Raw genomic sequence first — 114,778 nt, forward strand, 5'->3', positions numbered from 1 at the left:
CTCCACCACGGCGTCGCCCTTGCCGAAGCCGCGCAGCAGCTCCTCGGCGGTGGCGACCTGGTCCGCCTCGTGGACGACCACCTCGACCCGTTCACCGCCGGTGCGGGCCTTCAACTGGTCCGAGGTGCCCTTGGCGATGACCCGGCCGTGGTCCACCACGGCGATGTCGTGGGCCAGCCGGTCGGCCTCCTCCAGGTACTGGGTGGTGAGCAGCAGGGTGGTGCCACCGGCCACGAGTTCCTCGATCACCTCCCACAGTTCCTGCCGGTTGCGGGGGTCCAGGCCGGTGGTCGGCTCGTCCATGAACATCACCGGGGGGTGCACCACCAGGGCGGCGGCCAGGTCCAGACGGCGCCGCATCCCGCCGGAGTAGGTCTTGGCCGTACGGTCGGCGGCGTCGGCGAGGTGGAACCGCTCCAGCAGTTCGTCGGCCCGGGCGCGGGCCGCCTTGGCGCGCATCTGGTAGAGCTGGCCGACCATCTGGAGGTTCTCCCGGCCGGTGAGGTACTCGTCGACGGCCGCGAACTGCCCCGACAGCCCGATGTTGCGCCGCACCTCGTTGGGTCGTCGCAGCACGTCGATGCCGGCCACCGTGGCGGTGCCACTGTCCGGTTCGATGAGGGTGGTCAGGACGCGTACGGCCGTGGTCTTCCCGGCGCCGTTGGGACCGAGCAGACCGAGCACGGTGCCTTCCGGTACGTCGAGGTCCACGCCGTCCAGTGCCCGCACCTCGCCGAAGGTCTTGACCAGACCCTCGGCGTAGATCGCGCCTGGCATAAGGGAGCTCCAAGGGGTCAGAGGAATGGGTCGGTTGAGGGGGGTGAGGAGGGAGAGGGAGTACGGGACGAAGGAGGGGAGGGAGGCGGCCGGGTGACCTGGGGGAGAGGGGCGGGGCGCACCACCGGGGGAGGCCCGGGGCGCTGACCCGACCGGTCACGGCCGCTGACGGAGCTGGCCCACTATGGGCCGGCCGACATCGGGGGTCAAAGGGTTTTCACTCCCAGGAGAGCACCTCCAACCCACCGACCGCCACGGCTCGTTGGGCCCCGGGCCGCGCGGACCACCCGGTGCCGCACCCCGGGGTACGCCGCACCGGGCCGGCTCCCCACCGGGTCGGCCGCCGGGCCGCCGGTGCCCGGGGCCCGGCCGCTCGTTCCTCGCTCGTGCTCCCACCTCCACCGCTGCGGGCCCCACCCGGGGGTCCGGTACGGACACGGCTGACGTCCACCACAGTGGCAGCAACCTCTGACAACGCGTACGGCGAAGCGCCGGGCAGCCGGAGGGTGCCCGGCCTCGCGGGGTGCGGGCGCCGGCCCGACGGAACCGCGCGAGGGCGCCCGGTAGCCAGAACGAGCCGGCCGGCCGGGGGTTCCGGTCCGCCCGCCCGGGGGCGCCCTCCCGCGAGGTGTCCGCGACCGGGGGCCCGCGTACCGCCGGACACCGGGGCGGGGCCGGCGGTACGCGCCCCCTCAGCCCCGGGGAGAACAGGGGGACCGAGCTGTCCATGGACCGCACGCCCTCGCGTCGGGCCGCGTACGCTGTGGGCCCACACCCTCGTAACCCGTGACTCCTGACGAAGCGAGCATCTCGGCCATGGCGACCCAACCCCACCTGACCGCGTCCACCTCCCCCAGCTCCGACGCGGTCGACGAACAGACAGCGGCCGGTCAGGTCCTCGAAACCATGCAGCACCAGGTGGCCCTGTTCGCCAGACGTGCCGAACAGACCCGGCTCGGCGGTGTCGGCCAGGTACGCAACTCCATGGACCGCGCCGCCTACCTCCTGCTCAACCGGCTCGACCAGCAGGGCCCGATGGGGGTCAAGGCGCTCGCCGAGGGCATGGGCATCGACTCCTCCACCGTCACCCGCCAGGTCGCCCCCCTCGTCGACTCCGGCCTGGTCAGCCGTGCCTCCCACCCCGACGACGGCCGTGCGGTGGTGCTCCGGCTGTCCGAGCGGGGAAAGCAGCGGCTGGACGAGGTGCGCGCCTCCCGCCGCGAGCTGATGGCGCAGCTCACCGACAGCTGGGACGAGGACGACCGCCGCGCCTTCTGCGCGCTCCTCACCCGCTTCAACACCGCCCTCTCCGAGGCCATGGCCCAGAACCCCGGCCCGCCGTCCGCCTGAGGGCTGGCATAACGGACAGTCGCAGACCTTGATTTGATCATCGTGCCCACCGTCCAATGGATGGACAGGAGGCGCGCACGGTGCGAGAGACCCTTATCACGGGTTCCGTTCACGGCACGCACGACCACGGCGGTGAACGGGACCGACGGGACCAGCGGGACCGCCGCCGTGCCCGGGAGTTCGAGGCGTACGTCGCGGGCGCGGGCGGCCGGCTCCTCCATGCCGCCGCGCTGCTGACCGGCGAACCCCCGGGACACGCCCCCGAGGCCGAACAACTCCTGGTGACCGCGCTGGCACGTACCTACGCCGGCTGGCACGGCCTGCGCGGCGAGGACCCCTACGACCACAGTCGACAGGAACTCGTCCTCCTCTACCACAACACCGGTTGGCGCTACCGCCGCTCCCGGGGCGGGCTGCTGGGCCCCCTGTCCCCGCAGGAACGCCTGGTCGTGGTGCTGCGGCTCCACGAGGGCATCGCCGAACAGCAGGTCGCCGCCCTCCTCGGCCTCCCGTTGGAGCGGGTGCACGCGCTGTGTCTGCGGGGCATGGCCACCGTGCTCAGTACCCCGCGCACCCCGGAACCCCCCGACCACCCCTGGTGGCACCCCCGGCGCCGCCCCCGACAACCGGTGGCCCCATGAGCGCGCCCGACCGCAAACAGACCGAGGTCGCCCGCCTGTTGCGGCAGTCCGTACAGCCCGCGCCCATGGACCTGGCCGCCCGCGCCATCGACCGGGGCGACCGGCTCGTACGACGCCAACGCGTGGTACGCCGACTCGCCTGGCTGCTGGCCGTCCTGCTGGTGGTGGCCTTCACCGTCTGGGCGCTGCGCACCCAGCCGTGGGTCATGCCGCCCACCCAGACCACCCCGGTCGACTGGTGAGCCCGACGCCCCCTGGTGGTGCTGCCCGGAACGCGGGCAGCACAGGGGGCCGGTCCCGCGCCCGAAGCGGAGACCGGCCCCCTCGTACGGCGATACCGGCGGGGTGAGCGGCGCCGGAGGGCGCCAGCGACCTCACCGCCGCCGCCCGCGTCAGCCCAGGGCCTGCGCCAGGTCCGCCAGCAGGTCGTCGATGGACTCGATACCGACCGACAGCCGCACCAGGTCCGAGGGGACCTCCAGCGCCGAACCCTCGGTGGAGGCGTGGGTCATCTTCCCCGGGTGCTCGATCAGCGACTCCACCCCGCCCAGCGACTCACCCAGGGTGAACACCTTCGTACGGTCGCAGACCTCCAGGGCCGCCCGCTCGCCCTCCCGCAGCCGGAAGGACACCATCCCGCCGAAGGCGCGCATCTGCTTCACCGCGACCTCGTGGCCGGGGTGCGAGGGCAGGCCCGGGTAGTAGACCTGGCTCACCCGGGGGTGCGCCTCCAGCAGTTCGGCGACCCGGGACGCGTTGGAGCAGTGCCGGTCCATCCGTACGCCCAGCGTCTTGATGCCGCGCATCACCAGCCAGGAGTCGAAGGGGCCCGCCACCCCGCCGATGGAGTTCTGGTGGAACGCCAACTCCTCGCCCAGGGCGTCCTCGTTGACCACCAGGGCGCCGCCCACCACGTCGGAGTGGCCGCCCATGTACTTGGTCGTGGAGTGCACCACCACGTCCGCGCCCAGCGTCAACGGCTGCTGGAGGTAGGGGCTGGCGAAGGTGTTGTCCACCACCAGCCGGGCGCCGGCGGTGTGCGCCACCTCCGCCATCACCGCGATGTCGGTGATGCCCAGCACCGGGTTGGAGGGGGTCTCCACCCAGATCAGCTTGGTCCGGTCCCGCAACTGCGCCCGTACCGCCGCCGGGTCGGAGGTGTTGGCCACCGACCACTCGATGCCCCAGCGCTCGACCACCTTGGAGAACAGCCGGAAGGTGCCGCCGTAGGCGTCGTCCGGGATGATCACGTGGTCGTCGGGCTTGAGCAGGGTGCGCAGCACGCAGTCCTCGGCGGCCAGCCCCGAGGCGAAGGCCAGGCCACGCCGACCGCTCTCCAGGGCGGCGACGTTCTCCTCCAGCGCGGTGCGGGTGGGGTTGGCGGAACGGCTGTACTCGTAGCCGTTGCGCATCCCTCCGACGCCGTCCTGCTTGTAGGTGGAGACCTGGTAGATCGGGGGGACGACCGCGCCGGTGTGCGGGTCGGGCTCCTGCCCCGCGTGAATCGCGAGGGTCTCGAAGCCGTGCTGTGGGCCGTGGGAGCTGTGGGACTGCTGCTGCTCGTTCATGGAGCCGAGCGTAATGGGCCGTACGGTGGAGGCAACGCGGTCCACCCCGTATCGGCCCGTCGGAATCCCGAAGGGCCCCGGCACTCCACTACCCGGTGTGGGCCCACCCTGGCGCTACGGGTCCGTAGGGGGGCCGTGGCCGCCGGGGACCGCACGGGAGCCGACTCGTGGGACTGTGGAGGGGAGCCCCGGAAACTTCTGGAGCCCGTGACGCGTAGGTCTCCACGAGGGCCGGCGAAACGACCCGGAGTGGTCCGTCGGGTGGGAGCCGGACGGGGCCCGGGGAGCCCCGGAAGCGCCGAGTACACCGAGAGTCCCGCAGAACCCGCAGAGCCAGAAGAACGCGAAGCCCGAAGCCCGAAGCTTGAAGAGAGCGCCGACATGGAAGTCCTGCTGCTGTTGATCGTCCTGACCGCCTTCGCGGGCGTGCTGCTGGTGCCCGCCCTCCGGCGTCGGCAGGCGGTGAAGGAGCTGCACACCTCCCTGAGCGGGGCCGAGGGCGTCCACGGTCTGGTGCCCACCGAGGACCTCGACCTCCGGTTGCCCGGACCGGACCCGGAGCTGGTCGAGGCCCTCGGCGAGACCCAGCGCACCCAGGACTGGCGGCCCGTGGCGCAGCTGCTCGCCCTGACCGACCACGAGGGCGAACTGCGGTGGCAGCGCGTCCAGTCCATCGCCGGGGCCGCCGCCCTCGAACTGTCCCGGAGCCGGCAGGAAGCGGACCCCGCCGAGGGCAAGACCCTCTCCCGCCCGGACGCCCGCTGGCTGCGGCAGTGGCGCGGTGAGCGCCCGGACGACGCCGGCGGTGCCGAGGTGTACGCGCAGTTCCTGGTCTGGCAGGCGCTGGGCCAGCCCGACTCCGCCGACCACCGGATCGTCCTGGAGGAGGCGCGCAACGTCGCCCACCAGGCCCGGGAGTTGAGCCCGCACAGTGTGGTGCCGCTGGTGGTGGAACTGTTCGTGGCCCGTGGACTGGGGTACTCCGCCGAGGAGTTCGACGCCCTGTGGGCCCGGGTCACGGCACTCGCCCCGCACCACATGGGCGCCCACCTCGCCGCGCTGCCGTACCACTCCCGCGATCCGCAGGGCACCCGGGAACGTGCCTACGCCTTCGCCGAGCGGGCGGCGGCCTCCGGCACCGAGGGCAGCCTGCTGTCGGCGCTGCCCCTGTTCGCGGTCTACGACCACCTGCCCGACGTACAGCTGGTGCGCGGGTTCTACCAGAGCGCGGTGGTCCAACAGGCCATCCACGGCGCCCAGTTCGCGGTGCAGAACGCCCGCCACGGCAACCCCGTGGTGCCCCACGTACGCCATCTGCTGCTGTGGTTCCTGGTCCGGGCCGAGCAGTACCCCGAGGCCCTGGAGCAACTGCACGCCGTCGACGGCTACATCGGCGCCGTGCCGTGGGTCGACGAGTCCGACCCGGTCGCCGCGTACGTCGCCTACCGTTCCCTGGCCCTGGCCGGCCGGGAGGCCGTCTGACCCCTGGTACGTCGGAGGGGCCGCCCGACCTGACCGGCGTTGCCCCGGCGCCCTCCTCGTCTTCGGACGCGTGGGCCGGCCGCGACCGTTCGGCGGGTGCCCACACGCCCCGCCGGGGCTGGTGTGATCACGAACCCATCGGTGTCCCTCGCGGTCGCGAGACAGCGATCCCGCCCGCCGTCGTCCCCGCGCGCGCCGCACTCTGGAGGGGGACGTGGCCGGTGGGTCCGGGGCGGGACGTTTCCGTCGGACCGGTCGCCCGGGAGGCGCGTTCCGGGGTGTTCTAGGGTGTGGCTACTTCCCGGAGGAGGGCCACATCCATGACGCGAGCACCGAGGTGGGCGGCGTCGTACGCCGCGCCCCGAGGCGTGCTCGCCCTGCTGGTGTTGACGGTGCTGCTGCTGTGCGTGTTCGGGCGCGCGGGGTCGCCGGCCTCCTCCGCCGAGCGGGCTGTGCCCTTTCCGGCGCCCTCCCCGGCGGTCGCCGTATCCCAGGTGGACGCCCCCTCGGACGCGGGCGGCGACTCGACGCCCTGCGGCAGGAAGTCGACGGTGCACCAGTCGGTCACCCAGCGGGCCGAGGGCCCGCCCCCGTCCCCGCCGGCTTTGGCCCTCCCGGCCGTCGCCGAGCCCCGGACCACCTGGTCGCACCCCGCTGAGGCCCTGCTGCCCGGTGGTCCCTCGCCTCCGCCCCCGGTGACCTCCCGCTCCGTTCTGCGGCTGTAGGCCGACCCTCGCGGTCGGTCCCGCTGTCCTCTTCGAACGGAGCTTCCTCATGCCGTTTTCCCGGCGCTACCCCTCCTACCGGAAGGCCGGGCGCCCCCGGCGTTCCCTCCGCCGAGCGGGCGGAGCACTGCGTACCTGGAGCCCGAGACAGTGGTGGGTGGCGGGCCTGGGAGCCCTGGCCACCACCGTGGTCGTCGGCGCTCCCACGGCCGTGGTGCCCAACCCGCTGTTCGGCCGTTCCCTCCCGGTCCAGTGGTGGAACTATCCCGTCCTGGCCCTGACCGCGCTGCTCGCCGGCCTCGTGCTGAGCACCTACGTCCGCCCAGCGGCGACCTCGGCGACCTCGGCGACCCCGGCGCCCGCCGGCCCCGAGGGCCGTCTCGGCGCGGTGGGCGGCGCCCTGTCCTTCTTCGCGGTGGGCTGCCCGCTGTGCAACAAGCTGGTGCTCGTCCTGCTCGGCGCCTCCGGCGCCCTGAGCTACTGGGCCCCGGTACAGCCCCTGCTGGCCGTCGCCTCCGTACTGCTGCTCGCCGAAGCGGCGGTGCGACGGCTGTCCGCCCAGGCCGAATGCCCGGTCCCCGCCGCCGCGTGACCTCGCGGCCTGGCGCCCCACTTCCTTCCCCTCTTCTCTGGCACCCGGAGGCCTTCCATGCCCGACTCCGACCGTTCCTCCACCACCCCGCGCGGCCGGCGCCGCACCGTACTGGGAAGCACGGCACTGGTGGTCGCCGTCACCCTGGCCGCCTTCGCCCTCACCCTCGACGACGGTGACGGCCGGGACAGCGGGGCCCGTGAACCCGCCGCCTCCGGCAGCCCCGAGAGCGCGGACCCGACACCCCCCGACAAGGGACTGCTGGCGTTGGCCCGGCGCGACGCCTCCGACCCGCTCGCGGTCGGGCGGGCCGACGCCCCGGTGGTGATGATCGAGTACTCCGACTTCCAGTGCCCGTTCTGCGGACGGTTCGCCCGCGAGACGAAACCCGAACTCCTGCGCTCCTACGTGAAGAAGGGCATCCTCCGTATCGAGTGGCGCAACTTCCCCGTCTTCGGCGAGGAGTCGAACCGGGCCGCCCACGCGGCCTGGGCGGCCGGACAGCAGGGGAGGTTCTGGGAGTTCCACGACGTCGTCTACGCCGAGCCCCGCAAACGGAACGCCGGTGAGTTCGGTACCGCGAAACTGGTCGCGATGGCCCGTAAGGCCAAGGTGGCCGACCTCGACCGGTTCCGCGCCGACCTGTCCTCCCCGCGGGCGCGCAAGGCCGTGGAGAAGGACCAGCGGGAGGGCTACGGACTGGGCGTGACCAGTACCCCCGCGTTCCTGGTGAACGACAGGCCCCTGCTGGGCGCCCAGCCGACCGGCGTCTTCACGTCGGCGATCACTGCCGCCGCGAAGGCGGCGGAGAAGTGAGCGACGCCAGCCTCACGGTGGCGTTCCTGGGCGGGCTCCTGGCCCTGCTCAGCCCGTGCAGCGCCCTGCTGTTGCCCGCCTTCTTCGCCTACTCCCTGACCAGCCGCTTCCGACTGGTCGCCTGGACCGGGGTGTTCTACGTCGGGCTGTGCCTGACCCTGGTGCCGCTCGGGGTGGCCGGCTCGTTCGCCAGCCGCCTCTTCTACGGGCACCGCGACCTGCTGGTCACCACCGGGGGGTGGGTGCTCGTCGGCCTCGGCGTGGCCCAGGCCCTCGGGTTCGGATTCGGGTTCCGTGGCCTGGCCCGGGCGGCGGGGGCGCGGCGTACCGGGTCGGCGCTGTCGGTGTTCGCCCTGGGCGCGGTGTACGGGCTGGCCGGCTTCTGCGCCGGACCGATCCTCGGGGGCATCCTGACGGTCGCGGCGGTGGACGGCGAACCCCTGCACGGGGGCGTGCTGTTGGCCGTGTACGCCCTGGGCATGGCGGTGCCGGTCTTCGTACTGGCCCTGCTGTGGGACCGGTTCGACCTCGGTCACCGGCGCTGGCTGCGGGGGCGGGCGCTCCCGGTGGGGCCGTTGACCCTGCACAGCACCTCGGTGGTCGGGGGAGCGCTGTTCGTCGTCCTGGGGGTGGTGTTCCTGCTGTTCGACGGCACCTCGGCGTTGCCCTCACCGCTGAGTACGGAGTCCGAGTTCGCCTGGGAGGAACGGCTGTCGGCCCTCGGCGGGGCGGTCAGTGACCGGACCCTGCTGCTGGTCCTCGCCGCACTCGGGGCGGTGGTCGGGCTGCTGCTCCTGGTGCGGGACCCCCGTCGCCGGGGGGACGCGGCACGGCGGCGGGAGTGAGCGCACCATGACGGGCCCGGCCTCCGCCACCGTCCCGACGGACCGTGGCGGAGGCCGGCCGACCCCGTGCGGGTCAGGGGGTGCGGAAGCCCCGGAAGGTCACGTGCCGGCGGGTGGTGAAGCCGAGCCGTTCGTACAGGGCCCGGGCCCCGGTGTTCGCCTCGGCCACGTGCAGGAAGGGGAGTTCGCCCCGGGCCAGCACCCGGGCCACCAGGGCGTTCACCAGCCGGGCCGCGTGACCGCGCCCCCGTGCCTCGGGGGTGGTGCAGACGGTGCTGATCTCGGTGCCGCCCGGGGGACGGAGCCGTTCGCCGGCCATGGCCACCAGCCGGCCACCTTCGCGGACGCCCAGGTAGGTGCCCAGTTCCCGGGTACGCGGCCAGAACGGTCCCGGACGGGTGCGGTCGACCAGGTCGAGCATCTCCGGTACGTCGGCCTCGGTCAGCTCCACCACCCGGGGGTCGTCCGGGTCCGGGGTCGGAACGGTGCCGTCCCAGGTCAGTTGCCGTCCTTCGAGGGTGAAGACCGGTTCCCAGTCCGGGGGCGGGGTCGCCTCGCAGCTGAACATGTCGGCGAACTCCCCGGAGCCCAGGAGCCGCGCCAGGTCGGCCCAGTCCTCCGCCCGGGCGTCGGCCGGGACCGTGGAGAAGGTCGCCACCTGTGGGGTGAAGGTGCCGGCCCGGTGGCGCCAGCGCCCCAGGTCGGCGTGGGGTCCGCGCAGTGACCCGCCCACGGGGTCGTCGAGCGGGGTGAGGACCGTGCTTTCGTCGCTCGCCATGGTGCTGGGCCTTTCTGGTGCGCGTCCGGTCGGTGGCCGCGCGCCCGACCTTGGGGGTGGCCATCGGGGCGCCGCCGTCCGGGATTCTCCACGGTGGTGCGCGGAGGTGGGGAGCCGGCCTCCGTGCAGGAGCCGTGCGACCTGTCAGGCCGACGTCTTCCTGTCGGTTCCGGGCCGGGCGCCGTCATCGTCGCCGTCCCCGTCGTCGCTGTCGCTGTCGCTGTCGCTGTCGCTGCTGTCGCCGTCGCTCCCGGAGCCGGACCCGTCGGCGGGCTCCGGGTCGTGGGCGGCGAAGGCGGTGACGACCAGCGCGAGGGCCAGGGCGTAGGTCGCCATCACCAGGGGTGAGCGGCCGGGGAAGTTCAGTCCGGCCACGTCGAGGCCGATCAGCATGTCCGACAGCACGAAGGTGGCTCCGCCCCAGGCGGCCCGTGCCCCCAGCACGTTGGCGGTACAGGCCATCACCACCAGGGCGAGGCTGTAGAAGGCGAGGGCCACGGCCAGCGCCGGGTCCAGGGCGGGCGCCAGTACGACGACCGCCGAGGTCCAGACCGCGAGGTAGCAGGCGCACAGCGCGCGGTGCCGGCGGAGGTAGCCGACCGCGCCCGCGCGGGCGAAGGCGAGTGTCCAGCAGACCTGGGTGCCCAGGAAGCACAGGACGCCGGGGAGGAACCAGGCGTCGCCCAGTTGCAGGGTCACGTCGCCGGCCGTGGCGAAGCCGAGGCCGACCAGGACCAGGGGGTGCCGTCGTCCCGTCGTACGCCACAGGTACCAGGCGAGTACCGGGGCGAGCAGCGGCTTGCTGAGCCACTCCAGTACGGGTGCCTCCAGCACCATGCCGGTGAGGTCGACCAGGGCGAGCAGGGCGAACACCGGGATCAGCGGCGGCATTTCAGCTCTCCGCCTTCGGTGCCCAGCCGGGCGGCCCGAGCAGGTAGCCGGCCCGCTCCCGCCAGGAGGGGGTCCGACGTACGTCCCGCCACAGGGCCGCGTACTCGTGGAAGGCGACGCGCAGCGGGTTGTGGGTGCGGATGTTCTTCGTCAGCCCGTAGACCACCGGTGCGCCCTCGGGCTCGAAGGTGCCGAACAGGCGGTCCCAGACGATGAGGATGCCGCCGTAGTTGCGGTCCAGGTAGGGGTTGTTGCTGCCGTGGTGGACCCGGTGGTGGGAGGGGGTGTTGAAGACCCATTCCACCGGCCGCCACAGGGTGTTGATCCGCTCCGTGTGCAGGAGGAACTGGTAGGCGAGGCTGACGGACTGCTGGAGCAGGATCATCCACGGGGGGATGCCCAGCAGGGCCAGCGGCAGCCAGAACGGCAGCGAGGTCATCGGCGTCCAGCTCTGCCGCAGGGCGGTGGAGAGGTTGTAGTGGACGCTGGAGTGGTGCACCACGTGGCTGGCCCACAGCACCCGCACCCGGTGGTGGGCCCGGTGGAAGAGGTAGTAGGCGAGGTCGTCCGCGAAGAACAGCAGCACCCAGGTCCACACCGAGGTGGGGGACAGCTCCCAGGGGGAGAGGGTGTACAGGCCGGCGTAGGCCGCGATAGTGACGGTCTTCCACGGCAGCCCCACCACCTGGCTGCCGGCTCCCATGGACATGCTGGTCACCGAGTCGCGCAACTCGTAGCCGCGCTCCTCGTCGTCCGGCAGGAAACGGTAGGAGGCCGCCTCCACCAGCACGAGCAGCACGAAGGCGGGGATGGCGTAGAGGATCGCGGGGATCATCTCCGGCTCGCCTCCCCGGTGCGGGCCGGCACACTGCGGCCGAGGAGGTCACGCGCCAGCCGCTCGGCGCGCTCCGGCTCGCGGTTCGCGATCAGTTCCGCGAGCCGGGTGTGCGCCTCGACGTCCAGGAGTTCGGCGGTACGCAGGTCCATCGGCAGGTCGGCGACCGAGAGGGTCCCGCTCACCAGGCTGTTGAACGCCAACAGGTACGCGAGGTTGCCCGACCCCTGGACGATCAATCGCCACCAGGCGACGTCGGCGGCGCCCAGCACGGCCAGGTCCGGCCCGGCCTGGGCGTAGCGTTCGGCGGCGGCGACGATCTCCTCGGCCGTCTCCCGGGAACGGTGGGCGGCGCAGAGCCGGGCGGCGTCGGCGCCCACACAGGCCCTCATCTCCAGGGCGTCACGGGCGAGTTCGGAGGTCGCGGGCCCCTCGCCGGACTGGGCGAGTTCCACGACCAGGTCCAGCCCGGCGGTCTGCCGCCAGTCCCGCACCAGGGTCCGGCCGCCGTGGCTGACCTCGACGAGTCGGGCCTGCTGGAGCCGTTTGACCGCTTCGCGGACGGCGTGCCGGTTCACGCCGTACTCCTCGGAGAGGTCCCGCTCGGTGGTCAGGGCGGTGCCCGGGGTCAGGTCGCCGCTGAGGATCCTGTCGCGCAACAGCCCGTAGAGCTGCTGGGAGACCGCCTCACGCCGGATGGATGGCTGCCGCATGGGCTCAGGGTCCGCTCGCCGGGGCGGGTGGTCAACTGGTTGGACCACGGGATTTTCCGAACCGCCCGGGGCGGTGCCCAGGGCGTGTCCCGGCTGTGGAGCGCAGGGTTCCGGGCCCCGGGTGCGGCCGGCGCCGCCGTCGGGGCGGGCCCTCCCACCAGGGGCGCGAGCCCCTGCGGCGGGCTCCGTGGACGGGGGGTCGGGGTGCTCGGTACGGCCGCTTCCGGGGCCGGCCGCGATATCCGATCACCACCAGTTCGGCCACCCCCCGGCCCGCTTTTGTGATCTGGGCAACAAACGGTTGGCGAACGCCGCGAGGTGCCGTCAGGCTCGCCGACCAAGCCAACTCCGGCTGGCAACCCACCAGTTCACCCTCACGGACGGGGACTCACTGTGAAGATCACGCAAAGAGCCGTCACCCTGGTCGCCTGTGGCGCCCTCTCGCTGGGCGGCGTCACCGCGCTCGGCACGTCGATGGCATCCGCGAACACCGAAACCACCGCCGCCTGCGTCAAGTCGGACCAGGTGAAGATCAAGAAGGGCTCCACCGGCAACTCCGTGCGGGAGGCGCAGTGCCGCCTCAACAGCCACGGCGCCAGCCTTGAGGTCGACGGCAAGTTCGGTGCCGCCACCGACAAGGCGGTGCGAAGCTTCCAGTCCAGCAAGGGACTTGAGGCGGACGGTGTGGTCGGCCCGCAGACCTGGGCCGCGCTGACCGGCTCCGGCGGCGGCGATCACGCCGCCAAGGCCAAGAAGGTGATCGACTTCGCCGCGTCCCAGGCCGGCAAGAAGTACGTGTGGGGCGCCGACGGCCCCAACACCTACGACTGCTCGGGGCTGACCCTGCGGTCCTACGAGAAGGTCGGGGTCACCCTGCCCCGCACCTCCGGCAAGCAGGCGGAGGCCACCCGGAAGGTCGCCGCCTCCGAGCGGCAGGTCGGGGACCTGATGCACTGGCCCGGTCACGTCGGCATCTACGCCGGCGACGGCAAGGTGTGGCACGCCTCCCGCAGTCAGGGCAAGGTCGTGAAGTCGAACGTCTGGGACAGCCCGACCTACCACCGGGTCTTCTGACCCGTCGCCACTCCCCACGCCCGTGTGCCCGTACCGGCTTTCCGGTACGGGCACACGGGCGACGTGTGTCACCGGGCGGTCAACGGCCCGGTGACACGGGGTGGTTGGGCCACGCGACCGGTCGCTCGGGGTGGCGCCCGGAGTGGGCGTCGGTCCCGGTTCCCACCCCCTGGAGTTTGCTCCCGCACCGGTTGCTGCGTACGGCGGACCCGGCACGGTTCACGCCCCGCTCCGGGCGGCTCCCACCCCCGCCCGGGGCGCTCGGACCCACGTCGTCCGGTCGACCCCCGCCCTCTCCTTCACGCTTCGTTCACCTCGCCCCCACGGTGCTTGTGGGCTGCCCGGGGGGCCGGCCCCCCGGGGTCAGGCCGCCAGGAACGGGGCGAGTGCGGAGGTCGGTGCCTCCCACGGGGCACGGGGGGCGCGGAGCGTCTCGACGGCGGGGTCCCACACGTAGTGGAAGTGGTCCTCGGGCGAGGTCCGGGAGACGTGGAGCAGATGGACCTCCACGAGTTCCTCCAGCAGGGTCTCGGCCCGGTGCTCGCCCGTACCCAGCAGGGTGGCCGCGCTGTCGGGGGTGAGCGGTGCCAGGTCCCCCGCCCCGGCCAGGGTGTCGAAGGCCGCCCGGGACCGGATCACCTCCGCTCGCGCGGAGAGCAGACTTCCTGACCTGCAGCGTCAGAGGTGCCTTGCTGTTTCTTTGCCGGGAGCGGTGCTTCGCTGTGGGTGGGTGGTAGGCATGGCATGCACTGTCGGCGGTGCCATCGTTCAGAGGGTAGGAGTGACCGGTCAGCTAGTCCTGTCAGGGCAAGTTGACCGGTTGTTCTGCGTGATTGAGGCCAGCGCCGGGATCGTTTCGGTGCTGACCGTGGTCGGCTCCTGATTCCTCAGAGGGTCCCCAGGTCGACAGTGACGGGGAACGGAGCGGCAGTCTTGATCGCGCCGGTGAACATCTCGCCGTCCCGGTAAGCCTTGGTGGCGGGTCGAGGACGTAGGTGTACACGATCGGGACACCGGTGGCGGCCTGTTCAACCCGCCAGTAGAAGGGGATGCCGGCCTTGGCGTACTGGTCTACCTTCACGATCCGATCCGTGGTCTCCGAGCCCGGCGACACCACCTCGACGACCAGGAGTACGTGCTCGGGGCGGGTTGGTGTGAGGTCGATGGTTTCCGCGCGGTAGACGGTGACGTCAGGACGGCGGTTGGTGAGCGGAACGTCCTGCAGGCGGACGTCGAACTCCGTGTCGGCGTTCCAGTCCGGGCCTGCGGCGGTGTCCAGGGCGTTGGCCAGGATGCGGGCCAGCCGGGTGTGGCGCTTGGAGGCGCTCGGGCTCACGACGACCATCCCGTCCACAACCTCGATGCCGGCGCACTGCTCCTCGGACCAGGAGTCGTACTGTTCCGCGCTGATCTGCGTATGCATCCACGCGGGCGCCACCATCTCGGCGGTCATGGCGTACCTCCTTCGAGAGGCCTCGGCAGTCCGGCGCTGCTGCGCCAAGCCTACTGTTTCGAGGTGCCGGGCCGCCCGACTCGGAAGGGAAGGAACCGCCCGCCACATGACGGCTCACACGTGCATTTCGGCCGAGCGAGGTGGCTCATGAGGGTTCGCTGGTCGTGGCAGACGCTGTGAGAGCCTGGACCGCATGAACCGCCTGGCCTCATCCCAGTCGCCCTATCTGCTCCAGCACGCTGACAACCCCGTCGACTGGTGGCCCTGGTCGGACGGGGCGTTCGAGGAGGCGAGGCGGCGCAACGTACCGGTGCTGCTGAGCGTCGGATACAGCGCCTGCCACTGGTGTCACGTGATGGCCCACGAGAGCTTCGAGGACGAGGGCACCGCGCGGCTACTGAACGAACACTTCGTGGCCGTGAAGGTGGATCGCGAGGAGCGGCCGGACGTGGACGCGGTCTACATGGAGGCCGTACAGGCGGCGACCGGTCAGGGCGGGTGGCCGATGACGGTGTTCCTCACGCCGGAGGGGGAGCCGTTCTACTTCGGCACCTACTTCCCGCCGGAGCCCCGCGCCCACATGCCGTCCTTCGGGCAGGTGCTGGAGGGGGTGCGGGACGCGTGGCGAGACCGTCGGGAGGAGGTCGGCCAGGTGGCGTCCCGTATCGCGGGCGACCTGGCGGGGCGGACCCTGGCGTTGGAGGGTGGGGGCTTGCCCGGCGACGAGGAGTTGGGGGCCGCGCTGTTGGGGTTGACCAGGGAGTACGACACGGTGCGGGGTGGTTTCGGGGGTGCCCCGAAGTTCCCGCCGTCCATGGTGTTGGAGTTCCTGTTGCGCCATCACGCGCGTACCGGGTCCGAGGGCGCGTTGCAGATGGTGGAGGACACCTGCGAGGCGATGGCCCGGGGTGGGATCTACGACCAGTTGGCGGGCGGGTTCGCGCGCTACTCGGTGGACGCCGCGTGGGTGGTGCCGCACTTCGAGAAGATGCTGTATGACAATGCCCTGCTGTGCCGGGTGTACGGGCACCTGTGGCGGTCCACCGGTTCGCAGCTGGCGCGCCGGGTGGCCCTGGAGACGGCCGACTTCCTGGTGCGGGAACTGCGTACCCCGCAGGGCGGGTTCGCCTCCGCGCTGGACGCCGACAGCCCGGTGAACGCCGACGGCTCGGGGCCGCACCGCGAGGGGGCGTTCTACGTCTGGACGCCGGAGGAACTGCGGCGGGTGCTGGGGGAGGAGGACGCCCGGTGGGCCGCCGCGCGCTACGGGGTGACCGAGGAGGGCACGTTCGAGGAGGGCGCCTCGGTACTCCAACTCCCGGGTGACCAGGCCGGGTTGGCGGACGCCGAGCGTGCCGAACGGGTACGTGCCCGGCTGCTGGCGGCCCGGGAGGAGCGGGCCCGGCCGGGCCGGGACGACAAGGTGGTGACCGCCTGGAACGGGCTGGCCATCGCGGCGCTGGCCGAGGTCGGCGCGTACTTCGAACGCCCCGACCTGGTGGACGCCGCCGTCGCCGCCGCCGACCTCCAACTGGCCCTGCACCTGGACGAGCGCGGCCGGTTGCTGCGTACCTCCAGGGAGGGCACGGCGGGTGACAGCGCGGGGGTGTTGGAGGACTACGCCGACCTCGCCGAGGGGTTGCAGGCGCTGTACGCGGTGACCGGGGAGAGCTGTTGGCTGACGGTGGCCGGCGTCCTGCTGGACCGGGTACGGGACCACTTCACCGCTCCCGACGGTGCCCTGTACGACACCGCCGACGACGCCGAGCGGCTGATCCGGCGCCCGCAGGACCCCACGGACTCGGCGACCCCCTCCGGCTGGACCGCCGCCGCCCAGGCCCTGCTCACCCACGCCGCCTACACCGGGGACGCCGCGGTGCGCAGCGCGGCCGAGCGGGCGTTGACCGTGGTGTCGCCGTTGGCCTCCCGCGCCCCCCGGTTCATCGGCTGGGGCCTCGCGGCGGCCGAGGCACTGCGGGACGGCCCTCGCGAGGTCGCCGTGGTGGGCCCGGAGGAGCACGCGGCGACCGGGGAGTTGCGGCGGGTCGCCCTGCTGGGTACCGCCCCGGGCACGGTGGTGGCCTGGGGCCGGGGTGAGGGGGACCGCGAGCACTCCGTGCCGTTGCTGAGGGACCGCCCGGCCCAGGAGGGCCACCCCACCGCGTACGTGTGCCGTGGCTTCGTGTGCCAGCGGCCGACCACCGAACCGGACGTGCTGCGCGACCAGTTGACCGCCAACGGCTGACGTCGGGACACCGTCCCCCGTTGCCCCGTTGCCCCGTTGCCCCGTTGCCCCGTTGCCCCGTTGCCCGGCTGTCCGGCGCGAGGCTCGGGTACGGGTGCCCTCGTACGGACTCCCGCGACTGTTGCCGTCGGTTCTCCTGGGGGCGCCCTCGGGGTTGGGTGGCGGGTTCGGGCCCCTGACGAGGGGTGCCCTCGTACGGCTCGCGTACCTGGTGGCTGTCGGAGTGGCCGGGCAGAGGGTGCCCTCGTACGGGTTGCCGTGACTGGTTGGCGTGGGGGTTGGGGGCGGCGCCCTCGGGTCTGGGGTCTGGGGGCTGGCCCTGACCAGAGTTGCCCTTGCACGGCTTCACGCGGCTGGTTGCTGTCCGGGGGAGTGGCTTCCCTCGTACGGCTCATGTATCCGGTGGCCGTCCGAGGAGTGGCCGGGCAGAGGGTGCTCTCATACGGGCCACGCCACCAGTTGCTGTCGGCTCTCGTGCTGCCCTCGGGGCTGAGGGCCGGGGCTGGCCCTGACCAGAGTTGCCCTCGTACGGGTTGCCGTGACTGGTTGGCGTGGGGGGTTGGCGGCGGGCCCTCGGGGCTGAGGGTTGGCGTGGGCCCTGACCCGGGTGCCCTCGTACGGGGCTCACGCGACCGGTTGCCGTCGGGCCTCCCGGGGCGCCCTCGCTCCCGCCCCCCGGAGGGGGGTGCCGGTGCCGGACTCGGGGTGGCCCGGGGACGGCGGACGTGCCCCCTGAAGACCGCCGGCTTAGGGCTGTGGCCCCGGGAGGGCTTGGGAAAGACCTGGGCGGGTCAGGTGTGGTCGGGGACAGGGGTGAGGCCCTTCTCCAGTACGTCCAGGGTGCGTTCGGCGACGGCGACGATGGAGTCCTGTTGCCGGTGTTCGCCCCAGTGGAACAGGGCCTCGACGAAGGCGCCCATCACCGCCCCGGTAAAGATGCACAGGTCGAGGTCGTCCTCGTCGCGCCCGGTGCGTTCGGCGAGCACCGTGGCGAGCACCCGGCAGGTCTCCGAGCGGCTCTCGGCCATCCGGGCGCGCAACGCCGGTACCCGGACGCTGAGTTGGACCCGGAAGGCGGCCTCGCGCTCCTCGTCCTCGGTGGCGTCGCGGAGCGTCTGGAGCAGGGCGTGGCGCAGTGCGGTCAGGGGCGGTTCCTCGGCGGGACGGTCGCGTAGCGCGGCTTGGAGGGCCTGGTCGTACCCGTCGTGGAGGACGATGTCCTCCTTGGTGGGGAAGTAGCGGAAGATCGTGCTGGGGGAGACGTTGGCGTTCTCCGCGATCTGGTCGATCGGGGTGGCGTCGTAGCCCTGTTCCGCGAACAGCCGGTAGGCGTTGTCCCGGATGGCCCGTCGGGTCCTGATCTTCTTCCGTTCCCTCAGACCCGGTCCGGGCGGGCGGGGGCTCTCGGCGGATGGGGCGGTCATGAACTGATTGTCGGGTACACGGGGTCGCCCACGCCATGCCGGCGCCTACACCTTCTGGGCCGCTCCGGTGGCCGGATGTGACCGAGGTCATCCGTTCGCCGGCACCGCGACCCCGGTGTGCGGCGGGGCGTGAGGAGGCCGCTGGCCTGGTGCGGCGCGGTTCCCGGGCGGGCGGAGTGCCCCGGAACGTGGTGGAAAACACCGGGCGCCCGGGGGTGACCGCCCGTAGGGTTGCCGTTATGCAGGTGATCCAGTCAGCGAAGCTCGCCAATGTCTGTTACGAGATCCGGGGGCCGGTCCTGGAGGAGGCGATGCGGCTGGAGGGCGCGGGTCACCGCATCCTCAAGCTCAACACCGGTAATCCGGCGGCCTTCGGGTTCGAGTGCCCGCCGGAGATCCTGGAGGACATGCTGCGCAACGTGGGCGAGGCCCACGGTTACGGCGACGCCAAGGGCCTGCTGGCCGCCCGGCGCGCGGTGATGCAGCACTACCAGACCCAGGGCATCGAACTGTCGGTGGAGGACATCTACCTGGGCAACGGGGTCTCCGAGCTGATCCAGATGGCGATGCAGGCGCTGCTGGACGACGGGGACGAGGTGCTGGTGCCGGCGCCGGACTATCCGCTGTGGACGGCCTCGGTGTCGCTGTCCGGGGGTACGGCGGTGCACTACCGCTGTGACGAGCAGGCGGACTGGATGCCCGACCTGGACGACATCGAGCGCAAGGTCACCGACCGCACCAAGGCCCTGGTGGTGATCAACCCGAACAACCCCACCGGCGCGGTCTACGACGAGGAGATGGTGCGCGGTCTGGCGGACATCGCCCGGCGTCACCGGCTGGTGCTGTGCTCGGACGAGATCTACGACAAGATCCTCTACGACGACGCGGTGCACACCCCGACGGCCGCCGTCGCCCCGGACGTGCTGACCCTGACCTTCAACGGCCTGTCGAAGGCGTACCGGGTGGCCGGGTACCGCAGCGGTTGGCTGGCGGTGTGCGGCCCCAAGTTCCAGGCGGCCAGCTACATCGAGGGGTTGACGATCCTCGCCAACATGCGGCTGTGCGCCAACATGCCCGCGCAGTACGCGGTGGCCACCGCGCTGGGGGGCCGGCAGTCGATCAGCGACCTGGTGCTTCCTGGTGGGCGGCTGCTCGAACAGCGGGACACCGCCCACGAGTTGCTGACCCAGATCCCCGGCGTGACCTGTGTGAAGCCCCGGGGGGCGCTGTACGCGTTCCCTCGGCTGGACCCCTCGGTCTACAAGATCAAGGACGACCGGCAGATGGTGCTGGACCTGTTGCGGGCCGAGAAGATCATGATCGTGCACGGTACGGGCTTCAACTGGCCGGAGCCGGACCACTTCCGCATCGTCACCCTGCCCGCCGCGCAGGAACTGGCGGACGCGGTGACCCGGATCGGGGAGTTCCTGGACGGCTACGGCCAGCACTGAGCCGGCCGGACCGGGGCTTCGGAGGTGGGCGAGGAGCCGGTGTGCGGCGCTCTGTCAACAGGGCGCTGTCCTGCGGAAGTTGACCGAGGGTGAGGGGTCGGTGGCGTAAGGTCGCCCTCTGTGAGGGGTCTTGTTTAGACTCCGTCTAAGTTAGGATGGTCTCCTGGTAGCGCGAGGAGGTCCTCCGATGTACGAACCGATCCGTACCCCGTCGGTCCACACCATGACCCAGCCCGCAGCGCGAGAGGACACCTTCCCTCACCGGTCCAGGGTCGAGGAGCTGGAGATCCGGTTGGCCGGTCACCTCACCGCCCTGCTCACCGTCACCGACGAGATCCGAGCCCTCGAACCCTCCCCCCGGCTGGACCGTGCCGCCCGGCGGATAGCCCAGCACGTGGCGCGGCTCCAGGGGCGCGCCCCCCTGCGGGCGGCGCCCTCGGCGGCCGAGGCCGACCCGGTACGGATCGCCGCCCTCCACCAGCGCGCCCACAACCTCGCGGGCAACGCCCTGGTGGTCGCCAACGCGCTGGAGGACACCGCCAGCGCCCAGCTCGCCTCCGCCCGCGTCGCCTACCACGCCGAGGTCCTGGGAGTGGCCGAGGTCGGCTGAGGCCCTCGCGTTCCACCGTCGCCCGGGCGCCCGGAGGAGGGGCGCCCGGGCGCTGTACGTATGCCGTACGTATGCCGTACGTATCGGGGCGCGCTCCCCGACGTAAGTGGGGGCCCCGGCCATCCCGGCCGTCTCGACTGCCCGGTGCTCCCGCCCGACCACCCCCAGCGGACCGCGGCGGACTCCGGCGTTGAGCCCAACCACCGGCTCCCCCCCCGCCCGAGCCACCCCACGTACGGAGGGCCGTGAGGGCCGCGATCCGGGGCGACGCCGGCGCAGGGGCGGGCCGTACGCCGAGGCTCCTCTCCTGCTGCCACCCGGGCCCGGTGATGCCAAAGCGAAGGGGCGCCCGGCCGGGAGGTGTGAGGGCCGGACGCCCCGGGCGGGCCCGGGGCGCCGTCGCGCCGCCGGGCCTGGCCCTCGCGGGTGGACGCCGGAGAGCCGGCGCCCACCGGGTGGATCAGCCCAGGCGCTCCACCAGCGCCCGGTACTCGTCCCACAGCTCCTTCGGGGTGTGGTTCCCGAAGGTGTTGAGGTGCTCGGGGATCAGCGAGGCCTCGTCGCGCCACACGTCCCGGTCGACGGCCAGCAGGAAGTCCAGCTGCTCCTGGGACAGTTCCAGGCCCTCGGTGTCCAGCGCCTCCTTGGTGGGCAGTACGCCGATCGGCGTCTCCACGCCCTCGGCCTCACCGTTGAGCCGCTCCACGATCCACTTCAGCACCCGGCTGTTCTCGCCGAAGCCCGGCCAGACGAAGCGGCCGTCCTGGTCCTTCTTGAACCAGTTGACGTAGTAGATCCGGGGCAGCTTGTCCTGGTCGGCGCGCTGGCCCACCCGGACCCAGTGGGCGAAGTAGTCGCCCATGTTGTAGCCGCAGAAGGGCAGCATGGCGAAGGGGTCGCGGCGCAGCTCGCCGACCTTGCCCTCGGCCGCGGCGGTCTTCTCCGAGGCCACGTTGGCGCCCAGGAACACCCCGTGCTGCCAGTCGAAGGACTCGGTCACCAGCGGTACCGCGCTGGCCCGGCGACCGCCGAAGAGGATCGCCGAGATCGGCACGCCCCGGGGGTCCTCCCACTCGGGGGCGATGATCGGGCACTGCCCGGCCGGCACCGTGAACCGGGCGTTGGGGTGCGCGGCGGGGGTGTCGGACTCGGGGGTCCAGGGCTGGCCCTTCCAGTCGGTGAGCCGGGCGGGCGGCTCCTCGGTCATGCCCTCCCACCACACGTCGCCGTCCTCGGTGAGCGCCACGTTGGTGAACACCGAGTTGCCCCAGAGGGTCTTCATGGCGTTGGCGTTGGTGTCCTCGCCGGTGCCGGGGGCGACGCCGAAGAACCCGGCCTCGGGGTTGATGGCGTACAGCCGGCCGTCCTCGCCGAACCGCATCCAGGCGATGTCGTCGCCGATGGTCTCCACCGTCCAGCCGGGGATGGTGGGCTGGAGCATCGCCAGGTTGGTCTTGCCGCAGGCCGAGGGGAAGGCGGCGGCGACGTACTTGGCCTCGCCGCGCGGCGGGGTCAGCTTGAGGATCAGCATGTGCTCGGCCAGCCAGCCCTCGTCCCGGGCCATCACCGAGGCGATGCGCAGGGCGTAGCACTTCTTGCCGAGCAGGGCGTTGCCGCCGTAGCCGGAGCCGTAGGACCAGATCTCACGGCTCTCGGGGAAGTGCGAGATGTACTTGGTGCTGTTGCAGGGCCACGGCACGTCCTGCTCGCCCTCGGCCAGAGGGGCGCCGAGGGTGTGTACGGCCTTCACGAAGAACCCGTCCTCGCCGAGTTCGTCCAGAACCGGCTGGCCCATGCGCGTCATGGTGCGCATGGCGACGGCCACATAGGCGGAGTCGGTGATCTCCACGCCCAGCGCGGAGAGGGGAGAACCGAGGGGGCCCATGCAGAAGGGCACCACGTACATGGTGCGACCGCGCATACTGCCGCGGAAGATCCCGCCCTGCCCGTCGCCGCCCTGGAAGATCTCCCGCATCTCTGCGGGTGCCTTCCAGTGGTTGGTGGGGCCGGCGTCCTCCTCCCGCTCGGAGCAGATGAAGGTGCGGTCCTCCACCCGTGCCACGTCGCTGGGGTCGGAGGCGGCGTAGTAGGAGTTGGGGCGCTTGATCGGGTCGAGCTTGCGGAAGGTGCCCTTGGCCACCAGTTCCTCGGCCAGCCGCTCGTACTCCGCCTCGCTGCCGTCGCACCACACGATGCGGTCGGGCTCGGTGAGCGCGGCGATCTCGTCTACCCAGGCGATCAGTTCCTGGTGTCGGGTCGGGGTGGTGGTGGGAGCCGCGGTACTGCGCGCCACTTTCGCTCCAGAGGGTTGAGGGTGTTGTCGGCGATGTTCCGGTGGACGAAGGCACATTCGTCCACCGGTTGTGGGGAGCCGGGCCCGTGTCCGAGGCCGTGTGGACCGTGTCCCGGCTCCGCTGCCACCCCTTGGGGGCGACGACCCGGCTGCCGCGTCGGGGAGGCGACTCCGCCCCCGGTCCGCTCATCCGGTGTCGTGCTTGCTCATTTGAGGATGCGGCGTCGCGGCCGTTCTGTCCAGAAGGAATTCCCGTGACCGTCACCACTCGGCCGGGATAACGGCTCACGAGTGGTCCCTCGTTACGATGTGCCCATGTCCGCCGACACCCGCGAAACGTCCTCAACTGGTCCGACGCTGGGCGGTGTTCCGCTCGCCCCGTTGAAGCCGCTGCTGCGCGGCTGGTTGCACGCCGGCATGTTTCCGGCCGTGCTGGTCTCCGGCGTCTTCCTCACCGCCCTCGCCGAGAGCACCCGGGGGCGGATCGCCTGTGGCATCTACACCCTGACCGCCTGCCTGCTGTTCGGCGTCAGCGCCCTGTACCACCGGGGCAACTGGGGTCCGCGGGCCTACGCGGTGCTGCGCCGCCTGGACCACGCCAACATCTTCCTGATCATCGCCGGCACCTACACCCCGCTGACCATCCTGCTGCTCCCGGACGGCCGACGTGACCTGCTGCTGTGGGGCATCTGGGCGGCGGCGGTGCTGGGCATCGGCTTCCGGGTGCTGTGGGTGGGCGCGCCCCGCTGGCTCTACACCCCCTGCTACATCGCCATGGGCTGGGCGGCGGTGTTCTTCCTGCCCGACTTCCTGCGCGAGGGCGGCATCGCGGTGCTGGTGCTGGTCGTGCTCGGGGGCCTGCTCTACAGCGCCGGCGGTGTCATCTACGGGATCAAGCGCCCCAACCCCTCACCGAAGTTCTTCGGCTTCCACGAGGTCTTCCACACCCTGACCCTGGCCGCGTTCATCGTCCACTACATCGGCATCTCCCTGGTCGCCTACCGCCACGCCTGACCGCGACACCTCGGCGCGCCCCCGTACGGAAGCGGTATCCGCTCCGTACACGGGCGCGTCCACGTCCAGGACTCCCGGGCGGGCCTCGCCCGGGAATCCTGGACGCCCTCGGCGTCGGCTACCTCAGAACCCTCAGAAGAAGGTGCGGATCAGCCGGGTCACCCGCCCCTCGGCGTCCACCTCCGGGATGACCTGCCACTTGTCGAAGATGGTGCAGGGGTGCGACAGGCCCAGCCCCACCCAGTCGCCCACCTCCAGCGGGGTTTCCCCGTTGGTGTCGAGCCAGGTGTGCTGGTCGGACAGCTTGGTCACCGACATCCCCCGGGCGGGGGTCACGGTGCCCTCCTCCTGGGAGCGGACCAGCAGCGGGGTGGGCAGGTGCAGGTCGTGGGCGGCGTCCCGTTTGCCGGCGTTGAGGAAGCCCTGGCCGGGTTCGGGGCGGGAGAGGCACTGCGCCCACAGCAGGAAGGCCGGTTCCAGCTCGCCCTCGGCCGGTACCCGGTTGAAGGGGGTGACCCGCTGGTACTGGCCGTGGTCGTGGGAGACGTACGCCCCGGACCGCAGCACCTTCCGCAGCGGCCGGCTCAGCGCGGGGGTGTCGGCGAACACCTCGGACACCACGTCGAACCAGGCGCTGCCCCCGGCGCTCAGCACGATCTCCGTCAACTCCCCGGGGAACCGGCCCAGTTCGTCCAGCCGTGCCGTCAGGTCCACCAGGCCCCGCAGGTAGTCGGCCACCCGGTCCGGGTCCGCGCCGGGCACCTCGCCCTCGTAGCCGGCGACCCCGGCCAGTCGGAGTCGGGGCGCGGCGGCCACCGCCTCGGCCACGGTCAGCGCCTCCTCGGTGGAGCGCACCCCGGTACGGGCGCCCGGGCCGCCGCCCACGTCGATCAGGACCTCCACGGCGGGGGCCGGGGTGGCCTCGGCCAGTACCCGGTCCATCAGCTCCACGCCCCGCACCGAGTCCACGAAGCACAGGAAGCGGAACTCCGGGTCGCCGGCCAGCTCCTCGGCCAGCCAGCGGAGCGCGGCCGGGTCCACCAGCTCGTTGGCGAGCAGCACGGTGGGGGTGCGGAAGGCCCGGTAGACGCGCAGCTGGTGGGGTACGGCGGCGGTGATCCCCCAGGCGCCGTGCGCCAGTTGACGTTGGAACAGCTGGGGCGCCATGGAGGTCTTGCCGTGGGGTGCGAAGTCCAGGCCGTGGCGGCGGCTGTACTCCCCGAGCAGCGCGAGGTTGTGCTCCAGGGCGTCCGCCGACAGGGTCAGCACCGGGGTGGTGAAGCCCCCGTCGAACAGCGGCCGGTGTTCGGCCGCGAGGGCGGACATGGTCATCCCGAGGGCGTCCGGTGGCAGCCCCTTGAACCGGTGGTCGATGACCTCCTGCTCCAGCGCGTCCAGCCCGGTGAGCCCGGGGGTGGGGGTCGTCATGCTGCTCCTCTCGCCGGACGGCTCGGTCGGCGCCGGCCGGTACCTCGCCGCCCATCGTGCCCGCCCGGGCCGGCCGGCGGGTGCGATTCCGCTTGTGGGGGACGTTCCGCTGAACTGGCCCAGTCGGTCACCGGCCAACGGTGTTCGCCGTTGTGAACGGGTGGCAGGACCGGTGTGACGGTGCGTTGCGCTGGCCGACTGCCCTGCTGGCGAGGCGAGTTCACCCCCTGGGGATTGCGCTCGCGAGCGTACGTATCCGTACCGGTGGAGGGGCGGTTTTCCGACCGGCCCTTGTGGTGGCGGGGATGGGTGCGAAGAATGCACGCGTCCTACCCGTCATTTTTGACCCACCAAGACTCTTGGTACGGGAAAGGAAAACCCCCCATGAAGAAGAACGTGAAGCGTCCGCTCATAGCCTCGGTGGCCTCCGTGGTGCTGGGCGCCGGCGCCCTGGTCGGCGTGACCGGCGGTACGGCCGGCGCGGCCGAGGCCCCCAAGGCCACGCCCAACTTCAACGGCATCGTGGCCCTGAGCAACTGTTCCGGCTCGGTGATCAAGGTTCCCGACTCCCAGCCCGACGACCCGGCGCTGGTGCTCTCCAACGGCCACTGCCTGGAGGAGGGAATGCCCGGGCCCGATGAGGTGGTGGTGGACCAGCCGTCCAGCCGCAGCTTCACCCTGCTGAACGACGACGCCTCCGAGGCCGGCACGCTGACCGCCACCAAGGTCGCCTACGGCACCATGACCAGCACGGACATGTCGGTCTACGAGACCGACAGCACGTACGCCGAGCTGGAGGAGCAGTACAGCATCACCCCGCTGGAGGTCCAGGCCGAGGCCCCCGAGGCCGGCGGCGGCATCCACGTGGTGTCCGGCTACTGGCAGAAGGTCTACAGCTGCAAGGCGGACGGCTTCGCCCACCAGCTGAAGGAGGCCGACTGGACCTTCGACAACTCGATGCGCTACACGGAGGAGTGCGACACCATTGGTGGCACCTCCGGCTCCCCGGTGGTTGACGACGCGACCGGCAAGGTCGTCGGTGTCAACAACACCAGCAACGAGGACGGCGAAGAGTGCACCATGAACAACCCCTGTGAGGTGGACGAGAACGGCGAGGTGACCATCCACCAGGGCATCGGCTACGCCCAGCAGACCCACAAGCTGGTCGGCTGCGTCGCCGAGGGCAACAAGATCGACCTCGACAAGGAGGGCTGCGAGCTGCCCAAGCCGTAACCGGCCGGCACCTCCCGCCCCTCACACCGCGCCCCGGGACCACCCGTCCCGGGGCGCGGTGCGTGCGTCGACCGGTACCGGGGAAGCATCCGTTCCGATCCCTTGTGCCCCACGGGCGCCCGGGGTTGGATGCCGGGCACACCACGGGACGCGACCGGGGAGGACCTCATGGCCAGCGAGGAGACCACCGACGGCACCCCCGCCCAGGGGCCCGGGCCGGCGGTGCGCAAACCCAGTTGGCGACTGATCGGACCGGGCATCGTGGTCGCCGCCACCGGGGTGGGGGCCGGCGACCTGGTCGCCACCCTGGTCGCCGGCAGCAAGTTCGGGCACACCCTGCTGTGGGCGGCGGTCGTCGGCTGCCTGGTCAAGATCACCCTGGCCGAGGCCGTCGGCCGCTGGCACCTGGCCACCGGCCGCACCCTGTTCGACGGCTGGCGCACCCTGGGCACCTGGACCACCGTCTACTTCGCCGTCTACGTGGTCATCTGGGGCTACGTCTACGGCGCCACCGCCATGACCTCCAGCGCCCTGCCCCTCCAGGCGCTGTTCCCCGACGGGCCCGACCTGAAGGTGTGGGCCATCCTCACCGGCCTGCTCGGCCTGGCCTTCGTGTGGTGGGGCAACTACGCCGTGGTCGAGAAGGTGATGACGGTCTTCGTCGGCGTGATGTTCGTGGTGGTGGTCTACGTCGCCATCCGCGTCGCGCCCCACCTCGGGGACTCCTTCGCCGGCCTGTGGCCCACCCTGCCGGACGGCTCCGTGCTCTACACCCTCAGCCTCATCGGCGGGGTGGGCGGCACCATCACCATGGCCGCCTACGGGTACTGGGTGAACTCCAAGGGCTGGACCGACTCCAGCTGGATGCGCATGATGCGGCTGGACAACCGGGTCGCCTACGTCACCACCGGCGTCTTCGTCGTCGCCATGCTCATCATCGGGGCCGAACTGCTGCACTCCAGCCAGATCGCCCTCGCCCAGTCCGACCGGGGACTGCTCGACCTGGACGAGGTGCTGGACAACCGCTTCGGTGCCGTCACCTCCAAGCTGTTCCTGGTCGGCTTCTTCGCCACCTCCTTCTCCTCCCTGATCGGCGTCTGGCACGGCGTCAGCCTGATGTTCGCCGACTTCGTCGCCCGTATCCAGGCCGCACGGGAGGCCCGGGCCGGCACCGCGAGCGACGAGCCCGCCGAGTCGGCCGTCGCCGTCGCCGAGGGGCGCCGAGAGCGTTCCCCCGCCTTCCGCGCCTACCTGCTGTGGCTCACCTTCCCGCCCATCGCCCTGCTGTGGCTGGACCAGCCCTTCGGACTGGTCATCGCCTACGGGGTGTTGGGCTCCGCGTTCATGCCCTTCCTGGCCGTCACCCTGCTGTGGCTGCTCAACACCGACCGCACCCCCAGGGAATGGCGTAACAGCGTGGTGAGCAACGCCATGCTGGCGCTCACCGCCGCGCTGTTCCTGGTGCTGTGCGTCCAGGAGGTACGTGACCTCCCCTGGTGATCCGGGACGGGCGTGACCCTGAGGGGACCCGTACCGGTGGCGGAGGTCGGGTACGGCCCCGGCCACCCCCGACCTACCATGGGCGGCTCCGGCAACCAGCCACCCCGGCCCTCAGGAGAGACCGCGATGAGCATCCCCGCAGCACGGAAGACGGCGGCACTGGCGGCGGTGTTCGCCCTGGGACTCACGGCGGCCTGCGGCTCCGACTCGGACGGCGACAAGTCCGAGGACACCTCCCGGGACAAGGACCGCGGCGCCACCTCCACCCCGAGCGGCGGCTCCGATGACGAGGGCGGCAAGGGTGACGACGGCGGCAAGGGGGGCGGTGACACCCCCGAGGGCGGAGACGGAAAGACCCTCTCCGCCGGGCAGTTGGACAAGGTCGCCCTCGCCACCGCCGATGTGAAGGACCAGGGGTACAAGGTCACCTCGCCCTCGCCCAAGCAGCTGGAGGGCAGGGGAGAGGAGACCGCTGAACGCTCCGACTGCCAGCCACTCGCCGGCGTCATCGGCGGCGACCCCAAGCCGAAGGCCAAGCACGCCGCCTACCGGCAGATCGCCAACGCCAAGAAGGCCGAGGCCGTCCCGGTCTTCGAGTACCTCAACGCCCACGGCACCCAGGACAACGCGGTCAAGACGTTGGCCGACCTCCGCAAGGCCATCGACGACTGCGGCGACGGCTTCAACGCCAGCGACGCCGACACCGACAATCGCTACGCCTCGGTGAAGCTCCTCAAGGCCCCCAAGGTCGGTGACGACTCCCTGGCCTACGAGGTGGTCGGGGAGGCCGAGGGCGAGACCATCCCCCTGCACTTCGTGGTCTCCCGCTCCGGCGCCACCGTGGTCGTCTTCTACTCGCTGAACATCACCAAGTCCGCCAAGACCCGGGTGTCCGACGAGGTGGTCACCGCCCAGATGGACAAGTTCCGCTGACCGTCGGCCGGTTGGGGCTCCGGCCCACCCGGGTCGACCGGGCCCGACCGGCACACCGGCCCGGCTCCCGGCCCCCGCGAGGGAGCCGTGCCCGCTCGCGCGCGTACGGCGCGGACGCGCACCGGCGGCTCCTGACGGTGCCGGGCCCGGTGGTGGTCGCGCGGTGGTCGCGTGGTGGTCGCGGCCTCCGCGAGGGGCGGCGGCCACGCGTACGGTGCGGACGCGTGCCACACGTCGTCGTCTGACCGGCCCCGGCCTCTGGCCGGGGCCTCCGCGAGAGGGGGCCGTGCCCGTTTCCCGCCGTACGGTGACCGGTCCGTGTGACCCGCCCCGGGGCGTACCGCGCTGACGGACCGTGAGCCTCCGCTACGGATGCCGTGACATCGGTCACGGCGTACGGGCTGTCCACCGCACCGCCCCGACCGTGCTGACCTCGCCCCCCGGGACCGAGGGCCGGCGGACGACGAACCTCCGCCCACGGCTGGGTACTTGAGGACCCACGGCCATGGGTCCGGGGACTCATGTCGATGTCGGCGCGGTCGCTTACATTGTGGGGCATGTCCGGTCTGACCTCCGCGCCCGCGCGTGCCCGCTCCCGTACCGGTGACCGACCCTCGCGTATGCCCGCCGCGGTGGTGGGGGCCGGCCTGGTCCTCTGGCTGGTGCTCGGCCTCGCGGTGGTCGACGCCCGGGACGGCCTGGGAGTCGGCGCCTGGGTGTGGATACCCGGGGCGGTCGGCGCCCTCCTCAGCTTCCGGCTCCGTACTGGCGGAGTGCCGACCTGGGCGCTGCTGGCGGCCACCCAGGCCGCCGTGGCCTGGGCCGGACTGCTCAACGCCCGCGCGGACGTGTGGTGGGCGGTCGCCGAACTCGCCCTCCCCCTGGTCACCCTGGGCCTGCTGACCGCTCCCTCCGCCCGGCGCTGGTGCCAGCTCGACCGAGGTCACCGGCGCGGTCCGGGGCGGCCCCGCCCCGCCCGGTTGGTGGTGGTGGGCGAACGCGGCGGCGGTGCCCTGGAGTACGTCGGGATGACCGTCCTGGTGACCGCCGTGGTCGGCGCCCTGCTGGGCACCGGCGTGGGCACCGAGATGGCGTCCACCATGTCGACCAAGGTCTGCCAGGTCACCGGCGGCGGCAACTGCGGTGGCGGCGGCGACCACCAGGCCGACGACGACGGTTCGCGCGGCGACCGCGACGGGGGCGAGAAGGGGTCGGGCGGCGACAGGGACGACGCCCAGCAGGCCACGTCGCCCGAGGACAAGGAGTACCAGGACGCCAAGAAGCAGGTCGACGCCCTGGAGAAGGCCCTCGCCGGAGACAAGAAGAAGGCCAAGGAGGCGGCCGAGAAGCTGCTGAAGATCCTCGCCGACGAACTGGGCATCACCGACGGCCTGGAGTGCCTGACCAAGGGGGACCTCGCCGCCTGCGGCGAGACCGTGATCAACATCCTGCTCAGCCTCGTCGGCGGCATCGCCGGCAAGGTGCTCAAGAAGTACGGCGCGCCCTGGAAGTGGAAGGCCGCCAAGAAGCTCATCGGTGACCTGCGCAAGCACGGCGGCGCCACCATCAGCGGGCTGCGCGGCATCCTGAAGAACTCCAAGGCGCTCAAGAAGGCCCGCGAGCGTCTGCGCAAGGCCGAGCGCGCCTGCAACCACAGCTTCCTGCCCGGCACCCCGGTGCTGCTGGCGGACGGCACCCGTCGCCGTATCGAGCAGGTGAAGGTGGGCGACAGCGTCCAGGTCACCGACGCCCGGCGCGGGGTGACCACCACCCGCCCGGTCCGGGACACCATCACCACCCAGGACGACAAGGACTTCACCCGGCTCACCGTCCGGGTCGCCGCCGGCGGCACCGCCACCCTGACCGCCACCGACACCCACCCGTTCTGGCTCACCGACCAGAGCCGCTGGGCCGAGGCCGGCGACATCCGCACCGGTGCCCTGCTGCGCACCCCCACCGGCGAGTCCCTGCCGGTGGTGAAGGTCAACCACTACGAGAAGCGGCAGACCACCCACGACCTGTCCATCAGCGACATCCACACCTACTACGTGGGCGCCGGCTCCCAGAACGTCCTCGTCCACAACTGTCCGACGAAGAAGCCCACCGATCCCAGCAAGTGGAAGAAGCCCTCCTGGCACAAGGATCTGAAGAACCCCAGGAAGGGCAGTGCTGACGGTGGCAACGGCAAGTGGGGTTCCCGCCCGCGCAACGCTCCGGGGCCCAAGGGCGAGAGCTGGATGCGCTACCAGGAGCAGGTCAGCGGGGTGAAGCGGGGCAAGGAGTACGTCGTCAAGAACCCCAAGGGCGGTCGCGACGTGGAGTTCGACGGCTGGGACTCCAAGCGCGGAGTGTTCCTGGAGGCGAAGAACGGCTACGGCGGCCAGGTCGACAAGGCCGGAAAGTTCAACAAGTCCACCTCCGACACCTTCCTGAAGGAGGCTCAGCGTCACCATGACGCGGCCGGAGGCAAGACCACCGAATGGCATTTCTCCAACCCGAAGGCGGCTAAGGCGGCCCAGCGTTTGTTCCGAAGCAAGGGTCTCAACATTAAGGTGGTCCACACCCCCGTCAAGCAGTAGGAGCGCCACCATGATCGACCTGACGGTCCGCGGGTTCTGGGGTCCACGAGCCGAGGAGCCCGAGCAGCTCGCCGAGCGGTGGTTGGCGCTGTTGGGGCGGTTGGAGGAGCTGGACGGGGAGCTGTTCTCCACCTGGGTGGTGGGGGCCGACTCCTTCGACCAGGCGTCGCCGGTCGAGCGGAGCGTGCCGGATCTGGCCGCCCTGCTGCGGGCCGGAAACGACCCACGGGACGCCCCGGTCTACGGCTACCTGCTCACCCTGATGTCCCGCGCCCCCTCCGGGTTGGCGGCCAGTGTGCAGGTGACCGGTGGTGCCGTCACCGAGTACGCGGCGAACAGTGTGCTGGTCGAGCTGTACGCGGAGGACCTGGAGGAGTACCAGGCACCCCAGGTGGCCAAGGCCCCGGGGATGTTGGCCGCCCTCGCCGACGCGTGGGACGTCGACCAGGGGGAGGTCACCGACGAGGACCTGTTGGACGCCCTGGACGACACCTTCGACCTGGCCAACTCCGACCCCCGCGCCGGGCGGGCGGTGTACCTGTCGGCCGGCCGTTGGGAACGGTTGCCCCAGGACCCGCCGGGCCGAGCGACTCCCACCGCTCACGGCGGGGTGGTGCTGGACCTCACCGGCCCCTCGGGAGAGGTGTCGACCCACGCCGTGCTGGACGCCCACCGGGTGCTGGTGGACTGCGGTGCTCTCGCGCCCCGCCCCACCCCGATGACCCGGCCCCAGCTGTGAGCGTGCCCGCGACCGTACGTGCCCCGGGGCGGGCCGCACTCCACGAGGGTGCCGGAGTCCGGGCCGACCGGTGGGGCCCGCTCGTACCCGTCTCCCGGGAGGGAACCGCGCCATGACCGCGACCGACGACCTCGCCCCGTGGATCGCCACCCTGGAGGAGCTGAGGCGGATGCCCCTTCCCCGGGAGGAGGTCGAGGGGGACGACGTCTGGGGCGGCAGCGGCCCGGGTTTCCACGTACGGACGCTGGGGCGGAGCGACGGCTTCGGGCGGAGCGCGGAGGGGGACCGGGCGGCTGAGGTGGCGGGTCGGCGGTGGGAGGAGACCTTCCGCCGCTTCGTCGGGGTGCTGGAGCGGCACTGGGGGGCGGAGGCCGATGGTGCCCTGGACGCGATGGCGTTGCTCTACGACCACCTGGACGGTACGCCGTTGCCGCCCGCCCTGGACTGGCTGGCGGAGCACGAGGAGGTGGGCGAGATCTACCTGTGGCGGTGGCCGGACCGGCTGGTGGGCGTCAACCTCTTCCAGGAGGACGACACCCAGCCCCTGGTGGTCGTCGCCTTCACCAGCGAACCGGAACCCTAGGGCCGGTTGCCCGGGTACGTGGTGAGGGGCGGTCCGCTTCCTCCCCGTGCCCTGGCGGGGGCCTGGTGAGGGGAGTTTGGGTCCCCGGACCCAGGCCAGTGGGGGTGGCCCGGTCGTAGGCTGCCCCTCGGCGTGGTGTCGACGGACGGACGGAAGCGATGAACATGCGTGGCTCCCTTCCCCTGACCGCCCTGGTGGTGGGCGCCCTGGCGCTGAGTGGCTGTGGCGGTGAGGAGTCGAAGGGCGAACCGGAGGGGTGGAAGACCCTGCGGACGCCCCGGGTCACCGTCTCGTATCCCGGGGAGTGGAAGGCGCAGTCGGCCGCCGAGCGGGGCGAACACACCCAGGGCGCCGCCGTGGTGGTGAAGGACGGGCGCACCGTGGCCAAGGTCGCGGTGCAGCTGAGGTTCATCAAGAACGGTGACGCGGAGATGGCCGCCGCCGCTGCCATGGGTTCGGTGGAGCTGGGTGGTCGTATCAAGGGGCAGCGGAAGGTGGAGGTGCCCGGTACGGACGACGCCCGGCGGGTGGACTACACCCAGACCGGCGACGGCAAGCCGGGGAAGCCGGCCAAGGGCGCGAAGATCACCGGCATCGACGTGGTGGGCGTGGACTCCGAGGACGCCCCGTTCCTGGTGCGGGTGAGCGCCACCGAGGAGGGGGCCAGCAAGCGGACCCTGGAGAAGATCGCCGACAGCGTGCGGGTGACTTCCGGGGACTAGGGCGTCGGTTGGATCACCGCGAGGCTCGCGTGCGGTGTCACCGGGAGCGCCTCCCCTCGCCGCGTCGGGCTCCTTCTCTGCCTCGCGATCCGCGCTAGCGAAACGCGCTCACTGGTCTCCCAAGATCGAAACGACCCGTCCTGAGCCCCAACCGCCCGGTGGGGCGGGGGATTTGGCCGTCGGGTCAGAGCAGGACGAGTACCACCAGCAGGGCCACCGCGCCGAGCAGGAACGGCCCGCTCACCGCGACCAGTGCCACCCGTCCTCGGGAACTGGGCACCCCGCCGGGGCCGATCACCGTGGCCCGGTCCGGGCGCAGCGGGTGGTAGAGCACGGTCACTTCGGTGCCCTCGCCGTCGGGTACTCCACCGGGGATCTCGTCCTCCAGCCGTACCCGCCGTCCCTCCTGGGTGGTGAACTCCACCTGGTGCAGCCGGCGGCTGTGGCCCTTGTCGTTGCGGACCCTTCGGGAGCCGACCACCTGCCCGGGCACCCGGTGGCCCTCCTGGCGGGCTCGCCGCTCCCAGCGCAGATGCGTCAACTGGGTCGTGAACAGCGCCCCGAGGAGCACGATGAACGCGCCGAGCACCAGCAGGGGGATCGGGTTTCCGTCCATGGGCGAAGACTCTCAGCCCGTCCACGGTCCGTCTACCGGCGACCGGGTTCCCGTTCCGGTACGACCCGGAGCGCAAACGGTCAGCGTGGGTCGGGGAACGGGCGTGTTCGGAGGGGTTTGGGTCCCTGGACTCATGTGACTGGGCCCATTCGGTCGGTACGTTCCGGCTGGACCGTGGCGAAGTGCGGGCGTCGGTCGCCGAGTTCGAGCCCTCCGGTCCGTGGGACGAGGTGCTTCACAAGGGGGGTTCGGGATGTTCTGGCCACGCCATCGGACGGGGGACCGCGGCGCCACTGCCATCGAGTACGTGGGCGCCGTGGTGGTGGCGGTCACCGTGGTGCTGGCCCTGTTCAGCACCGGGCCGGGGATGCGGATCGCCGGGGGTTTCTCCAAGGCGATCTGCCGGGTGCTGGGCGGGGACTGCGGCACCGACGGCCCCAACCAGGGACGCCCCAAGACCGACGAGGACTTCAAGCCCACCCTGTGCAACACCAGCAACCACGAGGACACCGTCGGCGGCAAGGTCAAGATCGCCTTCCTGGAGTTCGGTAACGAGTACTCGTTCAAGGAACAGCGCTTCCTGGACAACTCCCCGGAGGCCAGGAAGAAGAACGGCGGCAAGCCGGCCGAGAAGGTCTACCTCACCTTCAACGACGCCGCCTCCGCCGACGCCAAGCTCTCCAAACCGGGCGTCTCCTTCGGCAAGTTGGGCGAGGGCGACGTGGAGCTGGGCGGCGGGGTCAAGGTCACCAACGGCGACACCTGGGTCTTCGACAGCAAGGAGGAGGCGGACAAGTTCCGCGACGACCTCCAGGAGCTGGAGATGGCCAAGCAGACCACGATGGTCCCCGACGCCGGCCCCTACGCGGCCTACCAGTACGCCAAGAAGCACGAGGAGGTCGAGAAGACGCTGGGGAACAAGCACATCTCCTTCGCCAAGGCCGACGTGCACGTCGGTGGGGAGGCCGCTCTCAAGGAGAGCACCGGGTCCGACGACCTGGGCGCCGAGTTGGAGGCCAAGCTGGGCATCAAGGGGAAGCTGACCAACGAGGTGGTGATCACCAAGAACAACGCGGTGAACCCACCCATCACCCAGCGCACCTACTCGGTCGAGGGCGAGTACGACGCCGCCGCGTCGGCCAAGGCCGGCCCGATGAAGGTGGGCGGCGAGATCGGCCAGAAGTACACCGGCACCATCACCGTCAGCCGTTACGAGGACGGCACCCTGGCCCGTATCGACATGTCCCGTTCGGTGGACACCCGGGGCAAGGCCAGTGGTGGCGCCGACGACAAGGGCAAGGCCGAGGACTCGGACAAGGCGTCGACCCTGGAGACCACCACCAACAGCCTGGTGTTCCCCAAGGACGACAAGAACCCGGAGACCGTCCAGGACCGCAAGACGGCCGAGGACTGGCTGAGCGGCGGCAGCAAGTACGGCTCCCCCTGGGTGTACGCCTTCGGCGGTGACAAGGCGTTGAAGGAGAGGCCCGGCAAGGACGACGCCTTCGGGCGGATGGCCTTCGAGCGGGGGATATCCAGCCGTACCGTGCACGACGGGATCACCGACGCCCAGGAGTACGGTTTCGAGGTCAACCTCGAACTGGCGCTGGGGGCTTCCTTCCGCATCGAGAACGAGGACCAGAAGATCCGGGACGCGGAGTTCCTCGGGGCGCCCAAGGAGGACGGCACCCGCGGTTACCTCCCCTACGGCTACTGCGCCAACTGACCCGGAGGCGGGAGCGACTTCATGACCCACCAGTGGTCCGGGCGACGCACCGGTGACGGGAGCCGGGAGGGCTTCTCCCGCGCCTTCTTCGCCCTCACCCAGTCCTGGGCGGCGGCCATCGTGGTGCTGCTGGTCTCCCAGTTCGTGCTGTTCACCGTGGTGACCCAGCCGTTGGGGACCACCGAGCGGATGCAGTCCTTCGGCTGGCGGCTGGCGCTGGGGCACCTGCCCACCCTGGTGTGGGCGCTGTTGGCCACCCTGGCCGCCGCCCGGGTGTACCCCGAACCCCACCGCCACCACCTGGGCCGGTACCTGTTGGCCTGCCTGACCGTTCCGGTGGCCAGCCGGCTGATGGACGTCTCCGTGAAGTGGGGACTGGTCGGGACCGAGAGTCTGCTGGTTCCCTCGGTGGCGGTACTGCTGGGCTGCTTCGCCGGAGTGGCCCTCGACCGCCTGGTCTTCGAGTGAGGCCCGGCCGCGAGGCGGGGCCACGGCGGATCGGACGGCGACCGGATGACGACCGCGAGACTGACCGTCCGGTGACGGCCAGGGGAGGAGACGGGGCATGGGACGGTGGAAGGACGGCCACGGCCGGCTGAGCGTGGGGGAGGGGCCCGAGCCGGTCCGGGTGCCCCTGGAACTGGCCTGCTCCTATCGGGCGCGCACCCGTGGGCTGTTGGGGCGGGACGGTGTCGAGGGCGCCATCCTGCTCAGCCCCGCCAACAACGTGCACACCTTCCGTATGAGGTTCCCCATCGACGTGGCCTTCCTGGACCGTCGGCTGCGGGTGCTGGCCGTACGGACCATGCCGCCCGGCCGGCTCAGCCGCCCCAGGCTGCGGGCCCGCCATGTACTGGAGGCGGAGGCGGGGGCCCTGGCCGGCTGGGGTGTCGTACCCGGGGTGACCGTACGGGTCGAGGTGCCCTGACCCCTGCGGGCGAGTGAGCCCCTCCCCCGACGGTGGGTGCCGCCGCCCGGGCCACCACCGCCCACCCGGACCGGACTTCCCGGGCCGAGCCGCCCGTACGGCGGTGGGCGTCCGTACACAGGACGGCGGCCGGCACCCCCCACGGGCGCCGGCCGCCTGGAACGGGAAGGGCTACGCCAGAAGCCGCTTCCAGTCCTTTTCGGTCAGCTTGTCGGAGGTGCTGGCCCGAGTGCCGCCCGCGCGGCGCAGGGTGGCCAGCGCCTCGGCCACGTCGTCGTTCTCCCCGGGGCGGATGTGCGGGGTGATGAGCGGCCAGATGTCGGAACCGAGGAACCCGGTCTCGTCCACCTTGCTGTGCAGGTCGGCCGAGCAGGTGTGGCGCTTGATCTTGTGCACCTCGGTGAGCTTGACCACGGCCTCCTTGGTGGCCGAGCCGAAGACACCGTCGGTCGGCACCTGGCTGAAGCCCTTGGCGCGCAGCAGGTGTTGGGCCGCGCGGACCTGGGGGTTGACCGCCCTGGGCTTCAGCAGAGGCCAGATGCCGGGGCCGTCCACGCGGGCCACGCCCATGACGTCGGCGACCGCGTCCCGCAGCTCCTGCAGACGGTCGTAGAGAACCTGGCCGGGGCACTCGGTGGAGTTGAAGTCCCGGTGGCCCTGGATGTTCTCCAACGGGCGGTCGTACTGGGTGGCGATCCAGGCCACCAGCTGGACCAGGGAGTCCCACAGGGCCTGCGGCACGTCGACGTCGACGTAGATGCCCTCGTTCTCGATGCCGATGACCTCGCTGTTGTGGTTGCCCACGTTGGCGCCCTGCACGTGCTGGGTGCCGCCGCGTACCACGCCCAGCGACTCGTGGCGGCCCTCCAGCACGTAGCCGCCACGGCTGTTGGTGAACTGCTGGCCGGTGTCGCCCCAGCCCTGGCCGTCCATGTGGAAGTTCTGGATGTCGCGGGCGATCTGCTTGGCGTGCTCCAGCGAGTAGTCCTCGCTGTTGCCGGGGTCGGCCGTGTGGTGGACCACGATGAACGTGGGGACGTGGTCCAGGATGGTGATCTCGCCGTCCGGGGGACGCGCCTCCCACTCCTCGCAGCTGTAGATGCGGGGCTCCTCGGCGGCCCGCCCCTTCTTGGCGGTGGACTTGCCGGGAGTGCTGGCGGAGGCGAGGTTGCTGGCTCCGATGCCGAGGGCACCGACGGCGGTGGCGGTGAGCCCGCCCCGGATCAGGGCCCGACGGTTGAAGCCGGACGGTCTGGGCTGAGTACTCATCTGTCTCTCCCTGTGTGGGGGTGCGTGCCGGGTCCCGTGTGTGTGGGGGTTGCGGGTCGGTCCACGGGGCCCGTGTGTGTGGGGGTCAGGGAAGTGCTGGGGACCTGTCAGGGGGTGCAGGGCAGCGTGACACCCTGCTCCCCGAGGTACGCGATCGGATCGTCACCGAAACCGAACCCACCGTCACGGTGTACCTCGAAGTGCAGGTGCGGGCCAGTCGACTGACCCTCGCTGCCCATCGAGGCGATGTGCTGACCGGCGGTCACCTGGTCTCCGACGTTCACAAAGCGCTCGTACATGTGCCCGTACTCGGTGACTGAGCCGTCCGGGTGTTGGATGCGGATCCACTGGCCGTAGCCACTGGCCTCGCCGGAGTGGGTCACCTCGCCGGGGCCGACCGCGTGCAGCGGGGTGCCCTCGGCGTTGGCGATGTCCACACCGTCGTGGCCGTCGTGGTAGCCCTGGCTGATCTCGCCGGCGGTGGGGCAGGCGCCTTCGTAGGCGGCGGGCTTGCTTTCGGCCGTGGCGGGACTGGCCATGAGCCCGACGGTCAGGCAGCCGGTGGCGGTGGCGAGGGCGAGTACGCGACGACCATGGGGGCCGATGTGGGGGAGGGGCATCTGCTTCTCCTGTCGGTGGCCTTGCGTCCGTCTTTCGCGTTGGCTCAGAAAAGCAGCGGCCCATGTACACGACAACCCCGATCGGAGAAAACGAACGCAGCTTTCTCCTGAGAGGGAAGAACCGGAAGCGGAAACCGGCTCGTAGTCCCGCGAACCGGGCCCGGTTCTTCGTTGGTCGAACCACTGTCGTGACCGTTTCGGGCCGTCCGGCTGCCGTGGAGCCGGGACTCGGGCGGGCGGGAGGGGGCCCGAGCGGGGGACCCACCGGGGGCGGGCCGGCACCGAATTCGGCCCCTCGGCGGACCCTCGTACGGGGGACACCGACAGGTTCGCACGCCGACTGGACACCCTCCGGGGCGAGTTGACCCTCGGGCCCCTCTCCGGCTCTCCGGGGAGCCGACCCGTCGGGCCCGCCACGAGAGGCTCCCGACGTCACCGTCCGGGTACGGGGGAACACCCAGAAGTGCCATGTGCCCTGCGAGGACGTGCCCAACGCGGGCACCACACGGGCACCTTGGGCCCCTCGGTGGGCCCTGGGACTCATGTGGCTGGGCCCCGGTCGCGGATAGTTTCCTTCCTGTTGGCGGGTTGTGTAGCGCGGTGATCGACAGTTGGTGCGGCTTCCGCACCTCCGCGTGGCCAGGGCACGAGGGGAGTGTCCGGCGACAACCTCGCGACGGTGGGTCGCACCCGGCATCGGGGGGTGTCGCGGCGGACCCGGCGTCGAGTGGCCCGCGGGGCGCGGCGCCGTCGGATGGGATCGGCGGTGACCGTGGTCAACCAGCCCACGGCTCGCCCAAGTTGTGTCGAAAGGCCCGCCCGGGTACGGGAGGGCCTTTCGCCTGTGCGCCCACCAGTCGAGTACGGGCCCCTCGCCTCCCGACCCGCCCGGGCGGTCACCGAACGGAACGGGCCCCGTCGGCGCGGCCCTCACCCGGTCCGGCCCCGGTCCACCGCCGTTCCGGCCCCGGTCCGAAGTCAAGGTGACGCCTTTTCGGCCGTCACCCGTGGGTGGGACCCGGGGGCGGTTCGTACGGCGGGGCCGGCCACCTTCTGGGCCCGCTCCCGGTCGTACGGACGGACGCGCGCCCCCCGGTGACGGCTCGCTGACCTGGGGTTGGTCCGTGGTCGGTGCTCTGTCCACGGGCTGAGGGGGCGCGTTCGCCCTTACCGGGGCGGGCGCGTGGGGGACGCGCGGGGGAGGGGGAAACTGGTTGAGGGACGAAGCATCCCCCTTCAGGGGCTAGGCTGGAAACCCCCCCTCGGGCCGGTCCGTACCCCCCCCACGGACCGGCCCGCTTTTCTCTCCTCCCCCTGCCCCGCCCCCACCCCTCCACCTCGGCCGGGGGCGCGGCGGCTCAACTCTCGCTGCTGCGGGCCCAGATGTTGGCCCCCGGGGCGGACACCGCGTACCCGTCGATCCGGGCCAGCTCCTCCTCGGTCAACGCCGGCGCCCCCAGCGCGGCCACGTTGTCCTCCAGCTGCCGCACACTGCTCGCCCCGATCAGCGCCGAGGTCACCCGGGCGTCGCGCAGGACCCAGCTCAGCGCCAGTTGCGCCAGCGACTGTCCACGGTCCCGGGCGATCTCGTTCAGCGAACGCAGCTGGCCCACCACCTCCTCGGTGAGCAGCCCCGGGTCCAGCGACTTGCCCTGGGCGGCACGGGAGCCGCCCGGGACACCGTCGAGGTACTTGTCGGTCAGCAGCCCCTGGGCCAGCGGGGCGAAGCAGATGCAGCCCATGCCGGCCTCGTCGAGGGTGTCCAGCAGGCCGTCCTGCTCGATCCACCGGTTGAGCATGGAGTAGGAGGGCTGGTGGATCAGTGGCCGCACCCCCATCTCCCGCAGCAGCTGGACCGCCTGGCGGGTGCGCTCGGAGTTGTACGAGGAGACGCCGACGTACAGCGCCTTGCCCTGCTGGACCGCCGAGGCCAGGGCACCCATGGTCTCCTCCAGCGGGGTGTCCGGGTCGAAGCGGTGGGAGTAGAAGACGTCCACGTAGTCCAGGCCCATCCGGGACAGCGACTGGTCCAGGGAGGCCAGCAGGTACTTCCTCGAACCCCATTCGCCGTACGGCCCCGGCCACATGTCGTAGCCGGCCTTGGTGGAGATCACCAGCTCGTCGCGGTACCGGCGCAGGTCCTGGTGGAGCACCCGGCCGAAGTTCTCCTCGGCCGAACCGGCCGGCGGGCCGTAGTTGTTGGCCAGGTCGAAGTGGGTCACGCCGAGGTCGAAGGCCCGGCGGAGGATGGCCCGCTGGTTCTCCAGCGGGCGGTCGTCCCCGAAGTTGTGCCACAGGCCCAGGGAGACCTCCGGCAGCTTCAGGCCGCTGCGGCCACTGCGGCGGTAACGCATCGAGTCGTAACGGCTGTCCAGGGCACGGTGGTGTGGTGCGTTGAGGCTCATGCCCTCTTCCTACCAGCGCCCCGGCGGCCCACACCCGCTGGCCGGTAAGCACCGGCCGGCCACTGTCGGTTCAGCCGTCAGAGCGAACAGCAGTAGGGTTGCGGGGTTCGACTCGGCGAGGAGGGCTGGTCATCGCCATGCGGCTTTCACTCGGGGGAAGCCCCCCCTACCCCCGGTGGTTCCGGGATCTGGTCTACCGCTTCTACGCGCACCGGGTGGAGGACCGCCTCGACACCTCGCAGGTCCCCAAGCACATCGGCGTCATCCTGGACGGCAACCGACGGTGGGCCCGCGCCAGCGGCGGCACCACCGCCCAGGGGCACCAGGCCGGTGCCGAGAAGATCCGGGAACTCCTCGGCTGGTGCGAGGAGACCGAGGTCAAGGTCGTCACCCTCTGGCTGCTGTCCACCGACAACCTCAGCCGGCCCGAGGAGGAGCTGCTGCCCCTGCTGGGCATCATCGAGTCCACCGTCTCCGACCTGGCCGCCGACGGACGGTGGCGGGTGCACCACGTCGGCCAGCGCGACCTGCTGCCGGACCACACCCGCAAGGTCCTCAAGGAGGCCGAGCAGCGCACCGGCGAGGTGGACGGCATCCTGGTCAACGTGGCCGTGGGGTACGGCGGCCGGCAGGAGATCGCCGACGCGGTGCGCTCCCTGCTGGCGGACGCCTCCCAGCGGGGCGCCACCCTGGACGGGCTGGCCGACACCCTGACGGTCGAGGACATCGCCGAGCACCTCTACACCCGGGGCCAGCCCGACCCCGACCTGGTGATCCGCACCAGCGGCGAACAGCGGCTGTCGGGCTTCATGCTCTGGCAGAGCGCCCACTCCGAGTACTACTTCTGCGAGGTCTTCTGGCCGGCCTTCCGCAAGGTCGACTTCCTGCGGGCGCTGCGGGACTACGCGGCCCGCCACCGCCGCTACGGCGGCTGACCTCTCCCGGAAGCCCCCGCCTCAGCCCGGCGGCTCCCGCCCTCGCGCGCCCACCCGTACCGGCCGCGTCCCGCCTGCCACACCGGCGCCGGGTCCGCCACCGGAGGTCGGCCGTACGCGTGCCGGGTAACCCGTTGTTCACCTGGTTCACCGAAGCGTGCCCGGGGGTGGCGCATGGTGGCGACGGATACCGGGCATATCCCGGTCAGGCCGGCTTCACCATGGAGTTTCGGCCATCGGGAGGCCCGTTTGCAGAGCACGGACGACCGCACGGCCCCGGGGAGTACTTCCGCTCCGGCGGCTGATCGGACGTGGTGGCGGGCCGGAGTCCGGCCCGCCGCGCGGTGCCGGCCCGGTCTCATCCACAGCGACGCCGTCGCACCCCGACCTCGTCCGAGGGGGTTCGTCTACCCGTGGTGACCAGCAAGAAGCGCCGGGACTCCGAACGGCGCACCTATGTCATCGACACCAGCGTCCTGCTCGCCGATCCGTCGGCCATGGCCCGATTCGACGAACACGAGGTGGTTCTGCCTCTGGTCGTCGTCACCGAGCTGGAGGCCAAACGGCATCACCCCGAGCTGGGCTACTTCGCTCGCCAGGCGCTCCGACTGCTCGATGAGTACCGCGTCCGGTTCGGTCGGCTCGACGCCCCGCTCCCCATCGGGGAGTTGGGCGGCACCCTCCGGGTGGAGCTGAACCACGCCGACGTGGGGGTGCTGCCGGCCGGGTTCCGGCTGGACGACAACGACTCCCGCATCCTCGCGGTGGCCCGCAACCTCCAGGCCGAGGGGTACGACGTGACCGTCGTCTCCAAGGACCTGCCGCTGCGCATCAAGGCATCCTCGGTGGGCCTGCTCGCCGAGGAGTACCGCGCCGAGCTGGCCATCACCGACTCCGGCTGGACCGGGATGGAGGAGCTGACCCTGCCCGGGGAGGACATCGACGCCCTCTTCGCGGTGGGTCGGATCTCCACCCCGCTGGTGGACGAAATGCCCGTGCACACCGGGCTGGTGCTCCAGTCCGAGCGGGGGCGTGCCCTGGGCCGGGTCACCGGCGACGGCGGCATCCAACTGGTCCGGGGCGACCGGGACGCGTTCGGCATCAAGGGGCGCAGCGCCGAACAGCGCGTGGCCCTGGACCTGCTGCTGGACCCCGAGGTCGGCATCGTGTCCATGGGCGGCCGGGCCGGTACGGGCAAGAGCGCCCTGGCCCTGTGCGCCGGGCTGGAGTTGGCGTTGGAGCGGCGCCAGCACAGCAAGGTGATGGTGTTCCGCCCGCTGTACGCGGTGGGTGGCCAGGAGCTGGGCTACCTGCCGGGTTCCGAGGCGGAGAAGATGAGCCCCTGGGCGCAGGCGGTCTTCGACACCCTCAGCTCGGTCACCTCCCGGGAGGTCATCGAGGAGGTCGTCGGCCGGGGCATGTTGGAGGTCCTGCCGCTGACCCACATCCGGGGCCGTTCCCTGCACGACGCCTTCGTCATCGTGGACGAGGCCCAGTCCCTGGAGCGCAACGTCCTGCTGACGGTGCTCTCCCGGGTGGGCCAGGACTCCCGGGTGGTGCTCACCCACGACGTGGCCCAGCGCGACAACCTGCGGGTGGGTCGGTACGACGGGGTGGTGGCCGTGGTCGAACGCCTCAAGGGGCACCCGCTGTTCGCGCACATCACCCTCAACCGTTCCGAACGGTCGCCCATCGCCGCGATGGTGACCGAGCTGTTGGAGGAGGGGCGGGGGCTGACGGACTGACCCCGGGGCGGCCCGCCCTGACACCGCGTCGCACGCGGATCACTCTGCGCCAGCCGGCCCGAGAGGGCCCAGCACTCTAGCGGGAGTTGGTCCGCGTGCGCCGCTGTTTCCGACAAACCCCATGAGCAAACCCGATGTGAACTTTCACACCCCGAGGTGAATTGCCCAAAGGCCGACGCGTCCGGCAGGGTGTGGGTCTTGTCAGGCCCCGCGCGCGGCACTTGGGCATCCCTGGGGGTGTCCGCACCAGAGCACCACCAGAACTCAACAGCCGAAACCGCCGCGCGCCGCCCGAGAACCACGCGGGTCCCCGTCAGGGGTCCCACCGGGCCCGTACCTCTCGTGACCACGTAGGAGAGAGGTCTGTGTCAGGGGCAAGATCCTGCGCCCGCGAGGTCACCCCACGGGCGGTGTTGGAAGGAAACCGTGTGAGCCGGATTTCGGTCCGGGGATTCGCAGTGGCGTCAGCTACCGCGGTCACCACAGTAGGCGCCGTCGTCGGTGTCGCCGCCGGGAACCAGCAGGACTCGGCAGGGGACGTCGAGGCAACCGCCGCCGACTCGAACCTCCTCGCGGACGTACCCGCGGGCGAGCAGGCCCACATCCAGAACGCCTCTCTCACCCAGCAGGCCGACGACCTGGCCGCCAAGGGTGCGGACGCCGCGAAGAAGTCGGCCGAGGAGGCCGCCCGCAAGCAGGCGGCCGAGGACGCCGCGGCGAAGAAGGCGGAGAAGATCGCCGCCAAGAAGGAAGCGGCGGCCAAGAAGGCGGCGAAGGAGGCCTCCGAGCGCGAGAAGGAGAAGTCCTCAGCCTCGCGGGGCAACGACCGCGCCGACTTCGGCGACGTCAAGGGCTCCTACACGGTCGGCCAGGTGCAGTCGATGGCCCGGGAGATCGTGGGCTCCGGCCAGTTCCAGTGCTTCAGCAACATCGTGAACAACGAGTCCTCCTGGAACTACCGGGCCAGCAACCCCTCCTCGGGTGCCTACGGTCTGGTGCAGGCACTGCCCGGCAGCAAGATGGCCTCGGCCGGCGCCGACTGGCAGACCAACCCGGCCACCCAGATCAAGTGGGGCCTGAACTACATGAACGACCGCTACGGCAGCCCCTGTGGCGCCTGGAGCTTCTGGCAGGCCAACCACTGGTACTGAGCCGACGGTTCACCTACCTCAGCGTCGCCCCCGCCCGGTTCCCGGTCGGGGGCGACGTGTGTCTGTCGGGGTGTCCGTGAGGTCCGGGGCGCGGGTGAAGTGGGGGGCGTGAGGCGGTGAAGGAAGGGAACGTGGTCGCGTGGGGCAACCCCGGCGGTCGGTAGGGTCGTCCCTTCCAGGGCAGTGTGTGCGTCGATGAGGCGGATGCGAGAGCGGGGGCGGAGGAAGCGGGATGGCGAGCAGGTTGGACATGCTTCGGTCCAGGGCGGCGCGGGTGAGTGAGCGCCTGGCCGAACGCTGGCGTGAGGGGGGCGGTCACGCCCCCGGTGAACCGCCCCGGGAGCCGGAGCCTCCCCCGGAGCCCAAGATTCCGGCACCGCCGAGTTACGCGCCGACCGTGGCGGCCCGCCCCGAGCCGGCCTCCGCCGTCCCCTGGGGCGTACGGGTGGCGGCCGAGGCCGGCTGGCGGCTGCTGGTGATGGCCGGGGTGATCTGGGTGCTGATCCAGGTGGTCAGTGCGATCAGCCTGGTCGTACTCGCCTTCTCGGCCGGGCTGTTGATCACCGCGCTGCTCCAGCCCACCGTGGCCCGGCTGCGGAGGACGGGGCTGGGGCGCGGGCTGGCCACGGCCATCGTCTCCGTCAGCGGCTTCGCCCTGATGGCGTTGGTCGGCTGGTTCGTGGTCTGGCAGGTGATGGACAACCTGCCGACTCTGGCCGACCGGGTGCAGGACGGCATCAAGGAATTGAAGACCGCCGCGCTGAACAGCCCCTTCCATGTCACCGAGGGGCAGATCAACGACATCGCCGACAACCTCAGCAACTGGATCGGCGACAACAGCAAGGAGGTGACCAGCGCCGGGCTGGAGGGCGTCACGGTCATCTTCGAGTTCCTCTCCGGGATGCTGCTGGCGGTCTTCGTCACCCTGTTCCTGCTGTACGACGGCGAGCGCATCTGGAAGTGGACCCTGAAGTTCGTGCCGGCCACCGCCCGGGACGCGGTCGCCGGGGCCGGCCCGCGCGCCTGGACGACCCTGGCCGGCTATGTGCGGGGCACGGTGATCGTGGCCTTGATCGACGCCATCTTCATCGGTCTGGGCATCTACATCCTCGACGTGCCCATGGCCGTGCCGCTGGCCGTGTTCATCTTCCTGTTCGCTTTCATCCCCATCGTCGGTGCCGTGGTCTCCGGTGCCCTGGCCGTGGTGGTGGCCCTGGTGACCAACGGGGTGGTGACCTCGCTGCTGGTGCTCGGGGTGGTGCTGTTGGTGCAGCAGATCGAGAGCCACATCCTCCAGCCGTTCATCCTGGGCCGGCTGGTACGGGTGCACCCCCTGGGCGTGGTGCTGGCCGTGGCGGGAGGCAGCCTGATCGCCGGCATCCCCGGCGCCGTGGTGGCCGTACCCCTGGTGGCGGTGCTGAACTCGGTCTTCGGCTACCTGCGCAGCTACTCCCACGCACGGCACGGCCTCGGTGAGGGGCCACCGGAGGGGACCCTGGTGGCTCCCGCCCCGGCGGGGGCCGTGGTGGTCGCCGAGACCGCCGGGGTGGACGACACCCAGGCCGCCGGGGACGCGGGCGGCACGTCGGGGTCGGGCGCGCGCCGTTCCGGCTCCGGGCCGACCTCCGGTACCGGTGGTGACTGAGCCGGCCGGCTGACGGGACCGTACCGGTGGCCCCGCCCTCCCCGCAGGACCGGGGGGCGGGGCCACCGGCGTACGCGCCCGTACGGCGTGGACGAGTTGCCGACACCCTGTCGGCGGGTTTCCCTGGGGAGAGCGACGCGATTCCTCAGCCCCGCATGGGAGGGCGCCCGATGTCCCCGCAGACCCCCGCCCACGGCTACACCACCAACAACGTCGGTATCCCGGTGGAGAGCGACGAGCACTCGCTCACCGTCGGATCAGACGGTCCGATCCTGCTCCAGGACCACTACCTCATCGAGAAGATGGCCCAGTTCAACCGCGAACGGGTCCCCGAACGGGTGGTCCACGCCAAGGGAGGCGGCGCCTACGGGACCTTCGAGGTCACCGGTGACGTCACCCAGTTCACCAAGGCCGACTTCCTCCAGCCGGGCAAGCGCACCAGGATGCTGGCCCGCTTCTCCACGGTCGCCGGAGAGCAGGGCAGCCCGGACACCTGGCGCGACCCCCGGGGCTTCGCGCTGAAGTTCTACACCGAGCAGGGCAACTACGACCTGGTCGGCAACAACACCCCGGTCTTCTTCGTACGGGACCCGCAGAAGTTCCAGGACTTCATCCGCAGCCAGAAGCGCCGCCCCGACAACGGGCTGCGGGACAACGACATGCAGTGGGACTTCTGGACCCTCTCCCCGGAGTCGGCCCACATGGTGACCTGGCTGATGGGTGACCGGGGCATTCCCCGGACCTGGCGGCACATGAACGGCTACGGCTCCCACACCTACCTGTGGGTGAACGGCGGCGGCAAGCGGTTCTGGGTGAAGTACCACGTCAAGACCGACCAGGGCATCGACTTCCTCACCCAGGAGCAGGCCGACGAACTGGCGGGGGCCGACGGCGACCACCACCGCCGTGACCTGTTCCAGGCCATCGAGCGGGGCGACGCCCCGAGCTGGACGATGTACGTCCAGGTGATGCCCTTCGAGGACGCCCCGGACTACCGGTTCAACCCCTTCGACCTCACCAAGGTGTGGCCGCACGGCGACTACCCGCTGATCGAGGTCGGGAGGATGACCCTCAACGAGAACCCCGAGGACTACTTCGTCCACATCGAGCAGGCCGCCTTCGAGCCCTCCAACCTGGTGCCGGGCATCGGCCCCTCGCCGGACAAGATGCTGCTGGGCCGGCTGTTCTCGTACCCCGACACCCACCGCTACCGCATCGGCGCCAACTACGCCCAGCTGCCGCCCAACCGGGCCGAGGCGACCGTGCGCTCGTACGCCAAGGACGGGGCGATGCGCTACGAGCCGTCCCGAGCCGCCGCGCCCTACGCGCCCAACTCCTACGGCGGGCCCGAGGCGGACACCGCGCGGTTCGGTGAGCCGGCGGGCTGGGCGACCGCCGGGGAGATGGTGCGGGAGGCGTACACCCTGCGCAGCGAGGACGACGACTGGGGCCAGGCCGGCACGATGGTGCGCGAGGTCCTGGACGACGCGGCGCGGGAGAGGTTGGCCCACAACATCTCCGGCCACCTGAAGAACGGGGTCACCCCGCCGGTGCTCGCCCGGGCCCTCCAGTACTGGCGGAACGTCGACAAGGAACTGGGCGACCAGGTGGCGCACCGGGTCAACGGCGGCTGATCACAGGACGGTTGACGGTCCGTCAGAAAGCGGCCGGTGGCGGGGAGACATGCTCCCCGCCACCGGCCGGGCGCTTTCCGTCAAGGGTTTCGACAACTGCAAAACCTCGCTGACCAGGGATGTTCGGGGTTCCTGAGATTCTTGACGCCCTTGACATGTACGGAGCACCGTGGGGTCATGCCCACCAAGAAGACGCGAGCCCTGTTGGCCACGGCCACCGCTCTCACCGCCGCCACCCTCGTTGCCGTACCGTCGGTCGCCCAGGCGAACGTGACCGGTGACAGTGGCACCACCGCGAAGCACGGCGTCGAGTGGTTCCAAGCCGAGAAGGGTCTCAAGCAGACCGGTTCCATCAACCAGAACACCGCCAAGGCGCTCCAGAAGGCCTCGGACAAGGAACTGCGTCAGACCTTCCACACCGTCAACGACCTGCCGCCCGCCGAGCTGGAGAACGCCCGCACCGTCATCGGTGTCGGCAAGGGCGCCAACATCCCCGAGCAGGGCCAGGTCATCGCGCTGATGACCGCCATGCAGGAGTCGAAGTTCGTCAACTACCTCGAACCGGTGGACCACGACTCGCTGGGCATCTTCCAGCAGCGTCCCAGCACCGGCTGGGGCACCCCCGAGCAGATCACCCACGTCCCCACCTCGTCCAAGTCCTTCTACGGGGTCGCCCCCTTCGGCAGCAACCCCGGGCTGATCCAGATCGCCGGCTGGGAGTCGATGCCTCCGGGTGACGTCGCCCAGGCGGTCCAGCGCTCCGCCTACCCCGACCGCTACGCGCAGTGGGAGCAGTTCGCCCGCGACCTGCTCGCCCAGGAGGGCCCCTCCGTGGAGCCCATCCCCTGACCGCGCGTTCGGTCCCCCGGCCGGCGCGCTGACGGCCACCCCCCACACGTGCCCCCGGTCCGTTCACCTACCTCCTCCTGGTGAGCCGGCCGGGGGCCGCCTTGTGGTCGGGGTGCCCTCCGCACCCGGCGCCCCGCGTCAACTCCGCCCTCCCGTCGACCTCTTGGCGGGAGGGCGATGCTCGGCTAAAGTGATAGCACATTGCTAGAAAAGAGCTGGCACAGTGAGCCGGCTCTGGAGGGGGAGACCCATGGACGTACGACAGACCGAGACCACCGCGGTGGACGCTCCCGATATGCCCAAGCCCCAGGTCAGGGAGAAGACCGCGCACAGCGTGCCCGGAGCCCTGGCCCTGGCGGTCGGACTGGTGGGCTTCCTGCTGGGAGTGGCGTCACTGGTCGCCGGCGGCGTGCTCGCCAGCCACGGATCGGGCCCGCTGGGCGCGGTGCTCATCGTGCTGGGCGTACTGGTGGTGATCGCCTCGATCTTCGCCATGTGCGGGCTCAACATGGTGGCCCCCGGGGAGGCGCGGGTGGTCCAGCTGTTCGGCCGCTACACCGGCACCATCCGGGTGGACGGCCTGCGTTGGGTCAACCCGCTCACCACCCGCCACAAGATCTCCACCCGGGTACGCAACCACGAGACCGCCGTGCTCAAGGTCAACGACGCCTACGGCAACCCCATCGAACTCGCCGCCGTCGTCGTCTGGCAGGTCGAGGACACCGCCCAGGCCACCTTCGAGGTCGACGACTACGTGGAGTTCGTCTCCACCCAGACCGAGGCCGCCGTACGCCACATCGCCATCGAGTACCCCTACGACGCCCACGAGGAGGACCGCCTCTCCCTGCGGGGCAACGCCGAGGAGATCACCGAGAAGCTCGCCGTCGAACTGACCGCCCGCGTCCAGGCCGCCGGCGTGACCATCATCGAGTCCCGCTTCACCCACCTCGCCTACGCCCCCGAGATCGCCTCCGCCATGCTGCAACGCCAGCAGGCCGGTGCCGTGATCGCCGCCCGACAGAAGATCGTCGAGGGCGCCTGCGGAATGGTCGAGGACGCCATCTCCCGTATCGAGGCACAGGACTTCGTGGAGCTGGACGAGGAGCGCAAGGCGGCCATGGTCAGCAACCTGCTGGTGGTGCTCTGCGGTGACCGGGCGCCGCAGCCGGTGGTGAACTCGGGGACGCTCCACCAGTGACGCCGTCCTCCGCTGACGAGAGCGAGCCGGACCAACCGGCGCCCAGGTCACGCGGACAGCGCCGCAAGCAGGTGCTGCTCAGGCTGGACCCGGCGATCTACGACGCCCTCGCCCGGTGGGCGTCGGACGAACTGCGCAGCACCAACGCCCAGATCGACTATCTGCTCCGTCGCTCCCTGAAAGAGGCCGGCCGCCTGCCGAAGGCGGCCAAGCCCCACCCCCGCCGGGGTCGCCCCCCACGGGAGGAGGGCTGAGCCCGGAACCGCCGGTGCGCCCCGCCCGAATCAGGCGGGGCGCACCGGCAGTTCGGGCGTAGAGCCTCGGCTCGGGGCCGGCCGGAGTGGATGTCTAGTAGGGCGAGACCTTCTCCCCCTTGGGCACCCGGTAGCACGCCGAGATGACGCGCACCGTCAGCTTCGGTGGGTCGTCCTTCGCGTAGTGGACGACGTTCACGCTGAACCCTCTGCCGTCGTGGTCGGCGACGAGGCCGAGGTTCTGGTTGGGGCTGCTGTCCCGGCCGTACGACCTGATCTCCCACCCGTCCTTGGACAGCGTCCTTTTGAGGTGCGCCATGACCTCCTTGAGCTGAGGTCGGTCCTGTTCGGGCGGGGTGAGGCTCCAGGTGTGCGTCATGCGGAAGTGCCGTTCCCGGTCCCTGTTCTCGCAGGGAGTGGCCCTCGGTCCGGTGTCCGTGGTCTTCCCCTTCACCGGGATGAGGTCGAGAATCTCGCTGGACACCTTCTTGGTGCGTTCTTCGACGTCGTTCTGCGCTCTCGTGCCGGCAAAGGGGACCCGCTCGGAACTCTTTGAATCAGAGGAATTCTGATCAGCCATCGCACATCCGGTCAGCAGGAGGGCGAGGGCAAGGGTGGCAGTGGTGATATTTCTCCATGCCGGTGCTGGCTCAACGCCTGACGTGTCAGTTTCCATGGTTTCCGTTCCGGTACTCGCTGTGCCCATCCGCGGAACCAGTCCGCCCACCTTTCCAGTTGCCTTCACCCGTGATGATCTGGTGTGCCCCGAACGCTTCGTCGCGCGGAATGAATCCCGGCTCCACCTCGGTACCGCCACTGGTGCCTACCGTGACCACATCTGCCGATGTCAGAACCGGATCTCCTTCCGCCTCCTGGTTCCACACGCGCTCCTTGGGAACGTCCGGTTCATCTGCCGATCCGACCCGGACGCCGGAGTCGCCAGCGAAGTTGGCGTCGTCCGCGCTGGGGTCAGCCTGGCGAGCAACGGAGCCGATGAGTGTGGTCCAGTGCCCTGTGGCTGTCCGGTGCGGTTCGGGAACCCGTGTGTGCGATGTGTCCAAGCCGTTCATGAAGTGGTGCCATTCTGGTGCGCATTCGGTTTCGGTACCGTTCTTACGTCGGTGATTTCCCGACTTCTTCGGCGTCCTGAGGGGTTTTCGAATGTCAACGCGCACTTTCTGGCCTTGTTCGCGGCAGACGGCCAGCTGTTCTCGGATGGCTTGAGTCCCCCGGGGCGCCGCCCGGGCCAGTCAGGCGTGTTCTGTTGGAGACATCGTGATGGAGCCCTTCCCGTTTCTCTTCGAAGGCCACTTGAACTTCCCATACCTGGTGTCATCTTGTGCGTGGGTATGCCGCTGAATCTTCGTCACGGTGTCGGCTCAGGGAACTAGTGTCGCGTCCCGAGTAGGCGGTGTCTGAGGATCGGGAGAACTGCCGAGGCCAGATGTCCGGCAAGTCGCATGACAGCCACGTGACTTGTTGCGCTTCCGGTGCCTTAGCGGGCCCGGTGCCTCACGACGGTCTGGAGAGGTCTCCGTATGGGGACCGCCCCGTCTGCCCACCGCTCCGGCGGGTCCGCCGATCAGGCGGGGCGCACCGGCAGTTCGGTGAGGGGGTGGCGTAGGGCCTCGGCGAGGTGGGCGAACTCGTGCTCCCGCGCGGTACCGGTCCGCATGGCCAGGGCGACGCCCCGCGAGGGAGGGTCGGCGAAGGTGGCCGTGGCAAGCCGGTCACCGCGTCCGACCTCGACCCGCAGGGCGGTACGAGGCAGCAGGGTCACCCCCATGCCGCCGGCGACCAGTTGTACCAGTGTCGACAGACTGGCCGCCGTGGTGGTGACCGGGCCGTCCACGGCGCCGTTCACCTCCCGGCAGATGTCCAGGGCCTGGTCGCGCAGGCAGTGGCCCTCGCCCAGCAACAGGACCTCCACGTCCCGCAGCGCGGTACGGGGCAGGTCGGGTCGGCCGGCCAGCGGGTGGTCGGCCGGGGTCACCAGGACGAAGTCCTCCTCGAACAGGGGCAGTTGGGTCACCCCCGCCGCCTGGAGCGGGGTGGCCAGCAACAGCAGGTCCAATCGTCCCTGGGCCAGCCCCTCCAGCAGGGAGGCGGTCTGTTCCTCGTGGACCCGCAGTTCCAGCCGGGGGAAGTGCTGCCGTACCAGGTTGAGCACCGTCGGCAGCAGGTACGGCGCCACGGTGGGTATCACCCCCAGCCTCAGCAGGCCGGTGAACGGGGCCCGGGCCGCCTCGGCCTCCTCCATCAGTTGACCGAGGCTGTGCAGTACGGAGTTGGCTCGCGCCGCGAGCCGTTCACCCGCCGGGGAGAGCAGTACCTTGCGGGTGGTCCGCTCCAGCAGCCGTACCCCGAGGGCCTCCTCCAGCGCGGCCACCGCCCCGGACAGTGCCGGTTGGCTGATCCCCAACGCGCTGGCCGCTTCCCGGAAGTGGAGGTGTTCGGCCACGGCCGAGAAGGCCCGCAGCTGTGCCAGCGTCGGCTGTCGGGGACGACTGGCGGGGTGCTCGCCCCGTGCCGGTGTGCTGTCGGTACGGCTGTCGTTACGGCCGCCGGGGTGCCGGCGCGCTCCCCGGGTGCCGTTCACCGGGTGCCGCCGCCCGCCGCCCGGGGGACGCCCGGTCGGCCTTGACGAATGTGCAGGTGGGGACACCGACGGCTACCTCCGATCAACCCCGTCGAGTCTAACGAGCCGCTCGGGCGCGCTGGCGTGTGGAGATGTGATCTCCCTCGCGTCGGAACCCTCGTCTCCAGGGGGTGACTTCGCTGAGGCCCCGGTGGGGCGAGTTCGCGGTCTCGACGGCGCGACGGGGAGGGTCGGGCCGTCCGGGGATCCCTCACCGGGACGGCGCGTGTCCCGAACATGTGGACGCCCCGTCAACCGGCCGTGGCTGACGGGGCGTTGTCCTCCCTGGCTCACCCGTCCTCTTCGCCAGGAGGAGGCCCACGAAGAGGGAGGGGACAGGGAGGAGTAGTGGGGGAGGGGGCGTCCCTGTTCAGGGCCCCCGCCCTTTCGGTCCTCCACGGGAGTGGGACCGAATTTCTCAGTACCGGGTACGCAGCTCGCGGAGAGCGGAGTTCATCTCGTGAGCGACGACACCCAGTGCGGAAAAAGCGGCCGACGAGGTGGGGAAGCGGAACAACTTGTCCGCCGTGCTCTGCAAGATCATGCGGTATCCGACGAACCGCCACAGGAGTTCCCAGAATTCCCGGGAGTCGCCCTTTCCCCTTTCGGTGATCTCCTCCAGCGGCCAGGGTACGGGGACGGGCGCAATGGCGTCCGAAGCGGAAAGGTCCCTACCCCGTAGAGCCAGGGAATCCTCCCACGAGGTGGAATGCAGTCCCTCCATGATCACGTCGAAGTCACCCGCGCCGCACATCTTGGCCCACCTGGCCTCTGCCACGGCCCATCGGGCGTAGATGTTGGCTCGTGCCACGGCGGTGAGTTCGTGGTCCCGGAATGCCACGGGGCGAGTCACCGTCTCCTGGAGGGCACGTCCGACGCGGGCGGTGCCCTCCGTGAGCCGTTCCCACAGGAGTGTGGGGTCCGCAGGCCGGTCGGTTCCCTCCGTGTGGGACTTCACCACGTCAAGGGTGGTCTGGGCTTGCACGAAAGACCGAAGCAGATCCCCAACGGCCAGTTCGCTCATGGTATTTCCTCACGTCGGTTCAGTAAGAGGTCAGGGCTCGCGCCTCACCAGTCGTGCACATTCCTCGTGACCTTCTCCGGGGCCGTCACCGGTCTGCACAGAGTCAACAGGCACCGGCTCCTCGCACGGCTTACCGCACAGGACACACAGCGAAATGCGCTCCGCACCCTCACACACAGGCCTCTCCGTTCTCCGGCGGGAATTCCCACCCGGTGCTGAGATCAGAGGCGGGCAGTAGTCGCCGCCGAGAAGCTGAGGACACCTATTTCAGCGACCGTCGCCAGGGCGAAGGTCCTGGAGCGTCGCCTGATCCAGTCCAGAAGGTTCAGGTCGATTCCCCTTGCGCGTTCGCCAGAGGTGTTTCCCCTTCCCTGCCTCCTCCCACGGGCCGCAGCCAGACGGTCTCTTCGCCACGTTCCATCAACTCACCGGTACGGCCGGTGCGTTCGTCCGTCAGGCGCTCACGAGGCGATGACTCGTGGTGGACAGCGGGCATGACCACTCCTCTCCGTAGCGGTTTCGCTACCAAGAGGCTTCAGCGTGACCTAGAGTCGGTGTGTCCTCAACTTGCGGGATCTGCTTGAGAAATAGGGAGGCCCTTGGTGAACCGGAAGGACCTGGACCCAGAAAAGTCCCTCAACGCGGCTTTTGGGGCGCATTTACGTGCGTTGAGGGACGAGCGAGGGTGGACACAGGAGGAGTTGGCCGAGCTGATGGGCTGCTCTCACACTCATATCTCGGCCGTGGAAACCGGTCGCAGATCCCAACTCGACGCTTTGCGGTAAGCGCTGACACAGTGTTCGGCACCGGCGACCGCCTTGAGCGGCAGAGCCAAGCCGCACGGCACACGGCTCTGATCGAGGGCTTTCCCGAGTACGTAGAGCTGGAGGCCAGAGCGGCCGAGATCCGCCTGTACGAGGTCGGGGTGGTCCCGGGGCTGCTTCAAACGCCGGAGTACGCAGCCGCCTTGCAGGAGGGTGGGGTAAGGCGAGGGGAGATCACCACAGAGCAAGCGCAAGAACGGGTGGATCTCGTCGCGCGCCGGAAGGCGGCGCTGTGGGAGGGGCGACGGCCGCCTCTGGTGTTCGTGGTGCTGGGTGAGGGGTGCGTCTTGAGGTCAGTTGGGGATGCCGGCGTTATGCGCGACCAGCTTCACGAGTTGGTTCGGTTTGCCCAACTCCCCACCGCAGTGCTCCAGGTGGCGCCCTTCACGTTGGGCTCCAGGTTGCCTCTCAGTCTGCCCTTGTATGTCCTCACCATGCAGAACCGGACGCTCATCTCCTACGCGGAGTCCGCTCACCAGGGCCACATGGAGCGTGAGGCCGCGTCGGTGCTACCACGCCTCACGTCATACCGTCAGCTACAGGCCGAAGCGTTGTCGCAAGCCGACTCTGTCGCCATGATCGAGCAGATTGGAAAGGGTTACCGTGACATCTGAGATTCCGCAGTGGTACACGTCCTCCTACAGCGAAAACGGCGGTGCCTGCGTCGAGGTCGCGGCCAACCTTGCCGCCGCAGGCATAGTCCCCGTCCGTGACAGCAAGGACACGTCGCTCCCGGGTCTGGCCGCCTCAACTGACGCATGGCGGGTGTTCGTCGGCTCTCTTAAGGGTTGACCTTTCCGGGTAGGCGAACAGTGGAGCCTCCGGCACCGAAAGGTCTCGGGGGCTCCACTGTGCTTCGGGGCAGCTACGGGAACCAGTCGGTCGGATGGGCTGGGGCGGTTACTCCGGTGACCTTCTTTCGGAATACCGCGCTTCTCCAGGCTGCGTCAGTCGTACGATCGGGTACGCGACCTGGTGATGTCTCCGCCAGGCTCGCTGGTCTCTATCCATCAGGTTCTGGAGGGGTAGTGCTCAACTTGAGTAATGACGTCTGGCGTAAGTCCTCATACAGCAATCCCGACGGGGGCGCCTGCGTCGAGGTGGCCGACGGTCTGGCCGTTGTTCCCGTTCGTGACTCCAAGACTCCCGCTGGGCCGAATCTCGTTTTCGGTCACGATAGTTGGGCGAATTTCACCAAGCACCTCAAGCGGTGAACCATCACAATTGAGGCGTACTAGCAGAGTGAGGTTTCCATGTTGCCCCCCATCGCAAGTACCGCGTGGCGGAAGAGCAGCTACAGCGGCAACGGGTCGGGAGGCGGCGACTGCGTAGAGGTCGCGGCCGTTCCCGGGGTGGCCGGAGTCCGTGACAGTAAGCAGCCGTCCAGGGTCCTGGCCCTGCGCCCCGAGGCGTGGGCAGCCTTCGTTGGAGCGGTTCGCAGCGGAGACGTCACCGTTTGAGGCATCAAGGGCACCCCACCGACTTCCAGTTGGTGGGGTGCTTCGTGTTGAGGCGCCCATCCCGCGCGCCCTCCTGTGCCCATCTCCCCCTGCGAGGGCGGGGACTTGAGGCGCCGCCCCTGCGCGTCGTCGCGCGTCAGCCCGGCCTCGGGTGGCGGTTGATAGGGCTGGCCGATCAACCACGGCGAGTGAGCCTATTTCACTGATCAATGGCGCCTGTGCCAAGCTGATCACCGTCCAACCCGCAACCAGGAAGCCCCTTGAACTGGGGTTTTCCGCCATGCCCAAGGGAGAGCAAGTGCTCACTGTTGGTGACAAGTTCCCGTCGTACGACCTCACCGCCTGTGTCTCGCTGGAGAAGGGCGAGGAGTTCCAGCAGATCGACCACAAGACCTTCGAGGGCAAGTGGCGTGTGGTCTTCTTCTGGCCCAAGGACTTCACCTTCGTGTGCCCGACCGAGATCGCCGCCTTCGGCAAGCTCAACGACGAGTTCGCGGACCGCGACGCCCAGATCCTGGGTGTCTCCGGCGACTCCGAGTTCGTGCACCACGCCTGGCGCCGTGACCACGAGGACCTGCGGGACCTGCCCTTCCCGATGCTGGCCGACCCCAAGCACGAGCTGATGCGCGAGTGCGGTGTCGAGGGCGAGGACGGCTACGCCCAGCGTGCCGTGTTCATCGTGGACCAGAACAACGAGATCCAGTTCAGCATGGTCACCGCCGGCTCCGTGGGTCGTAACCCCAAGGAGGTCCTGCGGGTGCTGGACGCCCTCCAGACCGACGAGCTGTGCCCCTGCAACTGGTCCAAGGGCGAGGACACCCTGGACGCCGGCAAGCTCCTGGCTGGTGAGTAGGACCGATGGCGCTCGATGACCTGAAGTCCGCCCTGCCCGACTACGCCAAGGACCTGAAGCTCAACCTCGGTTCGGTGGTGGGGAACTCGGACCTGCCGACCCAGCAGCTGTGGGGCACCGTGCTGTCCTGCGCCATCGCCGCCCGTTCGGCGACGGTGCTGCGGGCGCTGGAGCCGCAGGCCAAGGAGGAGTTGTCCGCCGAGGCGTACCAGGCGGCCAAGTCCGCCGCCGCCGTGATGGCGATGAACAACGTCTTCTACCGCACCCGGCACCTGCTGTCGGACCCCGAGTACGGCACCCTGCGCGCCGGGCTGCGGATGAACGTCATCGGCAACCCCGGGGTCGACAAGGTCGACTTCGAACTGTGGTCCTTCGCGGTGTCGGCCATCAACGGCTGCGGCCAGTGCCTGGACTCGCACGAGCAGGTGCTGCGCAAGGCGGGCCTGGACCGGGAGACCATCCAGGAGGCCGCCAAGATCGCCTCGGTGATCCAGGCGGTGGCCACCGTGCTGGACGCCGAGAAGGCGCTCGCCGAGGGCTGACCTCGTCGTACGCCGTGGTCCCGACGGGTTCGGGTCGCGGTGTCGCGTTCCCGCGAAGGGGCGCCCCACCACAACGGACCGTGGTGGGGCGCCCCTTCGGCGTGGGCGGCGTGGGGGCGCCGTACGCGGTGGGCCTCAGGCGATACGGGGGACCCGCTCGTCGGGGCTGGATATCTCCCGGCGACGTCGGCGGGCCAGCACCACGCGCCGTTCGGCGGCGGTCAGGCCACCCCACACGCCGTAGGGCTCGGGCTGGAGCAGGGCGTGCTCCCGGCACTCCATCAGGACGGGACAGCGGGCGCAGACGCTCTTGGCCGCCTGCTCCCGGGAGAGTCGGGCGGCGGTGGGTTCCTGGGAGGGGGCGAAGAAGAGGCCGGCCTCGTCGCGGCGGCACGCCGCCTCGGTATGCCAGGGGCCGGCCTGTTCGCCGGTGGACATCCGGGGAGCCGGGGTGGTGAGAGCGGCATCCAGAGACTGATGCGGCGGTTGCAGCACGGTCTAACTCCTGACGACTTGCGGGCGCGCGGTCCGTGGCGTGGCGTGGGTCGTTCGGGGTGTTTCAACCGGGTTGCCGGATGCGGGCGTTAGCGGCTCTCCACACACCAGCGGCGGTCCCGCTAGCCCTACCCGCTGTGCGCGTTGATATGCACACCGTTGTCCCTCTAGCCACGGCTTGACAGCCCAACCAACCGCTGTTCCGGGCGAGTTGGGCCGCGTCGGCGCAGCTCACCGGGGTGCGTTCGGAAGTCGGAGTCCAGGTTCCGGTCAGCGGAGGAGTCGGCGCAGGTTCTCCAGGCGCTTGCCGCGCTTGGGCTTGACCTCCACCGCGCCGCAGATCGCCGTCCCCCGGACCAGCACCGTCGGGGCCGACTCGTCGGGTGGTTCGAGGGCGCTCGGGTGCTCGGCCTCGAAGCTGCCGAAGATGCCCGAACCCTCGTCCCGCACCGTGATGTTCTCCGGTACGCGGATCTCGATGCTGCCGCACACCGTGCGGGCGTTGACCACCACCAGCGGGTACTCGAAGAACGCCTCGGTGAGGTCGAGTTCCACACTGCCGCAGTAGGCGGTCACGTCCAGGCGCTGGCCCACCCGCCAGCGGCCCCGGCGGCTGGCGCTGCTGAACGTGGCGGTGATGTGCGCCGGCCCGGGTGGGGGCAGCGTCAACGGCGGTTCGTGGCGCGGGCGTTGGCCCTCCGGTAGGTCGCTCACCAGGGCGTCCAGTTCGCCCAGGGTGCGGGCGTCGTACGCGCGGGAGACCCGCTCGGCGTGCTCCTCGTGGGTGAGGCGCCCCTGGGAGAGGGCCTCGCCCAGGATGTCGGCGCAGCGATCGCGTTCCAGGTCGGAGGCCCGCAACCCGCCCTGGGGGCCCGGGGTGCCGGTCGGGTGCTGCTCCTCGACCCGGGCGGTGGTCCGAGGGGGGATGGGGTGCCGTTCGTCTCGCGGTGTGTCATCCGTCACGGGGTCAGCCTAGCGTGACGCGATAGATCGCGACTACCGTCGGGTGAGCCTCACCTCACCTGTGCCCCCGGATCGGCGCGTTCTACGCTGGGGCCTCGCCGACCTCTGCCCGTGCGTACCGAACCGGGCCGCGAGGTCGAGCGCCCGCCGTAGTGCCCGAAGCGAAGGAAGAGAACGCGCCCATGTCTGCTGGTTCCCGCCCCCAGGGCCCGGAGTTCGCGTACACCGATCTGCTGCCCCAGGGCGAGGACCCCACCCCGTACCGGCTGGTGACCAGCGAGGGGGTGAGCACCTTCGAGGTGGACGGCGAGACCTTCCTGAGGGTCGAGCCGGAGGCCCTGCGCGCGCTCGCGGCCGAGGCCCTGCACGACATCTCGCACTACCTGCGCCCCGAGCACCTGGCCCAGCTCCGCCGCATCCTGGACGACCCCGAGGCCAGCCCCAACGACCGCTTCGTGGCCCTGGACCTGCTGAAGAACGCCAACATCGCGGCGGCCGGGGTGCTGCCCATGTGCCAGGACACCGGTACCGCCATCGTGATGGGCAAGCGCGGCCAGCGGGTGCTGACCCGGGGCGGGGACGAGGAGGCGCTGTCCCGTGGGGTGTACGACGCCTACACCCGTCTCAACCTCCGCTACTCCCAGATGGCCCCGCTGACCATGTGGGAGGAACGGAACACCGGCACCAACCTGCCGGCGCAGATCGAGCTGTACGCCACCGACGGCGACGCCTACAAGTTCCTGTTCATGGCCAAGGGCGGCGGCAGCGCCAACAAGTCGTTCCTCTACCAGGAGACCAAGGCGGTCCTCAACGAGGCCAGCATGATGCGGTTCCTGGAGGAGAAGATCCGTTCCCTGGGCACCGCCGCCTGCCCCCCGTACCACCTGGCCATCGTGGTCGGCGGCACCAGCGCCGAGTACGCCCTCAAGACCGCCAAGTACGCCTCCGCGCACTACCTGGACGAGCTGCCCACCACCGGCTCGCCCAGCGGCCACGGCTTCCGCGACCAGGAGCTGGAGCGGAAGGTCTTCGAGCTGACCCAGAAGATCGGTATCGGCGCCCAGTTCGGCGGCAAGTACTTCTGCCACGACGTACGGGTCGTCCGGCTGCCCCGGCACGGGGCCTCCTGCCCGGTGGCGGTCGCCGTCTCCTGCTCGGCCGACCGGCAGGCCAAGGCGAAGATCACCGCCGAGGGCGTGTTCCTGGAGCGGTTGGAGCGGGACCCGGCGCGCTTCCTGCCCGACACCACCGACGAGCAGCTGACCGAGGGCGCCGGCGCCGACCTGGACGCGGTACGGATCGACCTGGGCCGGCCCATGGACGAGATCCTCGCCGAACTGACCCGGCACCCGGTCAAGACCCGGCTGTCGCTGACCGGAACCCTGGTGGTCGCCCGGGACATCGCCCACGCCAAGATCAAGGAGCGCCTGGACGCCGGCGAGGAGATGCCCCAGTACCTCAAGGACCACCCGGTCTACTACGCCGGCCCCGCCAAGACCCCCGAGGGCTACGCCTCCGGCTCCTTCGGCCCCACCACCGCCGGGCGGATGGACGCCTACGTGGAGCAGTTCCAGGCCGCCGGCGGCTCCAAGGTGATGCTGGCCAAGGGCAATCGCAGCGCCCAGGTCACCGAGGCCTGCCACCGGCACGGCGGCTTCTACCTCGGCTCCATCGGAGGCCCGGCCGCCCGGCTGGCCCAGGACTGCATCAAGAAGGTGGAGGTCCTGGAGTACGAGGAACTGGGGATGGAGGCCGTCTGGCGGATCGAGGTGGAGGACTTCCCCGCGTTCATCGTGGTGGACGACAAGGGCAACGACTTCTTCACCGACCCCGGCCCCACCCAGCCCCTGGTCACCTCCATCCCGGTGCGCGGCGCCTGACCGGCGGCACGCACCGGACGCCGTACGCGTCGCGGCGACCCCCGGGCGACCTGGCGACAGTCGGGGACACCCGGGAACACCCGCCCCCTCTGGCACGCTGCACCCAGCGAGACGGAGGTGTCGGATGACCGAGCAGGACCGTGACGCGTACCGCGTCGAACACGACTCGATGGGCGAGGTACGGGTGCCCGCCCACGCCAAGTGGCGGGCCCAGACCCAGCGGGCGGTGGAGAACTTCCCCCTCAGCGGGCAGCGGCTGGAACGCGCCCACATCGAGGCGCTGGCCCGGATCAAGGCCGCCGCGGCCCGGGTCAACGCCCGCCTGGGCGTACTGGACGAGGACGTGGCCCAGGCGATCCGGGAGGCCGCCCAGGAGGTGGTGGACGGCCACTGGGACGACCACTTCCCGGTGGACGTCTTCCAGACCGGCTCGGGCACCTCCTCCAACATGAACACCAACGAGGTGCTGGCCACCCTCGCCAGCGAACGGCTGGGCCGGCCGGTCCACCCCAACGACCACGTCAACGCCAGCCAGTCGTCCAACGACGTGTTCCCCTCGTCCATCCACATCGCCGCCACCGCCGCCGTGACCAGGGACCTGATCCCCGCCCTGGAACACCTGGCCGGCTCCCTGGAACGCAAGGCGGAGGAGTTCGCCGAGGTGGTGAAGTCCGGCCGCACCCACCTGATGGACGCCACCCCGGTCACCCTCGGCCAGGAGTTCGGCGGCTACGCGGCCCAGGTGCGGTACGGGGTGGAGCGGCTGCGCTCCTCGCTGCCCCGGCTGGCCGAACTGCCCCTGGGCGGTACGGCGGTGGGCACCGGCATCAACACCCCGGCCGGCTTCTCGGCCGCCGTGATCGCCGAGGTCGCCGACACCACCGGGCTGCCGCTGACCGAGGCCCGCGACCACTTCGAGGCCCAGGGCGCCCGGGACGGACTGGTGGAGACCAGCGGACAGCTGCGCACCCTCGCGGTGAGCCTCACCAAGATCTGCAACGACCTGCGGTGGATGGCCTCCGGCCCCCGTACCGGACTGGCCGAGATCAACCTCCCCGACCTCCAGCCCGGCTCCTCGATCATGCCGGGCAAGGTCAACCCGGTGATCCCGGAGGCGGTGCTGATGGTCGCCGCCCAGGTGGTCGGCAACGACGCCACGGTGGCCACCGCCGGGGCCTCCGGCAACTTCGAACTGAACGTGATGCTGCCGGTGATCGCCAGCAACCTGCTGGAGTCGGTACGGCTGCTCACCCAGGCCTCCCGGCTGCTGGCCGACCGCACGGTGGACGGGATCACCGCCAACCCCGAGCGGGCACGGGAGTACGCCGAGTCCAGCCCCTCGGTGGTGACCCCCCTCAACCGGTACCTGGGGTACGAGGAGGCGGCCCGCATCGCCAAGAGGGCCCTCGCCGAGCGCCGCACCATCCGCGAGGTGGTCCTCGACGGCGGCTACCTGGAACGGGGCGAGCTGACCCGGGAGCAACTGGACGAGGCCCTGGACGTCCTGGCCATGACCCGGCCCTCGGGCGGCCCGTCCGACTGACCGAACGGCCCGTAGCGCCGTTGGAGCGCTGCCGGGGCGGGGTCGGAGCCGGGGCCCTTCGGGGCTCCGGCCGGCCCGCCGTGCCCCCGGTGCTCCGGCCCACGCCGGCCGGGCGCGGCGGCCCCCGTCAGCCGGCGCCCGGCCCCACGGGCGGCCGTAGGGCCGAGGCCACCCCGTACGATCCCGCCTATGACAGCCGAGTTGTCGAACCCTCGACCCACCGGGGTGACCCGCTGGAGCCGGGGCACCCCGATCCTGTGGCGGTACCGGGCCAACGGCGGTGAGCGGATCCACATCTGCCGGCCGGTGACCGTGGTCCGTGACACCCCCGAGGTGCTCGCCGTCTGGCTCGCCCCCGGCACCCCCGTGGTGCGCCCCCGGATGGCCGACGGCACCCCGATCCACCGCGAACCCCTCGCCACCCGGTACACCCGGCCCCGGGCCGACGACCACAGCCAGTGGGCCGGCACCGGCCTGCTCAAGGTCGCCCGCCCCGGCCAGCCGTGGTCGGTGTGGCTGTTCTGGGCCGAGGGCTGGCGGTTCAAGAACTGGTACGTGAACCTGGAGGAGCCCCTGGCCCGCTGGTCGGGAGGCGTGGACTCGGAGGACCACTTCCTGGACGCGGAGGTCTTCCCCGACCGCAGCTGGCGCTGGCGGGACGAGGACGAGTTCGAGCAGGCCCGCGAGGTCGGTCTGGTCGACCCGGCCACCGCCGAACGGATCCTGGCGAACGCCGGACGGGTCCAGGCCCTGATCGAGGAGTGGGGTACCCCCTTCACCGAGGGCTGGGAGGACTTCCGGCCCGACCCGGACTGGCCGGTTCCGCGCCTGCCCGAGGACTGGGACCGCGCCCCCACTTCCCTGGTCAGCGGCCTGTCCGGCCCCTCCCACGGGTGACCCGTCCCCGACGGGTGTGCGCGGCGGGCGGGTGTGAGGCAGTCTGGCCACGTGTGCGCTCCGCGCACAACCGGCTGATCCACACCTCTTGCTGTGCCCAGGGTAGGAAAACGTAGGATCGGCCAGCACACATCCGTGCCGCGTAACTTCGCTGGTTCGTAAGGGACTTGGCGGACCGCCAGGAAGGAGCCCAGCCGTGAGCGGCCTAGACGAGACCGGGGTGGGGGACGTCGACGGGATCGACGACGCACTCAGCACCACCGGGTTCGACCGTACGGGCCAGGCGGAGGCGTTCGACTCGATAGGGGACCGCTACGACGAGGCCTTCCCGCACAAGGAGGGCCAGATCGCGTCCGGGCAGTGGCTCGCCGACAGTCTGCCGACCGGCTCCCTGGTGCTCGACCTCGGATGTGGCACCGGACAGCCCACCGCCCGACAACTGGTGGACGCCGGACACCGGGTCGTCGGGGTGGACCTGTCCTCGGAGATGATCCGCCTCGCCCGGGCCAACGTGCCCGAGGCCCAGTTCCACCAGGTGGACATCGTCGACCTGGAGGACCTGCGGGAGGGCCCCTTCGACGGGATGGCCGCGTTCTTCTCCCTGCTGATGCTCAACCGGGACGAGATCCCCGACATCCTGGAGCTGCTGCGGCGCCAGCTCGTCGAGAACGGGCTGCTGGCCCTCAGTATGGTCGAGGCGGACGTGAACGACCTCGCCATCCCGTTCCTGGGCAACACCATCCGGGTATCCGGCTATCTGCGAGAGGATCTGCACCAGGTCATCGAGGAAGCGGGGTTCGAGATCCTGGGGGAGGACTCCTACACCTACGCCCCCCTCAGCTCGGACATACCGCCCGAGATCCAGCTTTTCCTGCACTGCCGACGACGCCGCTGACGCGCCAAGCTCAGGGCCCGCGCCCCGGCGTGTGACCCCGGACGGATGGAAACCGAACGCGTGACGGAGCACCCGACCTCCCAGGAACCGCCCCCCCGTGGGCGCTGCCGAGGCTGCCCAGCGGGGGAAAAGCGCGACCGGCCCGCAACCGGCCAGCGCCCCCACCGGGCTGGAGGACTCCGGGCAGCTCTCCGGGGCCTCCGCCCATTCCGGCCTGCCCGACCCCCGGGACGGCGGCCCCGAGCAGGGCGGCACCCACGACCAGGCGCGGCAGCACGAGGCCCGCTCCGCCAGCCGGCGACGTACCACCACCTCCCGGGGCAAGGGGAAGGCCGGCGCCCGGAGCAACTCCCAAAACGCCTCCGAGGACGAGAAGCAGACCGCCCCGCCGGCCCGGGGCGGCGGCGGTGAAGGCAACTCCGGCAACTCCGGCGGCCCCACCGGCTCCGGCGGCGGAGGCTCGGGCGGCTCCGGCGGCCCCGCCGACGAGAGTGCCGAACGGGAACGGCGCGGTGGGGACCGGCTGCGCTTCGTGGGCGCCGCGACCCGTCGTATCGCCCGGGGCGTCGACCTGGACGAGACGGTGCTCGGACTCTGCCGGGCCAGCGTCCCGGCGTACTGCGACGCCATCCTGGTCTACCTGCGGGACCCGTTGCCGGTCGGCGACGAGCGGCCCTCCAACCCCATGGTCCTGCGGCTGCGCCGCTCCGACCGCATCCCCGACGGCCCCCGGGAGTCGGCCGCCGCCCGTGCCGGTAGCCGCGCCCTGACCAGCGAGGACATCGGCCTGGTGACCGAGGGCGGGGTGTCCGAACCGGGCAGCCGGCTGCCGCTGATCTCCGCCGCCGACAGTGCCACCGAGACCGCCACCGAACACGTGCGGGTCCGCCCCGGCGGCCCGCTGGCCGAGGTGCTGCGGGGCGTGCGGCCGGTGTTCGCCAACGCCGACGGCGCCCAGGAGGCGCTCACCGAACTGCTGGGCCCCACCCCCGAACTGCCGGGCGCCCACCGCGCCATCCTGGCCCCGCTCCGGGGACGCCGCAGGGTCATCGGCGCGGCCGTGTTCCTGCGCAAGCCGGAGCGGACCGCCTTCGAGCCGGACGACCTGCTGGTGGCCGCCCAGCTGGCCACCCACGCCGCGCTGGGCGTGGACAAGGCGGTGCTGTACGGCCGGGAGGCGTACATCGCCGACGAGTTGCAGCGCACCATGCTGCCGGACGCCCTGCCCCAGCCCACCGGCGTCCAGCTGGCCAGCCGCTACCTCCCCGCCGCCGAGACCGCCCGGGTCGGCGGTGACTGGTACGACGCCATCCCGCTGCCCGGCAGCCGGGTCGCCCTGGTGGTGGGCGACGTGATGGGGCACTCCATGACCTCGGCCGCGATCATGGGCCAGCTGCGCACCACCGCGCAGACCCTGGCCGGCCTCGACCTGCCGCCGCAGGAGGTGCTGCACCACCTGGACGAGCAGGCCCAGCGGCTCGGCCAGGACCGGATGGCCACCTGCCTGTACGCGGTCTACGACCCGGTGGCGCACCGCATCATCATCGCCAACGCCGGCCATCCGCCGCCGGTGATGCTGCACCGCAACGGCCGGGCCGAGGTGCTGCGCATTCCGGCCGGCGCCCCGATCGGGGTGGGCGGGGTGGACTTCGAGGCGGTGGAGGTCGACGCCCCGGCCGGCGCCACCCTGCTGCTGTACACCGACGGGCTGGTGGAGTCCCGGCAGCGGGACGTGTGGACCGGCATCGAGCACCTGCGGGAGAAGCTCGCCGACACCGCCCGGCTGACCAGCCCGGACCGGGCGGCCCCGCTGGAGCCGCTGTGCGACGAGGTGCTGGACATCCTCGGGCCGGGGGACCGGGACGACGACATCGCCCTGCTGGCCGCCCGGTTCGCGGGCATCGCGCCCAGTGACGTGGCGTACTGGTTCCTGGACCCCCGGGCGCAGACCGCCGGGCAGGCCCGCCGGCTCACTCGCCGCGCCCTGGCCCGCTGGGGCCTGGAGGAGCTGACCGACTCGGTGGAGCTGCTGGTCAGCGAGGTGGTGACCAACGCGGTGCGGTACGCCGAACGCCCCATCACCCTGCGGCTGTTGCGGACCGACATCCTGCGCTGCGAGGTCGGCGACGACGTGCCGCAGCTGCCCCGGCTGCGGCAGGCGCGGGCCACCGACGAGGGCGGACGTGGGCTGTACCTGGTGAACCGCCTGGCCCGGCGCTGGGGCGCCACCCGGCTGTCCACCGGCAAGGTCGTCTGGTTCGAACTGTCCCTGCCGGACGGCGGGGGAAACCCGGACTAGGGGGTGCCGTTTCGATCGTGAGGGGTCGGTAAGCGCGTTCCGGTGCCGTTGCGCCCTGAGTCGGGTGACGAGGCGCACGGCGGCCCCTCGGTGGTCGTCACGCCCGCCCCACGTCACGGACGGAAGGAGGCGCCGTGTCACCCGTACCGAGGTGGGACGTCCGCCCCGAGCCCCCCGACGGCCCGCAGGCCCGCGAACTGCTCCACGAGTACGTCGCCGAACTCGCCCGACGGACCCTGGGCCGGCCCGCCAACGAGGCCGAACTCGCCCGCCACCTCCGCCGCGAACCCCCCGAGGACCTCGCCCCGCCCCGGGGCCTGCTGCTGGTGGCGACCGCCCCCGAGGGTGCGCCGGCGGGCTGTGTCGGGGTACGGCGGCTGCCCGAGGCCCCCGGTTCCGCCGAACTGCGCCGGCTCTACGTACGCCCCGAGGAGCGGGGCCTCGGACTGGGCCGGCTCCTGCTGGGCTCGGCCGAGGAGGCGGCCGTCCGACTGGGGGCCCGGCGGATGGTGGCCGAGCACCACACCCTGCTGACCGAGGCCCGGGCCCTGTGGCTGGGGCACGGTTACCGGGAGACGGCGCCCTACCCCGGCCACGGGCAGGGGGAGAGCTGGTTCGCCCGGGAGCTGTCGGGGTCGCCGGGGGAGTGACGGCCGGCCCCGTCCGGGCGTGGGGCGGGCGGCGGACCTCCGGGAGGCCCCCGGCCGTCCACGCGGAGCCCTGTCGGCTGGGAGGGCCGTGGCCGCTGTCGGGGGCGCCGCAGGTCCCCGACAGCGGCTGTGTCCGTCCCGTACCCGCGTACGCGCGGGCGGTGGAGAGCAGGCGCCTTCCAAGCGCTTGGCCGCAGGTTCGTACCCGCGTACGCGCGGGCGGTGGACTCAGCGGGCGCGGTCGAAGTCGACGGCGCTGTAGGCCCGCAGCTTGGACAGCCGGTGGGTGGACTCGATCTTGCGGATGGTGCCGGAGCGGGACCGCATCACCAGGGACTGGGTGTACGCGGTCTCCGCGCGGTAGTGCACCCCCCGCAGCAGGTCGCCGTCGGTGATGCCGGTGGCGACGAAGAACACGTTGTCCCCGCTGACCAGGTCGTCGGTCTCCAGCACCCGGTCCAGGTCGTGCCCGGCGTCCAGGGCGCGCTGCCGTTCCTCGTCGTCCTTGGGCCACAGCCGTCCCTGGATGGTGCCGCCCAGGCACTTGATGGCGCAGGCGGCGATGATGCCCTCCGGGGTGCCGCCGATGCCCAGCAGCAGGTCGACGCCGGTGCCCTCCCGGGTGGCCATGATGGCGCCGGCCACGTCGCCGTCGGAGATGAACTTGATGCGGGCGCCGGACTCCCGTACCTCGCGGACGATCTCGGTGTGCCGGGGCCGGTCCAGGATGACCACGGTCACGTCGTCAGGTGCGCAGCCCTTGGCCTTGGCGATGCGGCGGATGTTCACCGTGGGCGGGGCCTGGATGTCCACGAACTCGGCCGCCTCCGGGCCGGTGACCAGCTTGTCCATGTAGAACACCGCGCTGGGGTCGAACATGGTGCCCCGCTCGGCCACGGCCAGTACGGACACCGCGTTGCCCATGCCCTTGGCGGTCAGGGTGGTGCCGTCGACCGGGTCGACGGCCACGTCGCACTCCGGCCCGGTGCCGTCGCCCACCCGCTCGCCGTTGTAGAGCATCGGCGCCTCGTCCTTCTCGCCCTCGCCGATGACCACCACCCCGTTCATCGAGACCGTGGACACCAGGGTGCGCATCGCCTTCACGGCCGCGCCGTCGGCGCCGTTCTTGTCGCCGCGCCCCACCCAGCGGCCGGAGGCCATGGCCCCGGCCTCGGTGACCCGGACCAGTTCCAGGGCCAGGTTGCGGTCGGGGGCCTCCGGGCTGACCTCCAGCGAGGAGGGGAGGTGATGGTGGTCGGTCATCGTTGCGCACCTTTCTGTACGGCGACGGCCGGTTGTCGAGGGTGTGGGTGACTCTATCGGCACCCTTCCAGTATGAGCAGGGCGCGTCCCAGATGAGCGGCCGACAGCGGCCACCCCCGCGCACCGCCCCGAAGGGGGTACGGGACGATGGGGCGGTGGCAGCACAACAGCGTGAAGGTGGCCGACGCGGCGGACAGACGGTGCGGGACATGATCCTGTCCCTGGCGCTGATCCTGCTCGCGGCCGGAGTGATCTACCTGTTCATCCCGCACGACGACAGCAAGGACCCGGTACGGAAGGTCAGTTACCGGGTGGAGCTGGACACCGCCCGCCGTGCCGCGCCCTACCCGGTGGCCGCCCCGGTCGGACTGGGTCGCGAGTGGCGTGCCACCTCCGTCACCTACCAGGGCAACGGGGAACGGGGCGCCGCCTGGCACCTGGGCTTCGTCACGCCCCGGGAGCAGTACGCCGCCGTGGAGCAGAGCGACCAGCGGGCCAGCCGCTTCGTGGGCCGGGTCACCCAGGGGGCGCGGAAGACCGAGCGCGGCCAGGAGATCGACGGCGAGCGGTGGACGCGCTACCAGGGCGACAAGTACGACGCCCTGGTCCTGGAGAAGCCCGGGGTCACCACGGTGGTCACCGGTACCGCTGGTTTCGCCGAACTGGCTCGGCTGGCGGGGGCGTTGGAGGCCAGCGGCGGCAAGGACGACCCGACCGGGAAGCCCAGCCCCAGTCCCAGCGGTTCCTGAGGGCCGGCCCCTCGTGGGGCGGCTGACCACGCGCCTCCCCGGACCTCGCCCCGGTGGCCCCGCGAGAGGGCCGTACCCCGACGAGGGCACCCGCGCCGCCCGGGGACCCACCGGGGGTGCGACGGATCGTCGACCACGGGGCCGGCCCCCGGGCCAGCGGAGTGTCCGGGGGCCGGCCCCACCGTCGGGTTCTGGTGGGCCACCCGGGAGCGGCCACGCCCCCGCGACCCGAGCCGTCCCACCCGTACTCGGGGCGGGCGGCCGTGGGGTGGCGGCCCCACCGGTCACCGACTCACAGCGAGGTCACGGCCTCCTCGGCGGGCAGACGGGGGTTGCGCGGACGGTAGGAGTCGGCGTGCGGGTGGCCGATGTTCACCACCAGCAGGGCGTGCTGCCGGCCGTCGCCGAAGAACTCCTTGTCGACCCCCTCCGCGTCGAACCCGGACATCGGCCCGGCGGCCAGCCCGGCGGCCCGTACGCCCAGCAGGAAATACCCGGCCTGGAGGGTGGCGTTGAACGAGCCGTGCGCCCGGCGCAGGTCGGGGTCCGCGTACACGGTGTCCTTCAACTGCGGCCTGGCCGGCAGCAGTTCGGGCAGCCGCTGGTGGAACTCCAGGTCGACCGAGAGGATCGCGGTCAGCGGTGCCTCGGCGGTCTTGGCCCGGTTGCCCTCGCTCAGCAGGGGGAGTAGCCGCCCTCGCGCCTCGGGGGTGCGCAGCAGGGTCACGCGCAGCGGGGACTGGTTGTAGGCGGTGGGCGCGTACTTCACCAGGTCGTAGACGGCGTGGACCTGTTCGTCGGTCACCGGCTCGTCGCTGAAGCTGTGCGCGGTGTGCGCCTCGCGGAACAGCAGGTCCTGGGCGGCCGGGTCGAGGGCGAGGGCGGTGGGGGACATGGTGGCGTGCGTCCTTCCGGTGGTACTCGTCTGGTACTCGTTTCGGGTCGGTGGAGACAGCCCCTTCAACGATCTGGTGGAAGGCGGAATTTCCCTCCCGTGTGTCGAACACGTCACGTCTTCCGGCCTCCGGCCCCCGGCCTTCGGAAAGGCACCTGAGGCGGTCCTCGGCCCGGCGCCCACGGCCCGTGCTCCCTGTCGTACGCTTCCCGCGTGGATGGGGGATCTGGCAGACGGGTCATCGACGAGCGCTTCGAACTGTTGGAGCGCCTCGGTGGGGGCGGGATGGGCCTGGTGTGGCGGGCCCGCGACCTGGCGTTGCACCGCGAGGTGGCGCTGAAGGAGGTACGGCCACCGGACCCGGAACTGCTCCGACTGCGGCCGGACGCGGCCGAGTTGCTGCGCAAGCGGGTCATGCGGGAGGCCGTCTCGCTGGCCCGGGTGAACCACCCCAAGGTGGTGACGATCTACCACATCGTCAACTCCACCGAGCACCCCTGGCTGGTGATGGAGCTGGTCACCGGCGGCTCCCTCCAGGACCGCCTGGACCGGGGCCGGCTCACCCCCACCGAGGCCGCCGAACTCGGACGCGGCGTACTGGAGGGCCTGCGCGCCGCCCACGCCTCCGGGGTGCTGCACCGGGACGTCAAGCCCGGCAACGTACTGCTGCGCCCCGACGGCAGCCCGGTGCTGACCGACTTCGGCATCGCCGCCGTACGGGAGTCCACCAACCTCACCAACACCGGCGAACTCGTCGGCTCCCCCGACTACATGGCGCCCGAACGCCTGCGGGGCCACGACGACGACCCGGCCTCCGACCTGTGGTCGCTGGCGCTGATGCTGTACGTCGCGGTCGAGGGCCACCACCCGCTGCGCCGGGCCTCCACCCTGGCCACCCTCGCCGCCGTACTGGAGGAGGACATACCCCCCTCCCGACAGGGCGGGCCCCTGGCGCCCGTGCTGGCCGCCGTGCTGCGGCGCGACCCCACGGCCCGCCCGGACGCGGCGACACTGGACCGGATGCTGGCCGAGGCCAGCGGCGCGCGTACCCACACCGCCCCGTCACTGTCCGGTCCGCCGAACTCCGCGCCGGCCACCCCGGAAGCGGCGCCCGGTGGGACGGCCACCCCGGCGGACGCGGTACCGGCGCCCGTCCCCGACCCCCGGGTCCCCGGCCCGGACCGTGCCGAGCCCGGTACGGCACCCGAGAAGGACCCCGCTCCCGAGGACGCGGTACCCCCGGTCGTCCTGGACAAGTCGGCGTCCGGCACGGCCGGTTCCCGCCCGACCCCGGCGCCCCTGCCGAAGTACCCGGGCACGCCCCCGAAGGTACGGCGGGTGCTGATGGTGACCGGACCGGTGCTGGCGTTGACCGTCGGGCTGGTGGTCTGGCAGTTCCTGCCCGGTACGGGGGACAGCAGCGTCGGGGCGGACCAGCCCTCGCCCTCGGCCTCCGACACCAGTCGAAGCCCGAGCCGCTCCACGGTGCCGATGCCCTCCTTCACCGTGCCGACCCCCAAGGAGGAGAGCGACCTGCTCACCCCGGCCGGGGCGCGCCGGGCCATCCGCAAGCTCAAGCCCCTGATGGGCGGCACCAAGGTCAAGGACTTCACCCTCTACCCCGACCACGCCAGCGCCGAGGCCCCGGTGAAGGACGGCAAGGTCTACGACCGTTTCAGCTACCGGTCGGGCGAGGCCGAACGCGGCCCCGGGGGCGGCGTGATGGGGGACGACAAGACCGTCGACCTCAACATCTTCGACTGGGACGCGCTGCCCAAACTGTTCAGGGACGCCGAGAAGAACCTGGGCATCGACGACCCCACCAGTCGCTATCTGATCGTCGAACCCGCCGACGTCTTCCACCAGAACCAGCCCACGATCCGTTGCTATGTCTCGGACAGCTACGGGGGCGCCTCGCTGACGGCGACCACCAAGGGGCGTGTGATCGACCGTTCCCCTCGGGAGTGACCGCCGGGGCGCCGCGCCCGGGTGGGTGCCCGGGGTGCCGCGCCCGCTGTGCGCGGAGGTCGCGAGGACCTCGGGTGGCGGGGGTCTGAGCGGTCGTCTGTCGGGTCGTTGCACCGGCCGGTGTCCACCGGAACGGACCCTCGATCCGTCGCGAGGTCCCGGACGCCTGCGGGGGGCGCTTCGTTGACGGCCGCCGCCAAGGGGCGTGTGATCGACCGTTCTCCTTGGGAGTGACCGCCGGGCCGGTGTGCCCCTGACCCGCGCGCGGACTCCGTTTGGGAGTGACCGCCGGGCCGGTGTGCCCCTGACCCGCGCGCGGACTCCGTCGCCGCTCCACGACGTACGGCACCGTACGCACGCGTTGCCCCCCGGGGCGAGTTCGGTGTGCCCCCGGAGGTGACCGGTGCGCGCCCGGTCAGCGCGCCTTTCGCGGCCGGCCCGCGACGGGTGGTGGGCCGTGACCCTGACGTCCGGGTCACGGCCCACCGCTCGGCGGACGCGGGGAGGCGTCGGCCGAGCCCCGGGCCTGGCCTCGGGGGGAGGCGGCCAGGCCCGGGACGTACACGGAGGTGGCGGGGGCCACGTTCACCCCCCGCCACCCTCGGGCACCGTCACCGGCACCCGTGGTCGGTCCACTCCGTACCGGCCCGGTGTCATGGCGCGGCCGGTGACGGCACCAGGGCCCGGTGGCCACCTCGGAGCGAGGCGGCCACCGACGGCCGGACAGGCGGGTCCCGGTGGCCGGTGGCCGGCGACCTCAACCGGCCGCCCCGCACCGGGTCCCGCCCAGTTGTCGGTGGTCCAACGGGGTCCAGTCGCCCCACTCGCCACCCGGGTTCCGGGTACGGGAGGACAGGCCGGCGCCCTCGGGGTGGACCGCGAAGACCGTCAGCCGTCCCTCGGCGTCCACCCCGGTCTGGGGTACGCACTGGGCCGGGCCGCCCAGGCGCTGCCAGTCACCCCAGCCGCCGTTCGCCTCGGTCTGCCGGCGGTGGGAGACGTAGTCGTTGCCCGGGCCGAGGGCGAACACCTCCAGCCGGCCGTCCTCACCCCGGGTCACCGTGGGCGGCGCTCCGGCGAAGCCGCCGAAGGTCGACCACTCGCCCCAGTCACCGCCCGGGGTGCGCTGACCCCGGCGGGCGATCTTGTCCCCGTACGGGCCGAGGGCGAACACCTCCAGCCGGCCGTCCTGTTGGGCGGCCACCACCGGTCGGCCGCTGGTGGGCCCGCCGAACTCGGTCCACTCGCCCCAGCCGCCGCCGGGTGCGGTCTGGGCGCGGCGTTTCAGGGCGGCGCCGCCCCGTTCGACGACGAAGACCTGGAGCCGGCCGGTGGAGTCGGCGGCCACCGCCGGTGGGGAGGCGGCCGGGCCGCCGAAGTGCTCCGGCTCGCCCCAGTCGCCGGACGCGTCCTGGCGTCGGTGCGTCAACTGGTCCCCGCCCGGGGTGAGTCCGAACAGTTCCAGGCGGTCACCCTCGCCCCGTACCACCTGAGGGGGTGCCCCCTCCCTGCCGGGGAGCGCGTCCCACTCGCCCCAGTCACCCTCGGCGTTCCGTACCCGGTGGATCAGGGTGCCGTCGTCCTCCACCGCGAACAGCTCCAACCGGCCGTCGGGGTGGGTGCCGACGGTGGGGGCGGTACGGGCCGAGTCGCCGAAGTCCTCCCAGCCACCCCAGGCACCGCCGGGGGACTTCTGTACCCGGCGCAGCAGGCCCCGGTCCTCGGGGGCCAGCGCGTACAGCTCCAGCCGGCCCTCGGGGTCCCGGGTCACCACCGGGTTCCGCTCCGAGTTCCACAGCGGCGGCGTACCGCGCCAGTGGAGTTCGGCCAGGTGCAGCCCGTCCTGGAACCAGCCGCAGTGGGTGACCCACCACTTGCCGCCGTCCTGGACCACCTCGGGCGCGTGACCGGGGAAGTGGCCGGCCAGGTCGGCCGGTTGGAACCTCGTGGGGTCCTTGCTGCGGAACACGTCGGTGCCGACGTAGCCGTCCCCCCGGGGCCCGATGAACAGGTACCACCACTCGCCCCGGCGCACCACGAACGGCGACTCGGTGACCGGCGCGGAGTTCTCCTTGGCGGTGGTGTCGGTGAAGGCGATCTTCCGCTCACCCCAGTTCCGCAGGTCGTCACTGGTGCGGTAGGCCACCACATGCTTGCCGCCGTCGGCCCTCTCGGTGGCCGTGTAGTACATCACCCACTGGTCGTCGACCCGGGTGACGAAGGGGTCGCGGGCCACCCAGCCGTCGCGGAACAGGGTGCCGCCCGGGTCGCGGGTCCAGTGCTCCAGGTCCGTGGAGGTGGCGAGGTTGATCGCGGCGTCCCGGTCACCTCCGCCGCCGGAGTAGAACATGTAGTAGGTGCCCTGGTGCTCGATCACGTGCGGCGCCCACAGGTGGTCCTCGCCGTACTCCGGGTCGGCCGTCAACACCGGTTCCCGGGTGGTCCAGGGGCCGGAGAGACTGGGCGCGGTGGCGTGGGCGAGGGTGTCCTCCTCCGCCGAGTCCGGTGGGGTGCCCTCCCTCGCCTCCTCGCCGGTGATCCCGTACATGTGCCAGGTGCCGTCCGGCCCCTTGATCACGCTGTGGTCGTTGAGGTAGCGGGAGGGGTTCTCCGCCCCGGTGTCGTAGACCTTGCGGAAGTCCCCGGCGCCCACCCACTCCCTGCCGTCGGCGCTCTCGGAGTCCTTGGCGGTCCGCTGGTCCGGGTCGGCCCGGTGGCGCCCCGACTCGCCGTCGGCGCGGACCTGTTGGGCCTGGGCGGGCATCGCGCTCGCGGCCAGGGCCAGGGTCAACAGCAACAGGGTCACCGGGTACGCGCGGCGCCGTCGGCCCGCACCACGTCTTCCCCTCAGCCTGAGCGTCCGTCTCACGCCGCCTCCCACGCCCGCAGTCTTCGAAATCGTTTTCGCGGAACCTAGGACGCACCCCACGTGCGGTCAAGGGGTGTTACGGGGTTTCCCAGGTAGACACCACTGTCGCTGGCGTCAGCGGGGCAAGAACGTTTTCACGGAGACGGTTCGCGACCTGCCCTGTCTCGCGGTGCGATTCCCGGTGCGGTGGGACCGGACGGGATGGCGCACGCCCGGCCTGGCGACCCGGACCGTGGCCCGGTTGGTTGTGGGGGAGGTCCCGACGCGGCCCCCGTTGCGCCAGGGGCCGCCCCACGACCAAGCCCGGCGTTCACCACGGTCGTCTCCGGTCACGCGTCACCCCGAGACCCCGCCCATGGAGACCGCGAGGTCGCGAGACCGGGGGCAACGCCGGTGTGGGTGTGTGGAGACGCGGAGGTCGGGGGCGGGGCCTCGCACGGTTGCCTCCCCCCGAGGGCTCGCGGTGGGTGCGGGACTGTGTACGGGTGCCCTCGCGGTGTCCGCCCGTACGGCGGGCGCTCAGTGAAGGACCGACCACCGGGCACCACGCGGCCCCTCGGACCGCCGCCACCGGGTCGTACGGCTGACACCATGCCGCGTCGCCGTACCGTTGCCGGAGCGCCCCTCCCCGGGTCGGGCCGTACGCCTCCCCAAGGGCCCCCAGGCCCCGGCGAGGGCAGCGTGAACAGGGCGGGACCGGCGACCTCAGCCCTCCGGCCGGGCCTCACCGGTGGCCGGCTCCTCGGGGGTCTCCCCGGACTCCGCCTCCAGCACCGCGTCCAGCCGGGCTCGCGCCCCCTCCAACCAGGAACGGCAGATACCGGCCAACTCCTCGCCGCGCTCCCACAGTTCGAGCGACTCCTCCAGGGTGGAGCCGCCCGTCTCCAGTCGGCGCACCACCTCCACCAACTCGGCGCGGGCCTGCTCGTAGCTCAGCGTCGATTCCTCGCTCGTCATGGGCGCCACCCTAAGCGCCGGCACCGACAGCGACGCCGGCCCTCAGCCGCCCTCGGCACCCCGGCCACCCTCCGCCACCGTGACCCGGAACTCGCCCTCGGCCACCAGGGCCCGAAGCGTCTGGCCGGCGTCCACCTCCCCGGCCTCCCGCACCACCGCACCGTCCTCGTCCCGCAACACCGCGTACCCCCGCCGCAGGGTGGCCCGGGGGGAGAGGGCCACCACCCGGGCCCGGGTGTGCTCCAGGTCGTCGGCCGCGCGGTCCAGCCGGTGCCCCAGCATCCGCCGGGAACGCCCCAGCAGTTCGGTCACCTCCGCCTCCCGCCCCTCGACCAGGACGTACGGCTCGGCCAGCACCCGACGGCCGGCCCACTCCTCCAGGGCCCGCCGCTCGTGGTCCACCATCGCGCCCACCGCCCGACGGGCCCGTTCCCCCAGGTCGCGCACCCGTTGGAACTCCTCACCCACGTCCGGCACCGTGTCCTTGGCCGCGTGGGTGGGCGTACGGGAACGGAGGTCGGCCACCAGGTCCAGCAGCGGGGCGTCCGCCTCGTGTCCGATCGCCGAGACCACCGGCGTACGGCAGTCGGCCACCGCCCGCAACAGCCGCTCGTCGGAGAACGGCAACAAATCCTCCATGCTGCCGCCGCCCCGGGTCACGATGATCACGTCCACCTCGGGCAGGGCGTCCAACTCGCGTACCGCCTCGACCAGTTGGTCCACCGCGTACGCCCCCTGCACTGCCGCGTGCCGCACCTCGAACCGCACCGCGGGCCAGCGCTCCCGGGCGGTGTGCAGCACGTCCCGCTCGGCGTCCGAGGCCCGCCCGGTCACCAGCCCTATCCGGTGCGGCAGAAAGGGCAGCGACCGCTTGCGCTCCGCCTCGAACAGCCCCTCGGCGGCCAACGCCCGCCGCAGCCGGTCCAGTCGGGCCAGCAGCTCGCCCATCCCGACCGGCCGGATCTCCGCCGCCCGCAGCGACAGGCTGCCGTTCCGCGCGAACCACACCGGCTTGGCGTACACCACCACCCGGGAACCCTCGCCCACCACGTCGCTGACCGCGTCGAACACCCGACGAAAACAGGTCACCGTCACCGAGGCGTCCTGCGAGGGGTCGCGAAGAGTGAGAAAGGCCATGCCCGCCTGCGGCCGGGGCGACAGCTGCACGATCTGCCCCTCCACCCACACCGCCCCGAGGCGGTCGACCCACCCGCCGATCATGGCGGACACCTTGCTGACCGGGAGCGGCTCGTCGGCCGAGGTGCTGAGTGGCATACCCCGGAGGCTAGCCGCCGGCACCGACAGCGCGCGGACAGGTGGTCGCAAAGCCGCCAACCGGCCCGCCCGACAGTTCCCGCACCGCCCGTACGATGGGCCCATGACTGCAACGCCCTCCCAGCACACGGACGCGGAGGCGGCGACCGGGCCGGACGCCTCCAGCTCACGCCCGACCGGCCGGCGGGTGCTGCTCGCCGCCCCGCGCGGCTACTGCGCCGGGGTGGACCGCGCGGTGATCGCGGTGGAACAGGCCCTGGAGCAGTACGGCGCCCCGGTCTACGTCCGCCACGAGATCGTCCACAACAAGTACGTGGTCCAGACCCTGGAGAAGAAGGGCGCCATCTTCGTCGAGGAGACCTCCGAGGTGCCCGAGGGGGAGATCGTGATCTTCTCCGCCCACGGCGTCGCCCCGGCGGTGCACCAGGAGGCCGAACGCGGCCGGCTGGCCACCATCGACGCCACCTGCCCCCTGGTCACCAAGGTCCACAAGGAGGCCGTGCGGTACGCCAGGGAGGACTACGACATCCTGCTCATCGGCCACGAGGGCCACGAGGAGGTCATCGGCACCAGCGGTGAGGCACCCGAGCACATCACCCTCGTCGACGGCCCCGACGACGTGAAGAACGTCGAGGTCAAGGACCCGGACCGGGTGGTGTGGCTGTCCCAGACCACGCTGTCGGTGGACGAGACCATGGAGACCGTGGACGCCCTCAAGGGGCGGTACCCGAACCTGCTCAGCCCGCCCAGCGACGACATCTGCTACGCCACCCAGAACCGCCAGACCGCCATCAAGAAGGTCGCCGCCGACGCCGACCTGGTGCTGGTCGTGGGCTCGCGCAACTCCTCCAACTCCGTCCGGCTGGTGGAGACCGCCCTCGGCGCCGGCGCCCGGGACGGCCACCTGGTGGACAACGCCGGCGAGATCGACGAGTCCTGGCTCGACGGAGTGGAGACGGTCGGTGTCTCCTCCGGGGCCTCGGTGCCCGAGGTGCTGGTCGACGAGGTACTGGAGTGGCTGGCCCAACGGGGCTGGGACCACGTGGAGTTGGTGCAGCCGGTCGAGGAGCACATGCGCTTCTCGCTGCCCAAGGAGCTACGCCGCGACCTGCGGGCCGAGGCCGCCGCCAAGCTGACCCGCTGACCGCCGGTTCCGCCCCCGGTCCCCAAGCCCGGTCGGAGCCCGGTGGTGCCCGTACCCCGTCGGTACGGGCACCACGCGCGCCTCAGCCCCGGCCCACCCGACGCCTGCCGCCGGCCCGGCGCCGCATCACGGCCACCCGGCGGCCGAGGGCGACCAGGGCGGCCAGCAGGGTGCCGGTGTAGATCCAGCCCGCCTCCATGGACAGCACCGTCACCAGCGACATCAGCTGCTCGCCCAGCCCGTCGCCCCCGTCGTGCAGGAAGAACAGCCCGGCCGTGAACGCCAACGGCGCGGCCACCGGCCCGGCGACCAGGTCCGCGGGACGTACCCAGCACGCGGCCACCACGCTGACGATCACGAACAGCACGCCGTAGACCGTCGGAGACCCCTCCAACAGCAGCGCGTCCAGCCCGCCGCCCAGCAACATCGCCGAGCAGCCCAGCAACCCGCACCCCAGCGCCGTCAACCGGGGCCGGGGAAGTCTGGCGAGCAGGGACGCGGGGGAGTCGCCCCGCCCCGGTACGGGGCGCCGAACAGGCCCGCGCGGAGCCGCCCCACCGGGGCGCGGACGGGAGGCGTCGGAGGGCGGCCGGACCGTGGGGCCACCGGCTCTCTCCTCTCCGCTCGCCGGCTTGGGCAGTCGGGGGGCGGCCGGATCCCGGCGGCGGCTCTGGGGGGACATCGGTGCGCTGCGCTGATCCACCGGTACAAGGTAGGTGCCGTCGCCCGTCGAGCGGGGACCGGACACGCCTGCGCCCCTCGTTCGTGCCCTTAGACTGGGAGATCGCCCCATGGGTGACGGGAGTGTGCTCTCCGGCCCACCCACCCCGGGGCCGCGCCCACACCACACTCGTTACGGGAAGTCGCCACGTGTCGCTCACCATCGGAATCGTCGGCCTGCCCAACGTCGGCAAGTCGACCCTCTTCAACGCCCTGACCAAGAACGAGGTGCTGGCGGCCAACTACCCGTTCGCCACCATCGAGCCCAACGTCGGCGTCGTCGGGGTTCCCGACCAGCGGCTGGAGAAGCTCGCGGAGATCTTCGGCTCCCAGCGGCAACTCCCGGCGACGGTCGACTTCGTGGACATCGCGGGCATCGTCCGGGGCGCCAGCGAGGGTGAGGGACTGGGCAACAAGTTCCTCCACAACATCCGCGAGTCCGACGCCATCTGCCAGGTGATCCGCGCCTTCCAGGACGAGAACGTGGTCCACGTCGACGGCAAGGTCTCCCCGAAGAACGACATCGAGACCATCAACACCGAGCTGATCCTCGCCGACCTCCAGACCATCGAGAAGGTCCTGCCACGGCTCCAGAAGGAGTCCCGCATCCAGAAGGACAAGCAGGCCGTGGTCAAGGCCGTCGAGGAGGCCCGCGCCATCCTCGAACGGGGCGACACCCTGTTCTCCGCCGGCATCGCCCAGGGCACCGAACAGGCCGAGCCCCTGCGCGAGTTGCACCTGCTGACCACCAAGCCCTTCCTCTACGTCTTCAACGTCGACGAGGACGAACTCACCGACGAGGACTTCAAGGCCGAACAGCGCGCCCTGGTCGCTCCCGCCGAAGCGATCTTCCTCAACGCCAAGCTGGAGGCCGACCTCGTCGAACTCGACGCCGAGGAGGCCCTGGAACTCCTCCAGTCCGTGGGCCAGGAGGAGGCCGGACTCGCCACCCTCGCCCGGGTCGGCTTCGACACCCTCGGCCTCCAGACCTACCTCACCGCCGGCCCCAAGGAGGCCCGCGCCTGGACGATCAGGAAGGGCGCCACCGCCCCCGAGGCGGCCGGTGTGATCCACACCGACTTCCAGAAGGGCTTCATCAAGGCCGAGGTCATCTCCTTCGACGACCTCGTCGAAGCCGGCTCCGTAGCCGAGGTCCGCTCCCGAGGCAAGGCCCGCATGGAGGGCAAGGACTACGTCATGCGCGACGGCGACGTGGTGGAGTTCCGGTTCAACGTGTAGCGGCATCGAGGTCGTTGCTAGTCGCCGCGCTATGGACAGGGCCGGGCTCTTGGACTGGCTCTGCCCTGCCCTTCCCGGCTCGCTGGATTGGTGTTCCTTCTGCTTGCGGGGGATCCGGCGTTGGGCTGGGATGACGAGACCCCGGCCCCCCGCAGGGGTGGTCCGGACAGAGGTTGGCGTAGGCGGCGATCCGTGTCCGGTGCCGTCACCCGGCGCGCGGTGTCCCAGGTGCTGACCACCTGTGGACCTGGCCGTTTCGGGGGTGGGGGGTCTTCGCCTCTGTTACGTTCGCGAGGTCGACGATCACAGGGGGGACGGGTGGGGGCCGCCAAACGATCGAGAGCGGAGCGGGAGCGGCAGGCGCGGATCCTGCGTTACTGGCGAGCCGTGGAGTACTTCTCGCCGCCCAAAGTCGAGTCGGTGAACCCGCGCAAGAACATCTTCGCCGTGGCACCGAACCGTCCGCTTCCCTGGGAAGCCGGCTCCAGTGTGCGCCGGCAGCGGCCACGGCGGAACTGTGTGTGGCAGCACACCGTCTACGCCGGGATCTTCGCGGTGGACAAGGTGCGCGACGTCCTGTTGCAGGCGTTCCGCGCTCCGGAGTCCGAGCAGGACTTCGACGGTCGTATCGGCGGGGACAGCGCCGTACTCTGCTTCACCGTCAACCAGGACGGCTTGCTGATCAAGGACAGTGTCACGCTGTCCTCGTGTGCGTGGGCCGTGGGGCAGACCCTGGACCCCGGGCCGCACGACGACGAGTGGCTGACCGGCTTTGACGAGGACAGCGCGCGCTTGCTGGACCAGCTGCTGGACCTCGGCGACGGGAAGATCAAGGTCGAGCGTGGGCCCGTGACGGACTCTCCCACCTCGCGGTCGGACCTCGGTCCCGTCGCGGGGTTGATGTCCAGCATCGTGGTCAGTGCCGCGAAGGGCGGGCTCGGCGTGGCCGCTGGTGCGGTGGGCGCGGGCCTGGGGCCCCTGGCGGGGCCGGTGGCGGCGAAGGTCGTCGAGGAGGTGGGCGGTGACCTGATCGACTCCGCCGCTGCCCGGTTCTCCGGCAAGGCCTCGGAGGACAGTGCCTCGGAGGACGGCGCCTCCCAGGACAGCGAGGCATCCGACCAGGGGGCGGGAGAAGAGGGGGAGGAGCGGCGGGCCGAGGTTGAGGAGCCTCCGTCCGAGGTGGGTACGAAGGTCCTGGACGTGTACGACCTGGCGGCCATCACCCGGTGGGTGGCCGAGCAACTCGGCGTCGCTGGAACGCTGCTGCCCAACGCGATCCGTGTCAGGAGCTACGAGGTCTCGGCCCGGCACGGGGACGAGGCGGGTGGTGACGTCTTCCTCAACAGTTTCTACGCCGACGATCTGGAACGAGTCGCGGAAGCCGTCGAGGCAGGGCTGCCTGGTACCGCGCTGCTGGACTATCTGCGGGACGAGGCGGACCTGGACGCCATGAACCGATTTGACGTCCGATGCCTTCCCGAAGTCGTACGGGACAGCGTCCAACCGTCGAACATGCCGTTGGGGCGGTGGCCTGCCGACGCGGACAAGCCCCTCGTCCTCAGTCAGCAGTTCGCCGTCAACCGCGTACTGCATAGCCTCGGGCAGGACGACGGTCGTGGTCTCTACGCGGTCAACGGACCACCCGGAACCGGCAAGACGACCATGTTGCGGGACCTGATCGCCGCGGTGGTGGTGCAGCGAGCCGAGCGGTTGGCGGAACTGAAGCAGCCGAGGGACGCCTTCGCCCGCACACCGCGCACCTGGCGTACGGAGGAGACCGCCGGCAAGACCTACCCCCGCACGATCTACCCTCTGGTTCCCGAACTCACCGGCTTCGAGATCGTGATCGCCTCCTCCAACAACGGAGCGGTGGAGAACGTCACCCTGGAAGTCCCCGGGGCCCAGGCGATCGGTGGCGCGTGGCGGGGACGTGCCGACTACCTTTCCGGCCCGGCCAGCCTCGCGCTGGAGGAAGAGGCGTGGGGCGCGATCGCCGCGCGCCTGGGAAGACGGAGTAACCGTTCCGACTTCGTTGAGCGCTTCTGGTGGGGCAAGGAGGCCAAAGGCAACGGCAGACCGAGGTCAGGAGAGAGCGAGGAGCGGCCCCTCCTGGGCCTTCAGAAGATCCTGCAGACGCAGGCTGAACGCTTCCCTGACTCCTCGCCGAACACGCGGAGCGAGAGCGGTGATGTCGACGAGTCGGCGCCCCTGGGGCGGGAGACCTGGAAGCAGGCCGTTCGACGTTTCACCCGGGCCCGCCGCCGGGTGCGCGAACTGGCCGCGGAGCGGCAGGAGATAGCCGACCTGCTGTCACGGTTGGCTGGCCCTGACGCCCTTCTGGACGAGTTGTTGGCCGAGGAGTCCAACGCCCGTGACGCCCAACTGGCCCTCCGCCAGAGGCAGCGCGATGTCGAGGAGGAGTTGGCTGGCCACCGGGAGCGGCACGCCCGGTGCCAGCGGGTGTTGCTCGCCGAGCGTGAGCGCCTCGACCTGGCCCAGGGGGCGGTCCGCCGTGGCGAGGAAGGCGTGCGGAGCGCGGAGGCGGCACTCCACGCCTACGACGCGGGCAGACCCGGCAGGTGGAGAAGACTGTTGTCCCGCGAGAGAACGCGGGAGTGGGAGGCCGGCCGCCTTCCGTTGCGGGCGGGTGTGCGGGACGCGGACGCCCGTCTCGCCGAGTTGGAGTCCGCGCGGGCCGCGCGGCAGGTGTCCCTGAGTTCCGCCAAGGAAGAACTGAACCGGGCGTTCTCCGAAGTCAGGCGAGCCGAGGCCCATGTGGCTGACTGTGGGCGGGCTGTGGAGCGCCAGGCCGCCAGTGCGGCGGAGACCGGACAACGCGTGGTCGACCGGCGTCGCCAACGGGTTGCCGAGGAACACCACCTGGACGTGGTCAGGGCACGTTGGGGTGACCATGTGCCGGGAGCCGAGTGGCGGGCTTCCCCCGATGACCGCGAGGCGATGGAGGCACGGGAGCGGTCATCACCCTGGATGGACTCCGCGTTCGCCGAGGCGCGTTCGGAACTCTTCCTGGCGGCGCTGGATCTGCACCGCGCCGTGCTGGCCACCGCGCCCGCACTCATGCGGAAGAACCTGCAGGCCGTGATGGAGGTGGTCAAGGGCCAGTCGCCCGCGGACCTGGACGCCAAGACGGTGCTGGCCGCCTGGCAGTTGCTGTTCCTGGTGGTACCCGTGGTCTCGACGACCTTCGCGTCGATGGGGCGTATGTTCGCCCAGTTGGGCAGTGAGGCTCTGGGCTGGCTGTTCGTGGACGAGGCCGGTCAAGCTCCCCCGCAGGCGGTGGTGGGCGCCCTGTGGCGGTCCCGGCGAGCTGTCGTCGTGGGTGACCCCCTGCAACTGGAGCCCGTCGTCCCCTTGCCCTGGACCGGGCAGCGACGCCTGGCCGGACACTTCGCCGTGGACCGTCAGTGGGCCCCGGCCGCCTCCTCCGTCCAGTCGCTCGCCGACCGACTCAACCCGTACGGCACCTGGTTGAAGGACGAGGAGGGTGAGGACACCTGGCTCGGCTCCCCTTTGCGCGTGCACCGCCGTTGCGACCGCCTGATGTTCGACATCAGCAACAAGATCGCCTACGACGGGATGATGGTCTACGGGGTGAACCGGGACCAGGATGACTACCCGCTGGCGCAACGCAGTGTGTGGTGGGACGTCCGCGCGCTACCCGGTGAGGAGAAGTGGAACCCCGAGGAAGGCACGGCCTTGGGGCGCACGATCGACCGCATTCGGCACCGCATCGACCAGGCGATCCACCAGGAGCGCCTGGACAGTGCTGAGATGTACGTGAACGAGGGTGTGGCACCGGATCCCGTGGCGGAGGCGAATCGCCGGCTGAACGACGCCGTCTTCGTCGTCAGTCCCTTCCGCGACGTGGTTCACGGCCTCGGCAAGGTCGTGGGCGGGACTCTCACCCGCAAGCGCTACGGCACCGTGCACACCACGCAGGGCAAGGAAGCGGACATCGTGATACTGGTGCTGGGTACCGGCGCGGGACAGGTGGGTTCCCGAAACTGGGCCGCGCAGAAGCCCAATCTCCTCAATGTCGCGGTTACCCGGGCCCGTCGGCGCCTCATCGTCATCGGTGACTTCGACGTCTGGTCGCGCCACCGTTACTTCAAGGACCTGGCGCGGCACGAGCTGATCCACAGGTGGACGCCGGAGCGTTGAGCCAGGGCGGGCCCCGGCCGAGTCGCGGCGCGCGGGTGAGCGGGACGACGGGCCCGTGCACGACCGCGAAGCCGCTCGCTGTCTCGTGACCGCGACGGACACCCGGGGGTTCGTGACGACACCATCCACGGCTGTGCGCGCGTGGGCACCTGCCGAACGGTCGTGGCCGTTGAGCCACGTCTTCCCGCCCATCGGCCGGCCTCCCCGCCGGGCATCGCCCCGGCCTGTCCCGGAGTGGACGTCGGGAGTCCCGTCCCGGAACTCGGGCGTGACCAGGTCGCTCCGGTGCCCTGGTCGAGGGACAGGGGTGCGCCCGGCTGAGCCCTGACCTGGCCCCCTCGGTCGTACGGCAGCCCCCTACGAGCGGGCCCGCGCCGCGAACCACCCCAGCACCCGGGCCCCTCGGGCGTACGACGGCCCCTCACTCCCGGCGCCCCCGCACCGGAGCACGGGGGCCAGGGGCGCCCTTGAACCGAACTGGCCCCCACCGAACCGCCCCCGGCGCCGGAACACCGAACCAGGGGATGCCCCCGGGAGCCCCGCCCGCCCCCCGGAGCTCCCGCCCCTCGCAAGGGGCGGCGTCCTGACCACCTGCCCTCGCCCGGCGTCTGGCCCCCACCGAACAGCCCCGCGTGGATGGCCCGCGCCCTCCGGCACCGCACCGGGCGGCGGTTCTGGCGCCGTACCCTTCCGGCCCGTACCCGCCCCGGGCTCCTAGCCTTGCCGCCCCGTGGACGAGGGCTGGCCCGAGGGGGAAGGGAGGGCCTGGGCGATCTGGTCCAGGACCTGTCGCCAGTGGTGGCGCTGGGACTGGCGCTCCTCGGCGGACCTCAACCGCTCCTGGTGGAACCGTAGTTGGGTGCCGTGGGGGCGGGGGGTGAGGGTGAGCTGCACGGTGGTCTCGTGGCCGCCCCGAGGGTGGTGGGTGAGCCGTATCCGGGTGCCCTCGTGCCAGCCGCGAACCTCACCCTCGGTGCCCTCGGCGGTGCGGTAGGGGGAGCCGCGCTCGGGGGCCGGGCGGGGGGTCGTACCCAGCCAGAGGGGGAGGCCGGTGGGGGAGAGCAGGAGCCGCCACAGTTCCTTGGCGGCGCAGGGGAGGGTCTTGCTGACGCCGATCTGCCAGCCGGCGTCCCGGGTCAGTCCGGTGGGTGGGGTCATGGTCCGGCTCCTTCCTCTCGTTCCCTCCGAGCGCGCAGGGCGCGGACCTTGTGGCGGTTGCCGCAGCGTTCCATGGAGCACCAGCGGCGGCGCCCCGGACGGGAGACGTCGACGAACAGCAGGGAGCAGTCCTCGGCCCCGCACTGTCGGATGCGGTGCCGGTACGGGCCGGTGAACAGGGTGACGGCGTCCCGGGCGACGGTGGCCAGGGCCCGGGCGCCGTCGAGGGGGTGGGCCCAGTCGCGGGTCCCCTCGGGGGTGAGCCGGGGGGCGAGGGGTGGCTGGGCGGCGACCTCGTTGAGGACCCGTAGAGGGGTGGCCGGCGGGGTGTGCCCCCGTACCCGGGACCGGGCCAACTCCCAGAGGTGGTCGCGCAGTTGACGGGCCTGGTGGAGCTGCTCGGGGGTGACCGCGACCCGCTCGGGGTCCAGGCCCAGCCGTGAGCGTCCCAGCCAGTCGGCGAGGTCGGTGGGGCGGTGCAGCGTCTCGAAGACGGCCAGCTCGCCGGGGCCTCCGGTGACCAGCAGCTCAAGGCAGAGGGCGCCCGGGTCGAAGAGGAAGGTGGCTCCGTCCCGGGCGCGCAGGGTGAGTCCGGTTGCCTCGCTGGTCATGTAACCACTATAACCGGTAGCACGTTGCGGTGCCGGAGACGCGGAGGTCGGACACATGGCTGTGCACTGGAAACTGGTCGTCGACTGCGCCGACCCCCACGCCCTGGCGGCCTTCTGGGCCCAGGCGCTGGACTACGAGGTGGAGGACCACAGCGTCCTGATCGAGCAACTGCTGGGCACCGGGATGCTGAGCGACGAGGACCACACCCTGGTGGACGGACGCCGGGCCTGGCGCCCCCTCGCCGGGGTCCGCCACCCCGACGACCCGGTGGACCCCACCAGTGGCGCCGGTCTGGGCCGGAGGTTGCTGTTCCAGCGGGTGCCCGAGCCCAAGCGGGGCAAGAACCGGCTGCACATCGACCTCCACCACGGCCCGGAGGAACGGGACGCGGCGGTGGCCCGACTGGAGTCGCTGGGCGCCACCGTGCTGGCCACGGTCCGGGACCGGGGCAGCCACCACGTGACCATGGCCGACCCCGAGGGCAACGAGTTCGACGTGCAGTGACCCTTCCGGGGCGGGTGGGCCGTGGTGCCCCCGCGCCTCGGGCCGGCCGCGAACTCTTCGCGGGGTACGAGCGACCTGCCGTGGCTGGCCCGGCGGGGGAGGTCCCCCACGGCTCACGTTCCGTCCCACCGCCCCGCCCACGAGGCGCACCCGCGTGTCCGCGACCCGGTCAACCACCGAGCACCAGAGCCGGCCCACCCGCGACGGCGGCACGGCCGTGAGGTCGGGGACCGGCGCGGGCCCGCCGGCACGGGGCCCGGTCAGTACTTCGCGTCCCCCTGCCAGAAGTACCACTGGTACCCCCAGGGGTCGGTGACGTGGCAGGAGCGCGGACCGTAGTCCTCGTCCCGGGGCGGGTCGAGGTCGACCCCCGCGTCACGGATGCGGGCGTACTGGGCGTCCACGTCGGAGACGTTGACGATCAGCAGGGAACGGCCGACGTTCTCCGGGAAGCGGTCGCCGGCGCCGGTGAGGGCGACCCGTACCGGTCCGATCTCCACCTCCCCCTCGGTCCATTGACCCTTCTCGTCGGGCACCTTGTGGGCCGGGCCGAAGCCCAGGACCCGTACCAGCCACTCCACGGCCGCGTCGCCGTCCGGGTAGAAGAGGTACGGGGTGATCTTGGTGAACTCCACCTGCGTGGGATGCGCTTGGTTCGTCATGGGTTCAGGGTGCGTCCGACCCCGGTGGCCCGTCTTGTAGAAAGCTCGCATCCTTCGCCAGCCGTACGTGGTGGGGGTCCGGCCCCAGGTGGGTCCGGTAGGCGCTGGGGGAGAGGCCGGCCAGGTCCTCGAAGTCGTGGCAGAAGTGCGCCTGGTCGTGGTAGCCGAGCAGTTGTGCCAGCTCCGCCAGCCCGCCCCCGGGCGGGCGGCGCAGCAGGGCGGTCGCCCGGTGCAGGCGGTCCAGCCGCTGGTACCGCTTGGGTGGCACCCCCACCTCCCGTACGAACCGGCGGTGCAGGGTCGAGGCGCTCACCCCCAGGGCGCGGGCCACCCGGGCCACCGGCTCCCCGGCCGACAGCGCCCGCATCGCGGGCCCCAGCAGCGGGGTCGGCGTGGACGCGGGGTCGATCTCGCGCGACAGCGACCGCTCCAGCAGGTCCAGCACCCGGTGCGGGTTCGACTCCTCCGCGCAGCGCTCCAGGAGTTCGCCGGCCCGGTCACCCAGCAGTTCGGGCAGCGCCACCACGGCCGGGGTCAGGGCGTCGGCCGGCACCCCCAGTACGGCGGGTACCGCTCCGGGGCGCAGCACCGCCCCGGCCAGGCGCCGCTGCTCGCCCCGGTCCAGCAGGGTGGCCCCCTCGGTGGTGGTGGCGACCGCCGCTCCGGTGCTGGTCAGGGCCCGGGTACGGGTGCCCAGGGGGCGGGCGCTGAGCCGGTCCCGTTCCAGGTTGACCAGCACCTGGTGGCCGGTGGTGGGCAGCTTGACCTCCCAGCCGCTGGCCCGGGGGTCGGCCACGTACCAGAGGCTGGCGATCCAGGGGCGCAGCGCCGGGGCGGGCGCCCTGCTGAGTGTCACGTCGGCCAGCGTAGGCGGCGGGCGGGCCGGGCGCCGTACGGACCGCGTCCGGCGGGACGGGGTGCCCGGCGGCGCGCATACTGGACGCGGAGAGGGGCGGCAGGCCCGAGATACGGGGAGCGCCGGCCCCTGCGCGCCATGGAGATCACCCTGCACCTGGCCCAGCAGGACGAGGCGGACGCCTTTCTCAGCCGCAGTCCGCTAGCGGCCATGATCGGCACCCTGCTGGACCAACAGGTCCCGATGGAGTGGGCGTTCACCGGCCCGTACACCATCGCCCGACGGATGGGGGTGGAGGAACTGGACGCCGGGGCCGTGGCGGCCTTCGACCCGGACGAGTTCGTGCGGCTGCTTTCGGACAAGCCGGCGGTGCACCGCTACCCGGGGTCGATGGCCAAGCGGGTGCAGCAGCTGTGCCAGTACCTGGTCGAGCACTACGACGGCGAGGTGACCGAGGTCTGGCGGGACGTGGACAGTGGTCGTGAACTGCTGCGCAGGCTCAACGAGTTGCCGGGGTTCGGCAAGCAGAAGGCGCAGATCTTCCTCGCCCTGCTGGGCAAGCAGCTGGGGGTGCGCCCGGAGGGCTGGCGGGAGGCCGCCGGCGCGTACGGGGAGCCGGAGGCGTACCGCTCGGCGGCCGACATCACCGGACCGGAGTCGCTGGCGAAGGTGCGGGAGCACAAGCGGGAGCTGAAGGCGGCGGCGAAGGCCGCCAAGGGCTGAAGCGGTTCGGCCGGGGTGGCCGGCCGTGTGGAGCGGGACCCAACTCACCGTGGGGCGGGGCGGGTTGGACCGAGCGGGAGTTCGGACCGGCGATGACGGTCCGTAGGGAAAACCGGTGGAGGACGCGGGGGAAGTGGTTCTTGGCGGATCGTTTCGCTGTGCGAAGCCCTCTTCTCTGGCAGCCTGCTGAACAGCAAGTCATCACATCGGGCGAATCCTTGGTTGTCGCTTGCGGCCAACAACCGTGAGTTGCCAAGCTGTTGCGCGCTGTCGAACACCCTGCCGCTGCCGGCTTGGTCGCCACAGCGTGACGCCAGCGAGCACCAGCCGCGAGCGAACCGGCTAAGCACGAGGGAGGGCCACGTGCCTTTTGGTGAGCAGCCCGCGTATCTGCGCGTGGCGGGGGACCTGCGACAGAAGATCGTCAACGGCCAGCTGCCACCACGCACCCGTCTGCCCTCGCAGGCCCGCATCCGGGAGGAGTACGGGGTCTCCGACACCGTGGCCCTGGAGGCCCGCAAGGTGCTGATGGCCGAGGGCCTGGTGGAGGGCCGTTCCGGCTCGGGCACCTATGTGCGCGAGCGCCGTGAGCTGGGCCGGGTCGCGCGCACCGGGTACCGCGCGGTGGGGGACGCCACCCCGTTCCGTCAGGAGCAGTCCGACGAGCGGGTCAACGGCAGTTGGGAGTCCTTCTCCGAGCAGGAGGACTGTTCCGCCGAGGTCGCCGAGCGGCTGCTGCTCAAGCCGGGGGACCGGGTGATGCGCACCCGCTACCTGTTCCGGGTGGCCGGCGAGGCGTCCATGGTGTCGACCTCCTGGGAGCCGCTGGCGATCACCGGTCGTACCCCCGTGATGCTGCCCGAGGAGGGGCCGTTGCGGGGCAAGGGCGTGGTGGAGCGGATGGCGGCCATCGACGTGATCGTGGACAACGTGGCCGAGGAGGTCTCCAGCCGGCCCGCGCTGGCCGAGGAGGCGATGGGGCTGGGCGGGGTGGCCGGACAGTCGGTGCTGGTCATCCAGCGGACCTACTACGCCGGGCGGCAGCCGGTGGAGACCGCCGACGTGGTGGTGCCCGCCGACCGCTTCCGGGTCGCCTACCACCTGCCGGTGCGGTAGGGCCCGGGTCCGCGAGCACGGCCCGCGCCCCGGCCGAAAAGCTACCTCCTCGTGCCAGCTCGAATGCGGTGCGTGAAGGTCGGGGCGTAGGCTGCTGAGGTATGGCAACGGCGAGCCGTGACAGTGGAGACCGCGAGCGGGTGCAGCCCTGGCACGTGGTCCGCCAGGACGGGCACGGCAACCGCTACCGCGTCGGCAGCTACCCCACCCGCGCCGAGGCCCAACGCGTCGTCGACCACCTCCGTACCCTCGCGCCCGGAGGTCCCGACCCCGACCCCGAGCAGGGCCCCCGGGTCCCCGCGCCCCGCACCGCCGTACGCCGCGGCGCCCACGCCATGGCCGGCGCGCCCACGGACCGGGACACGCCCGCCGACGCCGAGCCCCCACGGACCGCGCCCGAGCGGGGCGGGCAGCGGGCACCGGACGAGTACCGGGTCGAGCGGATGGACCGGCCGAACGGTGCGCAGCGCTGACCCCGTGCAGAATCGGGTGAGGGGTCGAACGATCCCCCACGTCGTGTGACCCCGGTCGACACGGCACGGCGAGACCGACCCGGGCAGGGGCGTGGACGATGTGAGCGGTCGACCGGTCGAGGGCGCCCGGGAGGAGGACGAGGGCGTCTCCTCCCTGCTGGACGTCCTCCGTGTCGGGATGCTGACCCTCGACGCCGAGGGCCGGGTCGAACTGTGGAGCCCGATGGCCGAGGCGATCCTCGGGTACTCCGCCTCGGAGGTCCTCGGCACCCCGTACACCCGGCTCCTCGGCCACGGCCGGCTCACCCAGCGGGTCCGCCGCTCCCTCCACCGGCAGGGCTGGTGGGCCGGCATCCTGCGGGTCCGCCACCGTGACGGCCACCTGGTCCCCCTGGAGTGCCGCTCCTTCCGGCTGCGCGACTCCGGGGGGCTGCCCTGTGTGCTGGCGCACCTGGTGGAGGCGGAGCGGGTGCGCGAGGTGGAGAACGACCTGGCGGCCCTGGACGCGCTGTTCTCCTCCAACGCCCTCGGGGTGGGCATCCTCGACCGGGAGCAGCGCTACGTACGGGTCAACGAGGCGCTGGCCCGGCTGGACCACTACCCCCTGGAGCAGCACCTGGGCCGTACCGCGCACGACATCTTCCCCCGCGACCTGGCCCGCGAGGCCCAACGGGTACAGGACGAGGTGCTGGCCACCGGCCGGTCGGCGGCCGACCTGGTGATGCCGTCGGTGGACGGGCGCGGTACCCGCTCGGTCTCCTACAGCCGCATCACCGACCGGGCCGGCAACGTGCTGGGCGTCAGCATCGCGGTGATGGACGTGACCGAGCAGCAGCGGGCGCTGGAGAAGGCCGAGGCCGCCCGGGAGCGGCTGTCCCTGCTGGACGACGTGGGGGTGGCGCTGGGCGACCTGCTGGACGTACGGCCCATCTCCCAGGCCCTGGCCGCCGCGCTGGTGCCGCGCTTCGCCGACTACACGGGCGTGATGATCCGGCAGGCCGTCCTGCACGGCGGGGAACTCCTCCGCACCGGCGACCCCATGACCCGGCCCCTGAGCCAGCTGGGGGTGGCCGCCAGACGGCAGGGGCCGGACGTGGACCGGATGCTCCTCCAGGGGCAGGACATCGCCTTCGAGCGACGGTCGTTCTTCGGCCGGGTGCTGTCCACCGGCGTACCCCATCTCGCTGCCAGCCAACGGGAGTTGCTGGAGGCCACCTACCCCGGTGACCCCAAGGTGCAGGCCGCCGTCGACCTGGGCATCCACTCGCTGATGACCGTGCCGCTACGGGCCCGGGGCATCGTGCTGGGCCTGCTGGTGGTCAGCCGGGCCGGACAGAGCGAACCCTTCGACCGCGAGGACCTGGCGCTGGCCACCGAGATCGCCGACCGCGCCGGCACCTCCCTGGACAACGCCCGCCTCTACGCCCGGGAGCGGGAGGCCGCGGTGATGCTGCAACGCAGCCTGCTGCCCCGGGAGGTGACGGCACCGCCCAGCGTGCGGGTGGCCTACCGATACGTCCCCGGCGCCGTCGGGGCCGAGGTCGGCGGGGACTGGTTCGACGTGATCCCGCTGGCGGGCGGGCGGGTGGCCTTCGTGGTGGGCGACGTCACCGGTCACGGACTGCGGGCCGCCGCCACCATGGGGCGGCTGCGCACCGCCGTACGCACCCTGGCCGCCCTGGACCTCAGGCCCGAGGAACTGCTGCGCCGGGTCAACGACCTGGCCGACGACCTCTCCCAGGGGCCGGACGACCCCCTGCTGGCGACCTGTCTGTACGCCGTCTACGACCCGCTGCCCCGCTCGGCCGCCGGACTGCTGGCCGGCCACGACGGCGCCGACCCCGACCAGGACGCGCACTGGTACTCGGGCCGTGGCGTGCTCACCCTGGCCAAGGCCGGCCACGTACCCCCGCTGCTGGTCGTCCCCGGCGAGGACGTGGGCCGCGCCCGCCCCCTCCACCTGCCGTCCGGCACCCCGCTGGGCCTGGACGACGTGCCCTTCGAGTCCGTGGAGCTGGAGGTGGAGGAGGGCAGCGTACTGGTGCTGTACACCGACGGACTGGTGGAGAGCCGGGGCGAGGACATCATGGACGGCGTGGACCGCCTGTGCGCCCTGCTGGGCCGGGTCGCCCCGGGCACCGGAGGGGGCGGACCCCCGGGTGCCGGGACCCTGGAGGACGCCTGCGACGCGGTGCTCGCCACCCTGGAGTCGGGGAGCGAGTCCGACGACGTGGCCCTGCTGATGGCCCAGCTCGGGGGGATGCCCGAGGGCAGCGCGGTGTCCTGGACCTTCAACGCCGAGGAGGGGTACGCGGTACGCCGCGCCCGCAGGCTGGTGCGGGCCACCCTCGCCGAGTGGGGGCTGCGGGCGGTGGAGGACGAAGTGGTGCTGCTGGTCAGCGAGTTGGTCACCAACGCCCTCCGCTACACCGGCGGCCCCCTCGGGGTGCGGATGGTGCGGGGCACCAGCCTGCTGGTGGAGGTCTCCGACCCGCTGCCCGCCCCGCCCCGGGAACGGGCGCCGACCACCGAGGACGAGGGCGGGCGCGGCATCCCCCTGGTGGCCGGGCACTCCCGGCGCTGGGGCTCACGGCAGGGGGCCCGGGGCAAGACCGTGTGGTTCGAGTACCCCCTGCCCTGAACGGTGGGGGCGTGAACTGGTCGGCCGGGGCCGGTACTTGGGGTTTCGGGATCGCCGGGGCCGCGTGAGGATTCGTACGCGCCTACGGGGGCATCCGCTCGTGAATATCGGGCAGTTGACGGAGAGAGAATGGGTGGAGTGATCAGTAAGACCCTGTCAGCATCCGCGGCGACCTGCGAGACTGACGCGGGTGCCGAGAGCGAAGGGGGCGGCGTTGAGCGAGATTCCTGCCGAGGCGGCCGGTAAGGCCGACGACGTACGGCGAGCGCTCGCCCTGCTCAACGCCGCGGGAGCCCGTATCGGCAACTCCCTGGACCTGGATACCACCGCCCGGGAACTGCTGGACGTCGCCGTGCCCCAGTTCTGCGACCTGGCCTCGGTGGACCTCTTCCAGGACGTGCTCGCCGGCGACGAACCCCCCGGCCCCTCCGAGGGCACCGGGGCGCTGCGCCGGGTGGCCTTCGCCAGCGCCGTGTCCGAGGCGCTGCTGAGCATGTCCCTGCGCTCCGGCGAGGGCGCCACCGGACCCCGACACAGCCCCATCTCGGTGGGCTCCACCCACTGCTACGCCGCCCACGCCCCCCACGCGGAGGCCCTGCGTACCGCCCGGGTGCAGCAACTGCACGCCGGGGAGGTGGAGGAGTTCCCGGAGTACGGCTCCCTGATCCAGTCCACCCTGGCGGTGCCCATGGTGGCCCGGGACCGGGTGCTGGGGCTGGCCCAGTTCTCCCGCGCCAAGGGCAGCCAGCCGTTCGGGGAACGGGACGCGGCCCTGGCCGCCGAGCTGGCCGCCCGGGCCGCCGTCTGCCTGGACAACGCCCGGCTGTACCGCCGCGAGCACGAGCGGGCCCTGATCCTGCAACGCAGCCTGCTGCCCCCCAACGACCCGGACGCGGTCGGCCTGGACATCGCCTGCCGCTACCTGCCGGGCAACCCGGCGGCCGAGGTCGGGGGTGACTGGTTCGACGTGATCGAACTCCCCGGCCACCGCACGGCGGTGGTGGTGGGCGACGTGATGGGGCGCGGACTGCGGGCCGCGGTGGCCATGGGCGAGCTGCGCACCGCCGTACGCACCCTAGCGCTGCTGGACCTGGAGCCGGCCGAGGTGCTGACCCAACTGGACGAGATCGCCCGGGGGTTGGGCGACACCCGACGTTCCGCCCGTCAGGGCGGTGACCTGTCCGAGGTGTACCTGGCGACCTGTGTGTACGCGGTGTACGACCCGGTCACCCGCCGGTGCGCCCTCGCCAACGCCGGCCACATGCCCCCGGTCCTGGTGGAGCGGGGCGAGCCCGCGCGACTGATGGAGGTGCCCAAGGGGGTGCCGCTGGGGGTGGGTGGCGAACCCTTCGAGGAGATCGAGTTCGAGCTGCCGGACGAGGCGCTGCTGGCCCTCTACACCGACGGCCTGGTGGAGTCCCGGGACCACTCCATCGACGAGGGCCTGGAGGCGTTCCGGCGCGCCATCGTGAACGTCCACCGCCCGCTGGAGGAGGTCGCCGACCAGGTGCTCACCACCCTGGACGTCCACCACGGCGAGGACGACGTGGCCCTGCTGGTGGCCCGGGTGCACGGGATGCCCAAGGAGTCGGTGGGGGACTGGACCCTGCCGGCCGAGCCCCGTTCGGTGGCCCGGGCCCGGGAGCTGGCCTGCCAGCAGTTGGCGCTGTGGCACGTGGACGAACTCGCCGACACCACCGAGCTGTTGGTGAGCGAGCTGGTGACCAACGCGTTGCGGCACGGTGAGGGCAGCATCCGGCTGCGGCTGCTGCTGGACCGTTCGCTGGTGTGCGAGGTGTGGGACGCGGGGCTGGTGCAGCCGCGCCGTCGCCGGGCCCGGGACACCGACGAGGGCGGCCGGGGGCTGCAACTGGTGCAGATGCTCAGCGTGGGCTGGGGGAGCCGACGTACGCCGTACGGCAAGACGGTCTGGTTCGAACTGCCGCTGCCGGACGGCCAGTCCAAGCCGCAGGACCCCACCGGGGCCCTGCTGGACCTGTTCTGACCGGACTCCCGAGTGGTCGGCTGAAAGGTCGGGGGCCCGTACCCGACAACCTCCGTCGGACCCGGGCCCCCGGTACGGCCGGCCTCAGCTCTTGCGGTTCCGGCGCCGGATGGTGTTCCCCAGCCACACCAGCGGGTCGTACTTGCGGTCCGCGACCCGTTCCTTCATGGGGATCAGCGCGTTGTCGGTGATCTTGATGCCCTCGGGGCAGACCTCCGTACAGCACTTGGTGATGTTGCAGTAGCCCAGCCCGTGTTCGTCCTGGGCGGTGGTACGGCGGTCCAGGTCACGTTCCCCGGCGGCGTCCAGCGGATGCATGTCGAGTTCGGCCACCCGCATCAGGAAGCGGGGTCCGGCGAAGGCCTCCTTGTTCTCCTCGTGGTCGCGGATCACGTGGCAGGTGTCCTGGCACAGGAAGCACTCGATGCACTTGCGGAACTCCTGGGAGCGCTCCACGTCCTGTTGGGCCATGCGGTACTCACCCGGCTTGAGGTCGGCCGGGGGGACGAACGCGGGGATCTGCCGGGCCTTGGTGTAGTTGTACGACACGTCGGTGACCAGGTCGCGCACCACCGGGAAGGCGCGCATCGGGGTCACCGTGATCGTCTCGTCCCGGTCGAAGACCGACATCCGCGTCATACACAGCAGCCGGGGGCGGCCGTTGATCTCCGCACTGCACGAACCGCACTTGCCGGCCTTGCAGTTCCACCGCACCGCCAGGTCCGGGGCCTGGGTGGCCTGGAGGCGGTGGATGATGTCGAGCACCACCTCGCCCTCGTTCACCCGCACCGTGAACGGGGTCAGCTCGCCCCCCTGGTCGTCGCCGCGCCAGACCCGGAACTTCGCCTGGTAGCCGCTGTCGTCCTGGGTTCCGCTGTCGTTGGCTTGGGCGTTCACGGTCGCGTCAGCTCCTCGTCGGTCAGGTACTTCAGCAGCTCGTCCTTCTCGAACAGCGCCAGCAGGTCCTCGCGGATCGGCGGCATGTTCCGGCGGGTGAGCGCGATCCGCCCGTCACCGTCGTCCGCCTCCCGCAGCGAGCACAGCAGGTTCACCCGCCGCCACTCGCGGTCCATCTCCGGGTGGTCGTCGCGGGTGTGCCCACCCCGGGACTCGGTGCGCTCCAGGGCCGCCCGGGCCACGCACTCGCTGACCAGCAGCATGTTCCGCAGGTCCAAGGCCAGGTGCCAGCCGGGGTTGAACTGCCGGTGTCCCTCCACCAGCGCGCGGCGTGCCCGGACCCGCAACTCCGCGAGCCGGGTCAGCGCCTGGGCCATCTCGCCCTCCCGGCGGATGATGCCCACCAGGTCGTTCATCGACTGCTGCAACTCCTGGTGCAGCGTGTACGGGTTCTCCGCCGGGCCCGCCGCCGCGTCGGGCTCCGCCTGGGCGGGCTCCTCGGTGCCGAAGGCGGCCAGCGCCTCCCGGGCCGCCGCGTCCACCTGCTCCTGGTCCACCCCGGGCGGGTTGGCCCGGGACTCCAGGGCGTGCCGGGCCGCGTACTCCCCGGCCCTGCGGCCGAACACCAGCAGGTCCGACAGCGAGTTGCCGCCCAGCCGGTTGGAGCCGTGCATCCCGCCGGCCACCTCGCCGGCCGCGAACAGTCCCGGTACCCCGAGGGCGGCCGTGGTGTCCGGGTCCACGTCCACCCCGCCCATCACGTAGTGGCAGGTGGGGCCCACCTCCATCGGCTCGGCGGTGATGTCCACGTCCGCCAGCTCCTTGAACTGGTGGTGCATGGAGGGCAGTCGCCGCACGATCACCTCGGCCGGCATCCGGCTGGAGACGTCCAGGAACACCCCGCCGTGCGGGGAACCCCGACCGGCCTTGACCTCGGAGTTGATGGCCCGGGCCACCTCGTCGCGGGGCAGCAGCTCCGGTGGGCGCCGGTGCTTCTCCGGGTCCTCGTACCACCCGTCCGCCTCCTCCTCGGACTGGGCGTACTTCTCCCGGAACACGTCGGGGATGTAGTCGAACATGAAGCGCTTGCCCTCGGAGTTGCGCAGCACCCCGCCGTCGCCCCGTACCGACTCGGTGACCAGGATGCCCTTCACCGAGGGCGGCCAGACCATGCCGGTGGGGTGGAACTGCACGAACTCCATGTTGACCAGGTTCGCCCCGGCCAGCAGGGCCAGCGCGTGTCCGTCCCCGGTGTACTCCCAGGAGTTGGAGGTCACCTTGAAGGACTTGCCGATGCCGCCGGTGGCCAGCACCACCGAGGGGGCCTCCAGTACGAAGAACCGGCCCGACTCGCGCTCGTAGGCGAACACCCCGGACACCCGGCCGTCCTCGGTCTGGAGGATCCGGGTGACGGTGCACTCCTGGAAGACCTTCAGCCGGGCCTCGTAGTCCCCGAACTCGGCGTGGTCCTCCTGCTGTTGGGAGACCACCTTCTGCTGGAGGGTGCGGATCAGCTCCAGTCCGGTGCGGTCGCCCACGTGCGCCAGCCGGGGGTACTCGTGGCCGCCGAAGTTGCGCTGCGAGATCCGGCCGTCCTTGGTGCGGTCGAACAGGGCGCCCCAGGTCTCCAGTTCCCAGACCCGGTCCGGCGCCTCCATGGCGTGCAGTTCCGCCATCCGCCAGTGGTTGAGGAACTTGCCCCCGCGCATGGTGTCGCGGAAGTGGACCTGCCAGTTGTCCCCCTCGTTGACGTTGCCCATGCTGGCGGCGATACCGCCCTCGGCCATCACCGTGTGGGCCTTGCCGAACAGTGACTTGCAGATCACCGCCGTACGCAGGCCCTGTTCGCGGGCCTCGATGGCGGCGCGCAGCCCGGCACCGCCGGCGCCGACGATCACCACGTCCCACGGGGCGTGTGTCACTTGCGTCATCTCTCGTCGATCCCCCTGCGAATCAGAAGAACTGCGGGTCGCTGAACGCCCCGATGGCCAGTAGGTACACGTACAGATCGGCCAGGCCCACGCTGATCAGGGAGGCCCAGGCCAGCTCCATGTGCCGGCCGTTGAGCTTGCCGATCCAGCCCCACAGGCGGTAGCGGACCGGGTGTTTGGAGAAGTGCCGCAACCGGCCGCCCATGATGTGCCGGCAGGAGTGGCAGGAGAGGGTGTACAGCCAGATCAGGGCCACGTTCACCAGCAGCACCAGGGTGCCCAGGCCCATGTGGCCCCACTCGTAGTCCTCGTTGCGGAAGCCCAGCAGGGTGTCGTAGCTGAGGACCAGGGCCACCAGCAGGGCCGCGTAGAAGAAGTAGCGGTGCAGGTTCTGGAGGATCAGCGGGAACCGGCGCTCACCGCTGTAGCTGCTGTGCGGCTCGGCGACCGCGCAGGCCGGGGGAGAGGCCCAGAAGCCCCGGTAGTACGCCTTGCGGTAGTAGTAGCAGGTCAGGCGGAACCCCAGCGGGAACACCAGGATGATCAGCGCGGGCGACAGCGGCCACCAGTCGCCGAACAGCGCCCAGTTGGGCCCGGCCTTCATGGCCTCGCAGTTCTCCGCCAGACAGGGCGAGTAGAACGGGGACACGTACGGCGACGCGTAGTAGTCGGCGCCGGAGAAGGCCCGCCACGAGGAGTACACGACGAAGATCAGCAGCCCCAGCGCGGTGGCGCCGGGCGACAGCCACCAGCGGTCGGTACGCAGGTGGGCGGCGGCGATACTCGCGCGACCGGGGGCCTGTCGCACTCCGCCCGAGGGTCGGGGGCCCTCAGGGCCCGGGGGCTTGGTGGTTCCGGTTGCCAAGGTCTCTCCCTTGGGTGGGGCGGACAGATGGGTTCGCGGGCGGGTACGGAGGAGCGTCGGGCCTCAGCTGGGAGGGCCGCCCGGCCGGGGCGGGGCCTCGGCTTCCGGCCCGAGGTACCGAAGAGGGTGGGAACCCCGTCGGCCGGGCCGAGGCGCCCGGTGACGGATGGGGGTGCGGCGGTACGGTCCGGGGCCGGTCACGGAGCGCGACGGTCACGGGCTCCGAGGCCCTCGTCCTCCGCGTCCGTCCACAGCGTGCTGTCGTAGGGCGCGTCCGGGATCGTGACCAGCTCGGGAGCGGTCTTGGAGGGGCTCTCACCGGCCGCGGCGCGGAGCAGGTCCAGCGACTCCCGTAGGTGGGCGATGTCGCTGCGTACCCGCCTGATCTCCAGGGTCTGGCCCCCGCGCTGTTCCAACTGGGCAACGTGGTTACTCAGGGTGTTGAGTGATTGCTGTGCGTTCGCCAACTCGTCGTGGAATGACATGACTTGCCCACCTCCGCCGTCTGCGGTTGGCACCGGTCGATGCGTCCGCAGAGTGTCGCGCGTCACACCTGTCATGGGAAGTGTGCGTCACCGGATTACCTCAGAAGAGATCCGCGAACCCGGCTGGAGCCGCCCCGGCCCGGGCCTCCGGGGTCACCTCGACACCCCGTCGGTGCTCCGCACGAGTGGCGCGATCCCCGGCCGACAGCACCCTCCGGGCCCTGCCCAAGGCCCCCGCACGACCGGGTCGGGGTGGCGCTTTCCGGGTGGGTGTCCGCTCGGGGGTGCCTCGTCGACGTCGGCGGGAGGGGCGGCCTCACGCGGTCGGGGCCCGGGGCGGGGGCACGTACCGCGCCGGGAGCCGTGGGGCGACGGTGGCCGGGCGGTGACCTCCGGCTGGCGGTCCCGGGCCTGCTCCGCACGGGTGGCGGGGCCGGGGACGCCGTCGTGTCTGCGCGGTCCCGCCTCCTAGCTCCCCTTGTCTGGGGAGCGATCGATGTGATGAGCCGCAAATGTCGCCAAAAGCTTAGCTGCGCGGATGAGTGCGGCCGGTCCTGGAGGTGGACGTCATGCCCGCTCACGCCCCGGAGGGTGGCCCCCGACGCCGTACCCTTCGCGCTCCCGGACGCCTCGGCACCCTCGGGGTCCTGGGCGTCGTGGTGCCCCTGCTGGTGGTGCCGTCGCTGGGTGGCTGCACCCTCGACGGGGACGACCGGGGGGCGGCCGGTACGGTGCGGGCCTCCCGTGACCTGCCGACGGCGGCGCGCGGGATGGTGGCCGAGGGCGGCACCGTCCGGTGGGCGGTGGACCAGCTGCCGGACACCCTCAACGCCTTCCAGCCGGACGCGAACGCGGCCACCCAGCGCGTCGTCGGGGCGACCCTGCCCACCCTCTTCCCGCTGGACCACCGGGGGCGCCCGGAGCGGAACCCCGACTACCTGCGGGCGGCCGAGGTCAGCTCCGACGGCCGTACCGTCACTTACGAGCTGAACCCCGACGCTCGCTGGAGCAACGGCCGCCGCGTCGGGGTGGCCGACTTCCGGGCCCAGTGGCGCGCCCTCAACGGCAGGGACAACGCCTTCTGGACCGCCCGCAACGCCGGCTACGACCGGATCGCCCGGGTCAGCCAGGGGGAGGACACCCAGCAGGTCAAGGTCACCTTCGCCAAACCGTACGCGGACTGGCGGGCACTGTTCACGCCGCTGTACCCCAGCTCGGTGATGACCCACCCCAACGCCTTCAACGAGGGCACCCGACGTCAACTCCCGGTGACCGCGGGACCGTTCTCGGTGGCGAAGGGGAACCGGAGCAAGCTGACCCTGGAGCGCGACCCCGACTGGTGGGGTGACCGGGCGAAGCTGCGCCGTATCGAGCTGACCGCCGTCCCCCGGGGTGAGCGCCAGCGGGCACTGCTCGCGGGCCGGGTGGACGTGACCGAGGTGGACGCCCCGCTGGCCCGACGGATCCGGCAGGCCACCCCGGGCGCCGGAGCTGGCACGGTGGACGGCAAGTCCGGTGACCGCGACCGGGGTCGGGACGCAGCCGCCGAGGGCAACCCGCCCGGGCCCGGAGCGGCCGGCGACGCCCAGGAGCCGGCCTCCGGCAAGAACCCCGAGGGCACCGACCGGGCGGCGGCGGCCCGACGGCAGGCGGTGGCGGAGCAACACGCCCAGGAGAGCCAGCGGTTGAGGCGCTACCGGGTACGCACCGCACTGGACGCCTCGTACACCCAGCTGGCCCTCAACGGGCAGTCCGGCCCGCTGGCCGACCAGCGGGTGCGCCGCGCGGTCGCCCGGGCGGTGGACCGTGGCGCCCTGGCCAAGGAGGCCCTCGGCCCGCTGGGCCTGCCCACCACCCCGCTGGGCAGCCACCTGTGGATGTTCAGCCAGGAGGCGTACCGGGACAACAGCTCCGCCCTGGGCGAGGCCGATCTCCAGTCCGCCCAGGCGGCCCTGGCCGACGCCGGCTGGCGCGGCGCCGAGGAGGTGTCCCAGGAGGCCAAGGGCGGCCGGGACGACACCGAGGACAGCGCCAACAAGGAGGGCGCCGCCAAGCGAGACCGGGCGGCCGTCCCCTCGGAGGGGCGGCGGATGGAGGCCGCCGGCCGGCCCCCGGTGGTGCTGGTACGCAAGCCGGCCGGCCCCCTGAGCCTCAGCACCCCCCTGCGGGCCCAGCGGGCCGCGCTGTGGCAGCAGGCCGCGCACGCGGACGCCCGGGTGGCCGACGCCGCGGAGGGCGAGGGCGCCGCGGAGGCCCGGGCCGAGACCGCCGAGGACAGCACCCGCAGGGCCCGGGACGCCCGTGAACTCGCCACCGAGACCAGGCGGTTGGCCAGCGGGCGGGCCGGCGCGGTACGGATCAAGGACGGCCGCCCGCTGTCCCTGCGGCTGCTGGTGCCCTCCGGTCCCGGTACCGAGTCGGTACGGGCCGAGAGCAGGCGGATCGCCCGGATGCTGGCCGGAATCGGCGCCCGTACCAAGATCGTGCCGGTGAAGGGCCAGAGCTACTTCAAGGACCACATCGCCTCGGGCGACTACGACCTGGCCCTCTACTCCTGGCCCGGCACCGCCTACCCGGCCACCGACGCCCAACCGATCTTCGCCAAGCCCGAGGTGGAGATGGACGGTTCGCTCACCGTGGACCAGAACTACACGCGGGTGGGCACCGACCGTATCGACCAGCTCTTCGAGGAGGCCGCCACCGAGGTCGACGACGACGCCCGGGCGGACCTGATCAAGCGCGCCGACGCCCGCATCTGGGCCGCGGCCGGTTCCATCCCTCTCCACCAGAGGCCCCAACTGGTCGCCGTACAGCGGAAGTTGGCCAATGTGGGCGCCTTCGGCTTCCAGACGCCCCGGTACCAGGACATCGGCTACCGCAAGGGCTGACGGCACCTCCACGAGCCCCCGGCGCGCCCCCACCGACAGGGGGTCGCGCCGGGGGCTCGCCCGTTCCCGGCGGTGCCCGTACGGCCGTGGTGGGGGCTCGCCCCGTACCATGGGGCGACAGGCCGTGGCGATGATCAGCCCGGCGGGCGCGCGGACCGTTCCGACAGCGCCGATCCACTACCCGGGAGATTCGCCCCAGTATGCCCAGCTCCAAGCCCCTGGCTCACCGCGAGGACGTCCGCAACGTCGCCATCGTCGCCCACGTCGACCACGGCAAGACCACCCTGGTCGACGCCATGCTCAAGCAGGCCGGCTCCTTCGCCGCCCACGCGGCCGAGAACCTCGACGAACGCATGATGGACTCCAACGACCTGGAGCGCGAGAAGGGCATCACCATTCTCGCCAAGAACACCGCCGTCAGGTACCACCGCAAGGACGGCGGCGACCCGGTCGTCATCAACATCATCGACACCCCGGGCCACGCCGACTTCGGTGGCGAGGTCGAGCGGGGACTGTCCATGGTGGACGCCGTGGTGCTGCTGGTCGACGCCTCCGAGGGCCCCCTTCCCCAGACCCGGTTCGTGCTGCGCAAGGCGCTCCAGGCCCGGCTCCCGGTGATCCTCTGCGTCAACAAGACGGACCGCTCCGACTCCCGCATCGCCGAGGTCCTCGACGACACCTACGACCTGTTCCTCGACCTGGACGCGGACGAGGAACAGATCGAGTTCCCCATCGTCTACGCCTGCGCCCGGGACGGGGTGGCCTCGCTCACCAAGCCCGCCGACGGCACCGTCCCCGCCGACAGCGACAGCCTGGAACCCTTCTTCACCACCCTGCTGGAGACGGTCCCCGCCCCCCGCTTCGAGGAGGACGCGCCCCTCCAGGCCCACATCACCAACCTGGACGCCGACAACTTCCTGGGCCGCATCGCCCTGTGCCGGGTCCAGAACGGCACCCTGCGCAAGGGCCAGACCGTCGCCTGGATCAAGCGGGACGGCGAGGTGAAGAACGTACGGATCACCGAGCTGCTGATGACCGAGGCCCTCACCCGCAAGCCCGCCGAACAGGCCGGCCCCGGCGACATCTGCGCGGTCGCCGGCATCCCCGACATCATGATCGGCGAGACCCTGGCGGACCCGGAGAACCCGGTCGCCCTGCCCCTGATCACGGTCGACGAGCCGGCCATCTCCATGACGATCGGCACCAACAACTCCCCCCTCGTCGGCAAGGGCGGCAAGGGCCACAAGGTCACCGCCCGACTGGTGAAGGACCGGCTGGACCGCGAGCTGATCGGCAACGTCTCCCTGCGGGTGCTGCCCACCGAGCGCCCGGACGCCTGGGAGGTGCAGGGCCGGGGCGAACTCGCCCTGGCGATCCTGGTGGAGACCATGCGCCGGGAGGGCTTCGAACTGACCGTCGGCAAGCCCGAGGTGGTCACCAAGGAGATCGACGGCCGGGTCCACGAGCCCATCGAGCGGATGACCATCGACGCCCCCGAGGAGCACCTCGGAGCCATCACCCAGGTGATGGCCCAGCGCAAGGGCCGTATGGAGACCATGACCAACCACGGTTCCGGCTGGATCCGCATGGAGTGGATCGTGCCCTCGCGCGGCCTGATCGGTTTCCGTACCGAGTTCCTCACCGAGACCCGGGGCACCGGCATCGCGCACTCCATCTTCGAGGGGCACGAGCCCTGGTTCGGGCCGCTGCGCACCCGGAACAACGGCTCCCTGGTGGCCGACCGGGCCGGCAAGGCGACCGCGTTCGCGATGATCAACCTCCAGGAGCGCGGCACCATCTTCGTGGAGCCCGGCACCGAGGTCTACGAGGGCATGATCATCGGGGAGAACTCCCGCGCCGACGACATGGACGTCAACATCACCAAGGAGAAGAAGCTCACCAACATGCGGGCGGCCTCCGCCGACACCACCGAGAACCTGGTGCCCCCGCGCAAGCTCTCCCTGGAGCAGTCCCTGGAGTTCTGCCGGGAGGACGAGTGCATCGAGGTCACCCCGGAGACCGTACGCATCCGCAAGGTCGCCCTGGACCAGCGGGAGCGGGCCCGTGCCGCCTCCCGCGCCAAGCGCTGACGTCTCCCCGAGACTGACCGCTGGTCCCACCCGCCCACTGAGACGGGCCGCTGAACAGCCCTGGTGCCCCCGAGGAGAGCCTCGGGGGCACCAGGCGTTACCGGGCGGCCCGGTAACGGCCGAAGGGCGGGTGACGTACGGTCAGCGCTCACCCAGCGGGGCGAGGTCCTCCCGCCCGGCCCACCGCTCTCCGGCGGGGGAGGGCGGGGGCGGCTGGGCCTCCCGGGCCAGCAGCAGGACGAGCACCAGCAGGGCGCAGGGCAGGCCGGTCAGCGAGGTCCAGAAGGTCAGGTGCGTCTCGGTGTCGGCGGAGCCCAGGTGCTGGAGGTAGTCCGCGCGTACCAGCCCGACCAGGGTCAACAGATGGCCCATGGCCACCAGTCCGGCCACCGTCATGCCCAGGGGTCGGGCCACCGCCGCCCGGGCCAGGGCCGTACCCGCCACGGCCAGCAACAGCAGGAGGGTGGCCCACCGGATCCAGCCCGGGGGTGAGCCCAGCAGGGGGAAGAAGAGGTAACGGTCGCCCCACACCTGGTCCCAGTAGCTGTCGCCGGACAGCTCGACCGACCAGTGCACCTCCCAGGCGGTGGCCACCCCGGCGAGCGCCAGCGCCAGGACGCCGGCCACCCGCGCCCGCCACCGGCGGGGGCGGGCCGGTGGTCCGCCCGGCCCGGTACCCGTACCACCGGACGCCTCGGCGTCGGGGCGGCCGGCGGCTGAGGCGGTGTCACGGCGCGCGGTGAGTGCCAGTACCAACAGGACCAGCCCGAGCAGCAGGGTGCCGTAGGTGGTCACGTCGACCCGGGTGGCCAGCCCTGGTTCGAGGGGCCACACGTTCACCCGCGAGTCCCAGAGTCGGGGGAGCCGCAGCAGCACGGTCAGCAGCCCGAGGGTGCCCACCACGCCCCGGGTCGAGCCGGAGCGGGGCACCACCGCCGCGCTGACCACGTAGACCATCAGCAGTTGCGGGTCCAGCGCGGAGGAGGCCCACAGTCCGTTGTCGGCACGCGCGGGCTGTCCGGTCCACAGCCACAGCACGTCCACGATCCGACCGGCCTCGTTGAGGTCGCGGATGATCCATCCGAGGTTGGTCAGGGCGAGGGCCAGCAGGACCAGCACCGCGGCGATCCGGGCACCCGGACTGAGCGTACGGCCGATGAGCACCCCTGACTTCCCCCCGTGCCTTCCCCCTGTGTGTCGCCCACGCACCCGCGGGGTGCGCCGACGAATCCGATCACCCCGGATTTTCCCGGCTCCTTCCCGGCCCAACAAGGCCGCTTTGGTGGAGAGTTACGAACATGGGATACGGCGGAGGACCCGCCGCGTTCCGTTTCGCCACGCCCGGCCTTTTCCCGGACGGCGATCCCTTCGGTACCCGTCTTCCGGGGTCGTCGCCCGTTCACCCTGGTTCACCGCCCGTTCGGGCGGCGTCGGCGGGGCGCGCACGACCGAACGGGCGGTGAACGGCGCGGAGGAGACGGGGGGTCCGGCGGGTGGCCCAGCGTGGCTGGCCCCCGGTGGCGGTCCGCTCTACGGTGAGGGCGACGGCGCTGCTCAAGGCACGGTTCACGGGTGTGATCCGAGAGGTGACGGTGTGCCGGGCGGACCCCAGCCGGACGGCCCCAGGAGGTGTGGGTCCGCGTCGGCTGAGGCCCTTACGGCGCCCGCACGGCCGTACGCACTTCAGAGTGGGGCGTTCGTATATCGGTGTAACGACGAGAGAGTTGCGAGCTTGTTAACGTCATTACTTGGCAATAGTGATTAAATGTCCGTTTCCAAGAAAGGCTGTCAAGCACGTTGGGACGTCGATCTGCACAACCTTCGCTCAAGATGCGCCGTGGCTCCACACCCGGGGCCCGGAACCCCTTGACTGAGGTGGGATCCGATTGCAAAAGTCCGCTCAACCCACGGCACACCCCGGTGCCAACATCAAGGGTTCCGGCGAGAATTGAGCGCGGGGGCGCAACGCGATGACAAGTCCAACCCAGGCCGCTGTGGTCGGGACCGAGACCCCAGGTCCTGATACGGATGGTCACCAGCTCGAAAAGGGCGCCACTGGCGACCACACCGGGCGTTCGCCAAGTCAGCTGATGTGGGCCCGCTTCAAGCGGGACCGTACCGGCGTGGTCTCCGCAGTGGTAGTTATTTTCTTCTTCGCCGCCGCCGCTTTCGCGCCGCTCATCGCCAAGGTCTACGGCAAGGACCCGTACACCCGGTACGGGCAGGAGATCCCGGGCCTGATGAACGACCTGGGCATCCCCATCAAGCCCAACGGAGGCATTGACGGGGACTACTGGTTCGGTCTGGAGCCCCAGTTCGGCCGGGACGTCTTCACCCAGCTGCTCTACGGGATGCGCACCTCGCTGACCCTGGCGGTCATCGTCACCCTGATCTCGGTGGCCACCGCGATCATCATGGGTGTCACCGCCGGCTACATGGGCGGCAGGGTCGACTACTTCATCGGCCGTCTGATCGACCTGCTGATGTCCTTCCCCAACCAGCTGTTCTTCGTGGCGTTCACGCCGATCGTCGCGGCCATCCTGGTCAGCCCCGAGGACGAGATTCCCACTTGGCTACGCGCGTCGATCCTCATCTTCGTGATGTGGATCCTGGGCTGGATGGCACTGGCCCGACTCCTTCGCGGGCAGGTCCTGTCGCTGCGTGAGCGGGAGTTCGTCGAGGCCGCCAAGGTCACCGGAGCCTCGCCCTGGCGGATCATCCGCAAGGAGCTGCTGCCCAACGTGGTCACGCCGATCCTGGTGCAGTCCACCTACATGCTCCCGAACTTCGTCACCGCCATCGCCGGCCTGTCCTTCCTGGGAGTCGGGATGCCGGAGCCGACCCCCGACTGGGGCCGGATGTTCGACACGGGCGCGACGTACTTCCAGAGTGACCTCACCTACATGTTCTTCCCGGGTGGCGCGATGGTGATCTTCATCGTGGCGTTCAACCTGCTCGGGGACTCTGTCCGGGACGCCTTCGACCCCAAGGCGGGACGATGACCGGCGAATCGCGGGGGAGAGCTGCCACCCCAGCACCGCATCAGTCAGGCAGCAACAACAAACGACAGGCAGGTGCATCCACCACCATGAGCAAATTCAGTTCGCGCAGATCGCGTGCCACAGTCGTGGCACTGTGCGCGGGTGCGCTGGTTCTCAGCGGCTGCAGCGCCGGCGGCGGCGACAGCAGCGAGAAGAGTGACCGCGACTCGGCCAAGAAGCTCCAGTCGCAGATCAAGATCGGTACCGCCAAGGACTCCGTGGGCCCGGCGCCCGCGGTCGAGGGCGCCTCCAAGGGCGGCACCATCAAGGTGCTCCAGCGGGACTCGTACTCCCACCTGGACCCCGCCCAGATCTACGTCAGCGACGAGGGTTCGGTCGCCACCCTGATCCACCGCCGGCTCACCGACTACAAGCTCGGTGCCAACGGCCGCAGCACCCTGGTGGGTGACCTGGCCACCGACACCGGTCAGAAGTCGGACGGCGGCAAGACCTGGACGTACAAGCTCAAGGACGGCATCAAGTTCGAGAACGGTGACGAGATCACCTCGGACGACGTGCGTCACACCATCGAGCGGACCTTCGCCGACTTCATCAACGAGGGCCCGATCTTCATCCAGCAGTGGCTGGCCAACAAGTCCGGCGCCAGCTACCGGAAGCTCCTGAAGGGCGGCCCCTACGAGGGCAAGCACCTCTCGGACGACATCCTGGAGACCCCGGACAAGAAGACGGTCGTCTTCAAGTTCAAGAAGCCCGTGGCCGACCTGCCCTACGCCCTGGCGATGGCGGGCTACGGCGTGGTGTCGAAGAAGCACGACACCAAGGAGAAGTACGACAAGAAGCCGCTCTCCTCCGGTCCGTACAAGATCACCTCGTTCAAGACCGGCAAGAGCATGAAGATGGTCCGCAACGAGAACTGGGACGCCAAGACCGACCCGGTCCGGCACCAGTACCCGGACACCTACGACTTCCAGTTCGGTGTCACCTACGCGGACTCCACCCAGCGTCTGATGGCGGACAACGGCGAGAACAAGACCGCTGTCAGCTTCAACAACCAGGTGGACGCGGGCAACATGCAGGGCGTCCGCAGCAAGCCGGACGTCAAGAAGCGTTCCATCGACGGCTACCAGCCTTACGTGGGTGTGCTGAACTTCAACCTGAAGCGCCCCAACATGAAGGACAAGCTGGTCCGTGAGGCCATCGCGCACGCGATTCCCAACCGTGCCGTGCTCCAGGCCTTCGGTGGTTCCGGCGGCGGTGAGCTGGCCGGCAACCTGATCAGCCCGACGGTCTCCGGCTACAAGGACACCGACCCGTACAACAAGATCAAGAAGCCCATGGGTGACGTCAAGAAGGCCAAGGCCCTCTTGAAGAAGGCCGGCAAGACGGGCATGAAGATCACCTACGCGTACATGAACTCCGCCGAGCCGCAGAAGTACTCCGTGGCCATCGCCGACAACCTGAAGAAGGCCGGCTTCGACGTCCAGCGCAAGGACCTGCCGTCGGACACCTTCTACGACCTGGTCGGCAAGGTGGACAACAAGTACGACATCTACCACTCCGCCTGGGGTGCTGACTGGCCGAGCGCCTCCACGGTCGTTCCCCCGACCCTGGACGGCCGGACCATTCAGAACGGTGCGTCCAACTACGCGCACTACAACAACCCCAAGATGAACAAGGAGATGGACCGCATCTCCCAGATCGCCGACCCGAAGAAGGCGGCCGACGAGTGGTTCAAGCTGGCGGACAAGATCCTCCGTGAGGACCTGCCGCAGGTGCCGATCTTCTACTACAAGCAGATCCAGCTGCACGGTTCGAAGGTCGGTGGCGTGGTCAACAGCGACATCCTGCACGGGATCGACCCGACCCGCCTCTACGTCAAGAAGTAAGTAGCGCCCACAGGCGCAGAGCACAGAGGTAGCGTGCGCCCGCCGGTTCGGCGGGCGCACGGCTCCTCGCCCCCAGTCCGCTGCCCCACGAGAGCTGCGATCGGTCATGCTTCGTTTTCTGTTCCGCCGGGTCCTCGGCGCGTTCGTGATCCTGCTGATCATCAGCGCGGTCACGTTCTTCCTCTTCTTCGCGGCACCCCGCGATCCCGCGCTGTTGGCCTGCGGTAAGAACTGCGGCCCGGACGCGCTCGCGATCATTCACAAGAACCTCGGCCTCGACAAACCGGTGCCCGTCCAGTACTGGGACTTCATGTCCGGCATCGTCACCGGACGCGACTTCGCCCAGGGCCCCTGCGACGCCCCCTGCTTCGGTTACTCCTTCGCCGACCAGACACCCGTCTGGGACACCCTGGTCGACCGGTTCCCGACCACCATCTCGCTGACCATCGGCGGCGCCGTGGTCTTCCTCATCATCGGCCTGGGCGCCGGTCTGCTGGCCGCCGCCAAGAAGGGCACCCTGGTCGACAAGGTGTTCAGCTCCGGGTCCCTGGTGCTCAGCTCGATGCAGATCTACTTCATCGGCCCCCTGGTGCTGGCGTTGTTCGTCTACAACCTCGAGTGGCTGGGGCAACCGAAGTACGTGCCCTTCACCGAGAGCCCCACACAGTGGTTCCTCGGGCTGCTGATCCCCTGGTTCGTCATCCAGATCATCTTCACCGCCAACTACACCCGTATGGCGCGCTCCACGATGATCGAGCAGCTGGCCGAGGACCATGTGAGAACGGCCAAGGCCAAGGGCATGTCGAACCGCACGGTGTTCTTCCGCTACGCCTGGCGGGGCTCGTTGATCCCGATCGTCACCATCTTCGGCATCGACCTCGGCTCCCTGTTCGGCGGCGCGATGATCACCGAGAAGACCTTCGCCCTCCCCGGGCTGGGCACCCTCGCGGTGAAGTCGGTGGAGAACACCGACCTGCCGATGACGATGGGCGTGATGCTGTTCGCCGCGGCCTTCATCATCCTGTTCAACATCCTCGTGGACGCCGCCTACGCGTTCATCGACCCACGCGTACGTCTGTCCTAGGAGAGCCAAGTGACCACCCTCACCAAGGAAGCCGAGTCTCCGGCCCCCAGTGGGTCGGGCAAGTCCGGCGCTTTTCTCTCGGTGCGCGACCTGCGGGTGCGGTTCTCCACCGAGGACGGAATCGTCAAGGCCGTCGACGGTCTCTCCTTCGACCTCGAACGCGGTCAGACCCTGGGCATCGTCGGTGAGTCGGGCTCCGGCAAGTCGGTGACCAACCTGTCGATCCTGGGCCTGCACAACCCGCGCAGCACGGAGATCACCGGCGAGATCACGCTGGACGGCCAGGAGTTGACCGGCGCCCGGGAGAAGACCCTGGAGTCGCTGCGCGGCAACAAGATGGCGATGATCTTCCAGGACCCGCTGACCGCGCTGTCCCCGTACTACACGGTGGGCCGGCAGATCGCGGAGCCGTACCGCAAGCACACCGGGGCCTCCAAGCGGGCGTCCCGTGAGCGGGCCATCGAGATGCTGGCCAAGGTCGGCATCCCCAACCCCAAGGTGCGGGTCAACGACTACCCCCACCAGTTCAGTGGCGGTATGCGGCAGCGCGCCATGATCGCCATGGCCCTGGTGTGCAACCCGGACCTGCTGATCGCCGACGAGCCCACGACCGCCCTGGACGTGACCGTGCAGGCGCAGATCCTGGACCTGCTCAAGGACCTCCAGGAGGAGTTCGGCTCGGCCATCGTCTTCATCACCCACGACCTGGGCGTGATCTCCCATGTCGCCGACGACATCCTGGTGATGTACGGCGGCCGGGCGGTGGAGCGCGGCACCGTCCGCGAGGTGTTGGGCAACCCCCAGCACCCGTACACCTGGGGCCTGTTGGGGTCCATGCCTCGGCTGGGTTCCGACCTGGACGAGCCGCTGATCCCGATCCCCGGCAGCCCGCCCAGCCTGCTGAACCCCCCTCCGGGGTGCCCCTTCAACCCGCGGTGCACCTTCGTGGACCAGGTGTCGGGGAAGCACTCCTGCACCAAGGACCGCCCGGTGCTGCCCGAGGGTCGGGGTGCCGCCTGCCACCTGACGGCGGAGCAGAAGCAGACGTACTTCATCGAGCAGATCAAGCCCCGCCTGGGCTAGGGAGACCGTGACCATGAGTGACGCAGCGACCGCCAAGGACGAGCCGAAGGACGCCGTCCCCGAGGGCGGTGCCTCGAACTCCCTGTCCGAGAAGGGGGAAGGCCGGGTGCCCTCCCCGGGTTCGCGGGAGCGCCTGTTGACCGTGGAGGGGCTGACCAAGCACTTCCCGATCATGGGTGGGTTCCCCTTCAAGCGCCAGGTCGGTGCCGTGCAGGCGGTGGACGGCGTGGACCTCACCGTGAACGCCGGGGAGAGCTTCGGCCTGGTCGGTGAGTCCGGCTGTGGGAAGTCGACCACGGGACGGCTGCTGACCCGGCTGCTGGAGCCGACGGCGGGGAAGATCGACTACCGGGGCCAGGACATCTCGCACGCCAAGCGGCGGGACCTGGTGCCGATCCGTTCCGAGATCCAGATGATCTTCCAGGACCCGTACTCCTCGTTGAACCCGAGGCAGACGGTCGGCTCCATCGTGGGCGGTCCGATGGAGATCAACGGGATCAACCCGCCCGGTGGCCGGGAGAAGCGGGTACGGGAACTGCTGGAGACGGTGGGGCTCAACCCCGAGCACTACAACCGTTTCCCGCACGAGTTCTCCGGCGGTCAGCGTCAGCGCATCGGCGTGGCCCGGGCCCTGGCCCTGGAGCCCAAGCTGATCATCGCCGACGAGCCGGTGTCCGCCCTGGACGTGTCCATCCAGGCCCAGGTGGTCAACCTGTTGCAGAAGGTGCAGCGGGAGATGGGCATCGCCTTCGTGTTCATCGCCCACGACCTCGCCATCGTGCGGCACTTCTCGCAGCGGGTCGCGGTGATGTACCTGGGCAAGATCGTGGAGGTCGGTGACCGGGAGTCCATCTACAACAGCCCCCGCCACCCGTACACCCACGCCCTGCTGTCCGCCGTGCCCGAGGCCGACCTGGACGGCCAGCAGGACGAGCGGGAGCGCATCCGGCTCGCCGGTGACGTGCCCTCGCCGATCAACCCGCCCTCGGGCTGCCGCTTCCGCACCCGTTGCTGGAAGGCGCAGGAGAAGTGCGCGACGGAGGCCCCGCCGCTGGTGCAGATCTCCGGCAACCGCGAAGGTCACCTCACCGCCTGCCACTTCCCGGAGGAGGGCGACCTGACGGCCCGTTCGGAGGCCGTGGTGCTGGACCCGGCGCTGGCCGCCATCGAGGGCGTGGAGGGGACCGCGGTCACCAAGATCGACTGACCGTCCCCGGCGTTCGACGTCACGGGCCGGGACACCTCACGAGGTGTCCCGGCCCTTCGTCATGTGTGGGGGGCCGGTCGTCCCTGTGTTCCCCTCACCCCCCTCTCAGGCGGGCCGCCGGAGGGAGGGGAAGCGTCCAGATGTGCTGGTCGGAGCCGTTCTCGCGGGTACGGCGTCCACAGTGTGGACGGCGGGGAAAAGATCACGCCAGATCCGGGGCGCATCTGTGCGACGGGGTTGGGTGTATCGCCTTCACCGGTGGTGAGAGCCGCGTAAAATCAGAGGTCAACGGCCCGTTGTCAGTGGGGAGTTGGGCGTGCGCCCCTCGCGCGCACCCATGCAACCGAGCAATGCGGTGCCACGGGCAATTAAGATCCGTTGCGAGTGCCGCGAGCTGGGTATGCAGCCCGTGGCATTGCTGTGCCTGGTGAGTTACGTCAGTTCGGATTCGACCGTGTCTACTTGGAGGTGAACCGCCGTGGCACTCTCGATTTCGGCGGTGGTGCTGCTGGCGATCATCGTGTTCCTGCTGGTCAAGAAAGCAGGACTCAAGGCCGGACACGCGGTGGTCTGCGTGCTGTTCGGCTTCTATCTCGCCAGCTCCTCGATCGCTCCCACGATCAACGAGGTGACCACGAAGGTCGCCGGCATGATCGAGGACGTCAAGTTCTAGTGGCGGTCGCCCGGCCCTGAGGGGCCGTCGCGTACGCACTAGGCTCGGGGCCATGACCCCTGTCCCGGACCGTCGGCTGCTGCTGGTGCACGCGCATCCCGACGACGAGTCGATCAACAACGGCGTGACCATGGCGAGGTATGTCGCCGAGGGCGCCCGGGTGACCCTGGTGACCTGCACTCTCGGCGAGGAGGGCGAGGTCATCCCGCCCGGGCTGGCGCACCTGGAGTCTTCCCGCGAGGACCGGCTGGGGCAGCACCGGGTAGGGGAACTCGCCCACGCCATGCGGGAGTTGGGCGTCAGCGACCACCGCTTCCTGGGTGGACCCGGACGGTACCGCGACTCGGGCATGATCGGAACCCCACCCAACGAGCGACCGCACTGCTTCTGGCGCGCTCCGGTGGACGAGGCGGCCGGTGAACTGGCCGCCGTGATCCGCGAGGTGCGGCCCCAGGTGCTCGTCACCTACGACCCCGACGGGGGGTACGGGCACCCCGACCACATCCAGGCCCACCGGGTCGCGACCCGGGCGGTGGAACTGGCCGCCGACCCCGAACAGGGGCCAGAGACGGGTGAGGCCCACCGGGTGGACCGGGTGTTCTGGAACTGTGTGCCCCGGTCCGCGCTGGAACGTGACCTGGGCAGGATGCGCGAGGGCACCCTGCCGCACCCCTTCGCCGGGGTGGCCGACGCCAAGGACGTACCGGGTGTGGTGGACGACGCCCGGGTGGACGCCGTGGTGGGCGGAACCGGGGAGCAGGTGGCGGCCAAGCGTGCCGCGATGGGCGCCCACGTGACCCAGATCGAGGTGCGCGGCCCGGTGTTCGCGCTCTCCAACGGGCTGGGTCAGCCACTGTTGTCCGAGGAGTGCTACCGACTGGCGGGCGGTGCGGCTCCCCCTCCGGGGGAGAGGCCGTTGCGGGACCTGTTCGCCGAACTGCCCGTGGGGCCTGGGAGGTCGCGATGAGTGTGGTGCGGGATGGTCGCGGTGGTGCGGGGGCCGGTGGCGGTGCCACTGGTGAGGGGCTGTGGGCGCTGGGGTGGGCGCGCGGCCTGTGTTACGTCGGCCTGGGGCTGTTGGGCGTCCTGGTCGGCGCGGCGGGGGTGTTGGTGCAGGCGGCCTGGTTGCCGTTGGGGTTGGTGTTGGGGCTGTTGGGTTCGGTGGGGGTCTTCTGGGGCGGTTCGCAGGTGACCCGTAACAAGGTGGGGGCGGTGGCGCCGGCTACGGGGTGGTTTCTGGCCGTTTTCGGACTGGCGATGGCCCGGCCCGAGGGCGATCTGTTGCTCGGTGCCGGAGTTGGGGCCTATGTCTATCTGTTCGGTGGCCTGATGTGTGCCGTGATCTGCGCCACTCTGGCGTTGCCCGCACCGCTTGCTCCCAGGCCCAAGTCCCGCTGAGGGCGCCGGTGATGGGCGGGCCGCCGGCCGTCGCGGGCGCGTGGGG

Annotated in this window: 98 protein-coding genes, 1 tRNA gene and 2 pseudogenes (1 of these 101 running past the window's edge); 65 read left to right on the plus strand and 36 right to left on the minus strand. The window is 71.2% G+C overall.

Going from position 1 to position 114,778, the window contains the following annotated elements; genetic code table 11:
- On the minus strand, positions 1–777 hold the 5' portion of the coding sequence (locus ABZT14_RS05805; RefSeq protein ID WP_356297612.1) for an ATP-binding cassette domain-containing protein. Its footprint begins 270 nt before the window's first position; only the first 777 of its 1,047 coding nucleotides appear in the window; its start codon is at positions 775–777; its stop codon lies off the left edge, out of view.
- An 816-nt stretch (positions 778–1,593) separates the two neighbouring features.
- Here ABZT14_RS05805 and ABZT14_RS05810 point away from each other — a divergent pair.
- The 3 genes from ABZT14_RS05810 to ABZT14_RS05820 all read left to right on the plus strand — a co-directional run bounded on the left by ABZT14_RS05810 (position 1,594) and on the right by ABZT14_RS05820 (position 3,010).
- Complete coding sequence (locus tag ABZT14_RS05810) at positions 1,594–2,127, plus strand: MarR family transcriptional regulator (protein WP_356297615.1); 534 nt, start codon at positions 1,594–1,596, stop codon at positions 2,125–2,127.
- 80 nt (positions 2,128–2,207) lie between these two features.
- Entirely contained in the window at positions 2,208–2,768 is a 561-nt protein-coding gene (locus ABZT14_RS05815) for a sigma factor-like helix-turn-helix DNA-binding protein (RefSeq protein ID WP_356297618.1), read from the plus strand.
- A complete protein-coding gene (locus ABZT14_RS05820) occupies positions 2,765–3,010 on the plus strand; it encodes a hypothetical protein (RefSeq protein ID WP_356297621.1) in 246 nt (81 codons plus the stop codon). Before ABZT14_RS05815 ends, ABZT14_RS05820 begins: the two co-directional genes overlap by 4 nt.
- Positions 3,011–3,160: 150 nt before the next feature.
- On the opposite strand, the gene ABZT14_RS05825 is transcribed toward ABZT14_RS05820, so the two are convergent.
- On the minus strand, positions 3,161–4,336 hold the full coding sequence (locus tag ABZT14_RS05825; RefSeq protein ID WP_356297624.1) for a cystathionine gamma-synthase: 1,176 nt from the start codon (positions 4,334–4,336) through the stop codon (positions 3,161–3,163).
- Positions 4,337–4,717: 381 nt separating this feature from the next.
- On the opposite strand from ABZT14_RS05825, the gene ABZT14_RS05830 reads away from it, so the two are divergent.
- From ABZT14_RS05830 to ABZT14_RS05850, 5 genes are all read left to right on the plus strand, one after another.
- The gene (locus ABZT14_RS05830) at positions 4,718–5,818 is read left to right on the plus strand and encodes a hypothetical protein (protein WP_356297627.1); all 1,101 of its coding nucleotides are present in this window, start codon (positions 4,718–4,720) and stop codon (positions 5,816–5,818) included.
- A gap of 320 nt (positions 5,819–6,138) precedes the next feature.
- Positions 6,139–6,543, plus strand: a complete 405-nt coding sequence (locus tag ABZT14_RS05835; RefSeq protein ID WP_356297629.1) for a hypothetical protein — start codon at positions 6,139–6,141, stop codon at positions 6,541–6,543.
- Positions 6,544–6,592: 49 nt separating this feature from the next.
- Positions 6,593–7,135, plus strand: coding sequence for a hypothetical protein (locus ABZT14_RS05840; protein WP_356297631.1), 543 nt, complete (start codon positions 6,593–6,595; stop codon positions 7,133–7,135).
- A 57-nt stretch (positions 7,136–7,192) separates the two neighbouring features.
- Positions 7,193–7,951 (plus strand): DsbA family protein, encoded by a 759-nt coding sequence (locus tag ABZT14_RS05845; RefSeq protein WP_356297634.1) that lies wholly within the window; start codon positions 7,193–7,195, stop codon positions 7,949–7,951.
- A complete protein-coding gene (locus tag ABZT14_RS05850; protein WP_356297637.1) occupies positions 7,948–8,796 on the plus strand; it encodes a cytochrome c biogenesis CcdA family protein in 849 nt (282 codons plus the stop codon). Before ABZT14_RS05845 ends, ABZT14_RS05850 begins: the two co-directional genes overlap by 4 nt.
- 73 nt (positions 8,797–8,869) lie before the next feature.
- Here ABZT14_RS05850 and ABZT14_RS05855 read toward each other — a convergent pair whose 3' ends face one another.
- The 4 genes from ABZT14_RS05855 to ABZT14_RS05870 all read right to left on the minus strand — a co-directional run bounded on the left by ABZT14_RS05855 (position 8,870) and on the right by ABZT14_RS05870 (position 12,013).
- Entirely contained in the window at positions 8,870–9,574 is a 705-nt protein-coding gene (locus ABZT14_RS05855; protein ID WP_356297639.1) for a GNAT family N-acetyltransferase, read from the minus strand.
- Positions 9,575–9,718: 144 nt separating this feature from the next.
- The gene (locus tag ABZT14_RS05860) at positions 9,719–10,465 is read right to left on the minus strand and encodes a lysoplasmalogenase (RefSeq protein WP_356297641.1); all 747 of its coding nucleotides are present in this window, start codon (positions 10,463–10,465) and stop codon (positions 9,719–9,721) included.
- A gap of 1 nt (position 10,466) precedes the next feature.
- Entirely contained in the window at positions 10,467–11,300 is an 834-nt protein-coding gene (locus ABZT14_RS05865) for a sterol desaturase family protein (RefSeq protein ID WP_356297644.1), read from the minus strand.
- Entirely contained in the window at positions 11,297–12,013 is a 717-nt protein-coding gene (locus tag ABZT14_RS05870; protein WP_356297647.1) for a GntR family transcriptional regulator, read from the minus strand. Before ABZT14_RS05870 ends, ABZT14_RS05865 begins: the two co-directional genes overlap by 4 nt.
- Positions 12,014–12,406: 393 nt before the next feature.
- On the opposite strand from ABZT14_RS05870, the gene ABZT14_RS05875 reads away from it, so the two are divergent.
- The gene (locus ABZT14_RS05875) at positions 12,407–13,087 is read left to right on the plus strand and encodes an NlpC/P60 family protein (protein ID WP_356297650.1); all 681 of its coding nucleotides are present in this window, start codon (positions 12,407–12,409) and stop codon (positions 13,085–13,087) included.
- Between the two features lie 363 nt (positions 13,088–13,450).
- On the opposite strand, the gene ABZT14_RS05880 is transcribed toward ABZT14_RS05875, so the two are convergent.
- On the minus strand, positions 13,451–13,726 hold the full coding sequence (locus tag ABZT14_RS05880) for a hypothetical protein (protein ID WP_356297652.1): 276 nt from the start codon (positions 13,724–13,726) through the stop codon (positions 13,451–13,453).
- Positions 13,727–13,974: 248 nt separating this feature from the next.
- Positions 13,975–14,540 (minus strand): annotated as a pseudogene (locus tag ABZT14_RS05885) (Uma2 family endonuclease).
- Between the two features lie 193 nt (positions 14,541–14,733).
- Between ABZT14_RS05885 and ABZT14_RS05890 the strand changes: the two are divergent.
- Entirely contained in the window at positions 14,734–16,785 is a 2,052-nt protein-coding gene (locus ABZT14_RS05890) for a thioredoxin domain-containing protein (RefSeq protein ID WP_356297655.1), read from the plus strand.
- 791 nt (positions 16,786–17,576) lie between these two features.
- Here ABZT14_RS05890 and ABZT14_RS05895 read toward each other — a convergent pair.
- Complete coding sequence (locus ABZT14_RS05895) at positions 17,577–18,209, minus strand: TetR family transcriptional regulator (protein ID WP_356297658.1); 633 nt, start codon at positions 18,207–18,209, stop codon at positions 17,577–17,579.
- A 239-nt stretch (positions 18,210–18,448) separates the two neighbouring features.
- Here ABZT14_RS05895 and ABZT14_RS05900 point away from each other — a divergent pair, with 239 nt between their 5' ends.
- Entirely contained in the window at positions 18,449–19,660 is a 1,212-nt protein-coding gene (locus ABZT14_RS05900; RefSeq protein ID WP_356297662.1) for a pyridoxal phosphate-dependent aminotransferase, read from the plus strand.
- A gap of 187 nt (positions 19,661–19,847) precedes the next feature.
- Positions 19,848–20,270 carry a hypothetical protein gene (locus ABZT14_RS05905; RefSeq protein ID WP_356297665.1) on the plus strand — a complete coding sequence of 141 codons (423 nt, stop codon included), beginning with the start codon at positions 19,848–19,850 and terminating at the stop codon, positions 20,268–20,270.
- 460 nt (positions 20,271–20,730) lie between these two features.
- Here ABZT14_RS05905 and ABZT14_RS05910 read toward each other — a convergent pair whose 3' ends face one another.
- Positions 20,731–22,563, minus strand: a complete 1,833-nt coding sequence (locus tag ABZT14_RS05910) for a phosphoenolpyruvate carboxykinase (GTP) (RefSeq protein ID WP_356297668.1) — start codon at positions 22,561–22,563, stop codon at positions 20,731–20,733.
- 315 nt (positions 22,564–22,878) lie between these two features.
- Here ABZT14_RS05910 and ABZT14_RS05915 point away from each other — a divergent pair, with 315 nt between their 5' ends.
- Positions 22,879–23,577: a hemolysin III family protein gene (locus ABZT14_RS05915; protein WP_356297670.1), complete on the plus strand. Its 699-nt coding sequence runs from the start codon at positions 22,879–22,881 to the stop codon at positions 23,575–23,577.
- Positions 23,578–23,709: 132 nt separating this feature from the next.
- Here ABZT14_RS05915 and ABZT14_RS05920 read toward each other — a convergent pair whose 3' ends face one another.
- Entirely contained in the window at positions 23,710–25,005 is a 1,296-nt protein-coding gene (locus ABZT14_RS05920) for an amino acid deaminase (RefSeq protein ID WP_356297673.1), read from the minus strand.
- 396 nt (positions 25,006–25,401) lie between these two features.
- Between ABZT14_RS05920 and ABZT14_RS05925 the strand changes: the two genes are divergently transcribed.
- The 7 genes from ABZT14_RS05925 (at position 25,402) to ABZT14_RS05955 (ending at position 33,294) form a co-directional block, all read left to right on the plus strand.
- Positions 25,402–26,238 carry a serine protease gene (locus ABZT14_RS05925; protein WP_356298533.1) on the plus strand — a complete coding sequence of 279 codons (837 nt, stop codon included), beginning with the start codon at positions 25,402–25,404 and terminating at the stop codon, positions 26,236–26,238.
- Between the two features lie 168 nt (positions 26,239–26,406).
- Positions 26,407–27,738: an Nramp family divalent metal transporter gene (locus tag ABZT14_RS05930; RefSeq protein ID WP_356297675.1), complete on the plus strand. Its 1,332-nt coding sequence runs from the start codon at positions 26,407–26,409 to the stop codon at positions 27,736–27,738.
- 126 nt (positions 27,739–27,864) lie between these two features.
- Entirely contained in the window at positions 27,865–28,671 is an 807-nt protein-coding gene (locus ABZT14_RS05935) for a hypothetical protein (protein ID WP_356297677.1), read from the plus strand.
- 557 nt (positions 28,672–29,228) lie between these two features.
- On the plus strand, positions 29,229–31,250 hold the full coding sequence (locus ABZT14_RS05940) for a Tox-REase-5 domain-containing protein (RefSeq protein ID WP_356297680.1): 2,022 nt from the start codon (positions 29,229–29,231) through the stop codon (positions 31,248–31,250).
- 10 nt (positions 31,251–31,260) lie between these two features.
- A complete protein-coding gene (locus ABZT14_RS05945) occupies positions 31,261–31,989 on the plus strand; it encodes an Imm52 family immunity protein (RefSeq protein ID WP_356297683.1) in 729 nt (242 codons plus the stop codon).
- Between the two features lie 112 nt (positions 31,990–32,101).
- Positions 32,102–32,572 (plus strand): hypothetical protein, encoded by a 471-nt coding sequence (locus tag ABZT14_RS05950; RefSeq protein ID WP_356297686.1) that lies wholly within the window; start codon positions 32,102–32,104, stop codon positions 32,570–32,572.
- 164 nt (positions 32,573–32,736) lie between these two features.
- Positions 32,737–33,294, plus strand: coding sequence for a hypothetical protein (locus ABZT14_RS05955; protein WP_356297689.1), 558 nt, complete (start codon positions 32,737–32,739; stop codon positions 33,292–33,294).
- Positions 33,295–33,478: 184 nt separating this feature from the next.
- On the opposite strand, the gene ABZT14_RS05960 is transcribed toward ABZT14_RS05955, so the two are convergent.
- Positions 33,479–33,910 carry a DUF3592 domain-containing protein gene (locus ABZT14_RS05960; RefSeq protein WP_356297691.1) on the minus strand — a complete coding sequence of 144 codons (432 nt, stop codon included), beginning with the start codon at positions 33,908–33,910 and terminating at the stop codon, positions 33,479–33,481.
- A 253-nt stretch (positions 33,911–34,163) separates the two neighbouring features.
- Here ABZT14_RS05960 and ABZT14_RS05965 point away from each other — a divergent pair, with 253 nt between their 5' ends.
- The 3 genes from ABZT14_RS05965 to ABZT14_RS05975 all read left to right on the plus strand — a co-directional run bounded on the left by ABZT14_RS05965 (position 34,164) and on the right by ABZT14_RS05975 (position 36,564).
- Positions 34,164–35,636 carry a hypothetical protein gene (locus ABZT14_RS05965; protein WP_356297694.1) on the plus strand — a complete coding sequence of 491 codons (1,473 nt, stop codon included), beginning with the start codon at positions 34,164–34,166 and terminating at the stop codon, positions 35,634–35,636.
- Between the two features lie 21 nt (positions 35,637–35,657).
- Entirely contained in the window at positions 35,658–36,104 is a 447-nt protein-coding gene (locus tag ABZT14_RS05970; RefSeq protein WP_356297696.1) for a hypothetical protein, read from the plus strand.
- Between the two features lie 97 nt (positions 36,105–36,201).
- Positions 36,202–36,564: a DUF192 domain-containing protein gene (locus ABZT14_RS05975; protein ID WP_356297699.1), complete on the plus strand. Its 363-nt coding sequence runs from the start codon at positions 36,202–36,204 to the stop codon at positions 36,562–36,564.
- Positions 36,565–36,735: 171 nt separating this feature from the next.
- On the opposite strand, the gene ABZT14_RS05980 is transcribed toward ABZT14_RS05975, so the two are convergent.
- From ABZT14_RS05980 to mgrA, 3 genes are all read right to left on the minus strand, one after another.
- Positions 36,736–37,833, minus strand: a complete 1,098-nt coding sequence (locus ABZT14_RS05980) for an N-acetylmuramoyl-L-alanine amidase (protein ID WP_356297702.1) — start codon at positions 37,831–37,833, stop codon at positions 36,736–36,738.
- A gap of 107 nt (positions 37,834–37,940) precedes the next feature.
- Positions 37,941–38,453 (minus strand): M23 family metallopeptidase, encoded by a 513-nt coding sequence (locus ABZT14_RS05985; RefSeq protein WP_356297705.1) that lies wholly within the window; start codon positions 38,451–38,453, stop codon positions 37,941–37,943.
- Between the two features lie 1,358 nt (positions 38,454–39,811).
- Entirely contained in the window at positions 39,812–40,858 is a 1,047-nt protein-coding gene (gene mgrA, locus ABZT14_RS05990) for an L-glyceraldehyde 3-phosphate reductase (protein ID WP_356297708.1), read from the minus strand.
- Positions 40,859–40,995: 137 nt separating this feature from the next.
- Here mgrA and ABZT14_RS05995 point away from each other — a divergent pair, with 137 nt between their 5' ends.
- The 8 genes from ABZT14_RS05995 to ABZT14_RS06030 all read left to right on the plus strand — a co-directional run bounded on the left by ABZT14_RS05995 (position 40,996) and on the right by ABZT14_RS06030 (position 50,269).
- A complete protein-coding gene (locus tag ABZT14_RS05995) occupies positions 40,996–41,793 on the plus strand; it encodes an isoprenyl transferase (RefSeq protein ID WP_356297711.1) in 798 nt (265 codons plus the stop codon).
- A gap of 413 nt (positions 41,794–42,206) precedes the next feature.
- The gene (locus ABZT14_RS06000) at positions 42,207–43,538 is read left to right on the plus strand and encodes a PhoH family protein (protein ID WP_356297714.1); all 1,332 of its coding nucleotides are present in this window, start codon (positions 42,207–42,209) and stop codon (positions 43,536–43,538) included.
- A gap of 458 nt (positions 43,539–43,996) precedes the next feature.
- Positions 43,997–44,689 (plus strand): transglycosylase SLT domain-containing protein, encoded by a 693-nt coding sequence (locus ABZT14_RS06005; RefSeq protein ID WP_356297717.1) that lies wholly within the window; start codon positions 43,997–43,999, stop codon positions 44,687–44,689.
- A 232-nt stretch (positions 44,690–44,921) separates the two neighbouring features.
- Positions 44,922–46,334, plus strand: a complete 1,413-nt coding sequence (locus ABZT14_RS06010) for an AI-2E family transporter (protein WP_356297720.1) — start codon at positions 44,922–44,924, stop codon at positions 46,332–46,334.
- Positions 46,335–46,504: 170 nt separating this feature from the next.
- The gene (locus ABZT14_RS06015) at positions 46,505–47,968 is read left to right on the plus strand and encodes a catalase (RefSeq protein WP_356297723.1); all 1,464 of its coding nucleotides are present in this window, start codon (positions 46,505–46,507) and stop codon (positions 47,966–47,968) included.
- 177 nt (positions 47,969–48,145) lie between these two features.
- Complete coding sequence (locus ABZT14_RS06020) at positions 48,146–48,817, plus strand: peptidoglycan-binding protein (protein WP_356297726.1); 672 nt, start codon at positions 48,146–48,148, stop codon at positions 48,815–48,817.
- Between the two features lie 250 nt (positions 48,818–49,067).
- On the plus strand, positions 49,068–50,015 hold the full coding sequence (locus ABZT14_RS06025; protein WP_356297729.1) for an SPFH domain-containing protein: 948 nt from the start codon (positions 49,068–49,070) through the stop codon (positions 50,013–50,015).
- Positions 50,012–50,269: a hypothetical protein gene (locus tag ABZT14_RS06030; protein ID WP_356297732.1), complete on the plus strand. Its 258-nt coding sequence runs from the start codon at positions 50,012–50,014 to the stop codon at positions 50,267–50,269. The genes ABZT14_RS06025 and ABZT14_RS06030 overlap by 4 nt, the downstream gene beginning before the upstream one ends.
- A 94-nt stretch (positions 50,270–50,363) precedes the next feature.
- Here ABZT14_RS06030 and ABZT14_RS06035 read toward each other — a convergent pair whose 3' ends face one another.
- The 4 genes from ABZT14_RS06035 to ABZT14_RS06050 all read right to left on the minus strand — a co-directional run bounded on the left by ABZT14_RS06035 (position 50,364) and on the right by ABZT14_RS06050 (position 53,931).
- Positions 50,364–50,849 (minus strand): hypothetical protein, encoded by a 486-nt coding sequence (locus ABZT14_RS06035; RefSeq protein WP_356297734.1) that lies wholly within the window; start codon positions 50,847–50,849, stop codon positions 50,364–50,366.
- Positions 50,850–50,934: 85 nt separating this feature from the next.
- Positions 50,935–51,339: a hypothetical protein gene (locus ABZT14_RS06040; protein WP_356297737.1), complete on the minus strand. Its 405-nt coding sequence runs from the start codon at positions 51,337–51,339 to the stop codon at positions 50,935–50,937.
- A 512-nt stretch (positions 51,340–51,851) separates the two neighbouring features.
- Positions 51,852–52,757: a hydrogen peroxide-inducible genes activator gene (locus ABZT14_RS06045; RefSeq protein ID WP_356298535.1), complete on the minus strand. Its 906-nt coding sequence runs from the start codon at positions 52,755–52,757 to the stop codon at positions 51,852–51,854.
- Positions 52,758–53,325: 568 nt separating this feature from the next.
- Positions 53,326–53,931, minus strand: a complete 606-nt coding sequence (locus ABZT14_RS06050; protein WP_356297740.1) for a hypothetical protein — start codon at positions 53,929–53,931, stop codon at positions 53,326–53,328.
- A 599-nt stretch (positions 53,932–54,530) separates the two neighbouring features.
- Here ABZT14_RS06050 and ABZT14_RS06055 point away from each other — a divergent pair.
- From ABZT14_RS06055 to ABZT14_RS06080, 6 genes and pseudogenes are all read left to right on the plus strand, one after another.
- Positions 54,531–55,369, plus strand: a pseudogene (locus ABZT14_RS06055) (helix-turn-helix transcriptional regulator).
- Complete coding sequence (locus ABZT14_RS06060; protein ID WP_356297743.1) at positions 55,359–55,547, plus strand: DUF397 domain-containing protein; 189 nt, start codon at positions 55,359–55,361, stop codon at positions 55,545–55,547. Before ABZT14_RS06055 ends, ABZT14_RS06060 begins: the two are co-directional and overlap by 11 nt.
- Positions 55,548–55,783: 236 nt before the next feature.
- Positions 55,784–55,969, plus strand: coding sequence for a DUF397 domain-containing protein (locus ABZT14_RS06065; RefSeq protein WP_356297746.1), 186 nt, complete (start codon positions 55,784–55,786; stop codon positions 55,967–55,969).
- 39 nt (positions 55,970–56,008) lie between these two features.
- A complete protein-coding gene (locus ABZT14_RS06070; protein WP_356297749.1) occupies positions 56,009–56,215 on the plus strand; it encodes a DUF397 domain-containing protein in 207 nt (68 codons plus the stop codon).
- A 298-nt stretch (positions 56,216–56,513) separates the two neighbouring features.
- A complete protein-coding gene (locus ABZT14_RS06075; RefSeq protein ID WP_356297752.1) occupies positions 56,514–57,068 on the plus strand; it encodes a peroxiredoxin in 555 nt (184 codons plus the stop codon).
- A 5-nt stretch (positions 57,069–57,073) separates the two neighbouring features.
- Positions 57,074–57,610, plus strand: a complete 537-nt coding sequence (locus tag ABZT14_RS06080) for an alkyl hydroperoxide reductase (protein WP_356297755.1) — start codon at positions 57,074–57,076, stop codon at positions 57,608–57,610.
- A 135-nt stretch (positions 57,611–57,745) separates the two neighbouring features.
- On the opposite strand, the gene ABZT14_RS06085 is transcribed toward ABZT14_RS06080, so the two are convergent.
- Entirely contained in the window at positions 57,746–58,105 is a 360-nt protein-coding gene (locus tag ABZT14_RS06085) for a WhiB family transcriptional regulator (protein WP_356297758.1), read from the minus strand.
- A gap of 270 nt (positions 58,106–58,375) precedes the next feature.
- Positions 58,376–59,068: a DUF1707 domain-containing protein gene (locus ABZT14_RS06090; RefSeq protein WP_356297761.1), complete on the minus strand. Its 693-nt coding sequence runs from the start codon at positions 59,066–59,068 to the stop codon at positions 58,376–58,378.
- A 182-nt stretch (positions 59,069–59,250) separates the two neighbouring features.
- On the opposite strand from ABZT14_RS06090, the gene ABZT14_RS06095 reads away from it, so the two are divergent.
- The 7 genes from ABZT14_RS06095 (at position 59,251) to ABZT14_RS06125 (ending at position 67,450) form a co-directional block, all read left to right on the plus strand.
- On the plus strand, positions 59,251–60,948 hold the full coding sequence (locus tag ABZT14_RS06095; RefSeq protein WP_356297764.1) for a fumarate hydratase: 1,698 nt from the start codon (positions 59,251–59,253) through the stop codon (positions 60,946–60,948).
- 124 nt (positions 60,949–61,072) lie between these two features.
- Positions 61,073–62,491: a class II fumarate hydratase gene (locus ABZT14_RS06100; RefSeq protein ID WP_356297767.1), complete on the plus strand. Its 1,419-nt coding sequence runs from the start codon at positions 61,073–61,075 to the stop codon at positions 62,489–62,491.
- A gap of 189 nt (positions 62,492–62,680) precedes the next feature.
- Complete coding sequence (locus ABZT14_RS06105) at positions 62,681–63,388, plus strand: DUF402 domain-containing protein (RefSeq protein ID WP_356297769.1); 708 nt, start codon at positions 62,681–62,683, stop codon at positions 63,386–63,388.
- A 220-nt stretch (positions 63,389–63,608) separates the two neighbouring features.
- The gene (locus ABZT14_RS06110; RefSeq protein ID WP_356298537.1) at positions 63,609–64,283 is read left to right on the plus strand and encodes a class I SAM-dependent methyltransferase; all 675 of its coding nucleotides are present in this window, start codon (positions 63,609–63,611) and stop codon (positions 64,281–64,283) included.
- A 97-nt stretch (positions 64,284–64,380) separates the two neighbouring features.
- Positions 64,381–66,582, plus strand: coding sequence for a SpoIIE family protein phosphatase (locus ABZT14_RS06115; protein WP_356297773.1), 2,202 nt, complete (start codon positions 64,381–64,383; stop codon positions 66,580–66,582).
- Between the two features lie 134 nt (positions 66,583–66,716).
- The gene (locus ABZT14_RS06120) at positions 66,717–67,232 is read left to right on the plus strand and encodes a GNAT family N-acetyltransferase (RefSeq protein WP_356297776.1); all 516 of its coding nucleotides are present in this window, start codon (positions 66,717–66,719) and stop codon (positions 67,230–67,232) included.
- A gap of 152 nt (positions 67,233–67,384) precedes the next feature.
- Positions 67,385–67,450: transfer RNA gene (locus ABZT14_RS06125), tRNA-Gly, on the plus strand.
- A gap of 10 nt (positions 67,451–67,460) precedes the next feature.
- Here the strand turns inward: ABZT14_RS06125 and glpX are convergent.
- Positions 67,461–68,495 (minus strand): class II fructose-bisphosphatase, encoded by a 1,035-nt coding sequence (gene glpX, locus ABZT14_RS06130; protein ID WP_356297778.1) that lies wholly within the window; start codon positions 68,493–68,495, stop codon positions 67,461–67,463.
- A 155-nt stretch (positions 68,496–68,650) separates the two neighbouring features.
- Here glpX and ABZT14_RS06135 point away from each other — a divergent pair, with 155 nt between their 5' ends.
- Entirely contained in the window at positions 68,651–69,244 is a 594-nt protein-coding gene (locus ABZT14_RS06135) for a DUF4245 domain-containing protein (protein ID WP_356297780.1), read from the plus strand.
- A gap of 292 nt (positions 69,245–69,536) precedes the next feature.
- Here the strand turns inward: ABZT14_RS06135 and ABZT14_RS06140 are convergent, their stop codons facing one another.
- Complete coding sequence (locus tag ABZT14_RS06140) at positions 69,537–70,139, minus strand: malonic semialdehyde reductase (RefSeq protein WP_356297782.1); 603 nt, start codon at positions 70,137–70,139, stop codon at positions 69,537–69,539.
- A 213-nt stretch (positions 70,140–70,352) separates the two neighbouring features.
- Between ABZT14_RS06140 and ABZT14_RS06145 the strand changes: the two genes are divergently transcribed.
- Positions 70,353–72,107 (plus strand): protein kinase, encoded by a 1,755-nt coding sequence (locus tag ABZT14_RS06145; RefSeq protein ID WP_356297784.1) that lies wholly within the window; start codon positions 70,353–70,355, stop codon positions 72,105–72,107.
- Between the two features lie 757 nt (positions 72,108–72,864).
- Here the strand turns inward: ABZT14_RS06145 and ABZT14_RS06150 are convergent.
- The 3 genes from ABZT14_RS06150 to xseA all read right to left on the minus strand — a co-directional run bounded on the left by ABZT14_RS06150 (position 72,865) and on the right by xseA (position 77,208).
- The gene (locus ABZT14_RS06150) at positions 72,865–74,976 is read right to left on the minus strand and encodes a family 43 glycosylhydrolase (RefSeq protein ID WP_356297786.1); all 2,112 of its coding nucleotides are present in this window, start codon (positions 74,974–74,976) and stop codon (positions 72,865–72,867) included.
- Positions 74,977–75,681: 705 nt separating this feature from the next.
- A complete protein-coding gene (locus tag ABZT14_RS06155; protein ID WP_356297787.1) occupies positions 75,682–75,933 on the minus strand; it encodes an exodeoxyribonuclease VII small subunit in 252 nt (83 codons plus the stop codon).
- A gap of 42 nt (positions 75,934–75,975) precedes the next feature.
- Positions 75,976–77,208 carry an exodeoxyribonuclease VII large subunit gene (xseA, locus tag ABZT14_RS06160; protein ID WP_356297788.1) on the minus strand — a complete coding sequence of 411 codons (1,233 nt, stop codon included), beginning with the start codon at positions 77,206–77,208 and terminating at the stop codon, positions 75,976–75,978.
- Positions 77,209–77,311: 103 nt separating this feature from the next.
- On the opposite strand from xseA, the gene ABZT14_RS06165 reads away from it, so the two are divergent.
- Positions 77,312–78,352, plus strand: a complete 1,041-nt coding sequence (locus ABZT14_RS06165) for a 4-hydroxy-3-methylbut-2-enyl diphosphate reductase (protein ID WP_356297789.1) — start codon at positions 77,312–77,314, stop codon at positions 78,350–78,352.
- An 82-nt stretch (positions 78,353–78,434) separates the two neighbouring features.
- On the opposite strand, the gene ABZT14_RS06170 is transcribed toward ABZT14_RS06165, so the two are convergent.
- Complete coding sequence (locus tag ABZT14_RS06170; protein ID WP_356297790.1) at positions 78,435–79,055, minus strand: DUF6542 domain-containing protein; 621 nt, start codon at positions 79,053–79,055, stop codon at positions 78,435–78,437.
- A 167-nt stretch (positions 79,056–79,222) separates the two neighbouring features.
- On the opposite strand from ABZT14_RS06170, the gene ychF reads away from it, so the two are divergent.
- Complete coding sequence (ychF, locus tag ABZT14_RS06175; protein ID WP_356297791.1) at positions 79,223–80,311, plus strand: redox-regulated ATPase YchF; 1,089 nt, start codon at positions 79,223–79,225, stop codon at positions 80,309–80,311.
- Between the two features lie 420 nt (positions 80,312–80,731).
- Positions 80,732–84,493: an AAA domain-containing protein gene (locus ABZT14_RS06180; RefSeq protein ID WP_356297793.1), complete on the plus strand. Its 3,762-nt coding sequence runs from the start codon at positions 80,732–80,734 to the stop codon at positions 84,491–84,493.
- 714 nt (positions 84,494–85,207) lie between these two features.
- Here the strand turns inward: ABZT14_RS06180 and ABZT14_RS06185 are convergent.
- On the minus strand, positions 85,208–85,651 hold the full coding sequence (locus ABZT14_RS06185) for an SRPBCC domain-containing protein (protein WP_356297794.1): 444 nt from the start codon (positions 85,649–85,651) through the stop codon (positions 85,208–85,210).
- Positions 85,648–86,262 (minus strand): CGNR zinc finger domain-containing protein, encoded by a 615-nt coding sequence (locus ABZT14_RS06190; RefSeq protein WP_356297796.1) that lies wholly within the window; start codon positions 86,260–86,262, stop codon positions 85,648–85,650. Before ABZT14_RS06190 ends, ABZT14_RS06185 begins: the two co-directional genes overlap by 4 nt.
- 55 nt (positions 86,263–86,317) lie before the next feature.
- Here ABZT14_RS06190 and ABZT14_RS06195 point away from each other — a divergent pair, with 55 nt between their 5' ends.
- Positions 86,318–86,767, plus strand: a complete 450-nt coding sequence (locus ABZT14_RS06195) for a VOC family protein (RefSeq protein ID WP_356297797.1) — start codon at positions 86,318–86,320, stop codon at positions 86,765–86,767.
- 260 nt (positions 86,768–87,027) lie between these two features.
- Here ABZT14_RS06195 and ABZT14_RS06200 read toward each other — a convergent pair whose 3' ends face one another.
- Together ABZT14_RS06200 and ABZT14_RS06205 are read right to left on the minus strand one after the other, a co-directional pair.
- On the minus strand, positions 87,028–87,429 hold the full coding sequence (locus ABZT14_RS06200; RefSeq protein WP_356297799.1) for a VOC family protein: 402 nt from the start codon (positions 87,427–87,429) through the stop codon (positions 87,028–87,030).
- A gap of 4 nt (positions 87,430–87,433) precedes the next feature.
- Positions 87,434–88,285 carry a helix-turn-helix domain-containing protein gene (locus tag ABZT14_RS06205; RefSeq protein ID WP_356297801.1) on the minus strand — a complete coding sequence of 284 codons (852 nt, stop codon included), beginning with the start codon at positions 88,283–88,285 and terminating at the stop codon, positions 87,434–87,436.
- 138 nt (positions 88,286–88,423) lie between these two features.
- Between ABZT14_RS06205 and ABZT14_RS06210 the strand changes: the two genes are divergently transcribed.
- From ABZT14_RS06210 to ABZT14_RS06230, 5 genes are all read left to right on the plus strand, one after another.
- The gene (locus ABZT14_RS06210) at positions 88,424–89,008 is read left to right on the plus strand and encodes an HhH-GPD-type base excision DNA repair protein (protein ID WP_356297803.1); all 585 of its coding nucleotides are present in this window, start codon (positions 88,424–88,426) and stop codon (positions 89,006–89,008) included.
- Positions 89,009–89,371: 363 nt separating this feature from the next.
- Entirely contained in the window at positions 89,372–90,124 is a 753-nt protein-coding gene (locus ABZT14_RS06215; RefSeq protein ID WP_356297804.1) for a GntR family transcriptional regulator, read from the plus strand.
- A gap of 101 nt (positions 90,125–90,225) precedes the next feature.
- Positions 90,226–90,597, plus strand: a complete 372-nt coding sequence (locus ABZT14_RS06220; protein WP_356298582.1) for a hypothetical protein — start codon at positions 90,226–90,228, stop codon at positions 90,595–90,597.
- Positions 90,598–90,697: 100 nt separating this feature from the next.
- Entirely contained in the window at positions 90,698–93,238 is a 2,541-nt protein-coding gene (locus tag ABZT14_RS06225) for a SpoIIE family protein phosphatase (RefSeq protein WP_356297806.1), read from the plus strand.
- Positions 93,239–93,452: 214 nt separating this feature from the next.
- Positions 93,453–95,243 carry a SpoIIE family protein phosphatase gene (locus ABZT14_RS06230; RefSeq protein ID WP_356297808.1) on the plus strand — a complete coding sequence of 597 codons (1,791 nt, stop codon included), beginning with the start codon at positions 93,453–93,455 and terminating at the stop codon, positions 95,241–95,243.
- A gap of 84 nt (positions 95,244–95,327) precedes the next feature.
- On the opposite strand, the gene ABZT14_RS06235 is transcribed toward ABZT14_RS06230, so the two are convergent.
- From ABZT14_RS06235 to ABZT14_RS06250, 4 genes are all read right to left on the minus strand, one after another.
- Positions 95,328–96,140, minus strand: coding sequence for a succinate dehydrogenase/fumarate reductase iron-sulfur subunit (locus ABZT14_RS06235; protein WP_356297810.1), 813 nt, complete (start codon positions 96,138–96,140; stop codon positions 95,328–95,330).
- Positions 96,137–98,071, minus strand: a complete 1,935-nt coding sequence (locus tag ABZT14_RS06240) for a fumarate reductase/succinate dehydrogenase flavoprotein subunit (protein ID WP_356297813.1) — start codon at positions 98,069–98,071, stop codon at positions 96,137–96,139. Before ABZT14_RS06240 ends, ABZT14_RS06235 begins: the two co-directional genes overlap by 4 nt.
- A gap of 22 nt (positions 98,072–98,093) precedes the next feature.
- Complete coding sequence (locus ABZT14_RS06245) at positions 98,094–98,936, minus strand: hypothetical protein (protein WP_356297815.1); 843 nt, start codon at positions 98,934–98,936, stop codon at positions 98,094–98,096.
- 197 nt (positions 98,937–99,133) lie between these two features.
- Positions 99,134–99,421, minus strand: a complete 288-nt coding sequence (locus tag ABZT14_RS06250; RefSeq protein ID WP_356297817.1) for a hypothetical protein — start codon at positions 99,419–99,421, stop codon at positions 99,134–99,136.
- 569 nt (positions 99,422–99,990) lie between these two features.
- On the opposite strand from ABZT14_RS06250, the gene ABZT14_RS06255 reads away from it, so the two are divergent.
- The gene (locus ABZT14_RS06255) at positions 99,991–102,309 is read left to right on the plus strand and encodes an ABC transporter family substrate-binding protein (RefSeq protein ID WP_356297819.1); all 2,319 of its coding nucleotides are present in this window, start codon (positions 99,991–99,993) and stop codon (positions 102,307–102,309) included.
- Positions 102,310–102,527: 218 nt separating this feature from the next.
- Complete coding sequence (gene typA, locus ABZT14_RS06260; protein ID WP_356298539.1) at positions 102,528–104,399, plus strand: translational GTPase TypA; 1,872 nt, start codon at positions 102,528–102,530, stop codon at positions 104,397–104,399.
- A gap of 141 nt (positions 104,400–104,540) precedes the next feature.
- Here the strand turns inward: typA and ABZT14_RS06265 are convergent, their stop codons facing one another.
- The gene (locus tag ABZT14_RS06265; RefSeq protein WP_356297820.1) at positions 104,541–105,563 is read right to left on the minus strand and encodes a hypothetical protein; all 1,023 of its coding nucleotides are present in this window, start codon (positions 105,561–105,563) and stop codon (positions 104,541–104,543) included.
- Between the two features lie 806 nt (positions 105,564–106,369).
- Here ABZT14_RS06265 and ABZT14_RS06270 point away from each other — a divergent pair.
- From ABZT14_RS06270 to ABZT14_RS06305, 8 genes are all read left to right on the plus strand, one after another.
- On the plus strand, positions 106,370–107,401 hold the full coding sequence (locus ABZT14_RS06270; RefSeq protein ID WP_356297822.1) for an ABC transporter permease: 1,032 nt from the start codon (positions 106,370–106,372) through the stop codon (positions 107,399–107,401).
- Positions 107,402–107,487: 86 nt separating this feature from the next.
- Positions 107,488–109,287: an ABC transporter substrate-binding protein gene (locus tag ABZT14_RS06275; protein WP_356297824.1), complete on the plus strand. Its 1,800-nt coding sequence runs from the start codon at positions 107,488–107,490 to the stop codon at positions 109,285–109,287.
- 106 nt (positions 109,288–109,393) lie between these two features.
- Positions 109,394–110,371 carry an ABC transporter permease gene (locus tag ABZT14_RS06280; RefSeq protein ID WP_356297826.1) on the plus strand — a complete coding sequence of 326 codons (978 nt, stop codon included), beginning with the start codon at positions 109,394–109,396 and terminating at the stop codon, positions 110,369–110,371.
- Between the two features lie 9 nt (positions 110,372–110,380).
- Positions 110,381–111,454, plus strand: a complete 1,074-nt coding sequence (locus ABZT14_RS06285; RefSeq protein ID WP_356297828.1) for an ABC transporter ATP-binding protein — start codon at positions 110,381–110,383, stop codon at positions 111,452–111,454.
- 13 nt (positions 111,455–111,467) lie between these two features.
- Positions 111,468–112,661 (plus strand): dipeptide ABC transporter ATP-binding protein, encoded by a 1,194-nt coding sequence (locus ABZT14_RS06290; RefSeq protein ID WP_356297830.1) that lies wholly within the window; start codon positions 111,468–111,470, stop codon positions 112,659–112,661.
- A gap of 478 nt (positions 112,662–113,139) precedes the next feature.
- Entirely contained in the window at positions 113,140–113,334 is a 195-nt protein-coding gene (locus ABZT14_RS06295; protein WP_356297831.1) for a hypothetical protein, read from the plus strand.
- 52 nt (positions 113,335–113,386) lie between these two features.
- Positions 113,387–114,301 carry an N-acetyl-1-D-myo-inositol-2-amino-2-deoxy-alpha-D-glucopyranoside deacetylase gene (mshB, locus tag ABZT14_RS06300; protein ID WP_356297833.1) on the plus strand — a complete coding sequence of 305 codons (915 nt, stop codon included), beginning with the start codon at positions 113,387–113,389 and terminating at the stop codon, positions 114,299–114,301.
- Positions 114,298–114,732, plus strand: coding sequence for a DUF6113 family protein (locus tag ABZT14_RS06305; RefSeq protein ID WP_356297835.1), 435 nt, complete (start codon positions 114,298–114,300; stop codon positions 114,730–114,732). Before mshB ends, ABZT14_RS06305 begins: the two co-directional genes overlap by 4 nt.
- Positions 114,733–114,778: the final 46 nt, after the last annotated feature.

The sequence above is a fragment of the Streptomyces sp. NPDC005438 genome (assembly GCF_040606315.1).
Lineage (GTDB): Bacteria > Actinomycetota > Actinomycetes > Streptomycetales > Streptomycetaceae > Streptomyces.

What these genes read in the sequence shown, in the direction of transcription:
- ABZT14_RS05935 (WP_356297677.1), top strand. Translation starts at nt 27,865, where the DNA reads ATGAGCATCCCCGCAGCACGGAAGACGGCGGCACTGGCGGCGGTGTTC.
- ABZT14_RS05825 (WP_356297624.1), bottom strand. Translation starts at nt 4,336, where the DNA reads ATGAACGAGCAGCAGCAGTCCCACAGCTCCCACGGCCCACAGCACGGC.
- ABZT14_RS06190 (WP_356297796.1), bottom strand. Translation starts at nt 86,262, where the DNA reads ATGACCAGCGAGGCAACCGGACTCACCCTGCGCGCCCGGGACGGAGCC.
- ABZT14_RS05830 (WP_356297627.1), top strand. Translation starts at nt 4,718, where the DNA reads ATGGAAGTCCTGCTGCTGTTGATCGTCCTGACCGCCTTCGCGGGCGTG.
- ABZT14_RS06100 (WP_356297767.1), top strand. Translation starts at nt 61,073, where the DNA reads ATGACCGAGCAGGACCGTGACGCGTACCGCGTCGAACACGACTCGATG.
- ABZT14_RS06040 (WP_356297737.1), bottom strand. Translation starts at nt 51,339, where the DNA reads ATGAACGGCTTGGACACATCGCACACACGGGTTCCCGAACCGCACCGG.
- ABZT14_RS05950 (WP_356297686.1), top strand. Translation starts at nt 32,102, where the DNA reads ATGACCGCGACCGACGACCTCGCCCCGTGGATCGCCACCCTGGAGGAG.
- ABZT14_RS05810 (WP_356297615.1), top strand. Translation starts at nt 1,594, where the DNA reads ATGGCGACCCAACCCCACCTGACCGCGTCCACCTCCCCCAGCTCCGAC.
- ABZT14_RS06280 (WP_356297826.1), top strand. Translation starts at nt 109,394, where the DNA reads ATGCTTCGTTTTCTGTTCCGCCGGGTCCTCGGCGCGTTCGTGATCCTG.
- xseA (WP_356297788.1), bottom strand. Translation starts at nt 77,208, where the DNA reads ATGCCACTCAGCACCTCGGCCGACGAGCCGCTCCCGGTCAGCAAGGTG.
- ABZT14_RS06080 (WP_356297755.1), top strand. Translation starts at nt 57,074, where the DNA reads ATGGCGCTCGATGACCTGAAGTCCGCCCTGCCCGACTACGCCAAGGAC.
- ABZT14_RS05945 (WP_356297683.1), top strand. Translation starts at nt 31,261, where the DNA reads ATGATCGACCTGACGGTCCGCGGGTTCTGGGGTCCACGAGCCGAGGAG.
- ABZT14_RS05920 (WP_356297673.1), bottom strand. Translation starts at nt 25,005, where the DNA reads ATGACGACCCCCACCCCCGGGCTCACCGGGCTGGACGCGCTGGAGCAG.
- ABZT14_RS05900 (WP_356297662.1), top strand. Translation starts at nt 18,449, where the DNA reads ATGCAGGTGATCCAGTCAGCGAAGCTCGCCAATGTCTGTTACGAGATC.
- ABZT14_RS06105 (WP_356297769.1), top strand. Translation starts at nt 62,681, where the DNA reads ATGACAGCCGAGTTGTCGAACCCTCGACCCACCGGGGTGACCCGCTGG.
- ABZT14_RS05970 (WP_356297696.1), top strand. Translation starts at nt 35,658, where the DNA reads ATGACCCACCAGTGGTCCGGGCGACGCACCGGTGACGGGAGCCGGGAG.
- ABZT14_RS05820 (WP_356297621.1), top strand. Translation starts at nt 2,765, where the DNA reads ATGAGCGCGCCCGACCGCAAACAGACCGAGGTCGCCCGCCTGTTGCGG.
- ABZT14_RS06210 (WP_356297803.1), top strand. Translation starts at nt 88,424, where the DNA reads ATGGAGATCACCCTGCACCTGGCCCAGCAGGACGAGGCGGACGCCTTT.
- ABZT14_RS06275 (WP_356297824.1), top strand. Translation starts at nt 107,488, where the DNA reads ATGAGCAAATTCAGTTCGCGCAGATCGCGTGCCACAGTCGTGGCACTG.
- ABZT14_RS06165 (WP_356297789.1), top strand. Translation starts at nt 77,312, where the DNA reads ATGACTGCAACGCCCTCCCAGCACACGGACGCGGAGGCGGCGACCGGG.
- ABZT14_RS05845 (WP_356297634.1), top strand. Translation starts at nt 7,193, where the DNA reads ATGCCCGACTCCGACCGTTCCTCCACCACCCCGCGCGGCCGGCGCCGC.
- glpX (WP_356297778.1), bottom strand. Translation starts at nt 68,495, where the DNA reads ATGACCGACCACCATCACCTCCCCTCCTCGCTGGAGGTCAGCCCGGAG.
- ABZT14_RS06095 (WP_356297764.1), top strand. Translation starts at nt 59,251, where the DNA reads ATGTCTGCTGGTTCCCGCCCCCAGGGCCCGGAGTTCGCGTACACCGAT.
- ABZT14_RS05975 (WP_356297699.1), top strand. Translation starts at nt 36,202, where the DNA reads ATGGGACGGTGGAAGGACGGCCACGGCCGGCTGAGCGTGGGGGAGGGG.
- ABZT14_RS06155 (WP_356297787.1), bottom strand. Translation starts at nt 75,933, where the DNA reads ATGACGAGCGAGGAATCGACGCTGAGCTACGAGCAGGCCCGCGCCGAG.
- ABZT14_RS06220 (WP_356298582.1), top strand. Translation starts at nt 90,226, where the DNA reads ATGGCAACGGCGAGCCGTGACAGTGGAGACCGCGAGCGGGTGCAGCCC.
- mshB (WP_356297833.1), top strand. Translation starts at nt 113,387, where the DNA reads ATGACCCCTGTCCCGGACCGTCGGCTGCTGCTGGTGCACGCGCATCCC.
- ABZT14_RS05985 (WP_356297705.1), bottom strand. Translation starts at nt 38,453, where the DNA reads ATGCCCCTCCCCCACATCGGCCCCCATGGTCGTCGCGTACTCGCCCTC.
- ABZT14_RS05865 (WP_356297644.1), bottom strand. Translation starts at nt 11,300, where the DNA reads ATGATCCCCGCGATCCTCTACGCCATCCCCGCCTTCGTGCTGCTCGTG.
- ABZT14_RS06200 (WP_356297799.1), bottom strand. Translation starts at nt 87,429, where the DNA reads ATGACGAACCAAGCGCATCCCACGCAGGTGGAGTTCACCAAGATCACC.
- ABZT14_RS06010 (WP_356297720.1), top strand. Translation starts at nt 44,922, where the DNA reads ATGGCGAGCAGGTTGGACATGCTTCGGTCCAGGGCGGCGCGGGTGAGT.
- ABZT14_RS05965 (WP_356297694.1), top strand. Translation starts at nt 34,164, where the DNA reads ATGTTCTGGCCACGCCATCGGACGGGGGACCGCGGCGCCACTGCCATC.
- ABZT14_RS05855 (WP_356297639.1), bottom strand. Translation starts at nt 9,574, where the DNA reads ATGGCGAGCGACGAAAGCACGGTCCTCACCCCGCTCGACGACCCCGTG.
- ABZT14_RS05860 (WP_356297641.1), bottom strand. Translation starts at nt 10,465, where the DNA reads ATGCCGCCGCTGATCCCGGTGTTCGCCCTGCTCGCCCTGGTCGACCTC.
- ABZT14_RS05915 (WP_356297670.1), top strand. Translation starts at nt 22,879, where the DNA reads ATGTCCGCCGACACCCGCGAAACGTCCTCAACTGGTCCGACGCTGGGC.
- ABZT14_RS06240 (WP_356297813.1), bottom strand. Translation starts at nt 98,071, where the DNA reads ATGACGCAAGTGACACACGCCCCGTGGGACGTGGTGATCGTCGGCGCC.
- ABZT14_RS05995 (WP_356297711.1), top strand. Translation starts at nt 40,996, where the DNA reads ATGCGGCTTTCACTCGGGGGAAGCCCCCCCTACCCCCGGTGGTTCCGG.
- ABZT14_RS05960 (WP_356297691.1), bottom strand. Translation starts at nt 33,910, where the DNA reads ATGGACGGAAACCCGATCCCCCTGCTGGTGCTCGGCGCGTTCATCGTG.
- ABZT14_RS06140 (WP_356297782.1), bottom strand. Translation starts at nt 70,139, where the DNA reads ATGTCCCCCACCGCCCTCGCCCTCGACCCGGCCGCCCAGGACCTGCTG.
- mgrA (WP_356297708.1), bottom strand. Translation starts at nt 40,858, where the DNA reads ATGAGCCTCAACGCACCACACCACCGTGCCCTGGACAGCCGTTACGAC.
- ABZT14_RS05955 (WP_356297689.1), top strand. Translation starts at nt 32,737, where the DNA reads ATGCGTGGCTCCCTTCCCCTGACCGCCCTGGTGGTGGGCGCCCTGGCG.
- ABZT14_RS05870 (WP_356297647.1), bottom strand. Translation starts at nt 12,013, where the DNA reads ATGCGGCAGCCATCCATCCGGCGTGAGGCGGTCTCCCAGCAGCTCTAC.
- ABZT14_RS06185 (WP_356297794.1), bottom strand. Translation starts at nt 85,651, where the DNA reads ATGACCCCACCCACCGGACTGACCCGGGACGCCGGCTGGCAGATCGGC.
- ABZT14_RS05940 (WP_356297680.1), top strand. Translation starts at nt 29,229, where the DNA reads ATGTCCGGTCTGACCTCCGCGCCCGCGCGTGCCCGCTCCCGTACCGGT.
- ABZT14_RS06195 (WP_356297797.1), top strand. Translation starts at nt 86,318, where the DNA reads ATGGCTGTGCACTGGAAACTGGTCGTCGACTGCGCCGACCCCCACGCC.
- ABZT14_RS05905 (WP_356297665.1), top strand. Translation starts at nt 19,848, where the DNA reads ATGTACGAACCGATCCGTACCCCGTCGGTCCACACCATGACCCAGCCC.
- ABZT14_RS06020 (WP_356297726.1), top strand. Translation starts at nt 48,146, where the DNA reads ATGCCCACCAAGAAGACGCGAGCCCTGTTGGCCACGGCCACCGCTCTC.
- ABZT14_RS06290 (WP_356297830.1), top strand. Translation starts at nt 111,468, where the DNA reads ATGAGTGACGCAGCGACCGCCAAGGACGAGCCGAAGGACGCCGTCCCC.
- ABZT14_RS05930 (WP_356297675.1), top strand. Translation starts at nt 26,407, where the DNA reads ATGGCCAGCGAGGAGACCACCGACGGCACCCCCGCCCAGGGGCCCGGG.
- ABZT14_RS05890 (WP_356297655.1), top strand. Translation starts at nt 14,734, where the DNA reads ATGAACCGCCTGGCCTCATCCCAGTCGCCCTATCTGCTCCAGCACGCT.
- ABZT14_RS06015 (WP_356297723.1), top strand. Translation starts at nt 46,505, where the DNA reads ATGTCCCCGCAGACCCCCGCCCACGGCTACACCACCAACAACGTCGGT.
- ABZT14_RS06270 (WP_356297822.1), top strand. Translation starts at nt 106,370, where the DNA reads ATGACAAGTCCAACCCAGGCCGCTGTGGTCGGGACCGAGACCCCAGGT.
- ABZT14_RS06305 (WP_356297835.1), top strand. Translation starts at nt 114,298, where the DNA reads ATGAGTGTGGTGCGGGATGGTCGCGGTGGTGCGGGGGCCGGTGGCGGT.
- ABZT14_RS06025 (WP_356297729.1), top strand. Translation starts at nt 49,068, where the DNA reads ATGGACGTACGACAGACCGAGACCACCGCGGTGGACGCTCCCGATATG.
- ABZT14_RS05980 (WP_356297702.1), bottom strand. Translation starts at nt 37,833, where the DNA reads ATGAGTACTCAGCCCAGACCGTCCGGCTTCAACCGTCGGGCCCTGATC.
- ABZT14_RS05835 (WP_356297629.1), top strand. Translation starts at nt 6,139, where the DNA reads ATGACGCGAGCACCGAGGTGGGCGGCGTCGTACGCCGCGCCCCGAGGC.
- ABZT14_RS06035 (WP_356297734.1), bottom strand. Translation starts at nt 50,849, where the DNA reads ATGGCTGATCAGAATTCCTCTGATTCAAAGAGTTCCGAGCGGGTCCCC.
- ABZT14_RS06255 (WP_356297819.1), top strand. Translation starts at nt 99,991, where the DNA reads ATGCCCGCTCACGCCCCGGAGGGTGGCCCCCGACGCCGTACCCTTCGC.
- ABZT14_RS05840 (WP_356297631.1), top strand. Translation starts at nt 6,593, where the DNA reads ATGCCGTTTTCCCGGCGCTACCCCTCCTACCGGAAGGCCGGGCGCCCC.
- ABZT14_RS06070 (WP_356297749.1), top strand. Translation starts at nt 56,009, where the DNA reads ATGTTGCCCCCCATCGCAAGTACCGCGTGGCGGAAGAGCAGCTACAGC.
- ABZT14_RS06250 (WP_356297817.1), bottom strand. Translation starts at nt 99,421, where the DNA reads ATGTCATTCCACGACGAGTTGGCGAACGCACAGCAATCACTCAACACC.
- ABZT14_RS05895 (WP_356297658.1), bottom strand. Translation starts at nt 18,209, where the DNA reads ATGACCGCCCCATCCGCCGAGAGCCCCCGCCCGCCCGGACCGGGTCTG.
- ABZT14_RS06050 (WP_356297740.1), bottom strand. Translation starts at nt 53,931, where the DNA reads ATGAGCGAACTGGCCGTTGGGGATCTGCTTCGGTCTTTCGTGCAAGCC.